General features: G+C 62.8%; 85 protein-coding genes, 1 pseudogene and 1 riboswitch (1 of these 87 running past the window's edge). Of the genes and pseudogenes, 28 read left to right on the top strand and 58 right to left on the bottom strand.

Annotation, left to right across the window (positions count from 1 at the left end; genetic code table 11):
- From J7I86_RS16570 to J7I86_RS16520, 11 genes and pseudogenes are all read right to left on the bottom strand, one after another.
- Nucleotides 1-676 carry the 5' portion of a deoxyguanosinetriphosphate triphosphohydrolase gene (locus J7I86_RS16570; RefSeq protein WP_214821549.1) on the bottom strand. Its footprint begins 641 nt before the window's first position, so 676 of the gene's 1,317 nt are visible here — the first part of the coding sequence; the start codon lies at nt 674-676; its stop codon lies off the left edge, out of view.
- A gap of 64 nt (nt 677-740) precedes the next feature.
- On the bottom strand, nt 741-1,922 hold the full coding sequence (dusB, locus tag J7I86_RS16565; RefSeq protein WP_026541475.1) for a tRNA dihydrouridine synthase DusB: 1,182 nt from the start codon (nt 1,920-1,922) through the stop codon (nt 741-743).
- Between the two features lie 40 nt (nt 1,923-1,962).
- Nucleotides 1,963-2,574, bottom strand: coding sequence for a response regulator (locus J7I86_RS16560; RefSeq protein ID WP_214821547.1), 612 nt, complete (start codon nt 2,572-2,574; stop codon nt 1,963-1,965).
- Nucleotides 2,571-3,653, bottom strand: a complete 1,083-nt coding sequence (locus tag J7I86_RS23155) for a histidine kinase (protein ID WP_214821545.1) — start codon at nt 3,651-3,653, stop codon at nt 2,571-2,573. The genes J7I86_RS16560 and J7I86_RS23155 overlap by 4 nt, the downstream gene beginning before the upstream one ends.
- 61 nt (nt 3,654-3,714) lie before the next feature.
- On the bottom strand, nt 3,715-4,491 hold the full coding sequence (locus tag J7I86_RS16550) for an ABC transporter permease (protein ID WP_286179915.1): 777 nt from the start codon (nt 4,489-4,491) through the stop codon (nt 3,715-3,717).
- A pseudogene (locus tag J7I86_RS16545) lies at nt 4,488-5,424 on the bottom strand (ABC transporter ATP-binding protein). The gene J7I86_RS16550 and the pseudogene J7I86_RS16545 overlap by 4 nt, the downstream one beginning before the upstream one ends.
- 102 nt (nt 5,425-5,526) lie before the next feature.
- Entirely contained in the window at nt 5,527-6,984 is a 1,458-nt protein-coding gene (locus J7I86_RS16540) for a YibE/F family protein (protein ID WP_214821543.1), read from the bottom strand.
- Between the two features lie 27 nt (nt 6,985-7,011).
- Nucleotides 7,012-8,412 carry an FAD-binding oxidoreductase gene (locus J7I86_RS16535; protein WP_214821541.1) on the bottom strand — a complete coding sequence of 467 codons (1,401 nt, stop codon included), beginning with the start codon at nt 8,410-8,412 and terminating at the stop codon, nt 7,012-7,014.
- Between the two features lie 218 nt (nt 8,413-8,630).
- Complete coding sequence (locus J7I86_RS16530; protein ID WP_214821538.1) at nt 8,631-9,593, bottom strand: GNAT family N-acetyltransferase; 963 nt, start codon at nt 9,591-9,593, stop codon at nt 8,631-8,633.
- A 2-nt stretch (nt 9,594-9,595) separates the two neighbouring features.
- Complete coding sequence (locus tag J7I86_RS16525; protein WP_214821536.1) at nt 9,596-10,981, bottom strand: glycine--tRNA ligase; 1,386 nt, start codon at nt 10,979-10,981, stop codon at nt 9,596-9,598.
- Between the two features lie 157 nt (nt 10,982-11,138).
- Nucleotides 11,139-12,143 carry a DMT family transporter gene (locus tag J7I86_RS16520; RefSeq protein WP_214821535.1) on the bottom strand — a complete coding sequence of 335 codons (1,005 nt, stop codon included), beginning with the start codon at nt 12,141-12,143 and terminating at the stop codon, nt 11,139-11,141.
- Between the two features lie 23 nt (nt 12,144-12,166).
- On the opposite strand from J7I86_RS16520, the gene J7I86_RS16515 reads away from it, so the two are divergent.
- On the top strand, nt 12,167-12,394 hold the full coding sequence (locus tag J7I86_RS16515) for an RNA-binding S4 domain-containing protein (protein WP_214821533.1): 228 nt from the start codon (nt 12,167-12,169) through the stop codon (nt 12,392-12,394).
- Between the two features lie 12 nt (nt 12,395-12,406).
- Here the strand turns inward: J7I86_RS16515 and J7I86_RS16510 are convergent, their stop codons facing one another.
- The gene (locus J7I86_RS16510; protein ID WP_214821531.1) at nt 12,407-13,057 is read right to left on the bottom strand and encodes an alpha/beta hydrolase; all 651 of its coding nucleotides are present in this window, start codon (nt 13,055-13,057) and stop codon (nt 12,407-12,409) included.
- 70 nt (nt 13,058-13,127) lie between these two features.
- Here J7I86_RS16510 and J7I86_RS16505 point away from each other — a divergent pair, with 70 nt between their 5' ends.
- The 3 genes from J7I86_RS16505 (at nt 13,128) to J7I86_RS16495 (ending at nt 15,830) form a co-directional block, all read left to right on the top strand.
- Nucleotides 13,128-13,970, top strand: coding sequence for an SGNH/GDSL hydrolase family protein (locus J7I86_RS16505; protein WP_214821529.1), 843 nt, complete (start codon nt 13,128-13,130; stop codon nt 13,968-13,970).
- A gap of 119 nt (nt 13,971-14,089) precedes the next feature.
- Nucleotides 14,090-15,265: a winged helix DNA-binding domain-containing protein gene (locus tag J7I86_RS16500; protein WP_214821612.1), complete on the top strand. Its 1,176-nt coding sequence runs from the start codon at nt 14,090-14,092 to the stop codon at nt 15,263-15,265.
- Between the two features lie 85 nt (nt 15,266-15,350).
- Nucleotides 15,351-15,830, top strand: coding sequence for a hypothetical protein (locus J7I86_RS16495; protein ID WP_214821527.1), 480 nt, complete (start codon nt 15,351-15,353; stop codon nt 15,828-15,830).
- 22 nt (nt 15,831-15,852) lie between these two features.
- Here J7I86_RS16495 and J7I86_RS16490 read toward each other — a convergent pair whose 3' ends face one another.
- Nucleotides 15,853-16,974, bottom strand: coding sequence for a homoserine O-acetyltransferase (locus J7I86_RS16490; protein WP_214821525.1), 1,122 nt, complete (start codon nt 16,972-16,974; stop codon nt 15,853-15,855).
- Between the two features lie 15 nt (nt 16,975-16,989).
- Nucleotides 16,990-17,106: riboswitch (SAM riboswitch) on the bottom strand.
- 163 nt (nt 17,107-17,269) lie between these two features.
- Nucleotides 17,270-18,610 (bottom strand): bifunctional o-acetylhomoserine/o-acetylserine sulfhydrylase, encoded by a 1,341-nt coding sequence (locus J7I86_RS16485; protein WP_286179914.1) that lies wholly within the window; start codon nt 18,608-18,610, stop codon nt 17,270-17,272.
- A gap of 201 nt (nt 18,611-18,811) precedes the next feature.
- Between J7I86_RS16485 and J7I86_RS16480 the strand changes: the two genes are divergently transcribed.
- Complete coding sequence (locus J7I86_RS16480; protein ID WP_214821521.1) at nt 18,812-19,450, top strand: VOC family protein; 639 nt, start codon at nt 18,812-18,814, stop codon at nt 19,448-19,450.
- A gap of 84 nt (nt 19,451-19,534) precedes the next feature.
- On the opposite strand, the gene J7I86_RS16475 is transcribed toward J7I86_RS16480, so the two are convergent.
- Nucleotides 19,535-20,308 (bottom strand): CPBP family intramembrane glutamic endopeptidase, encoded by a 774-nt coding sequence (locus tag J7I86_RS16475; protein ID WP_214821520.1) that lies wholly within the window; start codon nt 20,306-20,308, stop codon nt 19,535-19,537.
- A gap of 89 nt (nt 20,309-20,397) precedes the next feature.
- On the opposite strand from J7I86_RS16475, the gene J7I86_RS16470 reads away from it, so the two are divergent.
- Nucleotides 20,398-21,078: a histidine phosphatase family protein gene (locus J7I86_RS16470; protein WP_286179913.1), complete on the top strand. Its 681-nt coding sequence runs from the start codon at nt 20,398-20,400 to the stop codon at nt 21,076-21,078.
- 21 nt (nt 21,079-21,099) lie between these two features.
- On the opposite strand, the gene J7I86_RS16465 is transcribed toward J7I86_RS16470, so the two are convergent.
- From J7I86_RS16465 to J7I86_RS16445, 5 genes are read right to left on the bottom strand one after another with little or no spacing between them, the layout of a single operon-like run.
- Complete coding sequence (locus tag J7I86_RS16465) at nt 21,100-21,891, bottom strand: DeoR/GlpR family DNA-binding transcription regulator (protein ID WP_214821519.1); 792 nt, start codon at nt 21,889-21,891, stop codon at nt 21,100-21,102.
- Between the two features lie 24 nt (nt 21,892-21,915).
- On the bottom strand, nt 21,916-22,770 hold the full coding sequence (locus J7I86_RS16460; RefSeq protein WP_214821518.1) for a class II fructose-bisphosphate aldolase: 855 nt from the start codon (nt 22,768-22,770) through the stop codon (nt 21,916-21,918).
- Nucleotides 22,752-23,720, bottom strand: coding sequence for a 1-phosphofructokinase family hexose kinase (locus J7I86_RS16455; RefSeq protein ID WP_214821517.1), 969 nt, complete (start codon nt 23,718-23,720; stop codon nt 22,752-22,754). Before J7I86_RS16455 ends, J7I86_RS16460 begins: the two co-directional genes overlap by 19 nt.
- Nucleotides 23,717-24,682, bottom strand: a complete 966-nt coding sequence (locus J7I86_RS16450) for an ROK family protein (protein ID WP_214821516.1) — start codon at nt 24,680-24,682, stop codon at nt 23,717-23,719. The genes J7I86_RS16455 and J7I86_RS16450 overlap by 4 nt, the downstream gene beginning before the upstream one ends.
- A gap of 10 nt (nt 24,683-24,692) precedes the next feature.
- Entirely contained in the window at nt 24,693-25,610 is a 918-nt protein-coding gene (locus tag J7I86_RS16445) for an SIS domain-containing protein (RefSeq protein ID WP_214821515.1), read from the bottom strand.
- Between the two features lie 274 nt (nt 25,611-25,884).
- On the opposite strand from J7I86_RS16445, the gene J7I86_RS16440 reads away from it, so the two are divergent.
- On the top strand, nt 25,885-30,273 hold the full coding sequence (locus tag J7I86_RS16440) for an endo-alpha-N-acetylgalactosaminidase family protein (protein ID WP_214821513.1): 4,389 nt from the start codon (nt 25,885-25,887) through the stop codon (nt 30,271-30,273).
- A 77-nt stretch (nt 30,274-30,350) separates the two neighbouring features.
- Here the strand turns inward: J7I86_RS16440 and hutI are convergent, their stop codons facing one another.
- A complete protein-coding gene (gene hutI / locus J7I86_RS16435; RefSeq protein ID WP_286179912.1) occupies nt 30,351-31,589 on the bottom strand; it encodes an imidazolonepropionase in 1,239 nt (412 codons plus the stop codon).
- Nucleotides 31,590-31,600: 11 nt separating this feature from the next.
- Nucleotides 31,601-32,698, bottom strand: coding sequence for an FAD-binding oxidoreductase (locus J7I86_RS16430; protein ID WP_214821511.1), 1,098 nt, complete (start codon nt 32,696-32,698; stop codon nt 31,601-31,603).
- 133 nt (nt 32,699-32,831) lie between these two features.
- Here J7I86_RS16430 and J7I86_RS16425 point away from each other — a divergent pair, with 133 nt between their 5' ends.
- Entirely contained in the window at nt 32,832-33,548 is a 717-nt protein-coding gene (locus J7I86_RS16425; RefSeq protein WP_214821509.1) for an AAA family ATPase, read from the top strand.
- Between the two features lie 137 nt (nt 33,549-33,685).
- Here the strand turns inward: J7I86_RS16425 and J7I86_RS16420 are convergent, their stop codons facing one another.
- Together J7I86_RS16420 and tdh are read right to left on the bottom strand one after the other, a co-directional pair.
- Complete coding sequence (locus J7I86_RS16420; RefSeq protein WP_214821507.1) at nt 33,686-34,879, bottom strand: glycine C-acetyltransferase; 1,194 nt, start codon at nt 34,877-34,879, stop codon at nt 33,686-33,688.
- A gap of 44 nt (nt 34,880-34,923) precedes the next feature.
- Nucleotides 34,924-35,970: an L-threonine 3-dehydrogenase gene (gene tdh, locus J7I86_RS16415; RefSeq protein ID WP_214821505.1), complete on the bottom strand. Its 1,047-nt coding sequence runs from the start codon at nt 35,968-35,970 to the stop codon at nt 34,924-34,926.
- Nucleotides 35,971-36,077: 107 nt separating this feature from the next.
- Between tdh and J7I86_RS16410 the strand changes: the two genes are divergently transcribed.
- Nucleotides 36,078-37,016: a LysR family transcriptional regulator gene (locus J7I86_RS16410; RefSeq protein WP_214821503.1), complete on the top strand. Its 939-nt coding sequence runs from the start codon at nt 36,078-36,080 to the stop codon at nt 37,014-37,016.
- A gap of 10 nt (nt 37,017-37,026) precedes the next feature.
- Here J7I86_RS16410 and J7I86_RS16405 read toward each other — a convergent pair whose 3' ends face one another.
- The 5 genes from J7I86_RS16405 to J7I86_RS16385 all read right to left on the bottom strand — a co-directional run bounded on the left by J7I86_RS16405 (nt 37,027) and on the right by J7I86_RS16385 (nt 43,108).
- Nucleotides 37,027-38,220 carry a Gfo/Idh/MocA family protein gene (locus J7I86_RS16405; protein ID WP_214821501.1) on the bottom strand — a complete coding sequence of 398 codons (1,194 nt, stop codon included), beginning with the start codon at nt 38,218-38,220 and terminating at the stop codon, nt 37,027-37,029.
- A 16-nt stretch (nt 38,221-38,236) separates the two neighbouring features.
- On the bottom strand, nt 38,237-39,307 hold the full coding sequence (locus J7I86_RS16400) for a LacI family DNA-binding transcriptional regulator (protein WP_214821499.1): 1,071 nt from the start codon (nt 39,305-39,307) through the stop codon (nt 38,237-38,239).
- A gap of 53 nt (nt 39,308-39,360) precedes the next feature.
- A complete protein-coding gene (locus J7I86_RS16395; protein WP_214821497.1) occupies nt 39,361-41,019 on the bottom strand; it encodes a sugar ABC transporter substrate-binding protein in 1,659 nt (552 codons plus the stop codon).
- Nucleotides 41,020-41,108: 89 nt separating this feature from the next.
- Nucleotides 41,109-42,032 (bottom strand): carbohydrate ABC transporter permease, encoded by a 924-nt coding sequence (locus tag J7I86_RS16390; RefSeq protein WP_214821495.1) that lies wholly within the window; start codon nt 42,030-42,032, stop codon nt 41,109-41,111.
- 41 nt (nt 42,033-42,073) lie between these two features.
- Nucleotides 42,074-43,108, bottom strand: a complete 1,035-nt coding sequence (locus tag J7I86_RS16385) for a sugar ABC transporter permease (protein ID WP_214821493.1) — start codon at nt 43,106-43,108, stop codon at nt 42,074-42,076.
- A gap of 414 nt (nt 43,109-43,522) precedes the next feature.
- Between J7I86_RS16385 and J7I86_RS16380 the strand changes: the two genes are divergently transcribed.
- Nucleotides 43,523-44,536, top strand: a complete 1,014-nt coding sequence (locus J7I86_RS16380; RefSeq protein WP_214821606.1) for a formylglycine-generating enzyme family protein — start codon at nt 43,523-43,525, stop codon at nt 44,534-44,536.
- Nucleotides 44,537-44,551: 15 nt separating this feature from the next.
- On the opposite strand, the gene J7I86_RS16375 is transcribed toward J7I86_RS16380, so the two are convergent.
- The 4 genes from J7I86_RS16375 to gatC form a co-directional block, all read right to left on the bottom strand.
- A complete protein-coding gene (locus tag J7I86_RS16375; RefSeq protein WP_214821491.1) occupies nt 44,552-45,109 on the bottom strand; it encodes a hypothetical protein in 558 nt (185 codons plus the stop codon).
- A gap of 89 nt (nt 45,110-45,198) precedes the next feature.
- Complete coding sequence (gene gatB / locus J7I86_RS16370) at nt 45,199-46,707, bottom strand: Asp-tRNA(Asn)/Glu-tRNA(Gln) amidotransferase subunit GatB (RefSeq protein WP_214821489.1); 1,509 nt, start codon at nt 46,705-46,707, stop codon at nt 45,199-45,201.
- Nucleotides 46,707-48,260 carry an Asp-tRNA(Asn)/Glu-tRNA(Gln) amidotransferase subunit GatA gene (gatA, locus tag J7I86_RS16365; RefSeq protein ID WP_214821487.1) on the bottom strand — a complete coding sequence of 518 codons (1,554 nt, stop codon included), beginning with the start codon at nt 48,258-48,260 and terminating at the stop codon, nt 46,707-46,709. The genes gatB and gatA overlap by 1 nt, the downstream gene beginning before the upstream one ends.
- Nucleotides 48,261-48,265: 5 nt before the next feature.
- On the bottom strand, nt 48,266-48,562 hold the full coding sequence (gatC, locus tag J7I86_RS16360; protein ID WP_062067300.1) for an Asp-tRNA(Asn)/Glu-tRNA(Gln) amidotransferase subunit GatC: 297 nt from the start codon (nt 48,560-48,562) through the stop codon (nt 48,266-48,268).
- A gap of 350 nt (nt 48,563-48,912) precedes the next feature.
- Here gatC and J7I86_RS16355 point away from each other — a divergent pair, with 350 nt between their 5' ends.
- The 3 genes from J7I86_RS16355 (at nt 48,913) to J7I86_RS16350 (ending at nt 51,684) form a co-directional block, all read left to right on the top strand.
- On the top strand, nt 48,913-49,641 hold the full coding sequence (locus J7I86_RS16355; RefSeq protein WP_214821485.1) for a site-specific integrase: 729 nt from the start codon (nt 48,913-48,915) through the stop codon (nt 49,639-49,641).
- 98 nt (nt 49,642-49,739) lie between these two features.
- Nucleotides 49,740-50,924, top strand: coding sequence for a hypothetical protein (locus J7I86_RS23335; RefSeq protein WP_396019896.1), 1,185 nt, complete (start codon nt 49,740-49,742; stop codon nt 50,922-50,924).
- Complete coding sequence (locus tag J7I86_RS16350) at nt 50,818-51,684, top strand: tyrosine-type recombinase/integrase (RefSeq protein ID WP_396019899.1); 867 nt, start codon at nt 50,818-50,820, stop codon at nt 51,682-51,684. The genes J7I86_RS23335 and J7I86_RS16350 overlap by 107 nt, the downstream gene beginning before the upstream one ends.
- A gap of 133 nt (nt 51,685-51,817) precedes the next feature.
- Here J7I86_RS16350 and J7I86_RS16345 read toward each other — a convergent pair whose 3' ends face one another.
- Both J7I86_RS16345 and J7I86_RS16340 read right to left on the bottom strand, forming a co-directional pair.
- On the bottom strand, nt 51,818-52,306 hold the full coding sequence (locus J7I86_RS16345; RefSeq protein WP_214821481.1) for a GNAT family N-acetyltransferase: 489 nt from the start codon (nt 52,304-52,306) through the stop codon (nt 51,818-51,820).
- Nucleotides 52,307-52,329: 23 nt separating this feature from the next.
- Nucleotides 52,330-52,680, bottom strand: coding sequence for a helix-turn-helix transcriptional regulator (locus tag J7I86_RS16340; protein ID WP_214821479.1), 351 nt, complete (start codon nt 52,678-52,680; stop codon nt 52,330-52,332).
- 99 nt (nt 52,681-52,779) lie between these two features.
- Here J7I86_RS16340 and arsB point away from each other — a divergent pair, with 99 nt between their 5' ends.
- The 3 genes from arsB to J7I86_RS16325 all read left to right on the top strand — a co-directional run bounded on the left by arsB (nt 52,780) and on the right by J7I86_RS16325 (nt 55,893).
- Nucleotides 52,780-53,877: an ACR3 family arsenite efflux transporter gene (gene arsB, locus J7I86_RS16335; RefSeq protein ID WP_214821477.1), complete on the top strand. Its 1,098-nt coding sequence runs from the start codon at nt 52,780-52,782 to the stop codon at nt 53,875-53,877.
- Nucleotides 53,878-53,904: 27 nt separating this feature from the next.
- On the top strand, nt 53,905-54,327 hold the full coding sequence (locus tag J7I86_RS16330) for an arsenate reductase ArsC (protein WP_214821475.1): 423 nt from the start codon (nt 53,905-53,907) through the stop codon (nt 54,325-54,327).
- A 183-nt stretch (nt 54,328-54,510) separates the two neighbouring features.
- A complete protein-coding gene (locus J7I86_RS16325) occupies nt 54,511-55,893 on the top strand; it encodes an FAD-dependent oxidoreductase (protein ID WP_214821473.1) in 1,383 nt (460 codons plus the stop codon).
- 103 nt (nt 55,894-55,996) lie between these two features.
- Here the strand turns inward: J7I86_RS16325 and J7I86_RS16320 are convergent, their stop codons facing one another.
- Nucleotides 55,997-57,028 carry an ATP-dependent DNA ligase gene (locus J7I86_RS16320; RefSeq protein WP_214821471.1) on the bottom strand — a complete coding sequence of 344 codons (1,032 nt, stop codon included), beginning with the start codon at nt 57,026-57,028 and terminating at the stop codon, nt 55,997-55,999.
- A gap of 360 nt (nt 57,029-57,388) precedes the next feature.
- On the bottom strand, nt 57,389-58,921 hold the full coding sequence (locus tag J7I86_RS16315; RefSeq protein ID WP_214821469.1) for a CitMHS family transporter: 1,533 nt from the start codon (nt 58,919-58,921) through the stop codon (nt 57,389-57,391).
- 198 nt (nt 58,922-59,119) lie between these two features.
- Here J7I86_RS16315 and J7I86_RS16310 point away from each other — a divergent pair, with 198 nt between their 5' ends.
- The gene (locus tag J7I86_RS16310) at nt 59,120-60,820 is read left to right on the top strand and encodes an ATP-binding protein (RefSeq protein ID WP_214821604.1); all 1,701 of its coding nucleotides are present in this window, start codon (nt 59,120-59,122) and stop codon (nt 60,818-60,820) included.
- Nucleotides 60,813-61,472 (top strand): response regulator, encoded by a 660-nt coding sequence (locus J7I86_RS16305; protein ID WP_214821467.1) that lies wholly within the window; start codon nt 60,813-60,815, stop codon nt 61,470-61,472. Before J7I86_RS16310 ends, J7I86_RS16305 begins: the two co-directional genes overlap by 8 nt.
- Nucleotides 61,473-61,499: 27 nt before the next feature.
- On the opposite strand, the gene J7I86_RS16300 is transcribed toward J7I86_RS16305, so the two are convergent.
- Both J7I86_RS16300 and J7I86_RS16295 read right to left on the bottom strand, forming a co-directional pair.
- Entirely contained in the window at nt 61,500-61,880 is a 381-nt protein-coding gene (locus J7I86_RS16300) for a RidA family protein (RefSeq protein WP_214821465.1), read from the bottom strand.
- Nucleotides 61,881-61,937: 57 nt separating this feature from the next.
- Nucleotides 61,938-62,450 carry a GNAT family N-acetyltransferase gene (locus tag J7I86_RS16295; protein ID WP_214821464.1) on the bottom strand — a complete coding sequence of 171 codons (513 nt, stop codon included), beginning with the start codon at nt 62,448-62,450 and terminating at the stop codon, nt 61,938-61,940.
- A gap of 298 nt (nt 62,451-62,748) precedes the next feature.
- Here J7I86_RS16295 and J7I86_RS16290 point away from each other — a divergent pair, with 298 nt between their 5' ends.
- Nucleotides 62,749-64,116, top strand: a complete 1,368-nt coding sequence (locus tag J7I86_RS16290; RefSeq protein ID WP_214821462.1) for an LLM class flavin-dependent oxidoreductase — start codon at nt 62,749-62,751, stop codon at nt 64,114-64,116.
- A 33-nt stretch (nt 64,117-64,149) separates the two neighbouring features.
- Here J7I86_RS16290 and J7I86_RS16285 read toward each other — a convergent pair whose 3' ends face one another.
- The 18 genes from J7I86_RS16285 to J7I86_RS16200 all read right to left on the bottom strand — a co-directional run bounded on the left by J7I86_RS16285 (nt 64,150) and on the right by J7I86_RS16200 (nt 101,793).
- On the bottom strand, nt 64,150-65,358 hold the full coding sequence (locus tag J7I86_RS16285; protein WP_214821461.1) for an AAA family ATPase: 1,209 nt from the start codon (nt 65,356-65,358) through the stop codon (nt 64,150-64,152).
- Nucleotides 65,359-65,424: 66 nt separating this feature from the next.
- Nucleotides 65,425-66,249 carry an inositol monophosphatase family protein gene (locus J7I86_RS16280; protein ID WP_214821460.1) on the bottom strand — a complete coding sequence of 275 codons (825 nt, stop codon included), beginning with the start codon at nt 66,247-66,249 and terminating at the stop codon, nt 65,425-65,427.
- Nucleotides 66,246-68,582 (bottom strand): NAD-dependent DNA ligase LigA, encoded by a 2,337-nt coding sequence (gene ligA / locus J7I86_RS16275; protein WP_214821459.1) that lies wholly within the window; start codon nt 68,580-68,582, stop codon nt 66,246-66,248. Before ligA ends, J7I86_RS16280 begins: the two co-directional genes overlap by 4 nt.
- Nucleotides 68,583-68,650: 68 nt before the next feature.
- Nucleotides 68,651-73,105 (bottom strand): FtsK/SpoIIIE domain-containing protein, encoded by a 4,455-nt coding sequence (locus J7I86_RS16270; protein ID WP_214821458.1) that lies wholly within the window; start codon nt 73,103-73,105, stop codon nt 68,651-68,653.
- Nucleotides 73,102-73,806: a hypothetical protein gene (locus J7I86_RS16265; RefSeq protein ID WP_166843034.1), complete on the bottom strand. Its 705-nt coding sequence runs from the start codon at nt 73,804-73,806 to the stop codon at nt 73,102-73,104. Before J7I86_RS16265 ends, J7I86_RS16270 begins: the two co-directional genes overlap by 4 nt.
- 44 nt (nt 73,807-73,850) lie before the next feature.
- Nucleotides 73,851-75,656, bottom strand: coding sequence for a serine/threonine-protein kinase (locus tag J7I86_RS16260; RefSeq protein WP_214821457.1), 1,806 nt, complete (start codon nt 75,654-75,656; stop codon nt 73,851-73,853).
- Entirely contained in the window at nt 75,653-77,806 is a 2,154-nt protein-coding gene (locus tag J7I86_RS16255; protein ID WP_214821455.1) for a hypothetical protein, read from the bottom strand. The genes J7I86_RS16260 and J7I86_RS16255 overlap by 4 nt, the downstream gene beginning before the upstream one ends.
- Nucleotides 77,793-78,719 carry a PP2C family serine/threonine-protein phosphatase gene (locus tag J7I86_RS16250; protein WP_214821454.1) on the bottom strand — a complete coding sequence of 309 codons (927 nt, stop codon included), beginning with the start codon at nt 78,717-78,719 and terminating at the stop codon, nt 77,793-77,795. Before J7I86_RS16250 ends, J7I86_RS16255 begins: the two co-directional genes overlap by 14 nt.
- Nucleotides 78,716-80,383: an RDD family protein gene (locus J7I86_RS16245; RefSeq protein ID WP_214821452.1), complete on the bottom strand. Its 1,668-nt coding sequence runs from the start codon at nt 80,381-80,383 to the stop codon at nt 78,716-78,718. Before J7I86_RS16245 ends, J7I86_RS16250 begins: the two co-directional genes overlap by 4 nt.
- Nucleotides 80,373-82,886: a transglutaminase domain-containing protein gene (locus J7I86_RS16240; RefSeq protein WP_214821449.1), complete on the bottom strand. Its 2,514-nt coding sequence runs from the start codon at nt 82,884-82,886 to the stop codon at nt 80,373-80,375. Before J7I86_RS16240 ends, J7I86_RS16245 begins: the two co-directional genes overlap by 11 nt.
- A complete protein-coding gene (locus J7I86_RS16235) occupies nt 82,883-84,304 on the bottom strand; it encodes a DUF58 domain-containing protein (RefSeq protein ID WP_214821447.1) in 1,422 nt (473 codons plus the stop codon). Before J7I86_RS16235 ends, J7I86_RS16240 begins: the two co-directional genes overlap by 4 nt.
- 70 nt (nt 84,305-84,374) lie before the next feature.
- Nucleotides 84,375-85,346: a MoxR family ATPase gene (locus tag J7I86_RS16230; protein WP_214821445.1), complete on the bottom strand. Its 972-nt coding sequence runs from the start codon at nt 85,344-85,346 to the stop codon at nt 84,375-84,377.
- Nucleotides 85,347-85,413: 67 nt separating this feature from the next.
- Nucleotides 85,414-91,500: an Ig-like domain-containing protein gene (locus J7I86_RS16225; protein ID WP_214821443.1), complete on the bottom strand. Its 6,087-nt coding sequence runs from the start codon at nt 91,498-91,500 to the stop codon at nt 85,414-85,416.
- A 250-nt stretch (nt 91,501-91,750) separates the two neighbouring features.
- The gene (locus J7I86_RS16220; RefSeq protein ID WP_214821441.1) at nt 91,751-97,885 is read right to left on the bottom strand and encodes an Ig-like domain-containing protein; all 6,135 of its coding nucleotides are present in this window, start codon (nt 97,883-97,885) and stop codon (nt 91,751-91,753) included.
- Between the two features lie 275 nt (nt 97,886-98,160).
- Nucleotides 98,161-99,339: an adenylate/guanylate cyclase domain-containing protein gene (locus tag J7I86_RS16215; RefSeq protein WP_214821439.1), complete on the bottom strand. Its 1,179-nt coding sequence runs from the start codon at nt 99,337-99,339 to the stop codon at nt 98,161-98,163.
- Complete coding sequence (locus tag J7I86_RS16210; protein WP_214821437.1) at nt 99,329-99,922, bottom strand: PH domain-containing protein; 594 nt, start codon at nt 99,920-99,922, stop codon at nt 99,329-99,331. The genes J7I86_RS16215 and J7I86_RS16210 overlap by 11 nt, the downstream gene beginning before the upstream one ends.
- Complete coding sequence (locus tag J7I86_RS16205; protein ID WP_214821436.1) at nt 99,915-100,835, bottom strand: biotin--[acetyl-CoA-carboxylase] ligase; 921 nt, start codon at nt 100,833-100,835, stop codon at nt 99,915-99,917. Before J7I86_RS16205 ends, J7I86_RS16210 begins: the two co-directional genes overlap by 8 nt.
- A 67-nt stretch (nt 100,836-100,902) precedes the next feature.
- Nucleotides 100,903-101,793: an NAD(P)-dependent oxidoreductase gene (locus J7I86_RS16200; protein ID WP_214821434.1), complete on the bottom strand. Its 891-nt coding sequence runs from the start codon at nt 101,791-101,793 to the stop codon at nt 100,903-100,905.
- A 217-nt stretch (nt 101,794-102,010) separates the two neighbouring features.
- Between J7I86_RS16200 and J7I86_RS16195 the strand changes: the two genes are divergently transcribed.
- From J7I86_RS16195 to J7I86_RS16155, 9 genes are all read left to right on the top strand, one after another.
- A complete protein-coding gene (locus J7I86_RS16195; RefSeq protein ID WP_214821432.1) occupies nt 102,011-103,594 on the top strand; it encodes an acyl-CoA carboxylase subunit beta in 1,584 nt (527 codons plus the stop codon).
- A complete protein-coding gene (locus J7I86_RS16190) occupies nt 103,591-103,836 on the top strand; it encodes an acyl-CoA carboxylase epsilon subunit (RefSeq protein WP_214821431.1) in 246 nt (81 codons plus the stop codon). Before J7I86_RS16195 ends, J7I86_RS16190 begins: the two co-directional genes overlap by 4 nt.
- A gap of 67 nt (nt 103,837-103,903) precedes the next feature.
- Nucleotides 103,904-105,586, top strand: coding sequence for a DUF885 domain-containing protein (locus J7I86_RS16185; RefSeq protein WP_214821430.1), 1,683 nt, complete (start codon nt 103,904-103,906; stop codon nt 105,584-105,586).
- 665 nt (nt 105,587-106,251) lie between these two features.
- Nucleotides 106,252-107,685: a dicarboxylate/amino acid:cation symporter gene (locus tag J7I86_RS16180; RefSeq protein WP_214821429.1), complete on the top strand. Its 1,434-nt coding sequence runs from the start codon at nt 106,252-106,254 to the stop codon at nt 107,683-107,685.
- 92 nt (nt 107,686-107,777) lie between these two features.
- Entirely contained in the window at nt 107,778-108,263 is a 486-nt protein-coding gene (locus J7I86_RS16175; RefSeq protein ID WP_286179904.1) for a YbjQ family protein, read from the top strand.
- A gap of 143 nt (nt 108,264-108,406) precedes the next feature.
- Nucleotides 108,407-109,126, top strand: a complete 720-nt coding sequence (locus tag J7I86_RS16170) for a TetR family transcriptional regulator (protein WP_214821428.1) — start codon at nt 108,407-108,409, stop codon at nt 109,124-109,126.
- A gap of 1 nt (nt 109,127) precedes the next feature.
- Entirely contained in the window at nt 109,128-111,653 is a 2,526-nt protein-coding gene (locus J7I86_RS16165; protein ID WP_214821427.1) for an MMPL family transporter, read from the top strand.
- A gap of 119 nt (nt 111,654-111,772) precedes the next feature.
- Nucleotides 111,773-112,462, top strand: coding sequence for a nucleoside triphosphate pyrophosphatase (locus J7I86_RS16160; RefSeq protein ID WP_214821425.1), 690 nt, complete (start codon nt 111,773-111,775; stop codon nt 112,460-112,462).
- 60 nt (nt 112,463-112,522) lie between these two features.
- Nucleotides 112,523-114,394 (top strand): biotin carboxylase N-terminal domain-containing protein, encoded by a 1,872-nt coding sequence (locus J7I86_RS16155; RefSeq protein ID WP_286179916.1) that lies wholly within the window; start codon nt 112,523-112,525, stop codon nt 114,392-114,394.
- 73 nt (nt 114,395-114,467) lie between these two features.
- Here J7I86_RS16155 and J7I86_RS16150 read toward each other — a convergent pair.
- Nucleotides 114,468-115,343: IS30 family transposase (locus J7I86_RS16150; protein WP_214821423.1), on the bottom strand; the 876-nt coding region annotated here is incomplete at its 5' end.

Genomic DNA, 115,343 nt, shown 5'->3' with positions numbered 1-115,343 from the left:
CGGCAAGGTCCATCACCTGCGCCTCGATGCACGAACGGTTGCCCGGAGCGCCTTCGCGGAGCCATTCGAACACCGGAAGATCGTCTTCGTAGGCGCCGAACTTGCTGGTGCGGTGGCCGTGGATGACGGGGGCATCGACGGCGGACCACGGGTATTTGGACGCAGCATCCAGGCTGGCGCGGGTCAGGTTGAGCCCTGCCGGCCTGCCGTCCTCGGCGAGCACTTTGGGTTCGAGCCTGGTCAGCAACCGCAGGGTCTGGGCGTTGCCTTCAAAGCCGCCAATGGTGTGTGCTACTTCGTTCAGCGCGGACTCACCGTTGTGGCCGAAGGGCGGATGACCGAGATCGTGGCTCAGGCATGCAGTGTCCACCACGTCAGGATCACAGCCGAGCGAGCGGCCAAGTTCACGACCTACCTGTGCCACTTCCAGGCTGTGGGTCAGCCTGGTCCGGACAAAGTCATCCGTGTCCGGGGCAACCACCTGCGTTTTTGCACCGAGCCTGCGCAGTGCCGAAGAGTGCAGGACCCTGGCGCGGTCCCGTTCAAAATCGGAGCGATAGTTGCTCTTGCGCGGCTCTTCAACCCACCGCGCGGAATCTGCCTCGGCATAACCGGGGATGGCCAGCACAAAATCGTGGGCCGTCCCGTCGTGGCCAAGTATCGCTTCGGTTCCCATGGGTATCTGCCTCCTTCAAGCGCCGGGGTGTGGAGCTTCTTGAGTCAGTCTTACACGAGTGAGGCTAGCCGCCCGAAACGTCCAGCTCCGCGGCCGAGATATCCGCGCTCTGTTCAGCGTTCAGCTGACGGCTCACCAACCAGTCCTTGGGCAAGGCCGGCTTCTTGGGAGAGCCCGCTCGGCCACGGGGGCCCTCGGAATCGACTCCCGGGTAGGGCGAGTCCATGTCCAGTTCATCAAGGTATTCGCGCAGCACCTCGAGGGTGGGCACGGTGGCAAGCTTGGCCCGGAGTTCACCGCCCACAACGTAGCCCTTGAAATACCAGGCCATATGCTTGCGGATCTCGCGGAGAGCCTTGTATTCGTCGTTGCCAAAGGTCTCCACCATCAGCTCGGCGTGACGGTACACGCCCTCAGCAACTTCCCGGAGCCCGGGGCGGTGCCGCTGATCGCTGCCCTCGAAAGCTGCCTGGAGGTCTCCGAACAGCCAGGGGCGGCCCTGGCAACCACGGCCCACCACAACGCCGTCCACACCGGTTTCCCGGACCATGCGGACTGCGTCCTCGGCCGACCAAATGTCGCCGTTGCCCAGCACCGGGATATCCGGCAGAGCTTCACGGAGGCGGGCGATCGCGGACCAGTCGGCCTGGCCGGAATAGAACTGCGCGGCAGTCCGGCCGTGAAGGGCGACGGCGGCCACTCCCGCGTCGCGGGCGATCCTTCCGGCGTCGAGGTACGTCAGGTGGTCCTCATCGATGCCTTTACGCATCTTGATGGTGAGCGGGATGCCGCCCTTGGAGGCTTCCTTGACCGCTGTATTAACGATTGACGTGAAGAGGTCAATCTTCCAGGGCAGGGCTGAACCGCCGCCGCGCCGGGTGACCTTGGGCACGGGGCAGCCGAAGTTGAGATCGATGTGATCGGCTCTATCCTCCTCCACGAGCATGCGCACCGCGGCACCCACGGTCACAGGATCCACGCCGTAGAGCTGCACGGAACGGACTTTCTCGTCCTCATCGTGCGAGATGATGCGCAACGATTCCGGGGTCCGCTCCACCAAGGCACGGGAAGTGACCATCTCGGCCACGTACATGCCACCGCCGTATTCACGGCAGAGCCTGCGGAAGGCCGAGTTGGTGATGCCGGCCATGGGGGCAAGGATCACGGGGGTGTCCACGGTGATCCCGCCGAGCTTCAATGGCGGGAGCTCAAGCTTCGGTGCGGGGGGCGTTGCTACAACAGTCACCTATCCATTGTTGCAAATCCGGGCAAATCGGTGGGTCGCCCTAAAGAAGCCAGCCGTTATCCTCGGCCAACCGGAAAGCTTCAGCCCTGGTCCTTCCGCCCGTCTTGGCCATCGCCGCGGAAAGGTAGTTCCGCACTGTGCCCTCGGAGAGCATCGCAGCCTTGGCAATATCTGCCACGGTGCCGCCGCCGGACGCTGCCCGAAGCACCTCCGCCTCACGATCGGTCAGCGGGCTGTCACCGGAGGTCAACGATTCGGCTGCAAGCGTAGGATCCACCACGCGCAAACCGCGGTGCACTCGCCGAACAGCCTCCGCGAGCTGCCGGGCAGGCGTGTCCTTGACCACGAAGCCGGAGGCACCTGCCTGCATGGCCCGTTTGAGGTAGCCGGGACGGCCAAAAGTGGTGACCATGAGGACCCGGCACGAAGGCGCCGCCTTGCGGACAGCAGCTGCGGCACTGATGCCATCCAGCCCGGGCATCTCGACATCGAGCATCGCTACATCCGCTGAAAATTCCACGACGGCGTCCGCCACCTCGGTGCCGTCACCCAGCTCAGCAACTACCTCGATGTCCGGTTCAAGCCCCAGCAAAGCGACCAAAGCACCGCGGACCAATGCTTGGTCGTCGGCAATCACCAAACGGATAGTCATACCTCAATTGCCAATCTGAACCCTCCCAGGTCACTCGAGCCCACATGAACGCTGCCACCGGCAGCCACTGTTCTTTCCCGGATTCCGGCCAGGTCGTTACCGAAGGATTCCGAGGCACCCGGTCCCACGCCGTCGTCCTCCACCAAGAGCGTGGACGCAGTCAACAGCACGCGGCAGCGCCTGGCGCCTGAGTGCCGCACCACATTGGTGATGCCTTCCCGGAGAACCCAGCCGAACAGCTCCCGGTGCCTGGCCGGGACTTGTTCCACAGTCCCAGGCAATTCAGCAGCTATCCCGGCCGACTCCAGCGCCGTCCGGGCCGTTGCGAGCTCGGCAAGGACGTTGACTCCCCGATACCCCGCGACAGTCGCGCGGACATCTGCGAGCGCGCCACGGGCGAGGTCCTGCACATCGTTGATCTCCGCGGCGGCCCTGTCCGTGGCCGGCCCCGGGGGCGATCCTTCCATCAACCGTCCTGCCAGTTCGGCCTTGATGGCGATCACGGTCAAGGAATGGCCCAGGATGTCATGCATGTCCCGCGCCACCCTGCTCCGTTCGGCAGCCACTGCGGCGTCGGACAGTTCGCTTTGGGCCGCACGCAGCTGGATAGTCTGCCGGATTAGTCGTGCAAAGGAGGACATCATCAAGCCGAGTGACAAGATCAGGGCCGGCTGGAAAAACGCCTGCTCCGGATTTCCCGTCAGCAGTCCCGTTGCCAAGGACACAGCCGCCATAGCCATGATGAGGACAAAGTCCACGCGGGGCGGCAGCACGGTCATGGCGATGGCACACGCGAGGAACGGCCACGTCCATAGCGCCTCCTTGCCGATCATGAGAATCACCAGGCCGTTCAATGCCATCAGGATTCCTGTGCAGGCAAGTCCTGTCCGGGGGCCGCGGCTTCGGCTGAACATCGGCAGGACGGCGTAGGCAGCAAAGAAGGCCACCAGCGCTGCGGAGGCTGCCACCTTCCAGAGCGCTGGTTCATCGACGGACCACACGAGGTTCCAGGTGGGCCAGGCCCAGAGGATGATGGAGAATGCGGCACTGACGAACCATTTGCCGGGTTCCGGCCCCACGGAAGGTGTCCCCAAGGCTCGGGTTGCTCATGGATCCCACCTTAGTCACCGCAGGACGGGTTCAGACACGCTTGGTGTCACGGCGGAAGGCCATGGCTGCCCCGCCAACAAAGATGGCCAGCCACACCAGGACATTGACGATCCATATGGCGTCGAACTCGCCGGTGATAGGGCCGCGTGCCAGCTGTCCGATCCCGTAGGCGGGCGTGAACCGGGCGATCTCGCCAAAGGTATCTCCCATGATCTCAATCGGCATGAACAGCCCTCCCAACATGGCCAGGATGGCCAGGGCCGGGCCAAGGATCTGCATGACGTTCTGGCTTGGCATGAGATAGCCGACGAACAAGCCAAGAGCCGCGAAAACGAGGGAACCCAACCAGGCGACCAAACCCGCGGTGAGCCAGATCTGCGGTTCCATGGTCACCCCGGCCAAGGCACCAATGATGAATTGGGCGACGACCGCAACCAGGGACAAGGTCAGCGCAGCCGCTGCTTTGACCGCGATGTAGGCGCCGGGCAGGAGCGGGGTGAGCCGCAGTTGCCTGCTCCAGCCCTGCGCCCGTTCAACAGCCACTTGGCTGCCCGCGCCCGTGGCTGCCGTCATGGCGGCGTAGACGGTGAGACTAATCAGGATGTACTGACCGTAGCTATGGCCGTTGGGAAGCAGTTGGTCCTTGTTGGACAGCCCAAAGATGAAGAAGAAGATCGCAGGCATCAGGACCGTAAAAATGATGGTCCTGCGGTTGCGGAGCATCCGCTTGATTTCGATCCGCAGGAAGGTGCTGTTGATGCCTCCGGCGGAAGGTTTCCGGTCCTGGATGGCCGCTGTGTTGGTCATGACCGGTCTCCTTCAAAAGCGTGCCGGGCCTCCGTGCCGGGTTCGTCCGCGGTAAGTGCCACGAACGCCTCCTCCACGTTGTTGGCGACCACTTCGAGGTCATGGGCGCCCGTGTTGTTAAGCAGGTAACGGACTACGGAGTCCGAGTCAGCGGTACGAACGGTGACCCGGCCGGCGTCGTACTCCACCTTGGCGGCAGGAGGCAGTCCGTCCAACCGGTCCCGGTCCCCCCGGCGGCAATGTTGCACGCACGGTCCTCCCGGAAGCAAGATTCTTGACCTGCGCGGCCGTGCCATCGGCAACAATGGCTCCTTGGCGTACCAGCACAATCCGGTCAGCGTAAGCGTCCGCTTCCTCAAGGTAGTGGGTGGCGAAGATGACAGTGCGTCCACGAGACGCATCGGCCCGGATGGCGGACCAAAAGTCACGCCGGCCAGCCACATCCATGCCGGTGGTCGGCTCATCGAGGATGAGCAGTCCGGGGTCCGAAACCAAGGCCATGGCGAAGCGGAGGCGCTGTTGCTGGCCGCCCGAACACTTCTCCACTTTCCGGTCAGCAATGTCCAGGATGCCTGCGCGCGTCAGGACTTCGTCAACAGGGCGGGAGGAATCGAACATCGCCGCGGTCAGCAGCACGGTCTCACGAACGCTGATATCCCGCAGCAGGCCACCCGTTTGCATCACCGCGGCCACCTGCCCCCGGGCAATCGCTGCCCGCGGTGTGCGTCCGAAGACGGAGACGCTGCCCTTGTCCGGAGTGCTGAGGCCCAGGATCATGTCAATGGCGGTGGTCTTACCGGCGCCATTGGGTCCCAGGAAGGCCACAACCTCCCCCTGCTGCACCGTCAGGTCCAGACCGCGGACCGCGTGCACCTTACCGAAGCTCTTGTGAAGTCCGGCAGCCTGGACCGCCGGCACATCTGTCATTGTCATGGCTCTCCCTGGAATTGGCGTGGTCTACCAATTCAAGCCGGGATGAACCACATGCACCCGTAGCGGGTGTCATGCATCCAGGATGACAAATGTCATGGGCGCTTATTCGGTGCTGCGCCGCTCCGCTTCCCGCTGGGCTCGTCGGCTGCCCGGCCGCGCAGGCTTGCCGGGAGCGTCAAGGCGGGTACCGGCGTCGCGCTCATCTTGCGCACCGGAACCCACGACGGCGGCGGCTGCCGCCAGCGAACCGGTGTCGTTAAGCTCATCAGCAGTTACGGTCGGCCCGCCGGCTGCGGCAAGGCGCTTCATGCCGGTGGCCTTGACCACCAGGACGGCGATCAGGGTGGTCACCGGAATCGCGAGCACCAGACCGATGGAACCCACCAAGGTCCGGATGACTTCCTCGGACAGCTCGGCACTGGTCAGCGCTTCGTCGAGAGGCCGGTCGTAAAGCATGACGATGATGAGGATGGGAAGTGCGGCACCGGCGTAGGCAAAAGCGATGGTGTAGACAGTGGAGGCGATGTGGTCCCGGCCGATCCGCATGGCCGAGGAGAACAGCTTGCGGGCACTGGTGTTGGGTGCGAGTTCGTAGAGTTCCCACACCGCCGAGGACTGCGTGATGGTGACGTCGTTGAGTACGCCAAGGCCGGAAATGATGAGGCCGCAGAGGATGATCCCGGAAATCGAGATCTGCGGTGACATGTTCACCAAGGTGGAGGCATCGTGGTTTCCCACGCCAGCCAAATTAGCTGCGTCCGTGGCCCACGCCGCCAACAGCGCGGTAATGCTCAGCCCAAAAATAGTGCCCAGCAAAGCCGTGGACGTCCGCGCCGAGAATCCGTGCGCGAAATACAGGACCCCGATCATGATCACCGTGGAGCCCACCAAAGCCAGCAGGAGCGGCGGCTTGCCTTCCACCAAACCCGGCAGAATGAAGCTGACCAGGACGAAGTAAGCACCAACCAGGCCAAGAAGCGCCCGGAAGCCACGCCAACGTGCTACCGCGATGACCACCGCTGCGTACAGCACGGCCAGGAGGGCTATGGGAATGCTGCGGACAAAGTCCACAAATACATAGGCCGGGGCGCCGGTTCCCGCATTTGCACCTTGGACGGCGGACAGGTTGAGATACCGAATGGAATCTCCCACATCCACGCCGTGGGACATGGCGACGTCAGGGTTAATGACCACCTTGACCACCTCCCCGCCCTTATCCGGCTCCGTAAAAGCGAACGTGCACTGCGATCCGGCGGACTGGTTGCTTTGGTTGGGATCCGTTTGGCCTGTGTTGCTTTGGCCCGTCTGCGTGCAGCTTTCCACCACCACACTCTGGATCCTGCCGGTGTCGAAGGTGACCCCTGGGGCAGCCTGGTAGGGGCTCGAGAACGTGATTCCCTCCCGGCTGCCGGAGGGCCACATCACCATCATGGCCACGAGTGTCAGGACGCCCAGCGGAACAAGGATGGCCGCCAGAATCCAGTTGGCCCTCTTCCGCGAGGCGAGGGCCTGCGGGGTTGGCTCGGAACTTTCAGAATCGTGGGAGTGACCGTGGCCCATCAGCAGCAAAACCTCATGCCCTCAACCCTACGCGGGAAGGCTGACTTCCTCCGATCCGGCAGGCGCGATGTTCTGGTTCACGCGGAAGAGGTTCATCGGATCGTACTTTCCCTTAATGGCTACAAGCCTCTCCCAGTTGGGTCCATAGTTGTCCGCTACCCGGTTCTGATCTTCCGAATCCATGAAGTTGATGTATCCCCCGGATTCGGAATGGGGGGCCAGTGCCGCAGCGTATTCCCGCGCCCAGGCGATATTGGCCTCGTTGTCCGCAGGGTCAGCCCACTGCGTGGCGATGACCGGGGCGAACTTCATGTCCCGGTGCGAGAAGGCAGTATCTGTGACTCCCACCCGGGATACGGCTCCGTCGATGGGATAGATGTGTACGGCAGTGTTGACGCTGGTGACCGTTGCACCAAAACGAGCATGCGCCGCGATGGCTCCGTCATTGAGTTCCCGCAGGAAATTGGCTTTCCAATAGCCCTGCATGCCCTTTTGGTTGAGCCCGTCAAAGGCGACGTTCAGCGCCGGGTACGGCATGGGGCCGATCATGGACCCGGCAACGGGAGCTACGTCCAGGAACGGTTGCCATCTGGACGCCCCCTCCGCCGGATCTCCGGTCCACATTCCCACCACCACGCATACGGGATTGCCGTGCCATTCACCAGGGAGGAAAGGCACCGGTGGCCCCTGGTGGAAGCCAAGGAACGCGCCGAAGTCCTCGGGGGCGGAGGCGATGTAGTCCCGATAGAACCTGGCCACGGTGTCCGTGTTCTCTGCGCCGTAGATAATGATCCCTGCGTGAATCATGTCTACGGGATGCAGCCGGAACTCGAAGGACGTGACCACTCCAAAATTTCCTCCGCCACCGCGAATGGCCCAGAACAGGTCCTCGTTGCTGTCCTCGCTTGCCACCAGGAAGTTGCCGTCCGCCGTCACCACATCGGCAGAGATCAGGTTGTCACAGGTCAATCCGTGTTTCCGCGCCAAGTACCCGATTCCGCCACCCAGAGTCAGCCCTGACACACCCGTGGATCCCACAATCCCGCCGGTGGTGGCGAGTCCGAAAGCATGCGTTGCGTGATTAAAATCAGCCCAGGTAGCGCCCGCCTCGGCTCGCGCTGTTTGCTTTTCGGGATCTACTCGAACCCCGGTTCGGTTGACGAAGTCCAACACGAGGGACTCATCCCAGGTCCCAAAGCCGGGTGCACTGTGGCCGCCGCCTCTGATGGCCAGCGGCATGGAGTTTTCCCGTGCGAAGTTCACACCGGTTATGACGTCGGAGATTTGCGCCACGCGAACCACGCCTGCCGGGCGTTTGTCCACCATCGCGTTGAAGACGGCGCGGGCCGCGTCATAGTCAGGGTCTTCGGGTGTAACGAGTTGCCCGCGCAACTGTTCCCGGAGCCCATCGAGGGTTATTTCATTCATTGCCTATTTACCACCCATGCAGACGTGAGACCGACCTGTTCCGCTCACGCCTCTCCCCTGCAGTTGTTATGGCGTGGGGGCTTACTTCGTAAGACCTACTCCTGCCGGTGGGCCACGTCAAGGTTGTTCTGCGAGGGCTGGAAACTCCCTGGAACGCAGAATCCCGCCCCGCCCGCGGGAACGGGCAAGGCGGGATCCTGAGAACTGCCAAGGAGGCGTCAGTCGCTGACGATCAGGGTGTCTGCACCACGCACATGGGCTTTTCCGGATTCCAACAACGGATCAAGAACCGTGCGCAGCGCCGTCATGGACTCGTCAACTTCCAGCAAGACCGGGTGCTGGTAGGCAATGAGTGCCAACAGGTCCCGGACCGCGCCCGCTGCTTCCTCGGCGGGCAGCATGGGGTCGTGTCCAAGGAAGACATCCGAAGGCTCATCGGAGTCACCTTTGGCGTAGCTGATGGCGAAGGCCTGGATCTTGCCTTTGCGGGTGGCAGGAACGCCTTGGCCGAAAGCACTCGCTTTGGGTGCGCGCAGGACGATTGCCCCATGGGCGCCAGTGAGGTCATGCAGGAACAGGCGCTGCACGGTGGCAATGCTCAGTTCTCCGGGGCTATCCCAGTGGTGGACGTGCGAGTAGTACTTGCCCACCACGTCGCTCAGCTCCACCGAACCGGTAGCCAGATCCTCCACGCGCTCAGAAGCGGCTTCCTCGGAACCGTCGCCGAAGCGCGGCAATGACAAAGGTTCCGGCTTCACCACCACCAGCTGCGAACGCTGGATGGGAGCAAGTCCCGCAGCCGCAGCAAATGCGGCACCGGCAGTGTCCGGCTCCACCTTGCTGCGCAGCTTGGAAACGCCCGACGGCGAGTTCCCGGCTTCCCGGCGCAGCATGGTCAGGAGGGTGGCACCTACACCCTCACGGCGGTGGTCCTTGGCAACCTCGACGTACGCCCAGAGTCGTTCCGGGTGCAGCGAAGCCTCGTGGACAACGCCGGCAGCGACCGGAATCTCTATGCCGTCCACTACGTCAACAGCGACGATGCAGCGGCGCCACGGCTGGTTGCTCGAAGGCGCCAGCGCTGCACGGAACTGCTCCGCGGGAAGAGTTTCCGGGCCACCCCAGATTTCCAGGAGGGCGAGGTCGTCGCCCTCCTTCCATTCGCGGTAATCCAAAGCCACGGCTACGCGCCAATCAGGCGTGCTGCCAAGTAGCCCTCAACCTTGTCCAGGGACACGCGTTCCTGGCTCATGGTGTCGCGCTCACGGATGGTGACGGCCTGGTCGTCCAGGGTGTCGAAGTCCACGGTGATACAGAACGGGGTACCGATTTCGTCCTGGCGCCGGTAGCGACGGCCGATTGCGCCGGCGTCGTCGAAGTCGATGTTCCAATTCTTTCGCAACTGGGCGCCCAGCGCCTTTGCCTTCGGGGACAGGTCCTCGTTGCGGCTCAGCGGGAGGACTGCGGCCTTAACCGGAGCCAGGCGCGGATCCAGCTTCAGGACAGTGCGGACATCGACGCCGCCCTTGGCGTTGGGTGCCTCGTCCTCGGTGTACGCGTCGATCAGGAAAGCCATGAAGGAGCGTGTCAGGCCGGCGGCGGGCTCGATCACAAACGGGGTGTAGCGCTCGTTGGTGGCCTGGTTGAAGTAGCTCAGATCCGTGCCGGAGGCCTTGGCATGCGTTGAGAGGTCAAAGTCCGTGCGGTTGGCGATACCCTCAAGCTCGCCCCACTCGGAGCCTTGGAAACCAAAGCGGTATTCGATGTCCGTGGTGCCCTTGGAGTAGTGACTCAGCTTCTCCAGCGGGTGCTCGAAGAACCGGAGGTTGTCTTCACGGATACCCAGGTCCGTGTACCAGGACATGCGCTCCTTCATCCAGTACTGGTGCCAGTCTTCATCCGTACCAGGCTCAACGAAGAATTCCATTTCCATTTGCTCGAATTCCCGGGTACGGAAAATGAAGTTGCCCGGCGTTATTTCGTTACGGAAAGACTTACCGATCTGGCCGATACCGAACGGCGGCTTCTTCCGGGAAGTGGTGAGGACATTGTTGAAGTTCACAAAGATGCCCTGAGCGGTTTCCGGACGCAGGTAGTGCATGCCTTCCTCGCTGGCCACCGGGCCGAGAAAAGTCTTGAGCAGGCCGGAGAATTCCTGAGGCTCGGTCCACTGACCGCGGGTGCCGCAGTTTGCGCAGACAATGTCCGCCAGGCCGTTTTCTGCCGGGCGGCCCTTCTTTTCCTCGTACTCTTCTTCGAGGTGGTCGGCGCGGTAGCGCTTGTGGCAGGAAAGGCACTCCACCAGGGGATCGGAGAAGACCTCCACGTGGCCGGACGCCTCCCATACCTGGCGGGGAAGGATGACGGAGGAATCCAGGCCTACAACGTCCTCGCGGCCGCGGACCATGCTCTGCCACCACTGGCGTTTGATGTTTTCCTTCAGTTCAGCACCGAGGGGACCGTAATCCCACGCCGAACGGGAGCCACCATAGATTTCACCGGCCTGGAAGACAAAGCCCCTCCGCTTGGAGAGGGATATGACCTGGTCAAGGACGGATTTTGCTGCCATGGGTAACTCCATTTGATCTACAGGGCCGCTGGGTGCGGTCCGCGGTGGTTTGCCCCGGAATCCGGACGAGGTTGTCCGGCGGGGTGCTGGGGAAAGTTGCTGTTACTACTGCGTTCTACTGCGGGAAAGTACACGGAGACACTGTCCGATACTTACCCTACCGGCCTTTGGCCGTTGATCTTCGTGCGAAAGCTCCCTTAGGCCAGGGCAACGTGGCCACGATGATCGCGGCGAGCGTAAGGACCGTACCCAGCACCGTGGGCAAGGCGACCACCGCGCCGGGACTGGGGATCACGACGTCGAGCACCAACGATCCCACCAACTGCCCGGCGATCATGCCCAAACCCGTGATCAGGACACCAAGACTGCGGACCAGCAGCGCCGCCAGTCCAATGAAGAGGCAGCCCATGGGGCCGCCGAGGTAGTACCACCACTCACCGGGCAGCGGATTTCCCGGCCCGGCCACGGCGAGCTTAATGATCCACGCGATCCACAAAATGGCTGACCCGGCAATGAAGTTCACCAGCGTGGCTGCGATGGGCGTCCCGTAATGAACTGTTGCGGTCCCGTTCATGGCCTGTTGGAAGCTCATGAAGAAACCGGCAGCCAACGGCAGGATAACGGGTAGCACTAGCGAGGCGACATCGGCGTCGCCTCCGAATCGCGGTGATACAGCCCAGGCGACGGCGGCAACGGTCAGGACACTGCCCAGGACCCGGACTCCTGTGATGGCGCGTTTACCTCCCGGGCCAATTCCCATGCGGTCTACGAGCAAACCGCTCAACGTCTGGCCGGTGACGGCCGCGACTGTGAACAACGCAACACCCAGAAGGGCGACCGTGAATGATTGGGCAAAGACGAACAATGCGCCGATGGCACCGGCCATGACATAGAAGCGCGGAAAACTGCGGTTCCGGACAGCAGGAATGATGCGCTGCAGGCCGGCCCTGCCCTTGGGTGTGGCAAGCGAGATGGCACTGATGAGCAGGAGCCCTGTGGTGAAGCTCACCACAGATGCGGCGATGCCGTCGTCCAGTTTTGCGCCCAGAGCCCCGTTGATCCTCGCTTGAAGCGGGATGACCAGGCCAGTCGCTACGGCAATAGGGAGGCCAATGACCAGCGGAAGGGTAGGGCGGAGAGAAGGCTGCGGCACCGTCACCACACTACTTCAGGCATCATTGCTGTATGAGCAACCCCGAAATTGAAGAGATCCCCATCCGCGACGACATGATCCGCCTGGGCCAGCTGTTGAAGCTCGCCAACTTGGTGGAGGACGGCGTAGAAGCCACGGAGCTCATCAAGAACGGCTTGGTTAAAGTCAACAACGAGATTGATGACCGCCGCGGACGCCAACTCCACGTCGGCGACACCGTCACCGTCAACGGCCAAACTGTCCGGATCATCACCGCCTGACCAACGGAGAACTCAGTCAGTGAGGACCTTGTGGGTAAGAAATTCGCCCACGTGTCCGATCTCCTGCTGGTTGATGCCGTGCCACATGCCCGTGTAGAGCACCTTGGTGAGGTCAACATGCTTGCGCACCCAACCCATGGTGTATTCGATCTTGTCCTGGGTGATGACGGGATCCTGCTGGTCACGGCCCCAGAACATGGGCAACGATCCGTCAAGTTCGTCGTCCCGGAAGGCGGCATCAGCGCCGGCGTCGATCACAAAACCTGAAAGCCCGACGACGGCGGCGAAGTACGCGGGACGGTAGCGGAGCATGGTGGTGGCCATGGCCATCCCCATGGAGAAACCCAGCAACGTCACCGACGAGTGGTTTGCCCTGACCGTGTCCAGCCATTCAAGGGCGTACTCGGCTGCGTGCTTCACAGCTTCCAGCGAGTACTCGATGGACGCAGTCAGGGGGAACCACGTGAAGCCCGGCCCCATGGGCATTGGCGCGCGCAGGGCAGCCACAACAAAGTCGTTGGGAAGCAGCCCTGCCAGGCTGAAGAGGTCGTCCTCGTTTGAGCCGTAGCCATGCAGCAGAACCAGGAGCGGCTTGCCTGCGCGCTCGGCTTCGTCGTGGGACCAGAGGACAACGGGGGCTGGAAATGTGGGTGCTTCAGTCATGGCTCCATTCTTACAGTTACCCACAAGTAACAACCTACGGTGGCGTAGGGTCGACGTCACGGTGCAGGATATGAACGTGAGTGCGAACAATCCTTTACTGAAGCCGGGCGAGTCCATCCACAAGCACCCGTGGACCCGTTATGTGGCGCTGGGCGACTCCTTCACTGAGGGCATCGGCGACCCCGAGCCCCGCAACCCCGGCGGTAACCGTGGTTGGGCGGATCGTGTTGCGGAGGAGCTGGGCCGCAGCCAGGAAGACTTCGCCTACGCCAACCTTGCCATTCGCGGCAGGCTGCTGCAGCAGATCCTCGATGAACAAGTGGCCCCCTGCTTGGAACTGCAGCCGGACCTCGTGTCCATTTCAGCCGGCGGCAATGACCTCATCCGCCCGGGCGGCGATCCCGACCTGCTGGCCGAAAAGCTTGACGCCGCAGTTGCGGAGTTGAGCTCCGGCGGCGCTACCGTGGTGCTTTTCAACGGTCCGGACACGGCTTCATCAGTTCTGGGGCGCATCCGCGGCAAGGTGGCCATTTACAACGAGAACCTCCGGACAGTGGCCGCACGCCACGACGCCATCATCGCGGACATGTGGTCATTGCGGCAGTTGGCAGACCCCCAGATGTGGGATGCGGACCGCCTGCATTTCTCGCCACTAGGCCACCACACCATCGCCATGATGGTGCTGGAAGCACTGAACGTCCACCACACGCTTGAGCCCCTGATGCCCAAGTCCCTGCCGCCGCGCACTTGGCGCGAGGCCCGGTCATCCGACCTCGTATGGGCCCGCGAGTACTTTGTCCCCTGGGTCATCAGGCGGCTTCGGCACCAATCCTCGGGCGATGGCATCACGCCAAAACGCCCGACGCCGGGACCCGTCTTCGGCTCTACCGGCACCCTGCTGCCGCGCCGCTGACGTGGCGACCACCCCTGTAATGTACCTACCCCGTGAGTTCCGGCGTAGTGAGTTCCGGCGTGGCGAGTTCCGGCGTGGCGAGTTCCGGCGTGGTGAGGTCCGGCGTGGTGAGGTCCGGCGTGGTGGATGACAGCTCGTTGTCTCCGGAGGACATTCGGCAGATGCGGCTCCGGCGGCAACAATTGCGGGCTCCGTACGCCGGAGGTCCCGGGGACGTAGTCCGCAACCTTCTGGCTGTCCAGTCACAGGAGTTCCCCTATGCGCGGTGGACGCTTGCGCAGAGAAGCTCCGCCAACGCTGCATCCATGGTCACCGCCTCAGACGTTGAGCAGGCCGTAGCTGATGGAACTATTCTCCGGACACATATCCTGAGGCCCACGTGGCACTTTGTGCACCGGGACGATCTTGGCTGGTTGATGGGATTGTCCGCGGATCGCCTCCACCAGGGCAACAAAGGCATGTACCGCCAAACAGGTATCGATGAGGACGCTGCTGCCTGGAGTGGCCGAATCCTGGCCGCGGCCGTGGCGGACGGGGACCACAAGACGCGCGAGGAACTGGCCGAAGTCCTGGGTCGGGCCGGTTTCCCCAGCAAGGGCCTCGGCTTCATCTACCACCTCATGCATGCCGAAATCAGCCGCGTCCTGGTCAGCGGCTCCCCCATCCGGTCCGCAGGCGGTGCCCTGAAACAGACGTACGCCCTGTTCGAGGAACGTGTTCCAGGCACGGCTCTTACGCCGCAAACCTCCGAAGGCCGCGAACAATCTCTTGGATGGTTGGCTCTCCGATACTTCCGCAGCCGTGGCCCCGCAACGATCAAGGACGGTGCCGCGTGGTCCGGGCTGACCATGAAAGACGTGAAGCGTGGAATCCAGGTAGCCCACCACATCTCTCCCGGCAGCTTGGACACCATTGAGATCAGTGGGCTTGACTATTACCTGGCTGCGGAGGAAGCGGAGAATTTGGCCGGCGGGGGCCACCCTTCTGCGGCTGAGGACCGCACGCTCCCCCGCGTTGACCTCATCCAGTGCTACGACGAATACGTGATGGGCTACTCACAATCCCGGCACTTCCTGGGTGGAACGGCACCGTACCTCCCCGAGGACAACGGACCCATGCACGTGGTCCTGCTGGACGGCCGTTTGGCCGGATGGTGGCGCCACGGATTCTTCGGCGGAGCCTGCCAACTGGATGTCAGAATGAACCGGCCGGCAACTGCGGATGAGCAGGACGCCTTGGAAACCGAGGTGGAGCGTTACGGCCGGTTCCTGGGCATGGAGATCACGCTCGCGTGAAGTGACAGGACCGGACCGGACCGCGGTCACACGCTGCTCCCGGATGGCAGGACTAAGCTGGGGTGAGACCTAGGAGGCCTGCACTGTGAACAATCTGATCTTCTGGATCATCGTCTGCTCGTGGCTCATTCCACTCGGAATCCGCATGTACAACCGCTCCCGGGCGCGTCGGATCCAGAACGAGAACTTCCGCGGCCCGGGATATCCGCAACAGAATCTGCCCGGCCCAGGCTATCCGCCGCAGCAGTATCCCCCACAGAACTATCCTCAGCAGCAGAACCCGGGGCAGGGCTTCCCCGGACAGGGTTACCCCGGGCAGAGCTACCCTTCGCAGGGCTACCCGGGCTATCCGTCCGAGCCCACCGTCATCCGCCCGGCGGACGATGCACCGCAGTCCGGGGCGCCGTCGAGCCCGTCATCCCCTGCCCCCTTCCCCTCAGCGGGCGGTTCGGAGCCTCAGGGGTACCGGGCGCGCAAGCTGGCAGAGCTGGACGCGAAGTTCAGCAACGGCGAGATTGCCATGGAGGACTACATGAGGCAACGCGGCGAGATCATGAACGGCTAACGCCGTTGAATGAGCGTGGCGCTTAGGCGAAAAACGCTTCGCGGAGCTGTGCCGAGAGCTGTCCGATTTCGGTGAGGAAGCCATCATGGCCGATCGGCGCCTCAATGACATGAACTGGCACGTCGCCCGGGAGCGCCGCGGCAAGTTCCTGTGACTGCGCCGGGAAGTAGAGCCTGTCGCTATCCACTGCCGCCACAAAAAACTCCGCCGTGGCGCCCGAAAGCGCCGTGTTCAAGGAGCCGCGCCCCCTGGTGACGTCGTGGGACATCAGTGCCTCGGTGATGGCGATGTAGCTGTTGGCATCAAAACGGCGGACCAGTTTGGTTCCTTGATGGTCCAAGTAGCTTTCCACCTGGTAGCGGCCGCGCTCCCCCAATACTGCGGCGGCGAGGGGAGTTTCCTGGTGCTGGGCTTGCCGGCCAAAGCGGAAGTCCAGCTCCAACGCCGAGCGGTACGTGATGTGCGCGATGCGCCGGGCCAACGCCAAACCGTGCTCGGGCGCGGTACCGCCGTAGTAGTCGCCGTTGTTGAAGTTCGGGTCCTGCCTGATCGCCAGGGTTTGAGCTTGGGCAAAAGCGATCTGCTCGGCCGTGCTGTAGGCACCTACCGAAATGACGGCGCAGCGTTTGACCCTGTTGGGGTATGTCACAGCCCACTCGAGTGCGCGTGCGCCACCCATGGATCCACCCAACACTGCGTGCCAGGAATCGATTCCGAGGGAATCGGCGAGGCGCGACTCGGCTTCCGTACTGTCGCGCAGGGTGACCAACGGGAAACGTGAGCCCCAAGGACGGCCGTCCGGCGCTTCCGATGATGGACCGGTGCTGCCATAACAGCCGCCCACGATGTTGATGGAAATGACGAAGAACTTGTTGGTGTCGATCGTGGCACCGGGCCCTACGAGCTGCTCCCACCAGCCTTCTTCGTCTGTGGCTCCGCGGGCTACGTGCGTACTGCCAGTGAGTGCGTGCTGGATAAGCACCGCATTGGAGGCATCGGCGTTCAGCCGCCCCCAGGTCTCATAGGCAAGGACGACGTCGGGAAGAAATCCACCGGCTTCAAGTTCCAAGGGCCCGATGCCGGCGTACTTGACGGTTCCGTCTTCTTCTCCGGATTTTGGAAGGGCTGTAGCAGTAATGGTCATTCCTTTGACACCTTAACCTCGCGCTTGCCCGTCGCCTTGCGTGCGAACAGGCCAGGTCTTCACCCGGGGCACCCCACCGCGGAGGAGGGTTGCCGGCCAGCAAGCCGGGGCTGTGTGCTGGCACTCATGACCTAATACGAAGAGTCTAGGAAACACAGGGCGGTTATGGCGAAGAATGTGACAACAGTATGACGGTTTTGGGCCCGGCAGTTCACGAACGAGCACCCCGAACTGCCGCCCGGCGAATAATCGTCGGCGCGGACGGCGGCCGGGTTACTGTGTTGAGCGCTAGGCGTCAGGCGCCTTTGGCGGCCCGGAATCCGGCTTCGAGATCCGCGATGATGTCATCCACGTGCTCAATGCCAACGGACAATCGAACCAAGCCGGGGTTGACGCCTGCAGCCAGCTGCTGTTCTACGGTCAATTGACTGTGCGTGGTCGACGCCGGGTGGATGACCAGCGAGCGGACGTCACCGATGTTGGCAACATGTGAGTGCAGCTCCAGTCCGTCCACGAACCGCTTGCCCGCGTCCACGCCACCCTTGATGTTGAAAGCGACGATTGCACCCGTGCCCTTGGGGCCGTACTTCCGGCCGCGATCGTACCAGGGGCTTGAGGGCAGCCCCGCGTAGGCGACCGATTCGACGTCGTCATGGCCTTCAAGCCATTCGGCCACCTTGGTGGCGTTGGCAACGTGACGTTCCACGCGCAGGCTCAGGGTCTCCAAACCCTGGGCAATGAGGAAGGCGTTGAACGGCGACACAGCTGAGCCGAGATCGCGAAGCAGCTGGACGCGCGCCTTGAGGATGTAGGAGAGGTTGGCACCCAGGGCACCGTCCTTGCCCAGGTCCCGGGCGTAAACCAATCCGTTGTAGCTGGGGTCCGGGGTGTTGAATCCGGGGAAGCGCTCCGGGTCCTTGCCGAAGTCAAAGTTGCCGGAGTCCACAATCACCCCTGCGATTGCGGAACCGTGGCCGCCCAGATATTTGGTTGCAGAGTGGACCACAATGTCCGCACCCCACTCAATGGGACGGATGAGGTATGGCGTTGAGAGGGTGTTGTCCACGATCAGGGGCACGCCTGCCTCGTGAGCCGTGCGTGCGATGCCCTCAATGTCCAGCACGTCCTGGCGGGGGTTGGAAACGACCTCGCCGAAGAACAGCTTGGTGTTCGGCTGGACGGCATCACGCCACTGCTCCAGGTTGTCCGGGTCCTCGACGAATGTGACGGAGATGCCGAACTTCTTCAGGGTGTGTGCCAGCAGGTTGTAGGTTCCGCCGTAGAGGCTGGGGCTGGCCACGATGTGATCGCCGGCTTCGGCGATGTTCAGGATGGCGAACGTTTCAGCTGCCTGTCCGGAACTGAGCAGCAGAGCACCCAGACCGCCTTCAAGGCTGGCGACCCGCTGCTCCACGGCGTCCTGGGTGGGGTTGCCAATCCGGGTGTAGATGGGGGCGAGCTCGGCCAGGGCGAAACGGTTGGCAGCGCTCTCGGCGCTGGGGAACACGAAGGACGTGGTCTGGTAGATCGGAAGCGAGCGTGCTCCGGTGGCGGAGTCGGGCTCTTGGCCTGCGTGGATCTGGCGGGTTTCGAAAGACCATCCTTGGGACATGGAGTTCTCCTGTTCGTGGCGCATGGGATTGGAAGACAGTGTTGTGCAGCTGAGCTGGGGCCAGTCTAGGAACTGTCCGGAAGCTAAGACAGCTTTATGACGCCGGTGGAATCTTTCGGACTCTCCGCGTCCCTCCATGACGCCCGTAGCGAAAGTCCTACACATCCCATGTTGGTTAGGCTTGACTTAGCTGAGACCCCGATCACAAAGTGCCAAGATGAAGCCATGCGCATGGATCACGTCTCTTACGCCTGTGAACGAGATGGCCTTTTGGCCACTACCGAACGAATTTCCGCGGCATTGGGAGTGGACGCTGTCCGGGGCGGAGTGCACCCGCGCTTCGGCACCCGGAACATGATCATTCCCCTTGCGGATAACAAGTACCTGGAAGTGGTGGAGGTCTTGGACCACCCCGCTTCCGACAAAGCACCTTTTGGCCAGGCTGTCCGTGCACGCTCTGCTGCCGGTGGCGGCTGGATGGGCTGGTGCGTCGCCGTTGACGACCTCGCCCCCTTTGAAGACCGCCTGGGCCGCTCCGCTGTTCCGGGCAACCGCAAGTTTCCTGACGGCCGCGAACTGGTGTGGCAGCAGATTGGCATCCTCGGCTTGATCGCCGATCCCCAGGTGCCATACCTTCTCAGGTGGGAGGGCGACCCCTCGCTGCACCCGTCCAGGATCTACGAGAGCGACGTCAAGATGTCCAGCCTCACCATTGCGGGCTCGGCTGAGCGCGTTACCGAGTGGTTGGGTGAGCCGGTGGAAAAGCCACTGGAAGACGTAGCTGTCCAATGGATGGCCCCGCACGGCACTCCGGGCATTATGGCAGTAACCTTCGAAACCGCCTCCGGAGCCGTCACCATCTAAGTAGTTCCTTCCAAGCTTCGGCCGCCATCAGCGGGTGCCAATGACGTCACCCACCGATGGCGGCCGAATACCTTTAACGCGCCGCTAACCGAGGCCTATTGCCTTGCCGAACAGGCTGAATCCTACGAACGCCACGATGTCCAACACTGCATGGGCAATGACCAGTGGCATCACCCGTTTGGTCTTGGTGTAGATCCACGCGAACACCAGGCCCATGACCACGTTCCCTATGAACGGGCCGAAGCCTTGGTACAAGTGGTAGCTTCCCCTCAGAAGGGCACTAGCCACAATCGCTAGCGGCATGCTCCACCCGAACTTGCCGAAGCGATCCATGAGGTAGCCCACCACGATCACTTCTTCCACGATCGCGTGACGCATGGCCGAGAGGATCAGCACCGGCACGGTCCACCAGTAAGCGTCCAACCCGCTGGGCACAATTGCCGTGGTGATTCCCAAAGCCCTGCCTGCGGCGTACAGGCCCAGCGACGGGATGCCGATCGCAGCGGCCAGGCCAAGTCCTTGCAGAAGGTCCTTGCCGGGCCGGGCTAAGTTGAATCCCAGCCGGGCGAACGCTGAGCCACCGCCGCCCTCCTTGACGCCGGGCACATGCGTGGACAGGAAGTAGAACACCAAAGCCACGGGCACCAGCGCGAACACGATGTCCAGGAGTTGATAGGTGAGGTCAAAGTACTCGCGCGTGCTTTGGGACCTGTTCAGCGTTGACGTGGCATCAGCCAACGGTGCCTGCGACATCTTGTCCAACAGCTGCACCACGGAATAGACGGCCGACTGGCCCAGGGACAAGCCCAACACAATAAGTACTTCGGCTCGCAGGTGCCGGCGGGAGGCAAGGAACATGTACCTATCTTGCCCTTACTACCTGCCACTTTGCCGGGAACCGTGCACCCAGTCGGACCACGCGTGGCAGCCGCCCTATGCTTGGTGGGATGGGCGCTCCTGAGAGAATTTTCATGATCCGGCATGGACAGTCTGCTGCGAATGCCGACACCACCATTTACAACCGTGTGCCGGACTACCGGATCCCTCTGACGGGCCGCGGTGTGGAGCAGGCGAGGATTGCCGGCGAGAAGCTACGGCGGAAGCTTGATGGAGAGCAGGTCTGCGTTTATGTCTCCCCCTACCTGCGCGCCTACCAGACCCTCGAAGCCATGAACCTGGGCTCCCTTGTGGAGAGGGTGATCGAGGAGCCCAGGCTTCGCGAACAGGACTGGGCCAACTTTCAGATCGCCGGGGAGATCGAGGACCAGAAAGAACTTCGCAACCTCTACGGCCACTTTTTCTATCGGTTCCGCGAAGGCGAGTCCGGCTCGGACGTGTATGACCGGGTGTCATCTTTCATGGAGACGCTTTACCGGCATTGGCAGAAGCCCAGCTATGCTCCGAACACGCTCCTGGTGACACACGGCCTGACAATGCGCCTGTTCTGCATGCGCTGGTTCCATTGGACAGTTGAGTACTTCGAGTCACTCAACAACCCTGACAACGCCGAGTTGCGCACACTGATTAAGAACGACGACGACCAGTACAGCCTGGATATTCCATTCAGCCAGTGGGTGCCCAGGGAAGTGGACGACTCGGTGCTGCATGCCCCAAGGATGCGTTTCTAGGCTCTCCCTGGCCGGCAATTCTCAGCCGGCTGGAGCGACGATGACTTCAGTTCCCTTGGCTTCAAACGCAGCGATGTGTTCGGAGCTGATGCCGGAGTCGGTGATGAGGTGCCTGAAATCGTAGCCTGACATAGCGGCGAAGGAGCGGCGGCCCACTTTTGAAGAGTCGGCCACAACATAGGATTCCGTGGCGCGACGTGCCATTACGGTGTTGACCATAGCTTCGCCTTCATCGGTGATGGTGGGTCCAAGATCGGGATCCACCCCGTTGACGCCGATGAAAGCGATGTCCAAGGCAACTTTCTGCATGATGACGTCCGTGTAGGGACCCACCAGCTCATACGAGCGCGGGTTGAGGATCCCGCCGGTGACCATGATCTTGATGTTCGGGCGAACTGCCAACTGCGAGGCGATGTTGATGGCGTTGGTGACCACAGTAAGCGTGGGCGTGTGGGATGGAGCATTGAGGTCCTCGCGGGTGGACAGCAACTGAGCCAATGCGGTGTTGGTTGTCCCGCCGCTGAGGCCAATAACTGCCCCGGGTCGGATCAACGCCGATGCTGCCGAGGCAATTTCCTGCTTGGCCTCGGCGTGATCGTCACGGTTGTACCGGCCTGGGAGGTCATAGGCTACGGACCCTGTGGTGGCACCGCCGCGGGTACGGCTCAGCAACCGCTGCTTGGCCAGGCTGTCAAGATCCCTGCGCGCCGTGGCAGGTGAGACGCCCAAGCGTGTCACGATGTCCTCGACTTCCACATGGCCGGACTCGGCCAGGAGGTCGAGTATGGCGGTCAGCCGATCGGTGCGGGTCATGACGAGCCTTTCGCGGGTTCAGCGCTAGTTCGCTTTGGCGAACAGCGTCAGCATACGTGCGGACTCCAGCACAAGGGCATCCCGGCCGGCCTTGATGTATTTCCGGGAATCCACCACTGCAGGGTTGGCATCGAGGTACTCACGGACGGCGCGGGTAAAGAACCCGTTCAAATGTGTGGATACGTTGATCTTAGTCATACCCGCGCGGATAGCGGCTATGAGCATGTCATCTGTCACACCGGAGGAGCCGTGGAGGACCAGTGGTTTTCCTACGGCGGTCTTCAGACTGGTAATGAGGCGCAGATCCAGGGCGGCATTGCGTTCGGTCATGGCATGGGATGAGCCAACGGCTACGGCCAGCGCGTCCACGCCTGTTGCCTCGACGAATGCGTGGGCTTCGGTGGGCTCTGTTCTGACTCCGGGGGCGTGGGCTCCGTCCTTGCCACCCACTTTTCCGAGCTCGGCCTCCACGTAAACACTGCGCTCGTGGGCGTATTTGGCAACCCGTTGAGTGGCTTCCACGTTCAACTCGTACGGCAGATGTGCGCCGTCGTACATGACCGAACCGAATCCGAGGTCCACGGCTGCCAGTGCAAGGTCTTCGGATTCTGCGTGGTCCAAGTGGAGGGCAACCGGAACAGCGGCTGAGCGGGCGATCGCCAGGGCTGCCGACCCGATGGGCTCGAGTCCACCGTGGTACTTGGCACAGTTCTCGGAAATCTGCAGGATTAACGGGACTCCGGCTGCTTCCGCACCAGCAACCAGCCCTTCAGCCGTTTCGATGTGGATGATATTGAACGCACCTTGGCCAGTGCCGGCGGCCGCGGCCCTGTCCATGAGTTCGCGTGTGTTGACCAGGGTCACCGGGTCTCCTTCCATTTAAGGATCAATTGGTCCTGAAGTTCTTGGTACCGCGGCGAGATTTCACCTGCGGCGGGCATAAGCACTGCTGCGGCGGACCATGCGGTGGCCCGGCGAAGAATCTCGCGAGGCTCGGTGATGCCTTCGGCGAGTGCGACGGCGGCAGCTGCCACACCGGCGTCGCCCGCCCCTGTGGGGTTGCCGCTGAGAGCTTCGGGCAGGCGTGCGCTCCAGTAGCCGCCCGGGGCGGCGTGGTCGAAGGCGAGCATTCCATCCGCGCCGGCGCTGACGAGGACGGTGCGGGCACCCATGTCGATCAGCGCGAGCGCCGCCGCTTCAAGGCTGGACTCCCCCGTCGCCTCGGCGAGCTCGTGATGGTTCGGCTTGAGGATGTCGGCCCCGGCTTTGGCCGCGGCGATGATCCCGGGACCGGAGGTGTCGATGATAGCCGGGATGCCGGCGTCGTGGGCCAGACGTACCAGTTCCGGGTAGAAGTCCGCGGGCGCGCCCGGCGGGAGGCTTCCCGAACCGACCAGGACGGAGGCCTGCAGGTTTCGGTTTCCGCTCACGGCCTCAACCACGGCGATCCTGAGTGAGCGCCAGTCATCCGGCAGGAGTGCCTGGCCCTCCTCATTGAAGATGGACGTTTCCCCGGCGACAGTGTCCACCAGGGCGATGCTGCGGCGGGTCTCGGCCGCGACTCCCACCAGCGTGTGCGGCACTCCGCTGGTCCACAGTTCGGCTGCCAGAGTCTGGCCTGCCGCACCGCCGGTGGGGGCAATGGCGAGCACGGGGTAACCGAGTTGGTGGGTGACCCGGGCTACGTTGATGCCCTTGCCGCCGGCACGGCTCAAGGGCGTGGGCACGCGGTGGCTTGAACCCTCGGTGATGCCGTGGACGGTGTAGGTCATGTCAATCGCCGGATTGGCAGTGACGGTGATGATGCGGTTCACGTCGGCTCGCTTCATGGTGTGCCTTCCAAGCGTGCGGTTTCCAGTCGGGGGCCTACCAGGAGTGCCCGGGCGTTGAGGGCCGCGCCGAGCAAACCGGCGTCCTGTCCCAGCTGGGCACGGATGAGTTGGGGTCTGCGCTGGAAGTCCAGAATTCCGTCAACCCGTTTACGCAGGGGCTCGAGCAGTTCGTCGCCGGCCTCAGCGAGGCCTCCCCCGATCACCACGGCTTCTGTTCCTATGATGTTCACGCATTGGCAGATGGTGAATGCCAATGCATCCATGGCGTCGGCCCACACCCGGGCAGCGATGGAATCCCCGGCGCTTGCCCGCAGGAGTACGCCGCGTGCACCGCTTACCCTGTTTCCCGAAGCCCGGTGATATCGCTTGGCAATGGCACCGGCTGAGCCCACCGCTTCCAAAATGGTGGAACCGGTGGCACCGTGGCCGGCGTCGGGGTCCGGAACCTGGGCGTGGCCCAGTTCACCGGCGAAACCGCCGGCGGTGACAGCCTTGCCGCCGGAGAACACAGCTGCGGCAATCCCGGTACCCACCACCATCACTACAACATCGCTGAACTCTTTGGACCCGCCGAAACTGTGTTCTACAGCGGCAGCGGAACGGACATCGTGATCGAAGGCGACGGGGATGCCCAACCGCTTCTCAGCTTCGGCAGTAAACGGGAAGTTACGCCACCCAAGGTTGGCGGAGTAGACGCCCACTCCAGCCGCTGAGTCCACGATCCCGGGCACTATGATGCCCGCTGCTTTGGCGGGGGCCTCGGGAAACTCCGAGGCCAACTCGAGTTTCAGCTCAGCTAGCCGGTCCAGGACCGCTTCTCCGGGGCGGGCCGGGTCCAACGGCGTGGGGACACGGCGCATTCCCAGGACGGTTCCGCGGGCATCCACCAAACCAGCCTTGATGTCTGTCCCGCCAACGTCGAAGGAAAGGACCGCTGATTCCGCGACTCCGAGAACCATGATCGGATGCCTAGGCGGTGGCGTCGAGAATAACGGAGCGCGTCAGGTTGCGGGGCAGGTCGGGATTCAGTCCACGAACGCGTGCGCGCTCCAGCGTGACTTTGTGAACACGCGCCAACTCAGCCAAGGGGTGCTTTTCCGTGTGGATGTAAAGGGCGCCAGTAATTGCCATGTCCTTGTCCAGGCCTTCAGGCTGGTCCCCGAACAGCCACGTGACGCGGCCGGGGGCGGCGATGGAGATGGGGCCATGCCGGTATTCCTTGGCAGGGTAGGACTCGGTCCAACCCTGCACAGCTTCCCGCATCTTCAAGCCGGCTTCGTGGGCCAGCCCAACGGTCCAGCCAGTGCCAAGGAAGGTGAACTGCTCGGCATCCAGGAGTTCCGGGGAAACGGGCGCACTGACCGCACCCCGGGCATCGTCGATAGCTTGCTGCACATCGATGCCAAGGCTGGTCAGCATGTATACCAGCGCTGTGGTGGCGAAACGGGTCTGCACCACGGAACGTTCATCAGCGTACGGCAGGCCCACCGCGACGTCTGCCAGGTCGGTGATCGGTGAGGAAGTGTCGCCGATAATCGCAATGGTGGGGACGATCCCCTTCAACTCAGCCAAAACTTCAAGCACCTCAGTGGTGGTACCTGACCGGGTAATGGCCACAACGGCGTCGTACTGGCGATCGGCGCTGTTGCTGTTCAGGAAAGCCTCGGACGCGGCGAACGCATCAGTGACCCCCTTGCCCGCGGATTCGCGGGCAGCAGCGTAACTCTGAGCCATGAACCAGGACGTGCCGCAGCCAATGACGGCAATGCGCGTTCCGTCAGCGGGAAGCAACTGTTCCGCACGGGCCTGCTCCACGGCGCGCTGCCAAGCCTCGGGTTGGGAAACAAGCTCTTCTTCCATGAAGGCGCCCAGGGTATTCTCGCTCATCGTGTGTTCCGCTCCCGCTCAGCTTAATGACGTTTTCTGATCTATAGAAACACTAAACGATCATTTTCGATCTCACAAGGATCATCCATTCGGATGACCGAGCATTAACTGCATACCTTGTGATTGAACCTCCAATCGGGGAAAACGTGTGCCGGGATGTGCATTTAAGTTAACTGCCTGTTAACTCTTGTCAACTTCTGTCCAATGCACCAGTCTTAGACAAGTCCGCAAGAACATGACTGTTACTCGCTCGGAAAAATCAAGAAGGAGCATAATGCCCGGCTTGTCATCCCCCAGACGCTTCGCCTCATTGAGTTTGGCCTGCGTCGTCGCCTCATCCTCCTTGGGACTGCTGGCACTACCGCCCGCCGCCGCAGCCCCGTCTACCCGCCCCACAGAATTCGTCAGCACCGCCGACACCACTGCCATCACCTCCGGCCAGCTCACGGTGGACCTCTCCACCACCTTCCCGCAGGTCCTCGGCTACACCCTTACCGCTTCCAAGGCCCGCCTGGATGGCACTGTGACCCGGCTCAGCACCGTCACCATCAACGGTATGGAATACACGGTCACAGGGACATCCGCCGCCTCGGGAAAGGACGCAAGGGACTACGTCCTGAGCATCCCCGAATTCGGCAACACTGTGATCAAGGCCCGCCTGTCCGTGAAGAAGAACGTGGTGTCCTTCAACGTCACGGAGATCAAGGATTCCGCCGACCACCAGGTAAGAACGCTGCAACTCCCCCGGCTGAACCTGGTGACCGTAGGCTCCACGCAGCCGGGCGCCCAGGTGTCCACCGCCAACCTTTCCGTGGACCGGAGCGTGACGGGCGACGAGTTCACGCCGATCACACCTTCGACTCCCTTGGATGCGTCCGCCAAGAGCTCCGCCTACGCGCTGGCAAATACCGCCGCCTTGGGTGCTGCCTTCGAATCCAACGCCCTCTACGACACGTCCTCCGGGCCTGGCTCGAAGGACCGCGGCCGCTTTTGGCGCCAAGCCCTCAGCGACGGGGCAGGCGGAGTGTCCATGGGCGTGGCCAGCGGCCAGTGGCTCTACCGTGCGGAGGGTTCGGCCACTACCGAGGAACTCCCGTGGACACGGGTGGTCATCACCTCCGATGCAAATGCCGACGGCGGTGTGGACTGGCAGGACGCGGCAATCGCCATGAGGTCCATCCAGGTCAGCCCCAACAAGGGTGAGCAGACCCCGGATAACGTGATCACGCACATCCCGTTCAACTTCGCCTCGCAGGCAACCCACCCGTTCCTCCGTACCTTGGATGACGTCAAACGCATCTCCCTGGCAACGGACGGGCTGGGCCAGGTTGCCATGCTTAAGGGCTACACCAGCGAGGGCCACGACTCCGCCAACACGGACTACGGCAACAACTTCAATAGGCGGGCAGGTGGCTTGGAAGACCTCAACAAGCTGGTCAAGGAAGGCAAAGACTGGAACGCCAGCTTCGGTGTCCACATCAACGCCACGGAGATCTATCCTGAAGCCAAGTCCTTCAGCGAAGACCTGTTGCGTGCTGACAAGGGCCTGGGCTGGAACTGGTTGGACCAGTCCTACTACATGAACCAGCGCGAGGATATCAATTCCGGCAAGCTCGCCCAGCGCATCAAGGAACTACGCGAAGCCACGGACAAGAACCTGGACTTCGTCTATGTGGACGTCTACTACGAATTCGGCTGGCTGGCCGAACGCCTGCAGCAGGAACTCGTCAAGAACGGCTTCCGGGTGGGCTCCGAATGGGCAGACCACCTCTCCCGGAACAACACCTGGTCCCATTGGGCCAACGATGAAAAATACGGTGGATCCACCAACAAGGGCGTCAATTCCCAGATCCTGCGCTTCATCAACAACACCCAGTCGGACGTCTGGAACCCCGATCCCAAGCTCGGCGTGAGCCACATCGTGGAATTCGAGGGCTGGACCGGACAGAACGACTTCAATGCCTTCAGTGAGAACGTGTGGACGGCCAACGTGCCTGCCAAATTCCTGCAGCACCACCAGATCACCAAGTGGACGGCTGACCGGATCGACCTGGCTGACGGCGTGGCTGCCACAGGCAACACGGCCGAGGAACGCAACATCACCGTCGGCGGAACATCCGTGTTGCAGGGCGGAACGTACCTTCTGCCGTGGTCCTCCAAGGAGAACGGCAAAGCCGACAAGCTCTACCACTACAACCCTGCCGGCGGCGCCAGCACGTGGACGCTCACCAAAGAGTTCGCCAAGTCCACTTCGCTTGAACTCTTCAAGCTGACGGACAACGGTCGCGTGAAGGTCGCCGAGGTGCCCGTTGTCAACGGACAAGTCACCGTCACGGCCGACGCCAAACAGCCCTACGTCCTTGCTCCCAAGAACAACAAAGCTGAGCTGCCCAAGAAGGCCGACTTCGGCGAAGGAACGCCCTTCAACGATCCCGGCTTCAACGGAGCAGACCTCTCACCGTGGACCCCCACGGGCGCCGTCACCCAGGTCCGCGACGACAAAGGCCGCCGCTACGCCGAAATGGGGGCAACGCCGTCGTCGATCAGCCAGGAAGTGAAGCTGGACGCCGGAACCCAATCCGTCAGCGCATGGGTGGAGATCCAGCCCGGAAAAACCCGGCCCACCACGCTCTCCGTAGACATCAACGGCAAGTCCGAAAGCGTCACCATCGATTCGTCCAACGCCGAAAACTTCGTAGCTGGCGACGAGAAGCACGGCACAGCCTTCCAGCGCATCCGCGTCCTGATGGACGTGCCGCGAAACAACACCAAGGCGACAGTTTCCGTGAAAGCGGCCGACGGCGATGCCACCGTACGCGTGGATGACTTCCGGGCGGTGAAGACCGCCCGGGTCGCCACCGCTGGTGTGCTCAGCGAGGACTTCGAAAACGTGGACCAAGGCTGGGGACCGTTCGTGAAGGGCGACGCCGGTGGCTCCACGGATCCGCGCACCCACATCACCGAACGCCACGAACCCTTCACACAAAAGGGCTGGGACACGAACGTGATCGACGAAGTGCTGGATGGCACATGGTCGCTGATCGCCCACGACGAAAACCTTGCCCCAAATGGTGGACCCGGCATGGTGTACCGCACCACCGAGGCAACCGTGCCGTTCCAAGCAGGCCACAAGTACAAGGTGTCCTTCGACTACCAGAACTCCAAAGCCGGGCAGTACTCCTGGGTGTCCGGTTATGACTCGCAGGCAGGTCCCGCTGTGACGGCCAACCAGCCCATCGACGCCAAGACGTCCACCACCCGGTTTGAGCAGATCCTCGATACCGGCTTCTGCGGGGACTACTTCGTGGGATTGCAGCGCACGGGGAGCTCGAACGGTTCGGACTTCACCTTGGACAACTTCATGGTGGAAGATCTTGGCGCCTCCGAAGCGGTCCCGGCCTGCGCGCAACTCTCGGCTGCACTCCAGGGCGATGTGGTCCAGCAGGGCAAAGCGCAGGACTTCGTCACCACGTTTGTATCCGACGAACCGGCAGCCATCAGCGGTCTGTCCCTCTCACTGGGGCTGCCCGATGGCTGGACGGCAACTCCTTCCACACCTGCAACGGCTGCAACCCTGCCCGCCGGCGGAACCCTCACCACCACGTGGAAGATCACCGCTCCGGCTTCGGCTGACGGCGACTACACTGTCACCGCCAACGCCAGCTACACCACCAGCACAGAGCCGGCGGGCAGCCGCACCATCAGCACCACCGCCACCGTCCGGACACTGCCCAAGCCGCCGCAGGCCACAGTGTTTGCCAGCGACCACCCGTGGGTGAGCGCCACCAACGGCTGGGGCCCTGTGGAAAAGGACCAGTCCAACGGCGGAACGGGGGCCGGCGACGGCACACCGCTCACTCTGAACGGCACGGTCCACGCCAAAGGCCTGGGAGCCCACGCCAACGGCATTGTCCGCTACTACCTCGGCGGCTACTGCACTGCCTTCACCGCAACAGTAGGCATCGATGACGCCCAGCCAACGCGGGGAAGCGTGAAATTCTCCGTGGTGGCAGACGGCACCACCAAGGTCACCACCCCGGTCTTGGGTGCCACCAGCGCTCCCCTGCCGCTGACCGTGGACGTCACCGGAGCCCAGTACGTGGAGCTGGTAGCCAACGACGCCGGCGACTCCAACGGCAACGACCATGCGGACTGGGCCGACGCCAAGTTCACTTGTTCCTCGACGTCCCAGGAACCGCCGGCCCCCGTGCTGACAGGCACAGTGTTCGCCTCCGACCTCCCATGGATCGGCAGCACCAATGGCTGGGGACCGGCGGAACGGGACCGGGCCAACGGTGAGCAGAACGCCGGTGACGGACCCGCATTACAGCTCGACGGCGTCGTCTATCCGAAGGGGATCGGCGTCCACGCCGACTCAAAGATCAGCATCGCCACCGAGGCCAAATGCAACGCCTTCACCGCCTCGGTGGGAGTGGACGACGCCAAGCTGAACAAGGGCCTGCACGGATCGGTGGTGTTCATCGTCAAGGGCGATGGCCGTGAGCTCTTCCGCACGCCCGTCCTCAGCGCCGACTCGGCAGCACTACCCCTCAACGTGGACATTGTAGGTGTCCAGAACGTCGAGCTGATCGCCGACAAGAACGGTGACGACGCCGGAGACGACTGGGGTGATTGGGCGGACGCGAAGTTCAGCTGCGCTTAGTCACAACGCGGGGTCAGTTATGGCCCTTCCGGAGTCTCGGAAGGGGCCATGAGTGACCCCGCGTTGCTTTCTTAACCTCAGACAGCGCGCACGCCCGCCCGCCACACCGAATGCGTCAGCGGGATCCCGGGACGGTAGGCAAGGTGCGTAGCCGATGGCGCCTTCAACATATGCAGGTCCGCGCGATGCCCGACGGCGAGCGAACCCACCGCCCGTTCGCCATCGACGTCGTGCCCTGACTCCCTGCCCAACGCCAAGGCGCCGCCGTACGTCGCCGCGCGGACGGCCTCATGGACGCTCAAGTGCATTTGGAGGACAGCCGTGGTGACGCAGAACGCCATGGAGCTGGTGTATGAAGTACCGGGATTGCAGTTGGCGGCGAGCGCGATCTGCACGCCGGCGTCGATCAATTCACGGCCAGGCGCCAAAGGCTGGCGGGTGGACAGGTCGCAGGCCGGAAGGCAGGTTGCCACAGTGCCTTTTGTGCCGGCCCCCGTTGCAGGGTCCCAACCGGCCCACGTGTCCGCGAGCGCTGTGACGTCCTTGCCCGAAAGGTAGTTGACGTGGTCCACGCTGGCCGCACCGAACTCCACGGCCAATGCCACACCCGGCCCCTCACCGAGCTGGTTGCCGTGCACCCTCAAACCAAGTCCGGCGTCGCGGGCAGCCGTGAGTACACGCCGCGACTGGTCTTCCGTGAACGCGCCGCGCTCGCAGAACACATCTGCCCAGCGGACATGCGGCAGGACTGCGTCGAGCATAGGGCCGCACACCAGGTCCGTGTATTCCTCGGGATCAGAGCCTTTCGGGACCAAGTGCGCGCCAAGGTACGTTACCTCGTCCACTTCCGCCGCGGCGATGCGGGCGCTGCGCGCCTCATTCTCCACGTCGAGGCCGTAGCCGGTCTTGCTCTCCAGGTACGTGGTCCCCTGCGAGACTGCCTCGGCCACGCGATCCCGGACGAGGCGGGTGAGTTCATCGTCGCTGACGCTGCGCGTGGCACTGGTGGTCACGGCGATACCACCGGCGCTGTAGCTCTCACCGGACATACGGGCCTCAAACTCAGCCGTGCGGTCACCTGCGAAGACAAGGTGCGAGTGCGAATCCACCCAGCCGGGCAGGACGGCCTTGCCTACGGCGTCGATCATTTTGTCAGCTGCCGGGGCATCCTTGCTTGGCCCCAACCAGGCGATGCGCTCGCCTTCGATCACCACGGCGGCGTCCTTCAAAACCCGATGCTCCAGATCCTGGGTCATCAGCTCGCCGATGTTGGTGATGACCGTGCTGCTTTGGTTCCCGCTGGTGATTCCGCTCATGAACCCATTGTTCAGCGCCGAATGGACCAGCGGACGGCCGCAAGCTGTTCAGCTGTCCGGGATTCCGGACTGTCGTCCCTTACCTCGCCGAGAATCAGGGCTGCCGCCAGTTCGGCTATCGCGGACGACGTTTGGAAACCGTAGCCCCCTTGGCCGGCCAGCCAGAAGAATCCGGGCGCTTCGGCGTCGAAACCCACCACGGGGATGCCGTCCGCGGCTTCGGTCCGGAGCCCGGTCCACGCGCGGTCCACGGAACGGATGCCCAAGGATGTTACGGCGTTGAGTTTGTTGATCAATGCCTCCACGTCCCCCGGGTAGGGCTTGGCATCCTCCGCGCCGCTCGGCACGGTTTCCGACGGCGAGATCAGGACCTGATTGCCCTCGGCACGGAAGTAGAACGAGTCATCGGCGGCGCAGACCATGGGCGTTCCCGGCGCTAGCGGGTTCTCGACGTTCACAATCGCGGCGGTCCGCCGGTACGGCTGAAGTCCTAGTTTCTCCACGCCGCTGATGACGGCCAGCTCATCAGCCCACGCACCAGCTGCGTTAACCACGACGCCGGATTGGAAACCTTCGGTGCCTGCCCCCAGCTGCCACCCGCTCCCCAGCCGTTGGGCGGAGTGCACTTTGGCTCCGGTGATGATGTCCACGCCTGCGGCTTCTGCAGTCCGCCGGTGTTCCTCCAGCAGCAGGGGCGCATTGCAGCCGAAGGAGCCGTTATCCAGTCCCGCTGCTGAGAATGATTCGGGACTCAGGGCCGGGCAGAGACGCATCGCTTCGTCGTGGGTGATGGCGTGCATATTGCCGCTGGCTTCGGCGCGCACGGTCTCCTGGTCACCCACCAGCATGAAACCCCGTGGTGTGAGGATGGGTTCGGCGGCCTGCGCATCCCGTTCCCCCAGCATCTCCAGCGTCCGAACGGTCAGGTCCTGAACCACCGCCGGACCATAGCTGGGGATCAGTTGCCGGGCAGAACGTGAGGAAGTGTGGAAGGCCAGGGACTGCTCAGCCTCGACGAGTGCAACAGTGCACTTGCCCGCCAGAGCCGCCGCCAAGGACAGTCCGCCGATACCGCCGCCAACGATTACCACGTCATAATTCGAAGCCATGGCTCCATCCTGTCAGACCGGATCCTCTCTCACATGCCAAGCCCTTCAACCGAACGGTCTCTCACATGCCACTATCGCGATGCGCGCCGGTCCCGGCGGCTTCAACGTCGGCCGTAGCTGCAACAATGACGGCATGCACCTCAATCAGCCCATCCGCCGAGTGGCAGAGGACCCCGCCAATGCACTGGACCGCGGAAAGTGGCCTGCCAGCCTGCCTCCAGTTGCGCAGCTTCTGAAACAAGGCCTTGATCTGACTCCTGCAACCATCCTCGTGGGCGAAAACGGTTCGGGTAAGTCCACAGTGGTGGAGGCCATCGCCCTGGCCTACGGGTTGTCTCCTGAGGGAGGCTCAACGGGGGCCCGGCACACCACAAGGTCCACGGAATCCGAATTGGGCAACCACCTCCAGCTCATCCGTAACGCTGGAAGCAGTCGGCGCGGCTACTTCCTCCGGGCTGAAACCATGCATGGTTTTTTCACCTACTTGGAGAAGAACCCCAGCATGTCCGGCGATCTGCCCTTCCACGACATGTCCCATGGCGAGTCGTTCCTTGAGCTCGCTCTCGATCGTTTCCGCGGGCCGGGACTCTGGGTATTGGATGAGCCGGAATCAGCGTTGTCCTTCAACGGCTGTCTCAGCTTGCTGTCGGTCCTTAAAGAGTTGCTGGCTGGAGGCAAGTCCCAAGTCATCATGTCGACGCACTCGCCTCTGCTGGCTGCACTTCCAGGCGCCCAAATACTCGAAGTTGGGCAGTGGGGCTTACGACCCAGACAATGGGCCGATTTGGATCTGATTTCCAACTGGCGCTCATTCATGGACGCTCCGGAACGATACCTTCGGCACCTTTAGGCCCAGCGCTCTGTCTTTCGTCGGGAAAATGAGAGAGCGCTGAGCCCAAGCCCAAGGGATGTGAGAGACGGCCGGCCCCAAACCCGAGGGATGTGAGAGACGGTCGGCCCCAAACCCGAGGGATGTGAGAGAGCGTCTCAGGCGACCGCGGCGCGACTCTTGACGAACGCCTGAACGCACGCTTCGACGTCGTCCGTGCTGTGCGCAGCGGAGAGCTGAACCCGGATCCGGGCTGCGTCCCTGGGCACCACGGGGAAGCTGAAGGCCGTGACGAAGACGCCGTTGTTGAGCATTTCATCAGCCACCTTGGCAGCCATTACGGCATCACCGAACATGACGGGAATGATCGCGTGCTCGCCGTCGAGGAGCTCGAAGCCTTCCTCGCTCATGCGGCGACGGAACAGGGCAGCGTTCTCAAACAGACGGGTCCGGAGTTCACCGGATTCCTGCACGAGCTCGATCGCCTTGATGGTGGCGGCGACGATTGCCGGAGCGAGCGAGTTGGAGAAGAGGTACGGGCGGGCCTTCTGCCGGAGCATCGCCACGATCTCGCTGCGGCCGGAAACGTAACCGCCCGAGGCGCCGCCAAGGGCCTTGCCGAACGTGCCGGTGTAAATGTCCACACGCTCGGAAACACCAGCGTGCTCAGGGGTGCCGGCACCGGTGGGGCCCATAAAGCCGACGGCGTGTGAGTCGTCCACCATGACCAGGGCGTCGTGCTTCTCCGCGAGGTCGCAGATCGCTTCAAGGGGCGCAAGGTACCCGTCCATGGAGAACACACCGTCCGTGACGATGATCTTCCGGCGGGACCCCTCGGCCTCAACCAGCTTGGCTTCGAGATCGGCCATGTCCTGGTTGGCGTAGCGGAAGCGCTTGGCCTTGCTCAGGCGGATGCCGTCAATGATGGACGCGTGGTTCAGGGAGTCCGAGATAATTGCGTCCTCGGGGCCGAACAGGGACTCGAAGACGCCGCCGTTGGCGTCGAAGCAGCTGGAGAAGAGGATGGTGTCCTCGGTCCCCAGGAACGTGGAGACGCGCGTCTCGAGTTCAAGGTGAAGGTCCTGGGTTCCGCAAATGAAACGCACGGACGCCATACCGAAGCCGCGCTCGTCCATGGCGGACTTAGCGGCGGCAATGATATCCGGGTGGTCTGCCAGGCCCAGGTAGTTGTTGGCGCAGAAGTTCAGGACCTTGTTGGCCGGCTGGCCGAGCTGGCCTGCTGCGATGTGGCTGGCCTGCGGGGAATCGATGTGGCGTTCGGTCTTGAAGAGTCCGGCGCTGCGGATCTCGTCAAGTTCGCCCTGCAGCTGATCTTTGATGGCTGAATACATGGGTGCTCCTAAAGTTTTCGGGTGTCCGGTTGCCGTGGGTCGCGTTACAGTTCGGTCCAGTCAAGGACCACTTTGCCGCCGGTGCCGTTGCGGGCGATCTCGAAGCCCTTTTCCCAGTCCTTTGCTGACAGCTTGTCCGTGACCACCGCGGAAATGCTGCGGTGCAGCACGGGGTTGGACGACAGCATGGCGCTCATGGCGTACCAGGTCTCGAACATTTCGCGGCCGTAGATGCCCTTGAGGGTGAGCATGTGGGTGACTACCTTGCCCCAGTCGATGTCAATTGACTGGCTGGGAAGGCCGAGCATGGCGATGCGTCCGCCGTGGTTCATGTTGTCGATCATCTCAGGCAGGGCGGTGGGGTGTCCCGACATTTCCAACCCGACGTCGAAGCCTTCACGCATGCCCAGTTCCTGCTGTGCTTCGCGGACGCGCATCTTGGAGACGTCCACGGCGAGGTCCACGCCCATCTGCCGGGCCAGTTCCAGGCGCGGGGCTGAGACGTCAGTGATGGCGATCTTGCGGGCACCAGCGTGGCGGGCGACAGCGATGGCCATCAGGCCGATGGGTCCGGCACCGGTGATCAGGACGTCCTCGCCGACCAGCGGGAAGCTCAGTGCGGTGTGTACAGCATTCCCGAAGGGGTCGAAGATGGCGCCGAGTTCAGGGGTAACGGACTCATCCTGGTGGACCCAGACGTTGGTTTCCGGGATCACGACGTACTCGGCGAATGCGCCATCGCGCTGCACTCCCACGGAGACGGTGTGGATGCACATCTGGCGGCGTCCGGCACGGCAGTTGCGGCAGATGCCGCAGACCACGTGGCCTTCGCCGGAGACCCTGTCCCCTACCTTGACATCCCGGACATCCTCGCCGATTTCCACTACTTCGCCATAGAACTCGTGGCCGGCGATGAGCGGCGTTTCGATGATGCCCTGCGCCCAGGCGTCCCAGCTTTGAATGTGGAGGTCGGTGCCGCAGATACCGGTGGTCATCACACGGATCTTGACGTCGCTGGGGCCTGCGTCGGGCTCGGGACGTTCGACGAGTTCGAACCCTGCGTGGGGTCCGGATTTGTAGAGAGCCTTCATGGGATTCCTCACTGCCAGGGCTGCTTCGCTGCTGCTGAGTCAATTAGAGCGCCGCTGACGATTTAGCACAACTAGATTCTTCTCAATCAACGATTTAGAATTTGCTAATGGAAATTCACCAGTTGCAGATGCTTCGCGAGCTTGGAGACCTGGGCAGCGTCAAGGCTGTCGCTGAGACCTTGATGGTGACCCCCTCCGCAGTTTCGCAACAGCTCGCACTGCTCCAGAAGTCGGTGGACGTGCCGTTGACGCGCAAAGAAGGCAGGGCGTTGGTGCTCACCGATGCAGGCCGTGTTCTCGCTGAGGCGGGTGCCGCAGTCGTCAACGCCATGGCAGATGCGCGTGCAGCGATCGGCGCGTATCACGACGCTCCCGACGCGCCGGTGAGTGTGAGCGCTTTTCACAGTGCGGGTCAGGCGCTGTTTGCGCCGTTGGCGGCGCATTTGGCGTCCGGGACAGCGTCCGACGGCGGGAAGTCGCCACGCCTGCGACTCTCCGATGAGGATGTGGCTCAGGAGGATTTTCCGGGGTTGGCCGCGCGATACGACCTGGTTTTAGCGCACAGGATGGACAACAGCCCGGCCTGGCCCGAGGACAAAGTGGCGGTGATTCCGCTCGCCGACGAGCCATTGGACATCGCACTCCCGGCGAATCACCCGCTGGCGGCCCGGCGCGAACTGGAGCCGTCCGACGTCGTGGATGAACCTTGGGTGACCAGCCGCGACGGGTACTCGCCCGCTGACGTGTTGGCCGCCGTCGTAGCCGTGAGCGGCAGGCCGGCCGAGGTGCTGCACCGCATCAACGACTATTCCACCGTGGCGGCACTGGTGTCCGCCGGTGGCGCGATCGGGCTGCTGCCTCGCTTCACCGCGCGCCGGGTGTTGGATGCCGGCGTGGTGCTGCGTCCGCTGTCCGGGGTGAACTCCGTCCGCAAGATCGACATCCTTGCCCGCCCCGAGACGCTCAAACGGAAGTCGGTCATGACGGTCTGCGAGTCACTTCAAACCGTCATGACCGAGCTTGTGGAGCTATCCAGCCCCGGTTAGTCCCAGGAGGTCAGTCGCGGACCAGGGCGGGCTGACCGGCGTCGAAGTACGCCACCAGTTCGGCAGGGAGATCCGGTACCTCGCGGGCAGAACCGTCACCGCGCAACGATTCCGCCGCCAGGATGCCGGCGACCACTGCCTGCCGCGCAGCAATCGGGCTGGTACGGGTTTGGCCACCCTCCGACGCGAAATGCAGGAACTCCTCGATCAGGCGTGGATCCGCGCCGCCGTGGCCACCTTCACCATCCTTGATGGTGATGACCTCATCCGGCGCGGAATAGCCGGACGTCCGGCTGGTCCACACGTTGATGGTCTCTCCCGGTCCGTCGCCGAAGTTCTCGATCCGGCCCTTGGTGCCAATGACGGTGTAGTTGCGCCAGTAGTCCGGCGTGAAATGGCACTGCTGGTAAGAGGCAAGCACGCCGTTATCCAGCACCATGTTCATCATGGAAATGTCCTCCACATCGATCACCTCCGCCAGGTCCTTCTGCTCCGTGGGCGGCCAGTTGTCCATGGAGAACCAGTCCCCCATGCGCTTTCCGGCGTTATTGCTCCGGTTGGCGACGTCGCCGTAGACCGCGAGATCGCCGACGGCGGCAACCCGCTTGGTGTAGCCACCGGCAAGCCAGTGGATCACATCGATGTCGTGGGCACCTTTTTGGAGCAGGAGCGAGGTGACGTTGGCTCGCTGAGCGTGCCAGTCCTTGAAATAATAGTCACCACCGTGACCAACGAAGTGCCTGCACCAGACCGCCTTGACCTCGCCGATCCTGCCGTCTTCGATCAGTTCGCGCATCTGTACTACAACCGGCATGTGGCGCATGTTGTGGCCCACATACAGGCGCGTTCCCGTTTCGTAGGCGGTGGCCAGGATCCGGTCCGCGGCCTCAACGGTGATGTCCAAGGGCTTCTCGCAGAAGGTGGGGATGCCGGCCTTGAGCGTGCGAACTGCGACGGCGGCGTGCTGGTTATCGGGGGTCAGGACCAGGACGGCGTCGATCCCGCTGCTCAGAAGCTCCTCAAGGTCCCCTGTGACGTGTGCCGACGGAATGCGTTCAGCGGCGTCAGCCCGGCCACGCTCACTGAGGTCACAGACGACGGTCACCTCCGAGCCTTGGCCCGGCTTATGGGCGTGCTTCCACAGCCCCGACCGCAGGCCAAAACCTACGATGCCAACCTTCAAATCCTTTTCCATGGTGTGCAATATCCTTCTGCTCTTCTTAGTAAAGTCTGGTTGCGGCGCTGCGGTGCGGCGCCGATTCACGCACGAACAAGTGCCAAGGGAAGTCCAGGACGCCAGGGTCCTCAGCTGTGGTGGGAGCAGCCTGGCGGGTTGAGTCAGCCGGGCCGGTTGCCCGCCGCAGCAGCAGCCGGGCGAGTTTGTCGAAGAAGTCAACGGGACCCACGGTGCTCAACGAAGGCGACATCCGTTCGCCCTCCACGGTGTTGCCCACGCCGATGATGTCCACGTCAGTACCTACCGCGAGGCCCAGGCGCTGGGCCGCATTGATGGCGCTGACTGCTGCGTAATCCGTGGTGGCGTAGATGGCGGTGGGACGGTCCGGCATGCTGAGCAGCCGGGTTGCCGCGGCGTACGCTCCCGCGCTGGTGCCATCGAACAAGCCCACATAGTCCTCGCGTTCCTGGATGCCCGCATGCTCCAACGCCTCGGCATACGCCCGGTACCTTGTGCCGCCGGACGTGCCGGCCGCCGTCGCCGGAGTCAAGCAAGCAATCCTGCGATGGCCGTGGAGCAAGTGCTCCACAGCCATCCGGCAGCCAGGTCCGGCAATGGAACGGATAACGTCAAAGCCGTCCGCCTGCACTTCTTCATCAAAAACCACCAGCGTGGTTCCGTGCTCGGCGAGCTTGCGCAGGGCATCTCTCTGGTCAGGACGGACGGCGTCCACGAACACAGCATCGGCATTGTGCGTGCCGAGGACTTTGACCCAATCGGCGTCCCCCAGGATCATCGGCGTGATACCCAGCGGAACCGCGGCCTTCTGCACCGCCTCGATAACGGACAAGGACCACGGATCGGACAGCATGGTCAACGACAGGATCACAGTGTTGGTCCGGCCGGTCCGGATAGCCCGGGCCGCCTGGTTGGGGCGGTAGCCGAGCCGCTCCGCAGCCGCCTTGACCTTCTCCGCCGTCGGATCCGACACCCCGGGCCCGCCATCACCCCGGCGCCCTGACAAGACATAGGAAACCGTGGCCGTGGAGACGCCGGCCACTTCGGCCACCATACGGATGGTTGGTCTGACTCCGGTGCTGCTCGCTTTTGCCATGGTTCCCCCTGCTGTGTTCTTCGGATTCGCGGTGGTTCGTTATTGATTTGAGGCTAGCTCCTGAATACCGGCGCGTCAGGGTCCAACGCGGCCTCGTACTCGTCGCGCATCTTGTCCCCGCCTTCGCTCTTCCAGCGCTTCACCGCGTCCTTGAGTTCGTCGATCTTGGCGCGGCCGGTGATGATGTCCACCACCTTGTCGCGCAGTTGCTTGGTGATCTTGGCACCCACCTTGGCGTTGGTGTCCGAGTAGGAACCGTTGGTGGGGTTGCGCCACGCAAATTCGAGCAGCTTTTCTTCCTGCTGGCTGACGTACCGTGTGTCGTCGTCGAAGCCCGGATTGAAGATCACGTTTTCGGGGCTGGACATGATGTTCAACGCCGAGACCAGGCCGGGCGCATTGGTTGTCCCCGTCTCTGTGCGCGCCGGATTGCCGGAGCCGTCAATGGTGTAGTCCTCGCCGAGTTCACCAAAGTTCTTCTGCATGTACTCCACCGTGCCGAACGGGGCAGACAGGTAGTTGATGAGCGAGAGCAGCTCGCGGATCTTGCCCTCTTCCGCCTTCTTGAAGGGCGTGAAACCCACGGTTCCGTAGCCCATGTCGTAGACGGGCTTGACCTTGCCGTCGGCGCTGAACGGGATGAGAATGTCGAACTGAGCGTCCTGGTTCAGAGCACGGTAGCTGCGGATATCGTGCGGACCCACCACAACCTGGGCTGCGACGCTGCCGTTGGCTACCCGCGAACGAATGTCAGCTGCTTTGGAATCCGGGTAGAAGACGCCCGCTGCGAACATCTTGGCGGTGAACTCCACGCCAGCCAGGTACTCATCGGTTTCGTAGAGGTGGGTGAGGGTGCGGTCCTTGTTGACGGCCCAGCTATTCGGGGCACCAAACCATTCGGTGACCATGTGCAGCGCGTTGATGTACGCCGGTTCCAGCGCGTACTGCTGGTCACCGGGTCGGGTCAGTTCCTTGGCCTTCTCCAGGAACTCGTCGGCGCTGGCTGCTTCGAAGCCACCCACCTTGGCCCACATATCGTGGTTGCCAAGGTACACCTGGCCGAACGGGGTACTCGGGATGGGTGCGCCCCAGATCTTGCCGTTCACGACGGCGGTCTTCCAGGAATCGGGTTTAAGCGCGGCCAGGTTGGGGTACTCAAGGACGGCGTCACCTGAGAGGTACGGCGTCAGGTCCTGGAATTTGGCTTCGAGCATCGGGCCAACATTGGGGATGCCCTGGTTGGGCGGAACCCACATCATGTCCGGAAGATCATTGCTGGCCAGGACGGTGGCGAACTTCGCCGGGTAACCGTCACCGATATCTTCAGCGATCTGGAGTTCCAGATCACCACCGAGCTTGGCGTTGAGGCGCTGCCAGAACGGGTTGTCCTTCAGGCCCGGGCTCATGGTGTCGAAGGTTTCGGTCAGGCCGGTCACCTTGCCCGTGAGCGGCGGCGTCTTCACGGACTGCACAGCGGTGGGCAACTTGAAGAACCCGGCTTGGAGGCCCTTGGCGTTACCCGCGATGTCCGGGGTCACTCCGGTGAACTCTTTATAGGTGGGCAACTTGACCGAAGCGGAGGCAGCGGCGCCTCCGTTATTCGCGGCCCCGCCGCCACCGCAGGCGGACAGACCCGCAGCGGTCACGGCCAGGCCTGCGAGGCCAAGGAAACCGCGGCGGCTGAACCCAGCCTGAGAGGTAGTGCTCGTCATGGCATAACCCTTTCTGGTTATTTGCGTTTCTTTGTGGCTTGAGTGCTGTAGGGGTTGGGTGCTGTAGCTTTCGGCGCTCTTTGGATGGTCTAGCCCTTCACGGCGCCGGTGATGACGCCCTTGGAAAAGTGCTTTTGGAGGAACGGGTAGACCATCAGGATCGGGACGAGCGCTACCACCACTACGGCCATCTGAATGGACTGCGGCGGCGGTGTGGTGGTGATTCCCAATTGGTCCGCTGCGCCACTGCCTTGGACTACGAAGTTGCGGAGGAGCAACTGGATGGGCCACTTGCTGTGATCGTTGATGTAGAGCAGGGCGTTGAAGAACGAGTTCCAGAAGCCCACCGCGTAGAACAGCCCGACGACGGCGATTACGGCTTTGGACAACGGCATCACGATCCGCCACAGGATCTGCCAGTCGTTGGCGCCGTCGATTCTGGCGCTTTCGATCAGTTCGCCTGAGATATTCATAAAGAACGACCGCATGACCACAAAGTTGAAGGCCCCGAAGATGCCCGGGAGGATCAGCGACCACAAAGAGTCCAGCAGACCAAGTTGGCGGATCATCAGGAAGGACGGGATGAGTCCCGGCGCAAACAGGAGCGTGAACAGGACTGCGAGGACTACCGGCCTGCCAAAAAGTACGGTGCGGCTGGTGGCGTAGGCCATGGTGATGGTGACGAACAGCGCCAGGATGGTGCCCACTGCGGTGACCAGCATGCTGACCCCGAGTGATTGCAGCACCATGGGACCTTTGAAGATGGTGGCGTAGGCCTCGAGAGTTGGACGTTCAGGCCAGAGCACGAATCCGCCGGCTTTCACGAGTTGTTCCGTGTCAGCAAGGGATGTGGAGACTACCAGCAGGATAGGCGTGAGGATTGACACGCTGAATACGATCAGAACCACTACCTTGACCGTTTGATACAGCGCGGAAGGCTTTTCCTTCCACACCGGGCGCTTGGGGTTGTAGCTAAGCTCCCGAGGTTTTCTGGTGAAAAATGTTGTTGCCATGGGTTCTCCTTGTGCGGCAGGCGCACGGGTCAGCGGGGCTTTCAGCGCACTTGTTTTGCGAAGATTCCGTCTTCGCCGAAGCGGTGGGCAAGTTTGTTGGCGCCGTAAATGAGCAAGGCGCTGACCAAGCCCTTGGCAAGTCCTGCTGCCGCGCCTGAACTCCAGCCGCCTCCCACTACGCCGGTGTAGTAGGTGAAAGTGTCCAGCACTTCCGCAGCGCCAGCTCCCACTGCATCCCGTTGAAGGATGAACTGCTCAAAGCCCACCGAGAGGATGTCGCCGATGCGCAGGATCAGGAGGAGGACAATGACGGGCCTGAGCCCGGGAAGCGTGATGTGCCACATCCGGCGCCAGCGTCCAGCACCGTCCGCCGCTGCAGCTTCGTAGAGCGAATTGTCGATGCTGGCAAGGGCTGCCAGAAAGATGATCATGGCCCAGCCGGCATCCTTCCAGATCATCTGGACCACCACCATGACCGGGAATGTTTCCGGGTTGGTCATGAAGGGAATAGGGTCCATTCCCCAGTCCCGGAGGAGGTTGTTGACGAAGCCCGCGCCGCCCAGCATCTGCTGGAAGAACGCGATCACCAGCACCCAGGACAGGAAGTGCGGGAGGTAGGCGATGCTCTGGAAGATCCGCCGGACGCGGGTGCTGATCAGTGAATCTACGATCAGGGCCAACACCAGCGGCACCGGGAAGAGGAAGACCAGCTGCCAGGCCGCCAAGTAGAGCGTGTTCCAGAAAGCGTGAACAAAGTCCGGATTGCCGAACAGGTCCACGAAGTTCTGCCAGCCCACCCAGAGGCTGTCACCGATGCCCAGATACGGCTGGTAATCCTGGAAGGCGATGACGTTGCCGAGGATGGGGATGTAGAAGAAGAGAAGCAAGAAGGCCACACCGGGCAGCATCATGAGCAGCATCTGCTTGTCTCGTCTCAGACGGGACCGGAAACTCTGCTGCGGGACCCTGATTCTCTTCCGTTTCCTGGGACCGGATCCGGAGGCGTTTCCACCTGCCGGGCCCGCGACTCGGCGGGCTACGGGCAATGCCGGAGCCTGTTCCGTCGTCGAGTTCATGCTGTCTCCTCTAGTACCGAGCCGGAACCATCAATGTGATTCAAGCCACGCTCGTTAACCGTTTAACAAACAATAAGTGATGGGCATCTCTTTATGCAAGAACATGATCGAAACTGATCCTGGAAATCACTTTTCGTCATTCTTGGGAGGTCTGCTGCATCCGCAGAACGGGGAGCGTTGTGTCCAGGTAGTTCAGGGAAGACTCTTCCGCACCCACAGCCGCCATCCGCACCCGTAACGACGGGCGCATTTAGCGGAAAGTGGTGCGCCGCCGGGGCACAAGAGGCGCACGCGGCGGAAAGTGGTGCGCCGCCGGGGAACGAGTGGTGCGCCGTCCAGGGTAGAAATGTGCCTTGGGCAGGCAACGGTCCCCCGCTAAAGTACTAGCAGGTGGAAGTCGGACAGAAGGTTGAGATGGCAGACTGCTGTAACCCAGGCGCTGACGCCCGGGCGCATTCCGAGCCGGGGCGGCCCCTCCCCCTGCGCGCGGTGGACGGACACCGGGACGTACGCACCGCCGTCGAGCCTTCCGCAAGCAGCACCGCAGCGTCCAAGGGAACACTCGACGTCGATATCCCCGCCGGAACGTTCTCCATGGGCGATCCGTTCAACGAGGGCTACAAGGACGATGGCGAGTCACCTGTGCACGAAGTGTTCGTCTCACCCTTCCGCATCAGTGCCACCACGGTGACCAATGAAGAGTTCGCTGAGTTCATCGATGCCACCGGGCACCGTACCGAGTCGGAAATCTTCGGTACATCAGCGGTGTTCCATCTGGCCGTGAAAGCCGACAAGCATGACATCCTCAACCGGGTCAACAACGTCCCTTGGTGGCTGAACGTCCGTGGGGCGGACTGGGCGCACCCGACCGGGCCTCTCTCTAGTTGGTCAGAGGCCCCCGACCACCCTGTCACCCACGTGTCCCACAACGACGCTTTGGCGTATTGCGAATGGGCCGGGCGTCGGCTGCCCACGGAAGCGGAGTGGGAGTACGCGGCCCGCGGCGGGCTGTCCGGGCAGCGCTATCCCTGGGGCAATGCTCTGCACAACGTTGCCCCAGGCGCCGCCGCTCACAACTGCAATATTTGGCAAGGCGATTTCCCTTCCCGCAACACAGTGGACGACGGCTACCTCACGACCGCACCTGCCAAGTCCTTCAGCCCAAACGGCTATGGGCTCTACCAAACCAGTGGGAACGTCTGGGAGTGGTGCAGCGACTGGTTCCTGCCCAAGTACTACAAAACGTGCCTCGCCCAAGGAGTGGTGGAGAATCCGAGGGGCCCCTCCATCGGCCGCGGCAGGGTGATGCGGGGTGGCTCGTACCTCTGCCACGACTCCTACTGCAACCGTTACCGCCTCGCAGCGCGGAGCTCAAACACGCCGGACTCCGCCAGCGGAAACCTTGGCTTCAGGACAGTAGCGCTCTAGGTATTGGAACCCCGGTTACTTGGGGCCATGCCCGCGCTGATGCCCGGGGCCCTTGACACCGGCAGGCAGTTCACCGGACACAACTCTCGTAGCCGTCACGGTTTCGCCATCCTTGGTGCCACTGACGCGCACTGTGTCACCGACCTTGAGATCAGCAACCGTGGCCGATGGCAGCGACGGTTTGCCCTTGCCGTTCCGGAGCTCTGAGACGTCGGCGGGGACTTTGATGATCCGCGTATCCGCGTTGATTACATAGCGTTGCGTGAAGCCGTCTTCGCTCTTCACCGTCATCCCGGTTTCACTAACGGATTCGGGAGTTCCGGCCTGAGTGAGAACAGTACGGTAGCTCCCGTCCTGCTGCTTCACAACGTGTTCGCCATGGATAGGCTGCCCGCGACCTTCCATGGATTTGGCTTTCGCGGACGAAGACGGAGTGGGTGAAGCGGAAGGGCCCGACGGTGATGGGCCGGGTTGGGTGCCCGCCCACACAGCGGCGGCACCGCCGCCGGTCAACGCGACGGCGATCGCCCCGGCAAGGAGGCCCTGACGAAGGCTTGGTTTGAGTATGGCCATGAACCCATTGTGCGCCCAAACCATGCAAGCCCAAAGCAAAGTAGGCCGCAGTAACAACTGCGGCCTACTTTGATGGAAAGTGCGGGTACTTAGCCCTGGACGCCGAGCTTCTCCAGGATGAGTTCGCGGACGCGCCCAGCGTCTGCCTGGCCACGCGTGGCCTTCATGACACCGCCAACAATCGCGCCAATAGCCTGGACCTTGCCCCCACGGATCTTCTCCGCGACGTCCGGCTGTGCTGCCAGGGCGGCGTCGATGGCTTCGAGGAGCGGACCGTCGTCGGACACCACCGCAAGGCCACGCTTCTCAACGATTTCCGCCGGAGTACCTTCGCCGGCGAGCACGCCATCCAAGACCTGGGTTGCCATCTTGTTGTTGATCTTGCCGCCTTCAACAAGCTTGTTCAGCTCGACGATGACCTGCGGCGTGACACCAAGCTCGGAAGGATCGACGTCAGCAACCTTGGCGCGGCCAACGATCTCGCCCATCCACCACTTTCGGGCAACATCTGCGGACGCACCGGCAGCGATGGTTTCCTCGATGGAGTCCATGACACCGGCGTTCACCACATCGCGGAATTCCAGATCGGAGTAGCCCCAAGCTTCCTTGAGGCGTTTGCGGCGCTCGGCCGGCGGCTCAGGGAGGGTGGCGCGGAGTTCTTCCACCCACTCACGGGAGGCGACGACGGGAACCAGATCCGGCTCCGGAAAGTAGCGGTAATCGTCGGCGTCGGACTTGGGCCGGCCCGACGTCGTCGAACGCGTGTCCTCGTGCCAGTGGCGCGTCTCCTGGATGACCGGCTCGCCGGAATCAAGGACGGCAGCGTGGCGCTGGATCTCGTAACGGACGGCGTGCTCGACGGCGCGCAGCGAGTTCACGTTCTTGGTCTCCGAACGGATACCGAACCTTTCCCGGCCGTGCGGGCGCAAGGAAACGTTGGCGTCGCAACGGACGTTGCCGCGCTCCATCTTGGCATCCGAAACACCAAGGTTCTTCACGATCTCGCGGACTGCCGCGACGTAGGCCTTGGCCAGCTCGGGCGCACGGCTGCCGGCGCCCTCGATGGGTTTGGTGACAATTTCAACCAGCGGCACACCGGAACGGTTGTAGTCCACCAGCGAGTAGTCGGCACCCTGGATACGGCCCGCAGCGCCACCCATGTGAGTCAACTTGCCGGCGTCTTCTTCCATGTGGGCGCGCTCGATCTCCACGCGGAAGACCGTGCCGTCCTCAAGCTCAATGTCGAGGTAACCGTCATAGGCGATCGGTTCGTCGTACTGCGAGGTCTGGAAGTTCTTGGGGGTGTCCGGGTAGAAGTAGTTCTTCCGGGCGAAGCGGCAGGACTCGGCGATCTTGCAGTTCAGGGCAAGGCCGATCTTGATGGAGGACTCCACGGCCGTTTTGTTCACCACCGGCAGCACGCCGGGCATGCCCAGATCGACCTCGTTGACGTTGGTGTTCGGCTCATCACCGAAAACGTTCGGCGCGGAGGAGAACATCTTGGTCTTGGTGTTGAGTTCCACGTGGACCTCAAACCCCAGGACGGGATCGTACTTCTCCATGGCCTCTTCGAAGCTCAGGGTTGCGTCGACGGACATTAGTTGGAACCTCCGGCGGTGGTTGAAGCTGAACCGAGGAGAGGCGCCTGTGCAAGCATCGGGCCGCCCCACTTCTCTTCAAGGATGGATTCGAGGACCGCACCCACGCGGTACAGGCGGGCATCTTGCCGGGCAGGAGCCAGCAGCTGGATGCCAACGGGCAGGCCGTCTTCGTCAGCCAAGCCACCCGGCAGGGACAGGCCCGGGATACCGGCGAGGTTCGCGGGGATCGTTGCGACGTCGTTCAAGTACATCGCCAGAGGATCGTCCAGCTTCTCCCCCAGCCTGAACGCCGTGGTGGGCGCGGTCGGGGAAATCAGGACATCAGCCTTCGCGAATGCGGCGTCGAAGTCACGCTGGATCAGCGTACGGACCTTCTGTGCCGAGCCGTAGTAGGCGTCATAGTAGCCGGCGCTCAACGCGTAGGTACCGAGGATGATGCGTCGCTTCACTTCGTCGCCGAAGCCGGCGGCACGGGTAGCACCCATGACGCGCTCGATGGTCATGGGACCGTCCTTGGGCAGGACACGCATGCCGAAGCGGACGCCGTCGAACTTGGCCAGGTTACTGGACACCTCGGACGGCATGATCAGGTAGTAAGCACCAAGGGCGTACTTCAAGTTGGGGCAGGAAACCTCAACGATTTCAGCGCCGGCATCCCTGAGCAGCTGCAGGGACTCGTTGAAACGGTTCTCGACACCGGCCTGGTAGCCCTCGCCGTGAAGTTCCTTCACAATGCCGATCTTCATTCCGGCAACATTGCCCACACGGGCAGCAGCAACAAGATCGTTGAAAGGATCCGTCAGCGACGTGGAGTCGAAGGGGTCGTGGCCGCCGATGACTTCCTGCAGCAGCGCCGAGTCCAACACCGTACGGGAAACCGGGCCGATCTGGTCCAGCGACGACGCCATGGCTATGGCACCGTAACGGGAAACAGCACCGTACGTCGGCTTCACGCCAACGGTTCCGGTGACAGCACCGGGCTGGCGGATGGAGCCACCCGTGTCAGTGCCGAGGGCCAGCGGCGCTTCGAAAGCGGCGACGGCGGCAGCGGAGCCACCGCCCGAACCGCCAGGAATACGGTCCAGGTCCCACGGGTTGCGGGTGGGTCCGTAGGCCGAGTGCTCAGTGGAGGAACCCATGGCGAATTCGTCCAGGTTGGTCTTACCCAGGATGGGCATCTTGGCCGCGCGCAGCTTCTTCACCACGGTGGCGTCATACGGGCTGTGCCAGCCCTCAAGGATCTTTGAACCAGCCGTCGTGGGCTGGCCAATGGTCACGATGAGGTCCTTCACGGCGATCGGCACACCAGCGAGGGCATGCAGCTCCTGCGCGGCGGAACCTCCGGCAGCGCGGGCAGCATCAACCTCGGCCGCAACAGCCAAAGCCTCTTCGCTGTTAACGTGCAGGAACGCATTAACCTGACCGTCGACGTCGGCAATGCGGTCAAGATGCGCCTGCGTTACCTCGACGGCGGTAACCTCGCGGGAAGCCAGCTTCGCAGCGAGATCGGCAGCGGAGTGACGGATGAGTTCGTTCTTCAGCTCAGTCATAGTGATTAGTCCTCATCCAGGATTGCCGGGACCTTGAAACGGTTCTCGAAAGCATCCGGAGCGCCGGACAACGCCTGCTCAGCGGTGAACGTGTGGCCCACAACGTCCTCACGGAACACGTTGGTCAACGGAATTGGGTGCGACGTCGCCGGGACGTCCTCTCCCGCAGCTTCGCTCACGCTCTTTACCGAATCCACGATGACAGCAAGCTCAACAGCCATCCTGTCCAGTTCTTCGGCACTCATTTCAATGTGAGCCAGACGCGCAAGATGCGCGACGTCGTCACGGTTGATCGCAGCCATGGATCTCCCCTGCAAAGTTCGAATGGTTTTCCGGACCAGTCTACTTGGCTTGGGTGAGCCCACGGACGGCCGGGTGAGCTATGTGGAAAGTGCTCGCCTTCGGCGGCTTGCCGCGGACGATCCCTCGGCTGCTCGCTCGTGCCGCCCCACCGTCTCCCTAACCTCGCAAGCTCCGCCAGGGAACCCGGACGGCGTGGGCCCAGCTTAGACGCAGCCTACGCGATGTCCCCGACTACCGCCCGCTGCCCATCTCACCTAGCGGTCGGCATGTTAACTGCACCTTGTGTTGGGTCTTTTGGCAATCAACGGCAGGCAGGCTGGGATCTGTGACGAGGCAATTGGGCAGGGTCGTGAAATCGGATACCGGTCTGCCGTTCCGTTTACTCTTCCCCGACACGGAACATCAAGCCGTTTCGTCATTTCTGCGCGACCTGTCGGCGTCAGACTGTTCTCCGGCGACACTGCGCAGCTACGCCTATGACCTGCTTCGTTGGTTCCGGTTTCTCCACGGCAGGTTCGTGGCGTGGGAGCGTGCTGAACGGCTGGACGTCCGAGCGCTAGTGGAGCACATGAGGGCATCCCCGACAGCCAACGCACTTCGCAGAGGCCCCGAAAACGCAGCAGCGACCAACGCGGTAACCCGCAAGCCGGGAGCGGGGACCACCTTCTCGGCAAACTCGATCAACCACCAGCTGACGGTACTGTCGAGCTTCTACGACTTCGCCCTTGAGATGAACTTGGGGAGGACAAATCATCGAATACAGGCCCGTCAGGCCTTCGATGCAGGAACTCCTGGCCCCCAAAACCAGGAGTGGGAATTTCGGGCGTTGCAGCGACTCGGCTGGGACGAGGCGTTCGCTTGGGTCGAGAGCAACAACGGGCGCTACGGCAAGAGTAAGCAGTACCGGAAGGCATGCCAGCGGGCCACCCATGACATTCTGCATTGGCTTATGAACTTCCTGGCGATACGTGGGATGAACGGTGGTTTGCCTCCGGGCTGGATGAGGCACCAAAGACCGGTCTTGCCGAACTCAGCAGGCGTCTGGCCCTGCCCGCACAGCACATCAGCCTGGGGATGACGAGTCTCGTCCGGGCCCGGCTTGTCCGGCCATCCTCTGAGTGGATGTCCTCATCGAAGCAGTGGCAAAACAGTCGAGGGGCGGTCACGTTCCTTGATGTGGCAGAACCTGTAGAAACAGCCCGGATGCAGGAGCTTCCCCAGTACCGCGCCGCTCACGAACTGGTTCGTCGGAACGCCGAGAACGCCATTGCCCGGATCCTGGTAAGGACCGGGAAGCGGCTCGGCCAGCTCACCGGAGAAGACATCCTCGCTTATTCGCACCTAGCGAGAATGAATCAACGTCACGCCAAAGAACACTTGGCGTGGGAGCTTCTTGTGGCACTGGGTCCGTTGGCCGGGGAACCGCCCACCTTGCGGGCAGCATGGCATGCCAACGTCGCCAACCGCCGCCATACGGTTGAAACCCTTGTCGGTCGTTACGGCATCCCACAATCAGGTGTCCGAGACCTGCTGATCGACTATCTCGAAGAACTCAAACCCAACATGGACTACAGCTCATTGGAAGGCCTTGCCTACCGGCTCGTCCGGCTGTTCTGGGTAGAGGTCCTAGAGATCAATCCCGGTCAGGAGAACCTTCGCTTGGCACCGGACGTGGCCGCCAAGTGGCGTGAACGTGTCAAGGTCACGCTGGATGGGTTGCCGCGCCGTGAGACCGCCTCAACCTACTTTGCAGTCCGGGCTCTTTACCGCGATCTCGCCGAGTGGTCACACGAGCAACCGGAACGCTGGGCTGTCTGGGTCGCCCCGATCCCGCTTCCGCGGGCCGAGTCGAAAGCCGTGTCAAAGCAGCGCCGCCAAGTCCAGGCGCGTATGCAGCAACGCACCCGCTCCTTGACACCCTTGCTGCTGGCCTTCATGCGCTCCGCTGAAGACCTGCGCTCGAAGGGCGCCGTCCTGCTCGAACGCACCCTTTCGGCCGGCCACGGGGAAATCTTCACCATCGACGGAGTGACTTACCGACGCCATGACCCTCCGGTGCGGGGCAAGATTAATGCCAGAGTTCGGGTCTGGGCTGAGGTGTTGGCTGCCGATGACGAGGCCAGGCCGCCGGCACCGGTCGGAAAAACGGGCCGATATCACGGCGGTGGAAGCCGACGGATTCTGGGGTTGGGCAGTAGCGGCGACTTTCAAAGAGACCGGCGTGCGGATCGAAGAACTGCTGGAACTAACCCAGTTGTCCCTGCGCCACTACGTCGTCCCCACCACCAACACCATTGTGCCGCTCCTGCATATCGTTCCGTCCAAGAACGACCAGGAACGCCTCATCCCCATGTCCCCTGAGCTCGTGAAAATTCTGGTGGAGGTCCAGCGTCGCGCCAGGGGCACAAACCAGACCGTCCCCCTGTCCAGCCGGTACGACCCCAACGACAAGACATTCAGCGAAATGCTGCCACACCGCCAGACTCATTGGGCCACCCAGAACGTCTTGTCCTATAACCACGTACGGAAATTGCTCGTCCGCATTGCATCCCATGCCCGGCTGAGCGACGGCGGATCGCCTGTGACGTTCACACCCCACGATTTCCGGCGCCAGTTCGCCACCGAGCTCGTCGGCGCCGGGCTGCCCTTGCACATCGTCTCGACCCTGCTCGGCCACCTCAACCTGGAAACGACCCGTGGCTACACCGCCGTGTTCCCCGAACACGTCATCGATGCTCACCACGCCTTTATTGAACGGCGCAGACAGACCAGACCCGACCGCGAAAACCGGCCCGCGACCCCCAACGAGTGGGAAGAATTCGAGCAACACTTCCTCCTGCGACGGGTGGCTCTGGGTACCTGCCACCGCCCCTACGCAACCCCGTGCGTGCACGAACACGCTTGCATCAAGTGCCGCTTCCTGCAGGTGGACCCTGCACAGTCCGGTCGATTGGAGGACATGACGGTCAACGCAGAAGAACGCCTGGAAGAGGCCCGCAGCCATCAGTGGCTCGGCGAAGTCCGTGCCCTGGAACAAAGTCTCATCCATCTCCGCAAGCGCCGGGATGAGGCGGGGCAACCAGGGGTGACCGGCCCAAGGCAGCAAGCCCACTCGAAATAGCCAGCGCCTTGCCAGGGCACCGATGGGATCCCTCTGAGGCGCGGCTCTTATCAGGTACTACGTCTGTGGAGGCCAGCATTCCCACAGTTCAGACCATTGAGGAGGCGTCTCAAACGACCTTCGGAAGCCAGGATCAGACGTCTATCGGGGACCGACGTTCGAGCAGGATGGTGTCGCGCCACTGTCCGGCGGCGGGGCCGTAGGTCATGCGGGCGATGCGGCTTCTGAGGCCAATGACCCGGAACCCCGCACCTTCGTGGATCCGGAGACTGGAGTGGTTTTCCGGGAAGACGCTGGATTGAATGGTCCACACTCCACCGCGCTCGGTGGAGTCGATGAGCGCCTGTAGAAGTGCTTTACCGAGACCAAGCCCACGGGCTTCAGCGGCAACGTACACGGAGTGCTCGACTACACCCGCGTAGACCGGCCGGGACGATACGGCAGAAACGGCCGCCCAACCCACAACTCCATGCTCGGCAGTCTCCGCTACGAGCCGGTGCTCTTGCAGCCTGGACGAGTCAAAAGAATCCCAATCCGGGGCGTTCGATTCGAAGGTCGCGTGCCCCGTGTCGATGCCTTCCTGGAAAATCCGCTGCACAGCCGACCAGTCGGACTGTTTCATGGGCCGTATCTGCATATCAGGGCTCATAGGGCAGCCAGGATCCCCGCGACATCGTCCAAGGCCCCCGGGATCAGGGAGTAGTAGGCCCAAGTGCCGCGCTTTTCGCGGTGCAGCAAACCTGCCTCGACCAGGATCTTCAAGTGGTGGGAGACAGTCGGCTGGCCCAGGCCAAGAGGTTCGGTGAGGTCACACACGCATGACTCACCTGACTCCCCGGCTTTGACGATGGACAAGAGCCGCAGCCTGTTGGGGTCGGCCAGGGCCTTGAAGACGAGGGCTTTCTGCTGTGCTTCTTCAGCGCTCAGTGCCGGCTTCCCGGACGGGACGCAGCATGAGGCGTCAACCTCGGGCTCAAGAGTGTGCAGAGAGTTCATGTCTCCCATTATGCACGTAGATTGACATTCATCGATATAGCTGGGGATACTGCACATATCGATCTTCATCAATTTATCGCTTAGCTGCACAGGAGACCCGTGACCACCCGGACTGACACACCATCACTGCGCCAGGATGAGGCTGCCGTCGTTGGCAAACTCTCCACTCTCGATCGTTTCCTGCCGGTGTGGATCATTGCCGCTATGGCCCTTGGCTTGTTGCTGGGCAGCCTGATTCCGGGCCTGAACACAGCGCTGGAGGCCGTGAAGGTCTGCGAAGTGTCCCTGCCGATCGCCATCGGCCTGCTCGTGATGATGTACCCGGTCCTGGCCAAGGTCCGCTACGACCAAGCGCATCGCGTGCTGGCTGACCGGAAGCTGATGATCACCTCACTGGTCATCAACTGGATCCTGGCCCCGGCGTTCATGTTTGCCCTGGCCTGGATCTTCATCCCGGACCTGCCCGAATACCGCACGGGACTGATCATCGTCGGTCTGGCACGCTGCATCGCCATGGTCATGATCTGGAACGATCTGGCCTGCGGCGACCGCGAATCAGCGGCCGTGCTGGTATTCATCAACTCCGTCTTCCAAGTGATCGCATTCGGCGCCCTCGGCTGGTTCTACCTCCAGTGGCTGCCGTCCCTGTTGGGTCTGCCCACCACCAGCGCGGACTTTTCCTTCTGGGCCATCACCGCATCGGTGCTGATCTTCCTCGGCGTCCCGCTGCTCGCCGGCTTCCTGACCCGCACCATCGGCGAGAAGGCCAAAGGCCGGGACTGGTACGAGAACAAGCTCCTGCCCAAGCTCGGCCCCTGGGCGCTCTACGGCCTCTTCTTCACCATCACGCTCCTGTTCGCCCTACAGGGCGGAACCATCACCTCCCGACCACTGGACGTGGTCCGCATCGCGGTGCCGTTGCTGGTCTACTTCCTGGTCGTCTTCGGGATCGGCATGGTCCTTGGCCGGCTGCTCGACCTTGGTTACGCCAAGACCACGACCCTGGCCTTCACCGCAGCGGGCAACAACTTCGAACTCGCCATCGCCGTAGCGATCGGCACCTTCGGTGTCACCTCCGGCCAAGCCCTCGCCGGTGTGGTCGGGCCACTGATCGAAGTCCCGGTCCTCGTCGCACTCGTCTACGCCGCCCTGTGGGCCCGTAAACGCTTCTTCCCCGCCGAACCGGCTTCCCTCTAACCACCGATAGTCCCCTTGGAGAACATTATGAGCACCGAAACCACCAAGAAACCCTCCGTCCTGTTCGTCTGCGTCCACAACGCCGGGCGGTCCCAGATGGCCGCCGCGTTCCTGACCACCCTTGGCAAGGGTGAGATCGAGGTACGCTCCGCAGGTTCGCAGCCCGCTGACAAGGTCAACCCCGCCGCCGTTGAAGCCATGGCCGAGCTTGGCATCGACATGTCTGCAGAAATCCCCAAAATCCTCACCACCGAGGCCGTCAAGGAATCCGAAGTGGTCATCACCATGGGCTGCGGCGACGAATGCCCGTACTTCCCCGGCAAGCGCTACGAGGACTGGGTCCTTGAAGACCCGGCCGGGCAGGGTGTAGCCGCAGTCCGTCCCATCCGCGATGAGATCAAGACCCGCATCGAGGGCCTGATCGCCTCGCTGATCCCCGCCGCCAAGTAAAACCACCCCACTGGACGGGAGGGGGTGAGCTGGATGGACACCGAATGCTGCACCGACACGGGCTGCTGCGACGAAGACGATCTGGACTGCTGCTAAGCAGCACCGCCCAGGCCTGCCGGCCCCACAAGGACCGGCAGGCACCCCACCCAAACCGCCACCACATCGGAAAAGTAAGAGGACAGCATGGATTCAGTAAAGAACCTTCCTATTGCAGTGATCGGCGCAGGCCCGGTCGGACTCGCAACCGCAGCACACCTGCTCGAACGCGACCTGGAACCAGTCATCTTCGAAGCCGGACCCACCGCCGGCGCCGCCATTGAGCAGTGGCGCCACATCCGCCTGTTCTCCCCGTGGCGATTCAACCTCGACGACGCCGCCGTGCGCCTGCTCGAACCCACCGGATGGGAAACCCCCCGACTTACCGCACTGCCATACGGTGGCGAACTCATCGATGACTACCTCACCCCACTGGCTGCGACCGCACAGATCGCCTCCCGGCTCCAGACGGGGGCCCGCGTCATCGCCGTCACCCGACAGGGCATGGACAAAACCCATACCAGGGACCGCGACACCACCCCCTTCGTCGTCCGGGTCGAGCACGAAAACGTAGAAGTCCGCGACCACACCGTCGCCGCCGTCATCGACGCCTCCGGCACCTGGTCCACCCGAAACCCGCTCGGCACCTCCGGCCTGCCCGCCATCGGCGAGAACGCCGCAACAGATCGGATCTCCTCACCCCTGCCCGACGTCACTGGACGGGACCGTGCCGCCTTCGCCGGCCGCCGCGCCCTCGTCGTCGGGGCCGGTCACTCTGCAGCGAACACCTTGATCAACCTCGCCAACCTAGCCAAGGAAGAACCCGGCACCACCATTCTCTGGGCCGTCCGTGGCGCGTCCGCGGAGAAGGTCTATGGCGGCGGTGACGCCGACGGGCTGCCAGCACGCGGCCAGCTCGGATCCCAGCTACGCCGCTTGGTGGATTCAGGAGCCATCGAGCTGCACACCGGTTTGGGAATTGCCGCCCTAAAATCGCTGGACTCCGGCGTGAGCGTCGAATCCGTGGATGGTCGCACCGTGGAGGCCGACGTCGTCGTGCCCTGCACAGGTTTCCGGCCCGACCTGGATGTTCTTCGCGAACTACGCCTCAACCTTGATCCGGCCGTGGAAGCGCCCACCGAGCTGGGCCCGCTGATCGATCCCGAGTTCCACTCCTGCGGCACCGTCCCGCCGCACGGCGCGAAACTGCTCGCCCACCCAGACAAAGACTTCTACATCGTCGGCATGAAGTCCTACGGACGGGCCCCGACCTTCCTGCTGGCCACTGGCTACGAACAAGTCCGCTCTGTTGCCGCAGCCCTCGCCGGCGACCAGCAGGCTGCTGACACCATCCACCTTGACCTGCCCGAAACCGGTGTCCGCTCCACCGATGCAGGCACCAGCTGCGATGTCCCCGCAGCAGCCGCCACAGCGCAGGAACCCGAGTCACAGGGCGGTTGCTGCGCTGCACCGGAACCAGCATTCATCGGGTACCCGACCGGGCTGGCCCACCGCCGCTCCGGCGAATAGTAGCCCGCCAACGCGACAGAGAGCATCGCCCCGGACCACCTAAAGGGAGTACTGCCATAGCTTCGAGTACCGAAAAGTTTGTTTTAGGGAAGCGCCGATAGTTTTACTTGGCGGCGTCTTTTAGTCGTGCCGGGAGTCTGACAGCGGAAGGGGCTAGTTCGGGCCTGGCCCTGCGATAACGCAGGGCATGCCGAAACGAGCGGCCTGACCACGCGGCATCCGCTGCCACCTCCACCACAATCGGTTTAACGAGCGTCAGATCAACAGGCGACGCGTCGCGGTTGAACCGGTCAAGCGTTGTCCCTTTGACTGTCGACGGCCACGGATGCGGCCCCGTTGGGGGACGTAGCCATCGGGCAAGGGAACGGCTGTCTGCCGGATTCAGCGGTGAAGTGCGGCCAACAATCCGCAGCTCACCATCAATGGGCAGTCCTGCCACGACTTCTGTCGGTCGCTGCACGGAGCCGATGACTGCCCCACACACGACATCCAGCTCCGAGATGTGCTTCGATTTCAGCCAGATCCTTTTCCCGCCCAGATATGGCTGGGTACTGCTCTTTGCCACCAGACCTTCGAATCCGGCTCCTCCCAGATCCTCAAACCACTCCCGCGCGAGATCTCGATCCGTTGTCTGGGGGGACAACGAAAGCGGGGGAGACCAGACCGTGGCCAGCTCGGCCAACAGCGCTCTACGGTCCGCCAAGGGCAAATTTCGGGCATCAAGTCCTGCTACGCCAAGGACGTCGAAGCCGATGAAACTTGCCGGCAGATCCTGGACCATTGAGAGCAGACTTACCCGGCCAGCCGACAGCCGTCGCTGGAGAGCCTCAAAGTCCATCCTCCCCTCGGACCACACGACCGCTTCGCCATCGACCACGCAACCGGCAGGAATCATCTCTGCGGCAGCGGTCTCCAGCTCCGGGAAGTATCGAGTCAGGTCCTTGCCCTGCCGGGACCACAGGCTCACACGGACCTCTTCACGGAAAATAACGACGCGGTAGCCGTCGAGTTTGGGTTCAAAGACCATCAGCCCCGGTAACGCGGAATCCGGCGGAATGCCCTTGACGGCCTTTGCCAGCGCAACTTCCAGCGGCGGGTGAAGCTCCCACGGAACTGCTTCACCAGAATGCGGCATGCCCCAAGGATAGGCCTGTCCGAAACGTCATGGGCAGGAAAGTCTTGACGGAGTCCAGTGAAAGCGCCCACCCCACTTCGGCTCGCAACAACAAACGAGACAGCAAAGCGGACCATTCGCACTTTGCTGTCTCGTTGGGTTGGGGCCGTGGGCAGAGTGGCCCTTAACGCAAAACCGGGCCACGCATCCGGTTGGCCCCCAAAGCGAAACGAACCAGGCATCCGGAAGCTTGCGTCTAAGCGAGGTACGAGCGAGCAAGCGGAGGATGTCTGGTTCGTTTCGCGCCGCGGCGCGGAGGATGTCTGGTTCGATTTGCGCCCACGGGCACGCGGAGGCGGCCGCTATGGACCGTCCCGCGGGTTAGCCGATGCCGATGGCTCCGGTCAGGACACCTACGGCCAGCATCACAATCGAGATCACTGCCGTGCGCCAGAGGACCTTCTTGTGGTGGTCGCCCAGGTCTACCTTGGCGAGGGAGACCAGCAGCAAGATGGCCGGGACCAGGGGGCTCTGCAGGTGGAACGGCTGCCCGGTGATGGAGGCGCGGGCCATATCCACTGCATCCACGCCGTAGTGCGCGGCGGTTTCGGAGAGGACGGGCAGGACCCCGAAGTAGAAGGCGTCGTTGCTCATGAAGAACGTCATGGGGATGCTCAGCAGGCCGGTGATGACTGCCATGAACGGACCCATTTCGGCGGGAATGATCTGGACGAGCCACTCGGACATTGCCTTGACCATGCCGGTGCCGTTGAGGACACCGGTGAGAACTGCGGCGGCCATGACCATGCTGACGACCGCGACGATGGACGGTGCGTGGGCAATAAGCTGTGCGCCCTGGTCCTTGACCTTGGGGAAGTTGACCAGCAAGGCAATAGCGGAGCCCACCATGAACACGAACGGCAGCGGAACGATGTTGGCCACCAGGACCACCATGACGGCGACGGTCAGGCCGAGGTTGAACCAGAACAGCTTAGGACGCAGAGTTGAGCGGTTGGGGTCCAGCGCGGTGTCCGCCATGGCGGTGTCGTGATCGTCAGCAAGCGTGGCGGGGTCTTCGAGAACCGCGACGCCGGAACCTCCGCCGGTGCCCGGCTTGCCTGCAGTGGCGCCTGGCTTGCCTGAAGTTGAGGTTGAGCCGTTGCGGCCAAAGAAGCGACCGGCACCGAAGCCTGAACCCGAATCCCTACCAGAGCCGGCGGCAACCGAACCGCCGCGGCCCGTGCCGCCGTCGAACGCTTCGGAAGGATCGGCGACGTCGCCCCAGATCTCGGGAGCAGAAGTGCGGAGGCGGTTGCGTTCCTGCAGGCCGAGCAACCAGGCGAAGACCAGAACCACGATCAGGCCAACGATGAGTGAGGGGACCATGGGCACAAAGACGTCGTTGACGTCGAGGTGAAGCGCGGTGGCTGCGCGGGCAGTGGGGCCACCCCACGGCAGGATGTTCATGGTGCCGTTGGCGAGGCCCGCGACGCAGGTGAGGACCACTGGGCTCATCTTGAGCCGCAGGTATACCGGGAGCATGGCGGCCGTGGTGAGGATGAAGGTGGTGGAGCCGTCGCCGTCCAAGGAGACTGCGGCTGCCAGGATGGCGGTGCCGAGCACAACCTTGGCGGGGTCGTTGCCCAGCTTGCGCAGGATGAACTTGACCAGGGGGTCGAAGAGTCCGACGTCGATCATCAGTCCGAAGTAGATGATGGCGAACATGAGGAGCGCGGCCGTGGAGGTCATGGACTTCATTGAGTCCATCACCATGTCGCCGATGCCGAGGCCCGCACCGGCGAAAAGGCCGAAGACGGTGGGGACGATGATCAGCGCCAGGACTGGCGTCAATTTTTTGGTCATGATCAGGACCATGAATACCGCAATCATTGCGAATCCAAGCAAAGCCAGCACGGCCGGCTCCTTACTACTGTGAATGGCGCCACGTCGGTGTGATGCGCACTACAGACGATATGGTGGCGCCGGTCACCGGCAGGGGTTTCGGGGAATTGTTGGGAATACTGCTCGTTGCGAACGTTTTGCGCATTGTGCTCAGTGATTCAATGGATGAGGAGGAAAGGAGCGAAGGTGCCGCGCAACAACCCTGTCAGCATGCGTTTCTCCACCCAAACGCTCCTCCTCCAGCTCGGGGTGGTTCTGCTGGTGGTCCTGCTCAGCGGTACAGTCCATGCCTGGCTGGTGTACGAACGGATTGGTACCGAAGCCGAAAACCAAGCCCTCACGCTCGCCCGGACTGTGGCCGCTGATCCCGATATCAGGTCCGGCGTCGAGGCCATCAGCAAAGAAGAAGGAACGCCACCTCCGGAGGTCCTCGCCGCCGGCAGCCTTCAAGCTGCGGCAGAAGCCGTCAGGGTCCGGACCGGCGCCTTGTTCGTGGTCATCACGGATGAAACCGGGCTGAGGCTGGCCCATCCGGAGATTGCGCGGCTGGGTGAACGTGTCAGCACGGATCCTTCAGTTGCGCTGGGCGGGCAGGAAATCACCACCCGCAACACTGGGACGCTGGGGCCCTCGGCCGGGGCGAAAGTGCCGGTGTATTCGCCGGAGAGCTCAGGGACAATTGTGGGCGAAGTCAGTGTGGGCTATTCCGTTGAGTCGCTCAGCAATAGCCTTGCCCGCGACATTGTGCCCATCGCGCTCACCGCTGGTGGCGCCTTGCTTGCCGGCGTCCTGGCCTCCTTCCTGCTCCGGCGCAGGCTGCAACGGCTCACCCTCGGCCTGGAACCGGAAGAAATCAGCACCTTGGTCCACGATCAAGTGGCGGTGCTCCAAGGCGTGGACGATGGCGTGATCGGCATCGCCGCGGACGGACGCATCTCAGTGTTCAACGCCGCCGCCGCACGACTCCTGGACATGCCCGACGCCACTGGTCGGGACTGGGCATCTGCGAAGGTTCCCCAACAGCTCAAGCAGCTCACCCAACCGGCAGCCCGTGATGCCGAGGCCGTTGAAATAGTGGCCGGCGGACGCGTTTTGGTGGCCAGCGCGCGCAAAGCATGGCACCGGCAAGAGGACCTCGGCTGGGTGGTCATGCTGAGGGACCGTACTGAATTGCAGCAACTCACCCGCCAGCTCGATGCCGTGGGGACCATGTCCACTGCCCTCCGCGCCCAACGCCACGAGTTCGCCAACCAACTCCACACCATTGCCGGGTTCATGAGCATCGGCCAGCACGACGCCGCCAAAGAGTATCTGGCCCGGATCTCAGCCACCGGGCCCCTGAAGTTCCCGGTGGAGCAGGCAGAGCTGCTTCAGGACACCTACCTCCAGGCGTTCGTCGGCGCGAAAGGCGTGGAGGCATCGGAGCGCGGAGTGGCCCTCCGCATCGGACCCGAAACACTGGTCCGTGGTCACGTGGCCGATCCACAGGACGTCACCACAGTGCTCGGCAACCTGATCGACAACGCCGTGAGCGCCGCCGTCGCCGGCTCTTCAGCGGAACGTTGGGTGGAGGTTGAACTGCTGGACGACGCCACCACAACCAGCGGGACCTTGCACATTCTGGTGGGCGATTCAGGAGACGGTCTGGGGAGCCTGGAACCGGAAGAGGTTTTCGCGGAAGGATTTACGACGTCGGAACAACCGGTACGCTCGGGGGCTGGACAAGGTTTGGGGTTGGCGCTGGTGCGGCAGCTTGCGCGTCGGCGTGGTGGCGATGTCCGTGTCTTGGAGCCCGGGACCAAGGGTGGTCCGGGCGCCGTGTTCATGGCCGCTGTCCCTGGCGTCATGGATTCCGTGGAACCCACCGGCTTGAAGACCGACTCACCGTTGAGGGAGGACAGCAATGGCTGAGGATTTGCGGGTGTTGATTGTGGACGACGACTTCCACGTGGCAAGACTCCACGCAGCCTATGTTGATTCCGTGGCCGGTTTCATGGCCTTGGCGCCGGCCGGATCCGTTTCCCAAGCCCTGCAGGCCATCCATAGCCTGCGTCCCGATCTGGTGCTCTTGGACGTGTACTTGCCGGACGGCTCCGGCTTGGACCTGTTGGGACAGTTGGATGTGGATGCAGTGATGCTGACGGCTGCCTCGGATGCCCAATCCATCAAAGTTGCCCTGCGGCGCGGTGCTTTGGGCTATATGTTGAAGCCCTTCACCGCCGAATCCCTATCCCAACAGCTGAGATCCTACGCACGGTACCGGCGCATCCTCGGTCAGCAAACAGCCGTTGACCAAGTCACCATTGAACGCGCCAAACGGTCCCTGATCCCGGGCGATGTCACACCATCAGCCAAGCCCCGGTCTGCCACGGAAGCAGCGGTCCTGGAATCGTTGCTTCCCGGGGAGCAGTATTCAGCTGCCGAGGTTGCTGAAAGGGTGGGCGTATCCCGGGCCACGGCGCAAAGGTACCTGTCCTCGCTCGCGGACGATGGCGCCGTCGAAATCCAACTGCGTTACGGAACCACGGGCCGCCCTGAACACCGCTATGGCGTCCCGGGCTGACCCGAAGAGGTTACAGCTGTTGGGTGACTACGCGGATTTTTGCGCCACGAGTTCGATCTCCACCAGCATGTCCGGGTCAAGGAACGGCAGGACGTGCACCAAGGCCAGCGTGGGTCGGATTTCACCGAAGACTTCTCCGTGCGCTCGGCCGGCATCTTCCCACTTGCTGATGTCCGTCAGGTACAGCTTGGACTGCACAACGTCCTCGTAGGAGAATCCGGCGTCTTCCAGAACGGTGCCGAGCTTCTCGAGGATGTACTTGGTTTGGGAGTAGAAGTCGTCTCCAACTATGCCCTCTGGCCCGGATGCGGCCGTAGCCGAAATGAAGAGTGTGTTGTCCACCTGGACTGCGCGGGAATATCCAAGGGTCTGTTCCCAAACCGAGCCCGTGCCGAATGTCTTGCGCATGCCGCGCCTTTCCTGTCGCTTCGCACGGTCCGGTGACCGGCGTTTACGAAGGAAACTTTATGACTGCGAGAGGTCCAGCCGGTAAACGAACAGCTTTATGTCGGTCCCGGGAACGAACCAGTCGCGGTGCGGGGCCCTGTGGAAGCCAGTGCGGGCGTACAGGGCGTTGGCGCTTTCCCACGTGGCGCCCGTGGTCAGGGATACAGCGTTGATTCCGTCCATGGACCTGGCTTGCTCGACGACGGCCTGCACCAAGGCGCGGCCCGCACCGGAGCGCTGGACTGCCGGATCCACCACGAGGGTGCGCAGTTCCAGTTCGTCCTCAAGGCCGATGTCGGAAAAGCCGCCACCTGCCGGTGCCGCGGTGACCGAGCCGACGACCTCGCCGTTGCGCTCCGCCACCAGGATCTCTGCGTGCTCCGCGCGTCCGGCCACATCCTGAAGCTTCTGCAGGTACGGGTGATCGGCGTCGCCGTAGTACCCCGCCGTGACGTAGGACTCCTGCGTAATGCGGGCAACGGCGTCGTAGTCTTCGGGCAGGGCGGGACGGACGGTAATCGGCGAAAGCACCTACCAATGGTAGTCGGGCATCCGGTGGCCACTACGCCAAATGCCCCTTTCCGTGATGGAACTATCAGTCACGTTGGGAACGCACGACGCCGGCATGGTTTCCATGCGGTGATCCGTCCAAGCCTCCGTGGGCTGCTTTTTTGTTGCCTCCCATGGCGTCGAATTGAGTTGCGTTGCGCGCGGTGAACCCCGGTTTCGTGCTGTTGCGCAGACATGTCGGGCCGCTGGCGGAGGTCTTTGGGCACGTGCTTGAGTTGCCACACACCAGCCGCCAAACGTCCCGATCCGAGGAGCACCCATGACCCCGCCAGACCGCCAACTACACTTGAACGCATTCCTGATGAGTACCGGACACCACGAAGCATCATGGCGTCTACCTGAGAGCGACCCCCTGGCCTCTACCAAGGTGGAGCACTACCAGCACCTCGCCCGCACAGCCGAGCGAGGAAAGCTGGACTCCATCTTCTTCGCCGACTCCCCCGTCCTGTTCGGTGAAGTGGGTCGGCGCCCGGCCGGGAAGTTGGAGCCCACCGTGCTGCTGACGGCCCTCGCCGCAGCGACCCAAAAGATTGGCCTGATCGCCACCGCATCCACCACCTACAACGATCCTTTCAATCTTGCCCGCCGCTTCGCATCCGTTGACTGGGTCAGCGGAGGCCGCGCAGGCTGGAACGTTGTGACCACCGCCGGTCCCGATGCCGCGCGGAACTTCGGCGTAGACGACCAGCCGGCGCACGCAGTCCGGTATGAACGGGCCGCCGAGTTCATTGACGTTGCGCAAAAGCTCTGGGACAGCTGGGAAGACGACGCCATCCTGGCTGATAAAGCCAATGGGGTCTGGGGTGACGATACAAAGATCCGCACCGTGGACCATGAGGGAAAGCACTTCCGTGTCCGTGGCCCACTAAACGTTCCCCGGTCCCCGCAAGGCCATCCGCTGATCGTGCAGGCCGGATCCTCGGAAAACGGCAAGAACCTGGCAGCGCAGTACGCAGAAGCCGTGTTCACAGCGCACCAGACCCTCACCGACGCACAGGCTTTTTATTCAGATCTGAAGGCACGCACCGCAGCCGTGGGCCGTGACCCGGAAGGCATCAAGATCCTCCCCGGAATCGTCCCGGTGATCGGCTCCACCGAAGCTGAAGCCCTCAAGCTCGAGCACGAACTGGACCAACTCATCAAGCCCGAGTACGCCCGTGAACAACTCGCAAAGACTCTCCGTTTGTCCCCTGAAGACCTTCCCTTGGACCGCCAACTGCCTGCCGACCTGCCCTCAGAGGACGAGATTGAAGGAGCCAAGAGCCGCTACACGCTCATTGTGGAGCTGGCCAGGCGTGAACAGCTCACCGTCCGCCAGCTGATTGGACGCTTGGGTGGCGGACGCGGCCACCGAACCTTCTCCGGTACACCGGAACAGGTGGCCGACGCCATTCAGGACTGGTTCTACGCAGGAGCAGCCGACGGCTTCAACATCATGCCGCCGGTGCTTCCTTCCGGTTTGGAGATTTTCGTGGACCAGGTGGTGCCGATCCTTCAGCAGCGCGGCCTGTTCCGCACCGAATACACCGCGTCCACCCTTCGCGGGCACTACGGGCTGACACGACCGGAGAACCGTTACGCCGGGAACGCCCCGCAGGAGCTCACGTCCATCGGTTCTGCGTTCTGAGCTGCGCCAAAGGTTCGCATCTGTCAGCCCTGCTTATCGCTTAGGCCAGCTCCACAAAGGACCTTCCAGCGGCCCCAGGCCCTTGATCCTGGTCTCACCGAGGTCCTTGTAGAGTTCATGCTCATGGGCGGCCCCACTCTCGCGGAGCGCTTTGAGCAGGGCCCCGGAGTGGGTTACCACGATCATTTGGCTGTTGGCACTGGCCTGGACAATCAGTCCGGCCAGTGCCGGCATCAGGTCAACGTGGAGGCTGGTCTCGGGTTCGTTCAGCACCATGAGCTCCGGGGGCCGTGGCGTCAGTAATGCTGCTGTGAGCAGGAGAAAGCGAAGGGTCCCGTCGGAAAGTTCGGCAGCTTTCATCGGTCGCAGCATGCCGGGCTGACGGAGCTCCACGCTGAACCGTCCATCGTTGGTTGCGATTTCCAATCGGCTTCCAGGAAAGGCGTGATCGACGGCGGCATCCAACTGCCGCTCGAAGCCCACCTCGCGGAGCGTTTGCAGAGCTGCGGCGAGGTCCTTGCCGCTGTGGTGCAGCACAGGTGTGCGGGTGCCGAGCTGCGCCTGACGCGCTGGAGCCTCGGCGTCTGTACGGAAATGGTCGTAGAACCGCCAGGAACGGACAGAGTCACGAACCCGCAGGACTTCCGGTGCCCTGTCCTGGTCCGAGACCTCCGTCAGCATGCTCTGGAACGTGTCCAACCTCCGCGACAACTCACTCCACTCGCCGTCCGGTCCTCGCAGCTTGGCCAGGCTCCCCTTCCGGTCCACCAAGAGAGATCCCGGCCGCGCAACGGGGCCGGAGAAAATCTGTTCCCGCTTGATCTCAGGATCCAGGCTGAACGCCGAGGGGCGGGAACGGCCGGTTTCCTGGTCAAAACCGGCACCACTGGACACCGGCATCCCAAGGTCCACCAAATATCCGAAGTCGTCGCCGGAATAACCCAGTTTCAGGTTCACCGATTCCCGACGGACTGTCCCTTGGACGGGAACTTCGCCACGGCGCATGGCTTCGCTGATGGACTCAGGGCCGGCCCACAGTGTGGAGGCCAACCCGCCATCCCGGGCCAAGGATCCCACTACGTTTCCGGAATCTCCCCCGGCGCACTCGGCCAACAACCTCAGCGCCCGGTAAAGGGAGGACTTCCCGCTGCCGTTGGCCCCGGTCACGATGTCCAAGCCGTGGAGTTCCATGGCAAGGTCCCGAATGGAACGATAGTTGGCGATGGCGAGTGCTTTGATCATTGGTTGAGGGTCACTGATTGAGGGTCACTGATTGAGGGTCACTGATTGAGGGTCACTGGCTGATGGTCACAGCGGGAATTTGCCTGACAGTTCGAAGGCTCCTGCGCACATCCACGACGCCAACCGGTCCTCCGTGCTTGGACCACCATCAAGTGGGCTTTCCAAGCGCGGACGGCGAACCCAGCACCCTGCTTCTTCCGCGATCAGGGCCCCTGCAGCGAAGTCGTGCTCGTTGAGGCCACGTTCTCCGTAGGCGTCAAAGGTGCCGTCTGCCACGAGGCAGAGGTCCAGGGCGGCAGACCCGAGCCGCCGGACATCGGCAAAACCCTCCATGAGCCCGGCGAGCCCTTCTGACTGGCTGGCCCGTGTAGCGGGGTCGTAACTGAAACCCGTGGCCAAGATGAGTCCTGTGCGCCCGGGGACCGGACCGGCCAGAGGCGTGGTCTCTCCCCCGGCTTCCATCCATGCACCGAGCCCACGGGCTGCGAAGTAGATGCGGCCCAACGCCGGTGCGTGAACAACGCCGGCCTGCCAAACCCCGTCGGAATCCGCTACCGCAACAGAAGTGGCGTAGTAGACGATGTTGCGGATGAAGTTGGTGGTCCCGTCCAGGGGATCAATGGACCAGCGATACCCCGAGGGCTGCTCGGGCCGCGTGGTTCCATGTTCCTCCCCTGTGATGGTGTCGTGAGGCCGCTCGGCAATAATCGCTTCGCGGACCGCATTCTCTGCCGCGACGTCGAAAGCCGTGACCCAGTCCCCGGCCTCACCCTTGTTGGTGGTTTCCAGACCGTCTCCGCCCGTGCCGGTGGCAGAGCGCTGCGCGAGTACGGCAGCGCCCGCAGCCGCGGCACGTTTGGCTATCTCAAGCAGCCCTTTTGCGTCCGTCATTCCGCGGCTGCTTCCACTGAGGCTTCATCCACCACGGTTGCTTCCTCGGTGGCGCTTTCATCCGACGGCGATTCAGTCGACGCCGTTTCGGGTCCATTTCCCGCCTGTGCCGGTCCGTTGGCCAGGAGCTCGCGGAAGCCGTCCTCGTCCAGCACCGGGACGCCGAGTTGTTCGGCCTTGTCCAGCTTGGTGCCGGCGCTTTCACCGGCTACCAAATAGCTGGTGTTCTTGGAGACAGATCCGGAGGCCTTGCCGCCACGGATGATGATGGCTTCCTTGGCTTCGTCGCGGCTGAAGTTGGGCAGCGTGCCGGTGACTACCACTGTGAGCCCTTCAAGGGTCCGCGGCATTGACGTGTCCCGTTCGTCCTCCATGCGCACCCCGGCAGCGGCCCAGCTGTCCACAATCTCGTTGTGCCAGTCCACGGCGAACCATTCCTTAAGCGCCACTGCAATGGTGGGGCCCACGCCATCAACGTGAGCCATTTGCTCTTCCGTGGCGTTGCGGATGGCGTCCATGCTTCCGAACGCGGTGGCCAGGGCGCGTGAGGCCGTGGGCCCCACGTGCCGGATGGAGAGCGCCACCAGGACGCGCCACAGTGGCTGCTTCTTCGCTTTCTCCAGTTCCACGAAGAGTTTTTCGGTGGTTGCCGTGGGCTTGGACGGTGACTTGGCCGTTCCCTTGGTGTAGAAGTACGGGACGAGCTCGTAATCGCCCGTTCCCACGCCTTTGGACCGCTTTTCCCTGCGGATTTTGACCTCAGCCAGGTCCTCGCGCGTCAGGCTGAAAAGACCGGCCTCACTGGTGAGGGGCGGTGTCTCCGGCTCTGCCGGCTGCGTGAGAGCGATGGCTGCCTCCCATCCGAGCGCCTCAATATCGAACGCACCGCGGCCCGCGAGGTGGAACACCCGCTCCCGCAGCTGCGAGGGGCAGGATTTGGCGTTGGGGCACCGAATGTCCACATCGCCTTCCTTTGACGGCGCCAGCGGCGTGCCACATGACGGGCACTCGGTAGGCATCACGAATTCCCGGACCGGCGGATCCTGCTTGTCGCGCAGCGCCAATACGGGTCCCACGATCTCGGGAATGACGTCGCCGGCCTTGCGGAGAATCACGATGTCGCCGATCATGACGCCTTTGGCCTTGACCACGTCCTGATTGTGCAGGGTGGCCATTCCAACGGTGGATCCGGCAACCTTCACTGGCTCCATCAGGCCGAAGGGAGTTACACGCCCTGTGCGGCCCACGTTGACTGCGATGTCCAGGAGCTTGGTGTGGACTTCCTCGGGCGGGTACTTGTAGGCAGCAGCCCATCTGGGGACCCTGGACGTGTAACCGAGCGCCCGTTGGGTGGCGAAGTCGTCAATCTTGACCACAATGCCATCGATCTCATGCAGGAGCTTGTGCCGGCGCTCACCGTAATCGGCAATGTACTTCAGGACGTCATCGAACGTATCCAGCACTTGGAGGTAGGGGCTGACTGGCAGCCCCCACTCTTCGAGGAGCTTGTATGTTCCGGATTGGCTCTTTGCCTCCAGCCCTTCACGGGCGCCGATACCGTGGACGAACATGCTGAGGGGGCGCTTGGCAGTCTCCGCGGGGTCCTTTTGGCGGAGTGAACCAGCGGCAGCGTTGCGGGGGTTTGCGAGCGGCGCCTTACCGGCAGCCACCAGCGTTTCGTTGAACGCCACAAAGGCCTTGGAAGGAATAAACACCTCGCCACGGATTTCCACTTCGGAGGGGTATCCGGACCCACTGAGCTGCCGTGGGATCTCCTTGATGGTGAGGACGTTGTGCGTGATGTCTTCGCCCGTGGTGCCGTCGCCGCGTGTTGCGGCGCGGACCAGTTTTCCGTCCCGGTACAGCAGATTGACGGCAAGACCATCGATCTTCAGTTCAGTCAGCCAGGCGATGGGCGGGACGGAATCGCCGAGCTTCGCCACTGATGCTTCGGCCTTGCGGACCCAGGCTTCGAGCTCGTCCAAGGAGAAGACGTCGTCAAGGCTGTACATCCGCTGCAGGTGCTCCACCGCCGCGAAAGCGGACGAAACCTCGCCGCCAACCTCCTGGGTGGGCGAGTCATTGGAGACAAGCTCCGGATGAAGCGCTTCCAGTTCCTCCAATCGGCGATAGAGCTCATCAAACTCGGCATCGGAAACCGTTGGCGCGTCTTCCTGGTAGTAGGCGTAACGGTACTTACGGACGAGGTCCGCCAATTCCTCGTACTCATCCCGCAGGGTCTCCGACGGCGGAGTCCCCTCCTCTGCGACGATGGCCGCGGCGGCCTCCTGGCTTGTGGTCTCTACCGGATCCGGATTCTCTGGTGTGCTCACAGGACTATCTTGCCGTAACCCGCAGACATTAAAGAGTTGCCAACGTTTCCTTGACGCAGGGTAGCCTCCTAGCTACGGTTTTCAGGCGGCATGGCGATTTGGAGCTTGCGTACCTTTCCACGACCCACGATGTACCCGCGACCGGGGATGAAGTCCTTGCTGATCCGGCCCAGGGAAGTGTTGAGGAGGGTGTCGCCTTCCACATCCCCGGGGTTGAGCAAGAGCCCGCGGCGTCCGGATTTGAACGGCTGGGCAAGGGACCATGCCTGAGACCAGGTGGAGGTTTCGGACTCGCCAACCACCCACTGGTCAGCCTTGATGGCCGCCGTCACCAAACGTCCCACACCGGACTCCGCCAACGTGTCAGTGAACTCCGTAAGGCCCTCGATGAAGATGGCCATGGTCCCGGGGTTATCCGAGGCTTTATCGATCAGGTCATCCACGACGTCCGAGACCTCATCCGGCCCCACCAGTGACCTGCTCCAGATGTTAAGAGATGCCACGGCGGAGCGCCGGGAACCAATGTAGATCAGGTCAGTTCCCGGGTTCGAACGCCGCAAGGCGTAGGCCAAGGTAACCAGTGCCACGGTGCGTCCGGCACCCGGAGGGCCAGCCAGCAGGAGGGATCCCTTGGCGGCGATGGCCGCCGAACCCAGCGTCTCGTCGTCGACACCAATGACGGGGTTGTCCGGGGCGCCGGTGGGCAGGATGTCCAGGTCCACCAGCTCCGGGAGCCGCTGGATCTGAGGCGCCTGCTCGAGGCCCTGGCGCAGCATCGCCTGGCTCAGCTTTGCCACTTCACGGGCTTGGAGGGCGAGGTTCGAGTTGCCTCCCAGCACGGCAAGTTGAACTTCGAGCCCGTCCAACAAGCCGCGTCCGGGAGGCGAGGCTGCGTTGAGGACATCCTTGGGGACGTCGAGGGTCATGTAGTCGTCTTCGGAACTCAGACGCAGGACCAGCCGCTTCTGAATGGAAGCAAGGAGCGACGCCGGAACGGAGTTGGTGCGGTCACCGCTGACTACCAAGTGGATGCCCAAGGGACGTCCGTCAGTGGCCAGAGTCAGGAAGATGTCCCACAGCGCGGACAAGTTGCTGTACTCGTAGGATTCACGGAAGGAAGACATGCCGTCCACCAGGATGAAGATGCGCTTCTCTTCGGGCCGGTTGGCCAGTTGCCGGTATTCGACGATGGTGGAGGCCCGGACCTCGGCGAACCGTGCAGCGCGGTCGTCGGCCACTTCCTTGAGCCAGCGCAGCAATCGACCAACGCGCTCTACGTCGTCACCGTTGATGATCTCACCAACATGGGGAAGGCCATCAAGCATCTTGAGCCCCGACGAACCACAGTCAACGCCATAGACGTGCACTGGCCCGCCACGTGGTGTGACAGCCGCTGCGATGGCAATCCCGCGCAGCGCCGCCGACTTACCTGATCCGCCCGTGCCATAGACGGCCATGTTGCCGTCCTTATCCGGCTCGTAGAACACGGTGGGTTGGTCCTGATGTGCGGGGTCATCTGCCACTCCCAGCAGGAGGCGCTCATCGGTCCGCGGGTTGGGAAGCTTGGAGAAATCGTAGGTAGTGGCGAGCTCGTTGAGCCAAGGCTTCCGGGGAGGTTCGATGGACAGGACGTCAGCTGCCCGGATGATGTTTCCGGTCATCCTGGCAATGTCATTGGGCCCGGCCGGTTCCTCTTCAACCTGTGAAACCAGGGGCGGTTCCCAGGTGGGGCCTGATCCGAACGCCATCTCCACGATGTCGATCCTGGGACGCTGCGGCTTCTCCGTGGTCCAGCCGCCGGCATACCCGGTTTGGAAGCCCTGGATTCGGCCCGGACCGGTCTTGGCGGCACCACGGCCCGGAATGGACGGGTCAAAGTAGGCCGCGGTGGGAACGCCCAGGATGTCCGTTGCGTCTACTTCGTCGGCCATGCGCAAAGCGACGCGAAGGTTGGTGTTGGCTCGAAGGTTGTCCTTGATGACGCCGGCCGGACGTTGCGTGGCCAGGATCAGGTGCAGGCCCAGGGAGCGGCCACGGGCGGCGACGTCCACCACGCCATCAACGAACTCGGGAACTTCGGTTGCCAGAGCGGCGAATTCGTCCACGATGATGATGAGGTACGGGGGCGCCTCAGGATCGGCTTCGCGCTGCAGCGCCAGAAGATCCTTGGCTTTCTTACGGTTCAGGAGTCGCTCACGGTAGTGAAGCTCAGCGCGGAGCGAGGTCAGCGCGCGGCGCACCAGGTGCGGGGAAAGGTCCGTCACCAGGCCAACGGTGTGCGGCAGATGCAGGCAGTCGGCGAATGCAGCGCCGCCCTTGTAGTCCACGAACAGGAAGCTGACGCGGTCCGGGCTGTACGCGGCGGCCATGCCCATCACCCAGGACTGCAGGAACTCGGACTTGCCGGCACCCGTTGTTCCACCCACCAGAGCGTGCGGACCTTCATTCTTGAGGTCCAGGTAGAACGGCTCCACACCTTTGGAACCAACCAGCGCGCGGAGGCTGCCGTTGTCCTTCCGGTTGGGCACGGCCGTGGCGTGGACGGAGTTGTTCTCCTGCCAGCGCTCGGCCACTGCCTGCGGGTTATCCATCAGTTCCTTGCCGATCAACGTGGCGTAGGAGACGGCACGCGGGAGGTCGGAGTCGTCGTCGAGCGGGTTTCCAACATCCACCAGCGGCGCCATCATGCGCGCCAACTGGGTGGCGAGGTCCGCATCGAGGCTTTCGCAGCTCACCGGGTACGTGTGGCGGCCCAATCGGACCTGGCCCGTGGTGGTGCCGTGGTCGCCGTCAACGGAAAGGAAGTCACGGCACGCGGCCGGTAGGGACTGCACATTGGCGGCCACCCACATGATGTGCACACCGTAGTCGGGTCCACGTTCCACCAAGCGCGTGAGCCGTCCCCGGTCCACCGGGGCGTCGTCCTCAACGATCAGCAGGACGGCCGGAACCACCGGACCCGGAATTTCTTCGTGCTCATTCTTGAGCCCGGGACGCGGGTGCGGTCCCGGCTCCTTGGCCAGGGATTCGCGTTCTTCCACGAGGCTTTCGAGCCGGGACAACAAGGCAGCACCGGCACCGGGGCCGGCAGCCAGGTGATCGCCGGAAATGGGGCTGTGGCCTGAACCGACGTGCGGGAGCCACTGCAGCCAGTCCCAGCGCTTACGGGAACGTGCCGAGGTCAGTGCCGTGAGGACAACTTCGGCCGGCGAATGGAGCCCCACCAGCTGGAGCACCATGCCGCGGGCTACGTCATCCACCACGCTGCGGTCACCGGCCACGCCAAAGGAGCCCGAGGTGCGCAGCTGCGAGACGATCGGGACGCCTTCAATGACGCGGACCTGCGTCAGGCACTCCTGGATTTCGCGCATGTACTGCGGTTCGGTTTCGTTGGCACTGGGTTCCTCGAACTGGATGCGCGAGGGTGCCGAACCCATCCCGAAGCGAACACCCAGGAAGTGCTGGTGCTCGGGCCGGTGGGTCCAGAGCAAGGGACCGAGCTTGTAAATGGCGTCAACCGTATCGCTCACGGACGGGGCTTCCTGAAGCCTGACAGCGCGCTCAATGTTCTGCTGCTTGTCAATGTCCTCGCGGAAGGCCAGCATGGCGGCTTTGAACTGTTTGTGGCCTTCCTTGGCCTGGCGCTTGCTCTGCATCTTGTGGTCCACATAGTGCCCCACAATGAACAGCGGCATCATGGCCATGAAAATCACGGACAGCAGGTTCTGCGTCAACGCGAAGAGCACACCGCCCATCAGGAGCGGCGCAACCAGCATGATGTACGGGAAGGGCTGGTGTTCCGGGCGCTTGGGACCGGCCGGCGGTACGCGCTTGGGCGACTCGAACCTGGGCAGAACACGCGGCGACCGGTTGAAATCCACCAGCGGTGACGACGGACCGCCGCCGTGGTTTCGGGACAACGCAACCACGCCTACGGAAGTATCGCCCAAGGTCACCGTGTCAGAGGACTCGAGTGTTGCCCGCGTTACCGGCAATCCGTCCATGAGGAGGCCGTTGGCGGAGTTCGTATCCACGATTTCCACGGTTTCGCCCACCGTGATGCGGGCATGGCGCTTGGAGGTCAGCGGGTCCGACAACCGGATGTCGGCGTCCCGGTCCCGGCCGATGTAGCTGGTGCCGAACGGCAGCGAAAATTCGCGTCCGACGTCGGGCCCTGACATCACGCGCAACGTCGCCGCTGCCGGTCCCCGGCTATTGCCGTTGGCGTGGCCGTTGGATGCGAACTGCTCGCTGACCTGGGCGAGGGAGACCTTGGACCCGGGCCGCAGCCCGGACTCCAGCAGGTTGTCGGTAGGCCGCAGGACGTGCCCTGAGAGCCCGCCGCCAACGAAGGCCTCGTCCACGCTGATGGACAGGTTCGACGGCGGTTCGGTCCCCTTTCGTGCGGGGTCGGCCGCCCACAGTTCGGTGGCAATATCAGCCACGGTGGCACGACCATCCACCGTTACGGCGAGGTCCTTTGCTTCCGCAGGGTCACGCCGCAAGGTCAGGCGGAACTTCATCCTTCGTCGACTCCACTCATTTTTTCAAGAAGATGCAGGTCAGCCGGTGTCACCAGGTGCGAGGTTACGGCGTGTTCCACCAAGCGCGCCCGGCGGTTGGTGGCAAGTTTTCCGACCCCGCCGCGCAGCCCCACTACGCCTACCCGGTCCAGTTTGTCGCAAACGTTGTCCAGTTTGCGGTTGAACCGGGTCAGTGCCCAGCCCAAACGCTTCGCAGCCTCGGCAGAGGAGGGAATGGCGCTGAAACCGGTGCCGTCACGCCGCAACATGGGCTCGGCCAAGGCAACAATGAGCGCCTTTTGCGAATCAGTGAAGACCACTGGACCAATGGTGGTGTCCCCCGCCTGGTCATCGTCGCGGGCTTCATGCCGGAAAGACGGCGTCTTCAAGTGAACTGCGAATTCGTAGGTAGTGGGTCCGGCAGTGAAAATCACATTGGTGTGGCTGAACACCAGCGGGATCCGGGCGCCGGGCGCCAGCCAGGCCTGCATGCCGCCGGAACCGTCAGCCACAGTGGCGGACAACATGCTGCCCACGTTGCTGAGCCACCACATGCCGTCGTAACGGGCTATCTGCAGGAAGCGTCGGTGCAGGTACGGGTTGTCATCAACTTCCAAGTCACCTTCGCGTCCAATGTCGAAGATGTCCTCGTCGGATGGTTCGTACCATTCACCACAGAAATCTATTGCTAGATCCCCCATGATCTGTGCCTCCTTGGTCGGCGGTAAGTAATTCGCATGTGCCGCTACTCGTCCAGGCAGGCGATGGAATCCGGCCCGCCGGGTGACGCGGAACCGTCGGCGCGCACAATGATGGCCTGCACGCAGATGGGTGGTTCATCGAACCCGGAGAGGAACGCTTTCCCGGTGGCGCTGTTCTCGTAGACGCCTTCAGATTTGGCCGATTTGACGCGCCATTTGAACGTATCCCCGGCCATCGGCTGAGGGTTGGTCCAGGAAAAGACGATGATATTCCGGTCCTTGGTATCGCGCGCTGCAGCCAGTCCCGCAACCTCCGGAACGCTGCCGTCGCTCAAAGCGTCGGCCGGCGGCTTACTGGACGATTCCGTCGGCGCCACCTTGGGCTGAGCTTGAGCGCCAAGAACCACGCCAACCACAATGGCCACTACCAGCACCGCCGCACCCGATGCCGCAAGCCAGAGGTTCCGCTTGCTGTGGTCCGCAGGCGGAGCCTCCTCTTGGGCCACCGGTGAGGCACCGGCGCTCGATCGGCTGACTGTTGCCCCAAGATCGTCCTGCGGTTGCGAAGGCTGCCAGCCGCGCAAAACCGTTGACTCAGCCGTGTCAGACTCGGCAGGACCGTACTGAGTACCACTGGCAGTGTCGGTTCGCGGCGCGGTGTAGGATCCCGGCGCCGTGTAGCCGGGTGCCGCCGGGGCATGGAACTGGGGCGGTGCCGTGGGACCGGGCTGGGACTGGACAGCTTGCGAAGGGTTGGCTGGCTGCGGATCTCCGGAGGGCCGGGCAAAGGGGGGTGCAGGTCGTTGGGTCGGCTGCTGCGTACCGCCTGGAACCGTAGACGGAAAGGTTCGTGCCGGGAACGTGGGTGCAGACCCCGTGGTGGCTGTTCCAGAAGCGTCGGGATCGATCGAGGCGATGCTCCTGACCCGGGTTTCCTCGAAGTTGTCATCCGGATGCTGGTCGTCGCCATGCCCGGGTTCTTCCAAGACCTCAAATGGCGTAACGGAGAGGTTCAGTTCAGCTTGGATCCGCTGAAGTGCCAGTGCGAAAGCGTGCGCCGACGAATAGCGGGATTCCGGGGACTTGGCCATGGACGTGGCCAGAACGAGTTCCAAGGACTCCGGAACATCGGCACGGCCAAGCCTGGGCAGGGGTGAGTTGGTGATGCGGGAGATCAATTCCCGCTGCGAGTTGTCCTGTCCGGGAAGGACAAACGGGGAACGACCGGCCAAGAGCGTGTACAGCGTGGCGCCCAAAGCCCAGATGTCCACAGGAACACCATCCACGGCGCCCCCGCGGAACTGCTCAGGCGGAGACCACGGGATGGACATGCCGGCGTCGTCCTCGGTGTCGGCGCCGATGGTGCCGGAGATGCCAAAGTCCGTCAGGGCAGGCCTGTTGTAATCGGTGACAAGGATGTTGGCGGGCTTGATGTCGCGGTGCACAATGCCGGCCCGGTGGGCGGTTTCGACGGCGGAAGCCACTTGGATGCCGACGGCCAGGACCTCGTCCACGCTGAATCGCTGGCGACGATAGCGGACGTCGAGGCTCGGCCTGGAGCAGTACTCCATGGCAAGGTACGAGTGTCCGTTTTCGGTGATCTCGGCTTCGAAGATCGTCACGATGTAAGGGTGCGACGACAACTGCGCCATGAGGTTCGCTTCGGACTCGAAACGGCGGCGTGCCCCTTCGGTCTTCAGATCGGACAGCAGCACCTTGACCGCTACTTTTCGGCGCGGGCGGTCCTGCTCATAAAGGTAGACATCCGAGAAGCCACCAGAGCCGAGCAGGCTGATGTACTTAAAACCCGGAATGGGCGGAGGCGGCGCAGGGGGCCTCTTGGAACTCAAAGAATCTCCTCGAAACGCAATGAAATGTTGTCACCCAGCTCGGCGATATCGCCGTCCAGCAGGATAGCCATTTCGTTTTGGGCAAGCCGGCGTGGTGCCTGGCCTTCCCGGATGAGCACGGTTCCGTTGGTCGCCTTCAGGTCGCACAGCATGACGTGCCAACCCTCCAGCCGGACTTCCACGTGGGAACGGGAAATGTCTCCTCCGGGACTGTCCACTTGGACCAGACGCGGCATGGTGCCGCCTTGAACACGGGAAACGGACGGCTGCCGGCCAATGATGAGCGACTGGTCCAGATCAATCAGCTCACCTGTGGAAAGCCGCATCCTGCCCAGACGTGGACGCGGTACGTGGACGGCGTCTCCAGTTACAGGTACCCCGCATACCGAGCATTGCGGATACGTGGGCGGGTTGGCGTGCCCTTGGGAGCACATGCGTGCCAAAACGCTTGGCCCCACCACGGCGGGCGTTTCAGCATCGCCCGAAGCACCCTTGGAGTCCCCGTCGTTTGCCGTGGGAAGACTGCTCTTCATGATGGTCTGGCCGTCATGATCCGAGTCCTCGTCTACGGGCGTGTCCTGGTCTACGGGCGTGTTCTGGTCTCCTGGCGCGTCCTGGGGAGCCGTCTTCCAAGCTGCAGGTACCTGGGGCGCGGCAGCCGGAATTGCTTGGGCAGCCTGCTGGTCACCGCCGGATCCAGGGGTGGAGGAACTGCTGCGCAGCCACGGAACCGAGTCAATCAGTCCAGTGGACGGCGCTGCCGCGGACACATTTTCCTCCTGAGCCCTTGGTGCAGAAGCCGGTGCGACAGGAACACGTCCGACGGCGAACCCTCCTTGCGAAGAATCGTTGCCTGTCGCTTCGGCTGACGGGTTCAGTGCCGGTGGCGCCGGAGGTGTAGGGGCTTCCTGTGCCGTCGAAGCAGGCGAGTCGTGGTCCCCAGACCCGTCATCCGTACGGACAGCGGCATCCTCAATGTTTCTCATCACCGTCTTGTCCCACAAATGGTCGTAGTTCGTGGTGTTTTCCAGCGAGGGAAGTATGGGATCGGTAGTGCTCGTATGGACCGGGACGCCGGGTGCATCTGCACCGATCCCGGAGGCTGATTCCTGCTCCACAGCCTGGCCTTCAGGAACTGTCGGTTCTACGAGTGCTGTGGGTTCTGCGGAGGGCTTGGCTTCTTTGTGTGCCGCGGGTTCCTCAGGCCTCGTGGGTTCCACCGAGGGTCCTGCAGTCGGCGAAGTGTCCTTTCCAGCCGCGGCTTTCTCTCCGGATGCCGGTTCCTCTTGGGCAGCTTCCCTGGCGCGGGCCGAGGCGTCGTCGGTCATCGGATCAGCCGGTACCGCCGCTTCTGCGGCTACCTCCGCTCCCCCGGGAGCCGGTAGGTGTGCCACACCCTTTCCCTCGGCGGCCAGGGGTCGCTCAGCAGCATCTTCCTCAGTGGCAGAGGAAGCGGTGGCAGAGGAAGCGGTGGAGCGGATCATGTGGGCGGGCGCGATCGTCAGGCCGAGGTCCGCCTCCGTGTAACCGATCATGGTCTCGTCGGATACGGTGGCGGGCGGGACTTCGGGCTCGTTTTCAGTGCGGGCGGATGTTCCAGCCGAGGCGTCGAGCGATGCAAGGAGGACCACACCTTCTCCCAAGGGGAGACTGTTCAAGGGCGAGGCGTTCAGTGGCGAGTCGTTCAGTGGTGAGTCGTTCACCGGAAGGCTTCCACCCGCCGTCGGAATTCTTGCGGACAGGGCAGTGCTGTTCCCTATCCGAACGCTGTAGGCCGTGGCATCCGCGAGCCGGCGTTCGGTCCACGTGGTGACGTCACGGCCCGTAAGGCGTTCCTCGCCACCGCCCAGTTGTACGCCTCCGCCCAACTGCACCACCAGTTCGAGGTCTCCCCGGAGGAATACACGGAGAGCGTCTTTGGAGTCAATGATCCCGAACGGCGGAATTCGGCTGAGGGAAACACCAAAGGCCTCCGTCACCTCATGGAGGACTTCGTGGGCCTCCGGCGCGGAAGCCAGCAACTCCCAGACGGTGTCGATCAATGCGTGCGGTGTATCGGGGCCAAGAAGCACCACGGTTCCGTTCCGCACAACACCGAACCACTCACCCTGCTGGTAGCGGGTCAGCAAAAGGTGGTTACTGCTTGCCATCGACGCCTTCCTCCTGGTCAGCCCCGGCGGCCTCGTCCGTGCCATTCACCCAAGCCCGTGGAAGGGTGTCTTCTTCAACCTCGGACGGTACCTCAGGGCGGGGCGCAGTGATGGCAATGCCGGCATCGTTCAAAACGTTCTTGGCGTCCACCACAATGACGGTGACGTTGTCCCTGCCACCGCTCCTCAAAGCGGCCTGAATCAGCGCATCCACGGCATCCTGCGGATGGGCTACGGTGCTGAGGATCCGGAACATGTGGTCGTCGCCCAGTTCACCGTTGAGACCGTCCGAGCAGATCATGATCCGGTCGCCTTCCTGAATGGGAAGCAGCCAGAAATCGGCCTCAGTCTCATCTCCGGTACCCAGGGCACGGGTCACCACATGGCGGCGGGGGTGGACTGTTGCCTGCTCGGCAGTGATATCCCCCGAATCCACCAACTCCTGAACCTCAGAATGGTCAACGCTGACCTGTGCGAACTCCCCCTGGCTGAGGCGGTACGTCCTGGAATCGCCGATATTCATCACCAGCCAGTAAGGCAAGCCCATCTGTTCCACCACCACCACTCCCGACAGTGTCGTCCCTGCGCGGGCACCTGTCGCATCGCGGATCGCGGCATCGGCCTTCAACAGGCAGGACTGGAGATCAGCTGCTGTTGCAGTGCGCACGCCGGTAGACAACTCAGGGGCACTGCCCAAGGCCCGCACGCACATGCCGCTGGCGATTTCCCCTGCTTCGTGCCCGCCCATTCCGTCGGCAACGGCGAAGACCGGGTCCGAGGCGATGAACGAGTCTTCGTTCAGTTCACGCCGCAGCCCGCGGTCCGTTCCGTACCCGTAGCTGAGGCGAAAAGCCGATCCGCCTGCATCGGGACCCGCTTCGGCGTTGGCGGGGGTGGCCGGCTGTGAGTTCATGCTTGTCCTAGGTGGAAGGAACGGTCCCCAAAGTGAACGGTGGAACCGGGACGGACAAAGCTTGCTTCGCCTGGGTTAAGCCTGGTCTGCAAACCGTCCGGCGTAGTGACGGCGCTGCCGTTGGTGGAATTACGGTCTGTGACCCAGACACCGTCGCCATCGACGCGCAGATGCAGGTGTGTTTTGGATATCGACCGGCCGGGATCTGTTACGGGCAGCAGTTGCTCCACGGATTCCCCAGGCTGCGGCGCCGGGTTACGGCCGAGGAGTACTGACCCGCCCAACTGAATGTCCTGACCGTCGTCAACCCGGATCCGCAGGACGGCCTGGGCACGGGCGGCGCCGGGGCGCATCTGGGTGCGCTCTACGTCGTCGTCCGGGTGGGCGGTGGCCGCAAGTGTGTCCTGGGGTGTGATCGTTACTGACTGCGGTGCCGCAGGGGCCTGCGTGGCCGGAACGTGTGCCACCGGGGCCTGAGGCTGTGCAGAGGTACGCGGTGCCGGCGCGAAAGGCGCCGATGGCGGACGCCATTGGTTCGGATCATGCGAAGGCTGACCGGCAGGCGTCGCAGGACTCGTCTGTGCGGCTGAGGTCTGGGCGGGCAAGGTCTGGGCGTGCGACGCCTGGGTGGGCGTTGCCTGCGCGGGCGAGGATTGCGTCGGAGAGATCCTGGCCGGAGCAGCCTGCCCGGGAGCTGCCTGTACGTTCGGGTTGTTACGGGCACCCGACGCAGCACCCGAAGGTACCGGGGAAGCCACGGGTTGAACCGGCGGGAGATCCATCGGGGCGAAGCTGTAAGGGCCTTGAATGCCGCCCGTGGTCACCGGGTTGCGCCCCGCGTTGACGTCGAACACCAACGACTTTGCCGCTTTGTCCTGCCAGCCGCGCAATTTGCCGTTCTTGTCCCAGGCGTTGGAGACGACCACAAGGACAGCCCAAACAACACCAAGGAACATCAGCGGCAAGGCTATCCAGAGGACCAGCCCAATCAATCCGAGTGCCGACAAGATGACCCCAACGATGGACCCCAGCAACAAGAGGCCGCCCGTGAGGATTCCACGAACAAATACAACGCCGGCACCCGGCGCATAGCCATCAGAATCGGCACTGCGGATGCCCATGAGCTGGTTGCCGACGGTGTTTCCCGACTTCGCCTCAAGACCAAGAATGACAAAGGTGTACACCACGGTCACGCCCAGGCCGATGCTCCCCAGGAGAACCAAAAGGCCGGTGTCGTAGACGATGAAGCCGTTCCTGCGGGTCTGCGTGATGCCGGCAATACCTATGGCGAATGTGGTTGCGAGCACGGCAAAAGGTCCCAGCCAGTCCAACACAGCTGCGCCCAGGCGTTTCCCGGCAGAGGCGGGCGCCAATTCGAGCTTGGTGGTCATAGTGGTCCCTCCCCCTGGCCCCGGCATACGATCCGGCATGGTTTTTGTTCCGTGCTGCATCGGCGACGCCGGCGCCGACACTACCGAGATACTACCGGGATCGGAGAAGCCGTGCCGGTTGGCGAACTCCAACGCCGCCTTCTGGGCATGGTTGATGTTGCCTTCCTTGCGGGCACCCCGGTTATTCAGGGGTGAACCGCATTGCGTGCAGAACGTCGCGCCCGGGCGAACCCCGTGCCGGCAAGCCGGGCAAAGTTCTGTCTCATTGCTCATCAGTGGTGTCCTTCTTGAACGGCAAAGTGAAACGGCGCTTCGCAGGCTCGGTGGCGCCCTGTTGACGGCGACGAAGGGCCGCGCGGCCATCGGACAGCAACGAGCGCGGCGAGAACCGTGCCTGCTGCCGTTTCCAAAAACCGACGCTTCCCGTGATGTCGGTCAACGACGTATCAACGATCTCCCAGTACTCCTTGACCTCGTCCTCACTGGGTTGACCCGCACCGAACACAGCGGCGTCGGCTCGGTGGGCAAGGAGGGTGGTGGTAGTTCCGGTGGTGGGGAACGCGTCAGCAATGACCGTGGCCGATTCGCGCCGGGTGGACTTGGTGTCGATCGAAGCACCCATATCGGTGACCAGGCTCAGCACTTCGTTCCAGCCGGCGCCAACCCGCTGCGCGGGGTGGCCATCACGGAAACGCGCCGTCCGGCGTCGTGATTTCAGCAGGAGAATCAGCAGCAGCGGCAAGGCGAGGATCCCCAGCGGAATCAGTGCCATGCCAATGGCCGCGAGCAGCGGACCCCAGAAAAGCCAAGGGTTATTCTTCTTCTCGTCAGCATCCAAGGCGTCCGGGGTGGAATCCGGCGGCAGGTCCGCGGGCTCCTGCGGCGGGGGCGGCGGCTGCAGCACCTGTGGCTTGGGCTTGGACTTGTTCTCGGGGTCCGGCGGGATGGGCACATTGTCCTTGGGCGGGGTGGGATCGAAGGAAACCCATCCCACGCGGTCGAACGCCACTTCAACCCAGGCGTGGACGTCCTTACCCGTGATCTTGATGTCGCCCGCGCCGTTCTCGGGACTCTTGGGGTCCGGGTAGAACCCCATCACCACACGGGACGGGATGCCAAGGTGGCGGAGCATGAGGGACATGGATACGGCGTATTGTTCGTCATCGCCCAGCATTTGCTTGGCGGAAAGCATGTTGCGGACGCGTGCCGCGCTGTGGCCGGGGAGGCTGGGGAGCTGCCCCTCGGCTACCAGTCCGTTGCTGAAAGCGCCGCTTTTCTGGAAGTGCGCCTCGATCTGCCGGACGCGGTCAATGGCCGTCGGCGCATCCTCCGAAAGTTGATTCGCCTGCGACGCCACAATCGGCGGCACTTCCTCTGCCTCGGGCAGCGTCAGCTTCGCGAAGTCGTACTGCGTAAGCTGTCCGTGCTCCAGGGTCCCCGGGTCCGAGACTTGCACGGTGTAGTTTTCGCCCCTGGCCAAGCCCTTGGTGGTCACTGCGGTGTCCGTGCCGGCGTTGAAGTACAGCCCTGAAGCTGCACCTGACGTGTCTGCGAAACTCATCCCCGTGGTGTGGCGGCCACCGGGCACAAAGTAGCCCTGATAGTCCTCCACGGTGATGTCCAGTGTGTAGTTGGTGCCCTGCACCGGGCTCCCGGAGTCCGCCAACGTGTTCAGCGAACGGGCGTCGCCCACCTTGCTGAAGTTGCCGGAACTGTTGGGATCCATGGTGTAGTTCAGGCCGTTGAAGGCATCCAGTGCCGCCAGCCGGACGCGGGCGTCCTTGGGCAGCCCCTTGACCGTGAACAGCGTCTTGTCCTTCTCATCCTTGACGAAGCTGCGGAAGCTCGCCAGCGGGGTGATGTAATCCCGGGGATCGAAAGGCGGGACGATCGTGTTGCGGAGAACCTTGCGGTCATCGCTGGCGGTGACCAACGGCGAGGCGATTGCGGTGACGCCCACCGCCACAGCTATCACGGCTGCAGCAGTTCCCAGCCGGCGGAGCTGCCCGCGGCGGGCCGTGGCGACGTCGGAATCCGGCCTGTTGGCCGAAACGGCTTTGGTGCTGTTCCGGCGCAGTACGTCGCGGCGGAACGTCGCCCACACAACGGACACGATGGTCAGGGAAACACCGCGCTCCACGTTGAGGAAGCCCGCGCTGGTACTGAAGGCAATGCCCGTGACGAAGAGAATCAGCACGGGAAGCAACGGCCAGTAGGGGCTCTTCAGACGCCACGTGAGCAGACCGGCGGCCAGCGCCGTCACCAACGAACTCAGGAACGGCACAATGAGCATGCCGTTCGCGGTCCCCACAGGCACGCCAACAGTGAGCATGTCTTTCCAGGCAAAGACGATGCCCAGCAGGAGCGTGCGCAACGAGTCCAAACTGGGCAGGAAACCGAAAACTGCAGAGTCCGGCACTGCCAGGGCCGATCCGAAGACCATGTAGGCACCGAAGGCCAACGCAGCGGTGATCAGCAGCCCCAGCCGGAAGTGCGCGTTCAGGACGGCGATGCCCAACCCCAGCAGCACACCGCCCAAGCCTGCGATGAGGTAATGGGGGTCTCCCCCGAAGCTGAGGGTAAACCCGAGGACGCCAAGGAACAGCAGCACCAGCAGGGCACCGCAGTCAGCGGCAAAATGCCACAGTGGACGGCCGTCGCTGAAAATGGATCTGCCCGTGGCACGGGCCGCAGACCTGGACCCTTGGGCAGCGCGGGTGCCCTTGGCTGCCCGGGTTTCCTTTGCGCGGGGACGGAGACTGGGCGCGGTGCTCATGCTGCCGCCTTTCGAAGAACAATGGCCAGATCGTCCAGGTCGCCAACGGTCAGGACCGTGAGGTCCCCGATGTTGGCCCTCGACGGCGCCGCGCTGGGTTGGACACGAACCGCCAGGCTCCGCACGCCGGGAGGCACGGACGCGGAGGCCGTACGCAACTGCGTGGCGGTCACATGGCTGCCCACGACGAAGAACACCACGGAGGCGTTGGGGACGGTATCAGAAAGTGTCCGGGCGAGGTCGACGGCTGTCTTCCGCATGGGTGCCCCGACAATCCTGGTCATGTCGTCCAGCAGGTTCCGGCCCGTTTCACAGCGGAGCGGCCCCTTTTGGGTCAGGACATCCAAGTCGCGCTGTTCACGAATGGCCTGCCGGCCAATGGAAGCGGCCACTGAGATCGCCATCTCGAACTCCGCCTCGGAGTCGTACTCATCGGTGTTGATGGACAAAGAAATGGCAAGGTGCGCGCGACGGGTTTCCTCGAACTGGCGGACCATGAGCTTGTTGGTGCGTGCGGTGGTCTTCCAGTGGATGTGGCGCCGATCATCGCCCGGGACGTAGTCGCGCAAAGCATGGAAGGAGACATCCGCACTGGACAGCTCCGTAGTGGGCATGCCCTCAAGGTCACGGATGAAGCCTGCCGCCGAGCTGCCCAGGGAAACGGTGCGGGGGTGCACGAACAGGTCCACCGGATCAGTCCACATGACGCGACGCCGAAGTAGGTGGAGGGGGTCGGCGCGCACAGAGCGGACCGGACCCACCACAATCACCGCGCGCCGGGCCGTGGGAATGGTGAAGAGATCCTCATGAACCTGCGCAGGCTTCATACGGGGCAAATGGAACACGGCAGTATTGGAACCGACGGGGAGCTCCAAAGCCGCAGGCAGCAACGGCCTGGTGGAAACGTTGGACACGGCAATGCTGCCCACTGCGTCGTCCCCCACCGCCACCCGGGTGCGGGCAAGGTCCAAGACCACGCCATAGGCCGAACGACCCACAATGAAGCCGATGGCCAGGAGGAACAGCAGGAAAGCCACCATCGCGGCCGATTTGGCTTCCTGCCAGCCCCACGCCTGCCCCGCCCACCAGAGCCCGATTGAGGCAGCCAACACTACCCAGCCGAGCAGGCTTACCACCGCGAGGACGGGCCAGACGAACCTCAGCCACACAGCCCGGACCTTGTCCCACGCCGGCGAGAGGAAGTCGCCCGCGGTCCCGGCAGCTTCGGCCCATACAGCGGCAGGATGGAGCTTGCTGGACCGGCCGCGTTTGTTGGGCTGGCCGCGTTTGTTGGGCTGGCCGGGTCGCTTCCCCGGCTCGCTGCCAGGGCCGCGCAGGGAGCGCATCTTATCGCCAAGCGCAGACGCAGCGCGCTTGAACGAATCAGCAGCCCTGTTCAGGGGTGTGCTGGAGGACATGTGGGGGCCTTTGCTAGAGCTGGGTGCGATTGAGCAGGGGTGGAGGCGCTGCGCTAAGCGCCGCTGATGGCTACGCGCTGGCGCGTTGCTGCGGGGCGGCGACGTCGGCGAGCACGCGGTTGAGTACCACCTCGGGCGTTGCCCCTGAGAATTCGGCTTCCGGGTCCATCACCAAACGGTGCGTCCACACCACGGGAGCCAGTTCCTTGATGTCATCCGGCAGTACAAAGTTTCGGCCTTGGCTGGCCGCCCACACCTTCGCGGCGCGGACCATGGCCAGAGCACCACGGACGGAGACACCAAGCCGGGTTTCGCCGGCGTTGCGGGTCTCTTCGCAAAGGCGCGAAATGTACTCCAGCACCGCAGTGTCCACGTGGGTTGTAGCTGCCAGGTCCGCCATATCAGCCACAGCCTGGGTGGTGATCAACGGCGTGAGGTCCTTCGAGCGATCCTTCAAGTTGGCCCCGCCCAGCAGCCGAACGGTGGAGGCGTGGTCCGGGTAGCCGATGGAGGTCTTGATAAGGAAGCGATCAAGCTGGGCCTCGGGCAGACGGTAGGTGCCCGCCTGTTCAATGGGGTTCTGGGTAGCCAAAACCATGAACGGGCGGCCTGCCTCGTACGTGGTGCCGTCCACGGTCACGCGGGATTCCTCCATGACCTCCAGCAACGCGGACTGCGTCTTGGGGGAAGCACGGTTGATTTCGTCAGCCAGGACGATGTTGTTGAACACCGGACCCTTGTGGAACTCGAACTTCTGCGTCTTCTGATCGTAAATGGTCACACCTGTAACGTCAGAGGGCAGAAGGTCAGGCGTGAACTGAATACGGTTGTGCGAACCCTGGACCGTCGCGGCCAAGGCACGCGCCAGGGAGGTTTTACCCGTGCCCGGAGCGTCTTCAAACAGGACGTGGCCTTCTGCCATCATCGCCATGAACGTCAGCCGGATGACGTGTTCTTTGCCCAGCACGGCCTTACCCACGTTGGCAACGAGCTTCTCGAACGTCTCTGCAAACCAGGCGGCCTGCTCGTTTGTCATGGTCATCGGTAGATCCTGTTCCTGTGGTGTGGAGGTGTTGGGTTGTAGTTGTTGCTTGTAATCCGGCGACGTGTCAGCAAGTGGGTGGTACGCCATTGCGGACATCCACGGTAGTTGACTTCACGAACCAGCCGCTCTTCGGTGATCCGTTGAGCTTGTACCAGGGCGTCCCGTTGTTGTAGATATCCTGCCGGCAAGTGACATCAATCCAGCCCCAGGACCGTTCCACCCAGCCGACGCCACAGGTGGGGCCGCTCGGGTTGTACGAGTCCGGCCTTCCTGGTTGGCCGGGACACGTGCTGTTGTGCGCCTGGATCTGCGATGGCGCGGGTGGAGGTGGCGGAGTGGGGTCTACACCGCTGGTAGAAGCGACGTCACCGCTCGATGGGCCGGCCACAACTGTCACTGTCCGGACTTCAAGCCTACGAGTTTTTTCCCAGCCTCCGCCTGACGCGTCAAAGCTGGTTGCCTTGCCCACGCCCGTCCAGCCACCGCTGTCGAGCCTGACCTCGTAGTGGTCCAGCGGGCGTCCATTGGTATTCGGGTTATTCCACGTCCAGTGCACCTGGCCGTCGCCCTTGGCGGACTTTCCGCCCGAGACATTCGGCGCGTTCGGGGGAGCATACGGATTGCCCGTGCCGATCGCCTTCGCATCGCCCGCCACGCCGTTCTTCATCGAAGTGGCGATGATGTTAACTACCACGTCTGTTCCGTTTGGCTGCCCACCGATGGTTCCGCCCCCACGGCCAATCGGACCGGAGCCGTGGGCGGTCTGCCAGCGGTACGTGATTTCGTTGTCTTGTGAGCCGTTGCGTTCAGCTGCAGTAAGGGGCGTAAAGGCAATCTGGAGCTGCCCGCTCGCTCCCGTCGCCGTCACGGAACCGCTTCCCACCATCCCTGGCTTGCCGGCAGCCCGGATTGGGGCCGACTGTTGGCTGACACCGCTGACGCCGGCCTTGTTGGTAGCGGACACCGTGAAGGTGTAGTCCGCTTCGGAGTTGGCCACGGTGACATTCTGCGAGGTTGCTGCTACGGATTGGGTACCCACGACGGCGCCACCCATGTACGTGGTCAACGTGTATGCGGACACAGCGTCACCGTTGTTATTCGGCGCTGCCCAGCTGACCTGCAACTGGCTCTGGGTACCCACAGATCCGGCACCCGCGGCTGAGGGAGCCCCAGGAGTTGCCGGCACGCCAGCAGGAATCTCAGCAGCAGAGTACGCACTCCATTCCGAAGGTTCCTTGGCGTCATTCCGTGCCAGGACCCGCACCTTGTAAGCCACGCCGTTGGTCAGTCCGGTCCAAACATGGCTGTTACCCGTGAGGTTCTGGATCTGCGGGTTCTGGCCGGCAGGAGCAGGCGAGATCTCAAGATCGTAGGACTTGATGGGCGAGCCCTTGCTTGCGGGAGGAACCCACGCCACGGAGAGCTGCTTGTCGCCAAACTTCAGCGTCGGTGCCACCGGGGTGTCCGGCTTGACGTCCGGACGGACCTCGGCGGACACCGGAGAGCGCTCCGATTCATCAATCGCATTGGTTGCGGTGACGGCAAAGTGATACTTCACGTTGTTGGTCAGCCCGGTCAACGTACACGTATTCGCGGGGCAGTCCTGCGTGAAGCCGTTCTCCCCGTACACCGTGTACTTGGTGATGGGTGAACCACGATCAGGCGGCGCGTTCCACGTCAGCAGTGCTGTCTGGTCTCCCACGCTTTGAGCCAATGGCGTTGTGGGCGCGGCCGGCTTGTCCTTGACGGTCAAACGGATGCGGGCAGTGGCATACCGGGAAATCTCCCCGGTCTTGTCCTGCACCGTATAGGCAACCACCATGGTGCCGGTGAATCCGCCTGCAGGGGTGACGGTGACGCTGTCTCCCCCGGCTTCAGCCGTTCCCTGGCCCGTTTCGGTCACGGCCGAGACGATCTTCAGCGCGGTGTCCGGGAACGGATTGGAATCATTTGCCAACACGTTGACGGTCACTGGCTTCCCGGATTGGGCGTCCGGCTCAGCATCGTCGTTGGCCACGGGTTTGGGCCTGTTGGAGGCCGACAATGACAGCTTGTAGGTTGCCACGGCTTCCAGTCCGCGCCGATCCTTTGCTTTCACTTGAACGGTGCCCGCCTGCCCGATCTGCACGGAATCGTCCGCGGAGACCTTGAGCGTCTTGCCGTCCACATTAACCTTGAAGCCGCCCTGGGCATCGCCCACCAGCTCGTAGCTCATGTTCTGCACGTCATCCGAGTCGGGATCAGATGTCAGCTTCTCCAGATCCAGGCTCGCGGAGTCTCCCTTGGGAACTTCCACGTCACTGCCCAGGAGGACCGGTGGGTTGTTCTTGTTGGGGTCCGGCAGCACTTTGGTGCGGATGCTCAGCGTCGACTTCAGGCCATTGGGGTCATCCGGACCTGTTCCGTCCGTGACTTCGAAGCTGATGGAACCGGGGCCCACGTACTCCGCGCCCGCGGTGTACTTCAACGCAGTACCACCGTTGGCAATGGGATCGCTGCCGTCGGCACCGATGAGCTTGATGCGGTCAGTCTGAGTAAGGCGCGGTGAGCGTCCTTCACGGACTTTGACCCACTCCGAGAGGTTCACCGTGACGGACTGCCCTGAGACAAGTTCCACCACCTCGTCCTTGGCGAGCGTGGGGACCTGCTGGCCGATACCGGGAACCCAGATGATGGCCGTGGACTTCTGGCCATCCACGTCCTCCACGGTGTAGGGGACCAGCTGCGGCTGCTCGGTCAGGTCAACAATGACGTTGCCTTCGGGGCCGGGACGTGCGGTCTCCAAACCGGTAGCGACCTTGAGGTTCTCGCCCACGCCGTCCGGGTCCTCATCGTTCTTCAGGACGGGAACGTCCACTGCCGTCTTGCCGAGTGTTTGTGCCGATGTCACGCGGTCGTCACGGGCAATGGGTGCCTGCAACGGCAGGTCATTCTGGACCACCACGCGGATACTGGCCTGGCCCACCGCATCGCGGTCATCGGCCACGGAGTAACGGACATTGACGGTGCCCTCAGCGGCGGGAGCGGTCACCAGTATCCGCCCACTGGTCTGGCTGACCTTGGCGTCAAGTCCTGCATCGGCTTCAATGCTGTCCGTCAGGATACGGATGATGTCACCGTCGGGGTCCGTGTCGTTGGCGGTCGCGTCGATGGCAATCTGGCGGCCCGGACGAACCTTGACCTCGTCATCCACGGGAGCGGGTTTCTGGTTGTCCTCGCCACGAGGAGCAACGCCTACCGTCACGGTCCCCGTGTTGACCGCACCCTGGCGGTCTATCACCTTGTACCGGAACGTATCGGTCCCCGCGCCATCCCCGGCAGCGACGAAATCGATGAAGCTGCTGCCCGCCGTCGCAGTACCCATAGTGGGCGTGCTGTCGATACCGGTGAGCTGAACCGAGTCGCCGTCGGGGTCTATACCGTCCAACGGGACCGGAATGCGGACACTGCCGCCGGCCACCACGCGTGCGGTCAGGTTTTGCGGCTGCGGACGCGAATTCTGGGTGCCTTCCAGCGGAAGGATGTGGATGGTGACCGCTGCCGCGCTCTTCTGGCCCTGCGGATCGACCGCGTTGTAGATGGCGCGCACGGTTTTTGGCGTGGGGCCGGCGATGAAGCGAAGAGTCTTCTCGGAAATGAACGCTTTGCCGTCCTCTTCCGGGATGCTCTGCGCCAGAACCGGATCCACGGACAATTCCTCACCCTGCGGGTGGGTGTCGTTGTCCAGGACCGGGATGGTCACGACGTCGTTCACGCGAACGTTGACTTCGTCGGGTTTGGGCTGGGGAGCCTCGACGACGGCGGGAGCCGGCACCGGGACGACGCCCACTGTCCCGGTGGCCGAGGCGCGGCCGTTGGACATGGTGTAGCTGAAGACGAAAGGTTCCTTGGCGCCGAGGACGTCCGTGACGCGAAGGACGCTGTGGTCGATCACGCTTACCGAGGCGGACGAGCCATCGGGCACGGTGACGGACTGCAGGACCAGCACGCCACCGGAAGGATCGGAATCGTTGGCCAACGGATCAACCAAAACGCTGCCACCCACAGGGAGCAGGGCGACGTCATGGACGGCAACCGGGGCCCCTGGGTCCTTGCCGGATTCGACGTCCACGCGGATCAGCCCTTGGCTGCTCTGTGGCCCGTTGCTGGCAATGTATGTCAGGTAGATCGGGCCAGGTGTGGTGCTTCGGAAGGTGAACGTACCGCCGTCGGTGACCGGGCCCAGCTCAGCCGGGCCTGCGGCCTCAACGTGAGCCACACGAAGTGCCCCACCGTTGGGGTCCACATCGTTCTTCAAAGGCGCGATCACCAGGTCCTGGCCAACCACAGCAGTGACGTGGTCAGCGTTGACCACAGGCGCGAGAGCACCTGGTGGTTGCACGTTCACCACGATGCGGCCGGTGGTGGTGGCCCGGCCGTCCCACACGGTGATGGTGACGTTCTTCTTGCCCGGTGCTGCACCGGAATCCTGGTACGTGAGCAGGCCGTCGCGGCGAACCTTCACCTGGTCCTGGTCGTTGTCCGACTTCGCATCCAGCAGGACGAGGTCGTCCCCATCAGGATCCATCCAGTCGGTCAGAATGTTCTGGCTGACGGACTTGCCCTGTTCCACCAGCATGGTGGTGGGCTCGCCTCGCTTGAAGAGCGGCGGCTTGTTCTCTTCAGGAGCCACTACGCGCAAAGTGACCTTGCCGCCTGCGGACAAGTCACGGCCATCGGCTGCGTTGTAGTCGAAGACTTCCGTTCCCGGCTTGGCATCGGCCGGGACCTTGATCTGGAAGGCAGAGCCTCCGTAGATGTTTTCCAGCGCTCCCATCTTGGGTCCATTAGCGCCCACCGACGCGGTGAGGACATCGCCGTCGGGGTCTGAGTCGTTATCCAACACGCTCAAGATGGAGGTCCGGCCGGGCCGGACACCAAACTCATCCGGCTTGGTCTCAGGCGGACGGTTGGGCTTGGTGCGGTCCGGGAGGACGTTGATGGTGTTGTTGTCCGCGGACTCCTGGTCCTGGTCATCGGACTGGTTCTTGGGCGGGACAACATCGTCCCAGTTGTTCACCAGCTGCATGTTCTGGTTGACCAGCCACACACTCCCGGAGTTGACGTCATTGAGAACCACCAAGTCCCGGTTCACCCGGAAAACATAGCTGGGAGAGGCACTGGCTTTGGGGACGTCGTTCTTCTTGTCGTCGGCGTCATTGTCGCAGTCGCGGACATATTTGTTGGCACCGGACCAGGCCGAGTGAACACACTTGCCGACCTGAACGGGTGCCGCGGGGATGCCTTCACCGTCAGCGGTGACAGTTGCTGCCGTGGACCCGTCAAAGGGCTGTTTAAGCAGAGCCTTCTTGGTGGCAATGGCAACGTAGTTGCTGTCTTCGCTATTCTGCTGCAGCTTCGCTTCGCGGGCATCGGCCAGTTGGAGCTTCCGGCCTCCCGGGAGGAAGAGGTTTCCGGAAGCGGCGTCCAAGACCACCGGCTTATCGCCCACCACAGTCAGTTGAAGATCGCCAGCTCCCTTGAGCTCGTCCACTTTGGTGATCTGGGAATCGGTCCGTTCACCGTTAGCGTCCACAGTGGTGACAGTGATTTCGCCCTTGCCGGGGTCCGCTGTGTAGATCCGGTTGTCAGAACCGACTGCCGACACCATGCCCGGGGAGCCGGTGAGAACGGGCTCGGTTCCTTCTTCATCGAAGCCGTTTACGGTGGAGGGAGACAACGCCCAGACTTTGCCGCGGGCAGGATCGGTCACGGAGAGGACAGTGGATCCATAGCTGACTTGCGATGACGACGGCAGTTGCTTGTCTCCGCCCAGCTTCAGGTTCGCGGCGGATACCTGGTTGATGGTGGAGCCGGACTCATCGTCCACAAAGACGTTGCCGTCATGCTGCAGGACATCGAAGGTAGTGGTAGCAGGGGTCACGGCACCATCAAGGACGCGGGATGGGTAGTTCAACCGGCCCACGGCGTTCTTGGTTTTACTGACCACCCACACGCCGCCGTCGTTCAAGTCCACCTCGGTGGTCTTGAAACCCGGGTACAGGATGGCCCCGGTGATCAGCAAAGCGCCCGCTGCGGTGACAGCAGTTCCCGCTATTAGTTTCTTGTTTTGACGCCTTTTCAGCCCCAGCTTGCCGAAGAAATTTCTCACAGCCCCAAAATTCCCTTTGTGTCCAGCCGCTCCCCAGTGGCTTCCAGGCCAACCGGCAGACGCCGGCAGCCGTCCATTCCGCAGTTCCCCCGTACGGCGGCGGAATTTTCAGTCCCTAAGACTATCCCACGCGCCCTGCGGCCGACCAAGGAAACCCGAGATTGGGCTATCCATCGGCTTTGACAGCGTACTGTCTCCCTTGCCCGGTGCGCCATGGGGACAACTGCCCGGCGCCCCGGCGTCCATTCGCCTAGCATTGCGGAATCTGGTGCGGTCCGGGCTCGCCCAGCGACGTGTTGCCTCGCGCCACATAGCGGCCAGCGTTCGGACCGCTGGTCATGTGATACCAAGGTCCGAGGTTCTGGTACGGCGTACTTCGGTTGATGTAGCAGTTGACCGTAAAGACGCCGTCAGTCTCGTATAGCCATGGAACGCCTCGGATACGACCATCGCAGGTGTGCTCGGAAGGATTAGGGTTCCAGGATGTCTGCCCTGACGGTGCCGTGTCAGTGCAGGTTCGGTATCCGCCTGCCTGCACCGTCGCGTCCCACGAGGTCTTCTGCGGCCCGCTCTGGGCACTCGCTGAAGCAACGCCACCGCCTATGCCCACGGAGTTGAATGTCTGCACCTCAATGGTGCGCGTCTGGTTGTAGCCGCCGGTGTTGACCACACGACTGCCGGACGCGGATTCGTTGATCCACCCGGTATCCGTTCCGCCTCCGGTGATCCTGATCTTGGTAACTGCAACGTCATTGCTGCTGGTAGACGGCGAGGACCAATTCAGCGTCAACGTGGTCTGGTTTTGCCCTCCGTTGGCGCCCGAAGCGGATGGCGTTCCGGGGGAACCATACGGAGTGGTGGTTGCCGGCGCACTCGCATTGGAACTCGGCGCCACTGAGGACACTGCCGTCACCGTAATGGACGTAGCCTGCCCGTTGGTGAATCCACCCACGGTCTGCCCGGGTGTGATGGGGCCGGACTGGCCGGTACTGGCGATGTATCGGTAGCTGACCTCGCTCTCTGACGAGCCGTTGCGTTGGGTTTGGTCCAGGACAGCAAAATTAATGGTGACTGCCCGGCCGGCTCCCCCGGTGTTGGCAGGGGTGGCCGAAACGTTTTGAACCATCATCAGGGTTCCCGTAGCGCGTCGAGGTGCCGAAGGTGCACTGACGCCACCCTTACCGGCTTTGTTCTCCGCTTGAACCGTGAAGGTGTAGCCGGTTTCGTCGTTCTGGGCCGTGAAGACCGCAGAGCGGACATTCCCCGGGATGGTTTGCGTTTGGGGCACGCCGTTTCCACCACTCATGGTGACGTAGTACATCTTGATGGGGTCACCGTTGATATCCGGCTCGCTCCAGTCCGCACGGATTTGATTACTTTTTCCTACAGAATCCACCACAGCGGTAGTAGGTGCGGCCGGGGCTCCCGGAAAACCAGCAGGGTTGTCCTCCAGGGAGTACATGCCCCAGTCCGACGGGCCGAGCTCATTAACGGCTTGGGCGCGGACCTTGTACTTCACGCCATTTGTCAGTCCCGGCCAGGTGTAACTCAAACCGGTGACTTCGTTCTTGACGGCAATGCCGTTGGCTGGCGGCGGAGAAATCTCCAAGTTGTAGTGCTTTACCGGAGAGCCCTCGGTCTTTGCAGGAGTCCACGTGATGGCCATGTTCTTGTCCCCGGCCTTGACCGTGGGAGCATCCGGCGGCGAGGGCTTCTCATCCGGCCGGATCTCGTTGGAGGCGATCGACGCCGGCGAATCCCCCACCTCATTAGTGGCGAACACGGTGAAAACGTACTTCACATTGTTGGTCAGCCCTGACAACGTGCACGTGGTTGTGGGACACACCTGTTCAAAGCCGGCCGCCTTGACCGTGTACTTGGTGATGGCTGCGCCATTGTCCGAAGGCGGCGCCCACTTGAGAACAGCGGTGCGGCTCCGGACATCAGTAGCTACCGGTGCGGACGGAGCGTCAGGTTTGTCCCGGACCGTGATCCGGACGCGTCCCACTGCCTGCCGCGAGGGGTCCTTGGTCTTGTCCAACACCGTGTAGCGAACCACCATGACGCCCTTGAACCCGTCAGCAGGAGTGACCGTGATCGAGTCACCTGAGACAGCCGGCTGGCCAGCGGCGGAACCCGTTTCCACTGCGGCGCTTTCAATGGTCAGCGGCGAGTCATTGAACGGGTTGAAGTCGTTGGCCAGCACGTTGATGGTCTCGGAGCGTCCGGCGTTGGCCTTCTCAACAGCGTCGTCGTTGGCTACTGGCTTGGGCCTGTTGGACGAGACCACGGTAGCCGTTACCGTTGCCCGAACAGCGTCAGACCGGCCGTCTGTGACCTTCAACGGGAAGGTGCCCACAGCACCCGGAGTGACGGAGAGATCCGGTGTGACTTTGAGGACCGTTCCCTCCACCTTGGTTTGGAAACCCGCAGGCTGCTGTCCGTCCAGCTCGAACTTCAGGTTCCCCTGATCCCTTTCGTCAACGTCCTTGGCAAGGTTCGCCAATTCCAGCTCGGTGGTTTCACCCTTGGGCGCTTCGATGGAAGCGCCGCTGAAGGTAGGGATGTGGTTAGCGTTGGGGTCCGGGATCACTTTGGTGATGATGGTCAACGTGGACTTCAGGCCTTGTGAGTCGTCCGGACCGGATCCGTCAGTCACCTCGAAGGTGATGGATCCCGGACCAACATAGTCCGTCTGCGCTGCGTACCGCAGCGCATTCCCATCGCCGGCAATAACGTTGTTGGGATCGGCTCCCTGGACACGGATCTTGTCTGCCACTGTGAGCCGGGGTTGCCGGCCTTCCCGCACCCGGACATATTCCTGGAGCGAAACCGTCACTTCCTTGCCGGACATGACCTCAACGGGTTCGGTCTTGGCGAGGGTGGGATACTGCAGGCCTTGGCCGGGTATCCACATCACGGCAGTGGCCGACTGCCCGTCCATGTCCGTCACGGTGTACGGGATCAGCTGGTCCTGCGGAGTGAGAGTCACCACAACGTTCCCAGCGGTGCCCACGCGTGCGTTCGGATTCTCATCCGGCAGGGTGATGGTCAGATCTTCCGCTACTCCGTCGGGGTCGGAGTCGTTCTTCAGTACCGGGACGTCTACCGCCGTCTTGCCAAGCGTTTCAGCCAGTGTGATGCGGTCATCCACTGCAATGGGAACGTGGAGGGCCGCCGTCGGGCTCGTTTGAACCCTGACCACGGCGCTGGCCTCAGCTTTTTTGTCGTCTTGGATCCGGTAGCTGATGCTTTCGTTTCCGGTGACGCCCGGCGCGGTCAGGAGGACTTTGCCGGAGGCAACTTCCACCTGGAGTTCCGGGTTGGCTTCAAAGGAATTCACCAGGCCAATAGGGTCGCCGTCCGGGTCCGAGTCGTTCTTCAGGGCATCTACTGCAATCCGGCGCCCTGGACGGACCTCAATGGCATCGTCAACGGCTATCGGCTTTTGGTTGTTCGCTTCTGCCGGCGCAATACCCACAATCACGGTGCCGGTGTTCTCCGCTCCGATCCGGTCGCGCACGCGGTAGCTGAACGTGTCAGTACCTGCGGAAGTGGCGGCAGCGGTGAATTCCATGTAGCCGTCCCGCACCACGGCGGTACCGAGTGCAGGCGCTTTGTCTACGCCAATGAGTTGGACGGAGTCGCCGTCGGCGTCAATGCCGTCCAACGTCACGGGGATCTTGACGGTCATGCCGGCTACTACCCGCGCGGTCAGGTTTCGCGGCTCAGGGCGGGTGTTGGTGGCGTCATCGCGGGCACGGATGCGGATGGTGACTTGTTGGGAGTCGGTCTGTCCTGACGCATTGCTGACCTTGTAAATGGCGTAGACGGTCTTGGGGATCTCGCCTGCGATGAAGCGCAGGGTATTGCCCGCGATGAACATCCTGCCATCAGCGGCGTCGGGCTGTTGCGCCAGCTCGGGGTCGAGGGTCAGCTCGCCGCCGTTGGGGTCCGAATCGTTGTCCAGGACAGGAACGGTCACCACGTCTCCGACGCGTACCGACACTTCGTCCGGCTTGGCCTGCGGCGCCTGCAGCTTACTGGGCGCCGGTACTACCTGCACTGAGATGTCTCCCGTGGCCGACGCTTTGCCGTTGGAAATGGTGTATTTCAGGGACACTTGTCCGGTGGCGCGAATGTCCGTGACCTTGACCACCGAATGGTCCAGAACCGCTACCGTAACCGGCAAGCCATCCTCCGCAGTGACGGACTGGACCACCAGGACGCCTCCGGCCGGGTCCGAGTCGTTGCCGAGCACATCCACCACGGTGCTGCCGCCACTGGGCAGAAGCGCAATGTCCCGAACAGCAACAGGGGCGCCGTCGTTGTTACCGGACACTACGTCTACGCGCACCAACTGCTGCGCGCTCGCCGGGCCGTTGGTGACCATGTAAGTGACGTAATGGGGGCCGGTGGAGGTCGAGTTGAAAGTAAACGTTTGCTGGTCCGGACCCATCACGGCCGTGGACTGTTCATCCGGCTGTGCCTGTGCAAGCCGGAGCGTGCCGCCTTGCGGATCAGTATCGTTCTTGAGCGGGGCTATCACCGTGTCCTGGCCGGCCACGGCAACCACGTGATCGGCGTTCGCGATGGGCGGCAAGGCCCCGGGTGCGCGGACATCAACACTGATGCGCCCTTCGGTGCTCAAGGTGCCGTCGGAGACCGTTAGGGAAATGGTCTTCTTTCCAGGCCCGGCTCCGGAGTCCTGGAACGTCAGGAGCCCGTCCGGCCTGATGCGCACTTGGTCCGCGGGATCGCTGCTGCTCGCAGCGACAGCGAAGATGTCATCGCCGTCGGGATCAATCCAGTCATTGAGGATGTACTGGTTGGCGATCTTCCCCGTCTGCACCACCAAGGCATTGTTCCTGTTGGGCTTCTGCTGCGGAGCGTTGTTCTCACCCGGCGGGACAATCCGGAGGTCGACGTTCGCCGCCCCGGTTCCGCCACGGCCATCATCCACGGAGTACTTGAACGTCTCCGCCCCGGTTTGCTCCGCCGGCACGGAAATCTGGAAACCCGTCCCGCCGTAAACAGGAGCCAACGCGCCTGATCTCACCGTTTGGTCGGCGGCAACCGTCAGCACATCGCCGTCGGAATCGGCGTCATTGTCCAAGACAGGCAGGAGGGTGGTCTTGCCGGCGCGCACTCCAAAGGAGTCCGCCTTCGCCACCGGCGGCGTGTTTGGTTTGCTGCGATCCGGGAGGACCGTCTGCTGGACTTCGTCCGCAGAGTCTTTGTCGGCGTCGTCCGATGTTTGTTGGGGAGGAATGACGTCATCCCAGTTGTTCACCAATTGCATGTTCTGGTTGACCATCCAGACGTTGCCGGAATTGACGTCGTTCAGAACCACAAGATCGCGGTTGACCCGGAAAACGTACGACGGCGACGCACTCGCCTTGGGAACATCGGCGCGGCGGTTGTCAGCCTCGTTGCTGCACTCGCGGACGTACTTGTTGGCACCGGACCACGCAGCGTAGGTGCATGTTCCCAACTGCACGGGCACTGCGGGAATGCCTTCGCCATCGGCCCGGACAGTCTTTGCTGTTCCACCGTCCAAGGGCTGAAGGAGGAGTGCCTTGGTAGTGGCGATGGCCACGAAATCCGCAGCCGGTCCTGTTTGTTGAAGCTTGGCGTCGCGGGCGTCGTCCAAGTGGACGGTTGCGCCGCCCGGGAGAACGATGTTCCCCGAGGCTTCATTGAGGACCACTGCTTTGTCGCCCACGGCCGTCAGCTGAAGGTCCCCGGCTCCTTTCAGAGCATCGTCCGTGCGGACCTGCGAATCCACTGATTTGCCGTTGGCGTCCACCTTGGTGGCGGTGACGCTGCCGGACTCCGGATCCACGGTGTGGATGGTGTCGTCTACACCCACTACAGAAATAATTCCGGGCGATTGCTCGAACAGTGGTTCGGACTCATCGCTGAACCCACCCACGGATCCGGCGGACAGTGCCCAGACCTTGCCCTTGGAGGGGTCGGTGACTGCCAGCACTTTGTGGCCGAAACTCACATCCGCCGAACCAGGCAGCTTTTGGTCTCCACCCAGGCGCATGTTCGCAGCGCTTACGGGGTTGATGGTGGCGCCCTCGGGATCATCAATGAAGATGTCACCGGCCTGCTGGAGGACGTCGAAATCCTTGCTCGCAGGCGTCACCGCACCGTCCAAGGACTTGGAGGGGTAATTGAGCCGTCCGGCGGCATTCTTGGACTTGCTGACTACCCAGACGCCGCCATCATTGAGATCCACCTCGGTGGTCTTGAACCCCGGATAGAGGATGGCACCGGTGACCAAGACCGCGGCGGCAACGGAAAATGCGGTGGCCGACATGACCTTACGCTGGCGGTTTTTGGCACGGCGGTTTCCGGACCCGTCAGGCAGAGCCATCCACATTCCCCCACAATTTAGGCAGCACTAGGCAGCCGGCGCCGCACCCCACGGCCATTCACGACACAAACAACGCTAAGACTACCGGGTTAATCCAACGTTTTGCTAAGTCGTGACGGAGTTCTCAGGAACCGCAGATATCCCCAACCCTCTCTCAAGTAACAGCCCTTAACGCCGATCGCCCTCTCACTTTCATGAAGAAAGCGATAGAGCGATCGGCTGAAGTCCGAGGGACGTGAGAGAGCGTGCGGCCCAGACGGGCTGTCAGCAGGCGCCTAGTCCAGCACCAAACCCTTGCCCCGTCCGCGGGCGAGCATTACAGGATGGATCTCACCGAAGCCACGGACGTTCTCCGATTTCTGCGGAACCAGGACGAAACGGTCGTCCTGGCCGAGGGCAGCAGCGGTCATGGCATCCACGAGGACCGTCCCGGGCTGCGCCAGCGTGGTGAGCCGTGCAGCAAGGTTGACTGTAGGTCCGTAAATATCGCCAAGCCTGGACAGGATGCGGCCCCAGACCATGGAGACGCGGCACTGCGGGAGGATCTCGTCCTCAGTGAACGCTTGGGCCAGAGCCAGGGAAATTTCGGCTCCGGCTGCAGGGGTTTCGGCGATGTACAGGACTTCGTCGCCCACGGTTTTGACCAGTCGCCCGCCACCCACGGAAATGATTTCGGCGCACTTGTTTTCAAAACGCTGCACCAATTGGGCGAGCGTTTTCTCGTTCATACGCCGGGAAAGGCTGGTGTACGAGACAAGGTCAGCGAATCCCACCGCCCGGGCCAAAGGCAACGGCGAATCGTCTTCGTCGCCCTCGCGGCCTTCCTCGCTGGCTTGCAACCCGGCTTCCGCGCGAACGGCGAGGCGCTGGACGCCTGCATTGAGCTGACGGCGATAGGAGTACACCAGGATTTCTTCCAAGGACTCCACCAGCGCCGGCAGCTGTCCCACCAGTTGTTTACGCGCCACAGCATCAGGAATTCCTTGCTCAGAGACCATGTCTTCAACCAAGGCTTCGATCTGCCAGACCACCATGCGGTCAGTCATTTGCCCGATGGAACGGGTCACCGAGATCGCCGCTTCCTCAGTCAGAAGCCCGGCCCGGACCAGATCCAGGATGCTGGACAAAGCAGCTTGGTCACGTTCAGTGAACGCGACATCCTCGTCGCCAAAATTGGGGAATCCCAGCGCACGCCAAATTTTCCGTGCGGACAGGATGGACACGCCCGCGCCGGCGGCAACTTCACGACGCCGGAGCTTGCGTTCTCCGCCTAGGAGCTTCGCCTCGAGCGCCTTGATGGCCAGGCGCTCCGCGGACATCACACCAGTGGGCGGACCGGTTGGGACCGACGCCGGAGCAGGCCCGGCCTCAGTGTCTTCGTCCACGGAAGGCTCCGGTACGGCGTCGAACTCCTGGTCCAGCTCCTCGCCGGACTGCTGATCCTCAACGCTCATCTCTTCCACCTTCTCTCAACTCCCACGGCAATTCTTCAAAATCCCTCAGTACTTCACCCTCAAAAATCTCACCTTGCGGGAGTTCGTCCATCGCGTCAAGAATGAAACCCCTGAACTTTCCCACTTCAGGAACATCTGTCAGGACGGCTATTCCGGAGTGCCCGGTATCCAAGGATATATTCCCCGAGTGCAACGTCCGTTGAATCATGCTCTGCTGGACACCCACGTTTCGGATGGCCACCAGCGATACCTGCCAATCATTTCGCCGAAACATTCCATTCCGGGCAAATACGCGTCTGCTTGTCAGAATGTACTTAACCGAACGCCACCGCAACACACGCTTGAGGCTGTAGGCGGCAAGGAACCACCCGGCGAGGACAAGCACCGTACCCATGAGCCATGGCGTCCACTCCGCCGTGATGAACGGCGCAAGCCGCTGCGGGTTTTCCCTGACAATCCAAGCACAGGCAAAGCCTGTAGCAGCAGGAACCGCGATAAAGGCCAGCACCGGAAAGAACAGTGAGCGGGCCTGTTGGCGCGTGATCGTAATGACCTGCTCCCCCGGGAGTAACTCTTTACGCATAACCGCTTTCTGTGGCGCGCAAGTGCACCACATCACCGGCTGTCACAACATGTTCCCTGCCACCGTGGTCCACCACCAGCAACGAGCCGTGCTCGTCCAAGCGCGAGGCATGCCCCACGAGTTCGTGATCCCCGGGCAAGTGCGCGCGCACTTCGCGGCCCAACGTCACCATGGCAGATTCAACACGTTTGTGAAGGGATGGGCCACCCACCAGTCCGGCTGCAGGGTCCCCTTCGGAGTTGCAGAAGCTGCGGTAAAGCCGTGCGAAGCGTGACAGGTAGCTCTTCAGCAGCGCGGTGCGGTCCGTCGTCGCTGCACCTTCCAAAGCGAGCGAGGTTGCCGTGGGAACCGGAAGTTCGTCCTCGGCCAAGGACACGTTGAGTCCAACGCCCAGGATGACTGCCGGAACGGAGCCGTCACCGAGAGGAGTCATCTGCGCCAGGATGCCGGCCACCTTGCGCCCGTTGACCAGCACATCATTTGGCCACTTGATCTCAGCGGTGATGCCCGCCGTTTCCTGCAGGGCCTCCCGTAGCGCTACAGCGGCAAGCAGTGACAGCCAGGAATAGCTCTGCGTAGGAACCGGCATGCCCTCAGCCGTGACCGGACGCAGCACCATGGAGACGGATACCGCCGAGCGCTCGGGTGATTCCCAATGGCGGTCCAGCCGTCCACGCGCCGCCGTCTGGTGTTCGGCGGTCAACACGGAAAGGTCAGCCCACTTCTTGGGCTCCACTGTCACAGCCCGCACGAGGTCCTGGTTGGTGGAACCCGTGGATTGGACAATATCCAGATGCGAGATGCCGGTGGCCGACAAGAATTCCGGCTGAAGCAGTGCCTCACGGTCCAGAGCTTCACGGTTCAACGCGGAACGGGCCTGGGGTTCGCTGTTGTCTGGCTGTTCGGCATCCATAGCTGAATCCTATCCAGTCGCAGCGTCCCCGGATGATGGCTGCCCGGAAAAACGCCTGTGAATCCGCCTAGAGGAAAATGTCCGGCACCAAGCGGTCTTCGGGCGCGCCGAGGCTGTAGGGAGTGAAGTCCGCTACTCCGGCAGCCCGCAGCACCTCCTCGTCCGTGTAGAAGTTCCCGGTAGAGGCCGTACCAGTCAGCACGGCATGGGCGGCGTCAGCCATGATTTCCGGCCCTCGTGCCGCCTGCACGATCTGCTGCCCACCGGGCATGTTCCGGATCGCGGCGGTGTCGATCAAGGTGCACGGCCAGAGCGAGTTGACCGAGACGCCGTCGTTCTTCAGCTCTTCGGCCAGCCCCAGGGTGGTGAGGCTCATCCCGTACTTGGCCATGGTGTAGGCCAAATGCATCCCGGCCCATTTGGGGTCCAGGTTCAGGGGCGGAGACAGGGTGAGGATGTGGCCGTGGCCGGATTCCCGCAGGGCGGGCAGGGCCAGTTTGGAGAGCAGGAACGTGCCGCGGACGTTGATGTCCTGCATGAGGTCGAAGCGCTTCATGTCCACCGCGTCGGTGCGGGACAGGTCAATGGCTGAGGCGTTATTGACAACGACGTCAATTCCCCCGAAACGCTCGACGGCGGCGGCTACTGCTGCGGCGACGTCATCATCATCGCGGACGTCCCCGACGAGCGGCAGCGCCTGGCCACCTGCTTCCACCAGCTGTTCCGCGGCGGTAAAAACGGTGCCCTCGAGTTTGGGGTGGGGATCGCCCGTCTTGGCCATGATCACGATGTTGGCGCCATCGCGGGCCGCCCGGGTGGCGATGGCCAGGCCGATGCCACGGCTGCCGCCGGACATAAGGATGGTCTTGCCCTTGAGTGAAGCAGTGGTCACGTAGGGGCTGGTGCGTTGCGTTTGACCCTCTGTGGAGGCGGAGGAAGCGCCGTTGCTTGAAGTCATGCAGACACTCTAACCCAACTATGTTACTGGCGGGTAACATAGTGATGGCTTTGGCTTGGACGCTGAAAATTGTAGGGTTTCTACAGCGGTTCGCGGCAAAGGCGTCACTAGACTGGCCTGCGGGGCCTGTTCTTTGTACGGAAGCTACTTAAGTCAGCTTCTTGTCCGTACCCGGGATTGCGCCAGCGAAAATCAGCTACAGAGCCGGAGACATTTGATGAGCCACGATCTGACAACGACAGCGGGAAAGATTGCAGACTTCCGCGACCGCCAGGCCCGTGCAGAACAGCCTTCCGGCCCGGAAGCGATCGAAAAGCAGCACGCGCGTGGCAAGAACACTGCCCGCGAACGCATCGACCTTCTGGTCGATCCCGGATCGTTCGTCGAGTTCGACGCCCTCGCAGTGCACCGCTCCACTGCCTTCGGCATGGAAAAGAAGAAGCCGCTCGGTGACGGCGTCGTCTCCGGATACGGAACCGTGGACGGCCGCCTCATCGCCATCTACAGCCAGGACTTCAGCGTCTACGGCGGTTCGTTGAGCCAAGTGAACGGCGAAAAGATCGTCAAGGTCCAGGAATTCGCCCTCCGCAACGGTTGCCCGGTTGTAGGGATCAACGACGGCGGCGGCGCACGTATCCAGGAAGGCGTCGCCTCACTGGCCATGTTCGCGGACATCTTCCGCAACAACGTCCACGCTTCCGGCGTGGTCCCCCAGATCTCCCTCATCATGGGCCCGTGCGCCGGTGGCGCCGCCTACTCCCCCGCCCTGACCGATTACGTGGTCATGGTGGACAAGACTTCACACATGTTCATCACCGGCCCTGACGTCATCAAGACTGTCACCGGCGAGGACGTTGACATGGAAACTCTCGGTGGCGCACGGCAGCACAATGCCACCACCGGCACCTCCACCTATCTTGCTTCCGACGAAGCCGACGCGATCGAATTCGTCCGCGAACTCCTGGATTTCCTCCCTTCCAACAACCTGTCCGAAGCCCCCGTGGTGGAGCACGACCAGGAACTGGAACTCAATAATGACGACCATGCACTGGATTCGCTGATTCCCGATTCCGCCAACCAGCCTTACGACATGCGCAAGGTTATTGAGCAGATCGTGGACGACGCACACTTCCTCGAAATGCAGTCCTTGTACGCCCCCAACGTCATGATCGGCTACGGCCGCGTTGAGGGACACACCGTGGGTATCGTGGCCAACCAGCCCATGCAGTTCGCGGGAACGCTGGACATCTCGGCCTCCGAGAAAGCAGCCCGGTTCGTCCGCCATTGCGATGCTTTCAACGTGCCCATCATCACGCTGGTGGACGTCCCCGGCTTCCTGCCCGGCAAGGATCAGGAGTTCCAGGGCATCATCCGCCGCGGCGCCAAGCTCCTCTACGCCTACGCCGAAGCAACCGTTCCCAAGCTCACGGTCATCACCCGGAAGGCCTATGGTGGTGCGTACATCGTGATGGGCTCAAAGAAGCTGGGCGCGGATTTGAACCTCGCCTGGCCCACCGCCCAGATCGGCGTCATGGGCGCCCAGGGTGCAGTTAATATCCTTTACCGTCGCGATCTCGCTGCCGTGGCAGAAGCCGGCGGCGACGTAGAAGCCAAACGCGCCGAGATCATCCAAGGCTACGAGGAAGAACTCCTGAACCCGTACCAGGCGGCACAGCTGGGCTACGTTGACGCAGTCATTGCTCCTTCGGATACGCGCCTGCAGATCATCCGCGGGCTACGTGCCCTCCGCGACAAGCGTGCGAGCTTGCCCACCAAGAAGCACGGAAACATCCCGCTGTGAGCGCGGCAAAGCATCGCGCCGAGCCGGCGTCTGATCAGGAACCGGCCACTCCCCTGTTCTCGGTGGTCAAGGGCGAGCCCACGGCCGAAGAGCTCGCGGCGCTTGCCGCCGTCGTGGTTTCCCTCGGAGGCCAGCAGGAAGCGGTGCCGTCCAAGCCGAACGTCCGGCACTGGGTGCGTCGCCAGCAACTACGCTTGGACCCCACGCCGGGTCCTGGCGCTTGGAAGCGCAGCCGAGGTTAAATCCCCCGTTCGTTCAAAAAGTTCAACAACCCTTTCACGTAAGCGGCGTCGCGGCTAGGCTCTGTGGGTGACTACTGCAAACACCCCCGTACGCCCGAAGTCCGCTATCGATGCCGTCGCTGACGCGTACACAGAAAAGCTGATCGAACTCAATCCCAGTTTCGCCACCACGCTGGGCCTGCCGGGACACGAAACCGAATACCAGGACTACTCTCCGGCCGGCGCCGAAGCACAGGCGCTGGCCGCGCGGCAGGCGCTGGATGCTCTGGCAGGCCTTGAGCCGTCCGATGACGTGCATGCCGTTACCTTGGACGCCATGCGCGAGCGGCTCGGCCTGGAGCTGGAGATTCACGAGTCCGGCTGGGATGCGGCCGACCTCAACAACATCGCCTCCCCCTCGCAGGACATCCGCGCCATCTTCGACCTCATGCCCACGGACACGGTTGAACAGTGGGATCACATTGCAGGCCGCACTTCCAACGTTCCCGGCGCGATTGAGGGCTACATTGTGTCACTTCGCTCGGCTGCGGCCGCCGGAAAAGTAGCCGCCGCCCGCCAAGTGAGGATCGTCATTGAACAGACCGGCCGTTACGCCGCCGAGGACGGTTTCTTCGCCAGAATGGCAGCCACCGCTGCCCTTGGTGACGCGCCACTGCCCGCGGAGCTTCAATCAAAGCTCGACGCCGGGACTGCGGCCGCGCGTTCGGCGTACAGCGCCCTTGGTGACTTCCTTCGCGACGAACTCCTCCCCGTAGCCCCGGAAAAGGACGCCGTGGGCCGCGAACGTTATAGCTTGGCTTCCCGTTCGTTCATCGGTGCCGAAGTCGACCTGGAAGAAACGTATGCCTGGGGCGTACAGGAGCTTGAGCGACTCATCAGCGAGCAGGAGAAGGTTGCCGGCCAAATCAAGCCCGGAGCCTCGATCGAAGAAGCCAAGAGCATCCTCAATAACGATCCGGCGCGCCAGATCAACGGCACCAACGCCCTCAAGGCCTGGATGCAGGAACTCTCCGACCGGGCCGTATCCGAGCTGGCCGACGTCCACTTCGACATTCCGGATGTCATGAAGACCCTTGAGTGCATGATCGCCCCCACCGATGAAGGCGGCATCTACTACACCGGCCCGTCTGACGACTTCTCCCGCCCGGGCCGCATGTGGTGGTCCGTACCGGCAGGCGAAGACGCCTTCACCACCTGGTCCGAAACAACCACGGTGTTCCACGAAGGCGTCCCCGGCCACCACCTCCAAGTTGCCACGGCAACGTACCGGCGTGAACTGCTCAACAACTGGCGCCGGAACGTCTGCTGGGTATCCGGCCACGGCGAAGGCTGGGCCCTCTACGCTGAGCAACTCATGCTTGAACTGGGATACCTCAAAGATCCGGGCGACCACATGGGCATGCTGGACGGCCAGCGCATGCGTGCGGCCCGCGTGGTGTTCGACATCGGTGTGCACCTGGAACTGCCCGTCCCCGAGCGCTGGGGCACCGGGACCTGGACACCGGAGAAGGGCTTTGACTTCCTCAAGTCCAACCTTGACATCAGCGAGGGCCAACTCCAGTTCGAATTCACCCGCTACCTCGGCTGGCCCGGACAAGCGCCGTCCTACAAAGTGGGGCAGCGTTTGTGGGAGCAGATCCGGGCCGAGCTTGAATCGCGCGAAGGCTTCGACTTGAAGTCCTTCCACAGCAAGGCGTTGAACATCGGCTCCGTAGGTTTGGACGTTCTGCGCCGGGCGCTACTGGGCTGAGGCTCTGACGGCGTGCCCCCGGGCGCTCGGGGGACGCCTCGCACCCGTTCCCGCCGTGTGCACCCCTTCGGCACCAGTAGCGCACCCGTTCCCCCATTTCGCACCAGTGGTTACGGGTGCGATCGGCGGTAAATGGTGCGCAGCTATGACAGTGCTGGCTGAGACGTTGCTACCAGGGCGGAGCTGGGCGGCACCCCTGAGTCCCGCTCACGATGCCCGCTTCGCACCCGTTCCCGCCCCGCGCACCCCTTCGGCACCAGTAGCGCACCCGTTCCCCCATTTCGCACCAGTGGTCACGGGTGCGATCGGCGGTAAATGGTGCGCAGCTATGACAGTGCTGGCTGAGACGTTGCTACCAGGACGGAGCCGGGCGGCAGCCCTGAGTCCCACTCACGATGCCCGCCTCGCACCCGTTCCCGCCCCGCGCACCCCTTCGGCACAAGTAGCGCACCCGTTCCCGCCCCGTGCACCCCTTCGGCACCAGTAGCGCACCCGTTCCCGCTTTGCTCAGAGATCATCGCCACACCGCTTACGGGAATAACTTCACATAAACCCCGCTCAGGGCCGGAAAGCTGCGAGTCAACTGGCAGCGCGGCTGTCGAGGCCGCGTAACATTTCTCAACGTCCGTTCGCTATGTTATTTGCGGTGCACCTACGGTGTTCCGGTGAGCACCTCAACCAACACTTCCCCAGCAGCTGGCAAGACCGGCTTCCGGCTCCCCAAGTGGGCCGGCTCCTTCGGCGTCCAGATCATCGCGGCCCTTATCATCGGCCTCGTCCTCGGCCTCATCGCCAAGTACACGGGTAGCACCAAGACGGCCCCCAATGGGCTCGGCGCTACTCTCCAGACGATTGGTTCCAGCTACGTCTCATTGCTGCAGACCGCCGTCGTTCCTTTGATTTTCACCGCGGTGGTGAGCTCCATTGCCAACCTGCGCCAGGTGTCCAACGCCGCGCGCCTGGCGTGGAACACCCTGCTGTGGTTCGCCATCACGTCCCTGGTGTCGGTACTGATCGGCATTGGGCTGGGCGTGCTCCTGCAGCCCGGCGCCGCAACCGGCATCACCGAAGAAGCGAAGTACGCCGGTAAGACCGGCGACTGGTGGGCCTTCCTGATCGGCCTCTTCCCCAAGAACTTCCTGGGACTCGGCGCCAGCTCCACCGTCACCGAGAGCGCCAACGCTGCCACCACGGTCAGCACCGCCGTCAACTTCAACGTGCTCCAGATCCTGGTCATCGCGATCGCAATCGGCGTTGCTGCCCTCAAGGTGGGCAAGCAGGCCGAAGCCTTCCTGACGTTCAACGCTTCCGCACTGGCAGTCATCCAAAAGGTCCTGTGGTGGATCATCCGTATCGCCCCGCTGGGCACCATCGGCCTCATCGGTAACGCTGTTGCCATCTACGGCTGGGACACCATCGGCTCCCTAGGCAAGTTCACTGCCGCCATCTACATTGGCCTGGCCCTGGTGCTCTTCGTCCTCTACCCGATCCTGGTCCGCGTCCACGGCTTGTCCGTCAAGCAGTACTTCTCCGGTGTTTGGCCGGCTGTGCAGCTGGCGTTCGTTTCCCGTTCCTCGATCGGCACGCTGCCGCTCACGCAGCGCGTCACCGAACGGAACCTGGGCGTCCCTTCCGGCTACGCTTCCTTCGCCGTGCCGCTGGGTGCCACCACCAAAATGGACGGCTGCGCAGCAATCTACCCGGCCATCGCAGCGATCTTCGTGGCACAGTTCTTCGGCATCAACCTGGACTTCAGCCAGTACCTGCTGATCGTGCTGGTCTCCGTCCTCGGTTCCGCTGCGACGGCTGGTACCACCGGCGCTGTCGTCATGCTCACGCTGACCCTGTCCACGCTGGGACTGCCCCTTGCCGGCGTCGGCCTCCTGCTGGCGATCGACCCGATCCTGGATATGGGCCGCACGGCCGTCAACGTCGCGGGCCAAGCGCTGGTCCCGGCCATCGTGGCCAAGCGCCAGGGAATCCTGGATGAAGCGCTCTACAACGCACCGCGCAACGGTGCAGTGTTCGCGGATGAATTCGCCGCGGACAAAGCAGCAGCAGAAAGCAACGAGCGCGAACTGGCTGATACGAAGGCCTAGCAACCGCCTCTTTGCCACGGTGCAATCCCCCGGGGAGTTCTCCCCGTGGGGATTTCCCCGATTAAGGGGCCAAGTCTGGGTAGGCTCTGACCATGTTGATCGTCACCTCCAACGAAATCCCGGGCCACCGGATTGACGCCGTCTTCGGCGAAGTCATGGGCCTCACTGTCCGTTCACGCGATATCGGCTCCCAGATGCTTGCCGGCTTCCGCTCCCTTGGTGGCGGTGAGCTGCCCGAAATGACCAAGGCCCTTTACGAAAGCCGCCAGGAAGTCATGGCACGCATGGTCAATGAAGCGCAGCAGCGTGGCGCGAACGCCATCGTCGCCATGCGTTTCGACACCTCCGAAATGGGCACCAACTGGACTGAAGTTTGCGCCTACGGAACCGCCGTGTACGTCCTGCCCCTGGGCGAGGGCGAGCCCGGAGCTACTGGACAATCGATCTACCTGACCAAGTCGGCCGCACAGCAGCAGAGCCAGCCCCAGCAGCCGGCACAGCCCACTCAACCGCACCAGCCCGAGCAGACGCAGCAGTTCACCCCGCCCACTCCCCCGGGCCAGCCTCACCAGTTCTAGTCCGACGCCAGGTCCCGCCCTGGTTCGTCACACTCGCCGTTGAAAGGTGGTCGTGACGAACAAGGGCGGGACTTTTCGCATTCCTGGAACGCATTCCCGAGCTCAAATTGCGCAGAGTGCAAACTTGCACTTAGTGTAAGTATGTGACCGAAACCAGTAGCCAGGAAGCCACTGCGGAGTCGCCCCCTGAGCAGTCGACGCCCTCCCGGCGCGAGCTCAACAAGGCAGCCACCCGCAGTTCCATCGCCTCCGCAGCCCTGGACCTTTTGCGTAGCAACGGGTCCGGCAATTTCACCGTTGAGGACATTGCGGCCAGCGCGGGTGTCTCACGGCGAACTTTCTTCAATTACTTCCCCAGCCTCGAGGCCGCCTTGGCGTCCGTTGCCGACGGCTTCATGGACCACGCGTTGGAGCAGTTCCGGCTGCGGCCGGAAGAGGAGTCGATCCTCGAATCCGCCCAAGCTGCCCTCATGGCGCTGGCCGACCCCATGTCCGTGGCACCCATGGCCGAACTCTTCAGCCTGACCCAGGACAACCGGCAGCTTGCCCGCTCCGAGCTTGAAGCCTGGGAACACTGCACCGAGCAGATTATCGACGCCGCCCGCAGCAGGCTCGGCACCGGCATCAGTGAGCTCTACCTGCACGCCCTGGCAGGCTCAGTGATCTCGTGCGGCAAAGCAGCAATGACTGTCTGGTTCACCGAACATGGACCAGATCTTTCACCGAAATCACTTGCCGCGCTTCGCCAGCACCTCATCGATGCGATGGGCCTTCTCGGCGCCGGCTTCGCGCCGCCGTCGCACACGTCCTCACAAACCGCAGCAGCCTCACCTTCCGTTCCAACCACCAAAGATCGGTTCTGACATGGCCTCGTTCCTCTACCGTCTCGGCAAGTTTTCGTATCGCCGCCGCTGGCTCGTCGTCTCCATATGGCTGGCCGTCATGGTGGCAGTGGGCGGCTCGGCCGCAGCATTCCACGGCACCATGTCCAACAACTTCACCATCCCGGGCACCGAAACCCAGCAGATGGCGGATAAGCTCAAGGAAGCCCTTCCTGACTCATCAGGCGGTTCGGCCAGCGTGGTTTTCGACGCCGGGGATACTGGTTTCGATCAAGCCAAGAAGGACGCGGTTGCGGCTGCGCTCACCAAACTCGAAGCCATGCCGGACGTGCAGGGAACGGTCAACCCGTTCACCACGCAGGAGCAGTTGGACAAGTCCGCAGCGGATATTGCCGCCGGTGAAGCCAAGGCCGCCGAAGGCAAGGCTCAGCTGGACGCATCCCGCACGCAGCTGGAGGCGGGCGAGGCACAACTCGCCGGGGTGGAACAGCAGCTCGCTGCCTCAGGCCTTACGCCCGCTCAGATTCAGGCCCAGCTGGCTCCGCAGCGCGCAGAACTTGCCGCCGGCAAGGAAAAGCTCGACGCCGGGGCCAAGGAAGCTGCCGACGGCGCCGCCACGCTGGCTCTTGGCAAGCGACAGCTCGAAGCCTCTGAAGGTCTCCGTTTTGTTTCCAGTGACAACAAAGCCGCAGTAGCCCAGGTCCAGTTCAAGACCTCCATCAACGCCGTTGACCCTGCCGTCCGTGAGGAAGTCCAAGAGATCGTCCACGGAGTTTCCTCCGCCGGCGTCACTGCCTACGCCAGCAAGGAAATCACCGAGGACGTCTCGGAGATCTTCGGCATCGCTGAAATTGTGGGCGTCGCTGTTGCAGCCCTGGTCCTGATTTTGATGCTCGGAACTTTGATCGCTGCCGGCCTGCCGCTGGTGATGGCCCTCATTGGCGTCGCCGTAGGTGTGGGCGGAACGTTCGCGCTCACCAGCGTGATCGACATGAGTTCCATCTCCCCCATGCTTGCCCTGATGCTCGGCCTCGCGGTTGGCATTGACTACTCGCTGTTCATCGTCAACCGCCACCGGACACAGCTCCTGGCCGGTATGGACGCCGAGGAATCTGCAGCATTGGCCACCGGCACCTCCGGTAACGCCGTGCTTTTCGCCGGCCTGACGGTCATCATCGCCTTGGCCGCACTTGTGGTTCCGGGACTGCCCTTCCTCGCCGTGATGGGTGTTGCTGCCGCAGCGACAGTCGCCGTGGCCGTCGTCGTGGCCCTGACCCTGACGCCCGCCGTCCTGGCACTGATCGGCCGCCGACTCATCTCCAAGCGCGCTTGGGCCAAGGCCGCCAAGCACAACGCCGAGCCGGGCCACGAAGCTGCCGACCGTGAACTTGAGGAGAAGCGCAGCAGCAGTGGCTGGGGCGGCATGGTCACGCGTCACCCATGGGTTGCCTTGGTGGCCAGCGTGGTGCTGTTGGGGGCTTTGGCGCTGCCTGCTTCGCAGTTGCGGCTGGCTCTTCCCGACGGCGGCTCCGAGCCGGTGGACTCGCAAGCCTTCAAGGCCTACGACCTCACGCGCAGCAGCTTCGGCGAAGGCGTGACTGGACCGATCGTCGTCGTGGGCGAATTCCCCGAAGGCCTCAGCGAGAATGATGCCAAGAACAAGCAGTTCGACGTCGCGGACCAACTCCGCAGCGTTGAGAATGTCATCGCTGCCGTGCCGATAGCCCTGAGCGAAGACCGCCGCACCGCCGTCTTCCAGGTCCTTCCAAAGGAAGGCCCGGCCAGTGCGGGTACCGTCCAGGTGGTGTCCGACCTCCGCGCCAAGGGAACCGGGATCAGCGAGGACCTTGACGTGCAGATCGGCCTCACCGGACAAACCGCAGGCAACATTGACGTGTCCAACAAGCTCGGCGCCGCGTTGCCGCCGTACTTGGCGATCGTAGTGGGACTCTCCTTGCTGCTGTTGCTGCTGGTTTTCCGCTCCATTGTGGTTCCCCTGCTGGCCACCGGCGGTTTCCTGCTCTCGCTGGCCGCTGCTTTTGGTGCCGTGGTTGCCGTCTACCAGTGGGGCTGGCTGGGAGGCATTTTCGACGTCGCCAACCCGGGGGCTGTCCTGAGCTTCCTGCCTATCATCCTGATTGGCGTGCTGTTCGGACTCGCCATGGACTATCAGGTGTTCATCACCTCAGGTATGCGGGAATCGTTCATGCACGGCGAGTCTGCCAAGCACGCTGTCCGCTCAGGGTTCAGCCACGCCGCAGCCGTGGTCACCGCGGCCGCGATCATCATGGTGAGCGTGTTCTCCGGCTTCATCTTCAGCCACCTCACCATGGTCCGTCCGCTGGGCTTCGCCATGGCATTCGGTGTGCTGATTGACGCCTTCGTAGTGCGCATGACCATAGTTCCCGCCGTTATGTATCTCCTCGGCGAGAAGGCCTGGTGGCTGCCGAAGTGGCTGGAGCGAGTCCTTCCGGACGTGGATGTTGAAGGCGCCAAGCTGAACCGCACCGACCGCCGGAAGGCCGACGCCGAGGAACTGGTCCACTAGCGCTCTCTCACATAACAGCCGATTTTCACCAGCGCTCGCTCACTTGCTTGAGGCAAGTGAGCGAGCGTTCGGTTTAAGTACGCGGGATGTGAGAGATGGTTCGTATTAGGCTGGAGAGCGTGACCCGATTGATTCTTGCCTCCCAGTCCCCTGCCCGCACCAAGCTGCTTACCGAAGCCGGGATCGAGCATGACGTCCTGGTCTCGGACGTGGACGAGGACGCTGTTCAGGCCAAGTACGGTGTGACCGACGCCCACGACACCGCTCTCCTGCTGGCCCGCGCCAAGGCTGAGGCCGTGGCCGCACTCCCCAAAGCTGAAGGCGCATTGGTGATCGGCTGTGATTCGGTGTTCGAGTTCGACGGCGAGTCGCACGGCAAGCCCTACACCGCGGAGGTCGCCCGGGAACGGATGCTGCGAATGAGTGGCTCGCAGGGTGTGCTTCACACAGGCCACTGGTTGGTTGACTGCCGGGATACCGCCGCTGACGCGGACGAGTACGACGCGGACGACGACGATGCAGCCGGGAATGAGGCTCCCGAAGGCACGGGCGCCACCGTTGGAGCGGTATCGAGCGCCGAGGTTCACTTCGCTCAAATGAGCACCAGCGACATCGACGCCTACATCGCTACCGGAGAACCGCTCCACTGCGCCGGATCCTTCACCATCGACGGCTTGGGCGGGGCTTTCATTCGTAAAGTGGACGGCGACCCACACGCCGTCGTCGGGCTTTCCATCTCCACACTCCGGGACCTGCTGGTCCACGCGAACGTGGGCATCACGGAGCTGTGGGCCGCGAACAACCAGTAAAAGTGTTTTGTAGCAACCCTACAAAGGAACAGCGCCCCACACACGGAATCCCCCATGAATATGGGCGGAACCCTCACAATCGCGCTAGGCTCCTCAAGGACAGAAGGAGTCAACAACTTGTCAGCTAACCCGGCGCAGCCCATTTCCAGCCCTCTCACCAAGGTCTTGATTGCCAACCGCGGCGAAATCGCGGTCCGCATCATCCGAGCCGCCCGGGACGAAGGCATTGCCTCCGTAGCCGTTTACGCCGACCCTGACCGTGATGCCCTGCACGTTCGCCTTGCCGACGAAGCCTACGCGCTGGGCGGCACCACGGCTGCTGAGTCGTACTTGGTGATGGACAAGATCATCGACGTCGCCAAGCAGTCCGGCGCGGACGCCATCCACCCCGGTTACGGCTTCCTTGCAGAGAACGCCGAGTTCGCCGCCAAGGTCATCGACGCCGGCATCACGTGGATCGGGCCCTCCCCGGAAGCCATCTCCGCTCTGGGTGACAAGGTGCAGGCCCGCCACATCGCCGAAAAGGTAGGCGCTCCCCTGGTCCCCGGCACGGCTGACCCCGTGGAATCCGCGGACGAAATCATGAAGTTCGCCGAGGAATTCGGGCTTCCGGTTGCTATCAAGGCTGCCTTCGGCGGCGGTGGTCGCGGCATCAAGGTGGCCCGCACCATGGAGGAAATCCCCGAGCTGTACGAATCCGCAGTCCGCGAAGCCATTGCAGCTTTCGGCCGAGGCGAGTGCTTCATCGAGCGGTTCCTCGATGCCCCGCGCCACGTGGAAACACAGTGCTTGGCCGATGCTTTCGGCACCGTGGTAGTGGTCTCCACCCGCGACTGCTCGCTGCAGCGCCGCAACCAGAAACTTGTTGAGGAAGCACCCGCGCCGTACCTCAGCGAAGAGCAGAACAAGCGCCTCTACGAATCCTCCAAGGCCATCTTGAAGGAAGCAAACTACCTGGGTGCCGGCACCTGCGAGTTCCTGGTAGGCCAGGACGGCACCATTTCCTTCCTCGAGGTCAACACCCGCCTCCAAGTGGAGCACTGCGTGTCCGAGGAAGTCACGGGAATCGACCTGGTCCGCGAGCAGTTCCGCATTGCCCGCGGCGAAGCACTGGGCTATGACGATCCCGAGGTCCGCGGCCACTCCTTCGAGTTCCGCATCACGGGTGAGGACCCGGGCCGTAACTTCATGCCTGCCCCCGGCACCATCACTACGCTGAAAAACCCGACCGGACCCGGCGTTCGGGTGGATTCCGGCGTGGAGCAGGGCGACGTCATCAGCGGCAACTTCGACTCCATGCTCTCCAAGCTGATCATCACGGGAGCAACCCGCGAGCAGGCGCTCCAGCGTTCACGCCGGGCGTTGGAGGAGATGGTGGTTGAGGGCATTCCCACTGTCATCCCCTTCGACCTCGCAGTGGTCACCGATCCGGCATTCGCCCCGGCGGAGGGCCCGTTCAAGGTCCACACACGCTGGATCGAGACCGAGTTCGTCAACAGCATCCCGGCATGGTCGGCCAACGTAGCAGGCGCAGAGACGCCCGACGCCGGTGACCGCCAGCGCGTCGTCGTCGAGGTTGGTGGCAAGCGCCTTGAGGTAGTACTGCCGTCCGGGCTGGGTGGCGGTGTCGCAGCTGTTTCCAGCGGTTCAGGTACCAAGTCCGGCAAGTCCAAGAAGCGCTCCCGTTCGGCCGGTGCCACGGCTGCAGCTGCGGGCGGCGACGCACTTACTTCCCCCATGCAGGGCACCATCGTTAAGGTGGCAGCTTCTGAAGGCGACGTCGTGGCCGAGGGCGACCTGATCGTGGTCCTGGAAGCCATGAAAATGGAGCAGCCGTTGACTGCCCACAAGGCCGGTACCGTCCGCGGCCTCTCCGCCACCGCAGGTGAGACCGTTGCCGCCGGCGCGGTCATCGCCACCATCGAGGACTAAGGCGAAATACTCCGAACACGACGTCGGCCCCGCACCGTTGGCGGTTTCTAGGGGTCGTTGCAACGCCTGTTGGTTAGGTGGTTAGTAGTAAATCACGTAAACGCTCGGCTGGAGTTTTCCAGCCGAGCGTTTTGCGTGGACGGCCGTTGAGTTCCTGGGCGACGTGTTCGAGGTCTTCGGGGCCGAAGACGGACAGGTCGGTTCCTTTGGGGAAGTACTGGCGCAGCAGTCCGTTGGTGTTCTCGTTCGAGCCGCGCTGCCATGGGCTGGCGGGGTCGCAGAAATAGACCTGCATGTCGGTGGCGAGGGTGAAGGATTTGTGGCCAGCCATTTCCGCACCCTGGTCCCAGGTCAGGGATCCGCGCAGGTGCGCCGGCAGGGTGGCCATGGTTTTGATGAGGCCGTCCCGGACGGTTTCGGCGGGATGGTCGCCTGGGAGGTGGACGAGCATCACGTAGCGGGTGGTGCGTTCGACCAGGGTCGCGATCGCGGACTGGTTATTGGTTCCGGTGATGAGGTCGCCGTCCCAATGGCCCGGGACTGCGCGGTCTTCGATTTCGGGTGGACGCTCGGAAATCATGACCATCGGGTCCACGAACCGTGGCGTGCGTTGTTCGCCAGTCGTGTGTGGTTTGCGGCGTGTCCGTCCGCTGCGCAGCGCTGACTGCACTTCGCGTTTGAGTCCGCCTCTGGCCTGGAGGTAGAGGGCTTGATAGATCGTTTCTGGTCTCACACGCATCTCCGGGTTGTCTGGGAACTCTTCGATCAGCGTGTTGCTAATCTGTTCCGGAGACCAGCGTATGAGCAGCTTGTCCTTGACGTAGTCACGCAACTCCGACTCGCTCACGAGCTTGGCTGTCTTGGGACGTGCCCGCCGGAAAGCGGCTTGACGGTGTGCCCCATGTGGCAGGTAACCCAGCTTGCTGTCGGTATTGCGGGCCAGCTCGCG

Origin of the sequence: Arthrobacter sp. ISL-95, assembly GCF_018613695.1 — a bacterium.
Taxonomy (GTDB): Bacteria; Actinomycetota; Actinomycetes; order Actinomycetales; family Micrococcaceae; genus Arthrobacter.
This window is presented reverse-complemented; position numbering and strand designations above follow the sequence as displayed.

Bases quoted from the DNA above. Each gene is read 5' to 3' on its own strand.
- J7I86_RS16525 (WP_214821536.1), bottom strand. From the start codon at position 10,981: ATGGCAGCAAAATCCGTCCTTGACCAGGTCATATCCCTCTCCAAGCGG.
- J7I86_RS16395 (WP_214821497.1), bottom strand. From the start codon at position 41,019: ATGACGAGCACTACCTCTCAGGCTGGGTTCAGCCGCCGCGGTTTCCTT.
- J7I86_RS16200 (WP_214821434.1), bottom strand. From the start codon at position 101,793: ATGACTTCAAGCAACGGCGCTTCCTCCGCCTCCACAGAGGGTCAAACG.
- J7I86_RS16280 (WP_214821460.1), bottom strand. From the start codon at position 66,249: ATGACGGACGCAAAAGGGCTGCTTGAGATAGCCAAACGTGCCGCGGCT.
- J7I86_RS16400 (WP_214821499.1), bottom strand. From the start codon at position 39,307: ATGGCAAAAGCGAGCAGCACCGGAGTCAGACCAACCATCCGTATGGTG.
- J7I86_RS16310 (WP_214821604.1), top strand. From the start codon at position 59,120: ATGCGTTTCTCCACCCAAACGCTCCTCCTCCAGCTCGGGGTGGTTCTG.
- J7I86_RS16510 (WP_214821531.1), bottom strand. From the start codon at position 13,057: ATGACTGAAGCACCCACATTTCCAGCCCCCGTTGTCCTCTGGTCCCAC.
- J7I86_RS16465 (WP_214821519.1), bottom strand. From the start codon at position 21,891: ATGACCCGCACCGATCGGCTGACCGCCATACTCGACCTCCTGGCCGAG.
- J7I86_RS16325 (WP_214821473.1), top strand. From the start codon at position 54,511: ATGGATTCAGTAAAGAACCTTCCTATTGCAGTGATCGGCGCAGGCCCG.
- J7I86_RS16490 (WP_214821525.1), bottom strand. From the start codon at position 16,974: ATGACCATTACTGCTACAGCCCTTCCAAAATCCGGAGAAGAAGACGGA.
- J7I86_RS16165 (WP_214821427.1), top strand. From the start codon at position 109,128: ATGGCCTCGTTCCTCTACCGTCTCGGCAAGTTTTCGTATCGCCGCCGC.
- J7I86_RS16155 (WP_286179916.1), top strand. From the start codon at position 112,523: ATGGGCGGAACCCTCACAATCGCGCTAGGCTCCTCAAGGACAGAAGGA.
- J7I86_RS16215 (WP_214821439.1), bottom strand. From the start codon at position 99,339: ATGAGCGTTGAGGATCAGCAGTCCGGCGAGGAGCTGGACCAGGAGTTC.
- J7I86_RS16240 (WP_214821449.1), bottom strand. From the start codon at position 82,886: ATGAGCACCGCGCCCAGTCTCCGTCCCCGCGCAAAGGAAACCCGGGCA.
- gatA (WP_214821487.1), bottom strand. From the start codon at position 48,260: ATGACTGAGCTGAAGAACGAACTCATCCGTCACTCCGCTGCCGATCTC.
- J7I86_RS16440 (WP_214821513.1), top strand. From the start codon at position 25,885: ATGCCCGGCTTGTCATCCCCCAGACGCTTCGCCTCATTGAGTTTGGCC.
- J7I86_RS16330 (WP_214821475.1), top strand. From the start codon at position 53,905: ATGAGCACCGAAACCACCAAGAAACCCTCCGTCCTGTTCGTCTGCGTC.
- J7I86_RS16550 (WP_286179915.1), bottom strand. From the start codon at position 4,491: ATGACCAACACAGCGGCCATCCAGGACCGGAAACCTTCCGCCGGAGGC.
- J7I86_RS16195 (WP_214821432.1), top strand. From the start codon at position 102,011: ATGAGCCACGATCTGACAACGACAGCGGGAAAGATTGCAGACTTCCGC.
- J7I86_RS16250 (WP_214821454.1), bottom strand. From the start codon at position 78,719: ATGAACTCACAGCCGGCCACCCCCGCCAACGCCGAAGCGGGTCCCGAT.
- J7I86_RS16210 (WP_214821437.1), bottom strand. From the start codon at position 99,922: ATGCGTAAAGAGTTACTCCCGGGGGAGCAGGTCATTACGATCACGCGC.
- J7I86_RS16455 (WP_214821517.1), bottom strand. From the start codon at position 23,720: ATGAAGCGAGCCGACGTGAACCGCATCATCACCGTCACTGCCAATCCG.
- J7I86_RS16535 (WP_214821541.1), bottom strand. From the start codon at position 8,412: ATGAATGAAATAACCCTCGATGGGCTCCGGGAACAGTTGCGCGGGCAA.
- J7I86_RS16205 (WP_214821436.1), bottom strand. From the start codon at position 100,835: ATGGATGCCGAACAGCCAGACAACAGCGAACCCCAGGCCCGTTCCGCG.
- J7I86_RS16480 (WP_214821521.1), top strand. From the start codon at position 18,812: ATGCGCATGGATCACGTCTCTTACGCCTGTGAACGAGATGGCCTTTTG.
- J7I86_RS16420 (WP_214821507.1), bottom strand. From the start codon at position 34,879: ATGTATTCAGCCATCAAAGATCAGCTGCAGGGCGAACTTGACGAGATC.
- J7I86_RS16220 (WP_214821441.1), bottom strand. From the start codon at position 97,885: ATGGCTCTGCCTGACGGGTCCGGAAACCGCCGTGCCAAAAACCGCCAG.
- tdh (WP_214821505.1), bottom strand. From the start codon at position 35,970: ATGAAGGCTCTCTACAAATCCGGACCCCACGCAGGGTTCGAACTCGTC.
- J7I86_RS16470 (WP_286179913.1), top strand. From the start codon at position 20,398: ATGGGCGCTCCTGAGAGAATTTTCATGATCCGGCATGGACAGTCTGCT.
- J7I86_RS16450 (WP_214821516.1), bottom strand. From the start codon at position 24,682: ATGGTTCTCGGAGTCGCGGAATCAGCGGTCCTTTCCTTCGACGTTGGC.
- J7I86_RS16430 (WP_214821511.1), bottom strand. From the start codon at position 32,698: ATGGCTTCGAATTATGACGTGGTAATCGTTGGCGGCGGTATCGGCGGA.
- J7I86_RS16235 (WP_214821447.1), bottom strand. From the start codon at position 84,304: ATGTCCTCCAGCACACCCCTGAACAGGGCTGCTGATTCGTTCAAGCGC.
- J7I86_RS16245 (WP_214821452.1), bottom strand. From the start codon at position 80,383: ATGAGCAATGAGACAGAACTTTGCCCGGCTTGCCGGCACGGGGTTCGC.
- J7I86_RS16340 (WP_214821479.1), bottom strand. From the start codon at position 52,680: ATGAACTCTCTGCACACTCTTGAGCCCGAGGTTGACGCCTCATGCTGC.
- J7I86_RS16380 (WP_214821606.1), top strand. From the start codon at position 43,523: ATGGCAGACTGCTGTAACCCAGGCGCTGACGCCCGGGCGCATTCCGAG.
- J7I86_RS16410 (WP_214821503.1), top strand. From the start codon at position 36,078: ATGGAAATTCACCAGTTGCAGATGCTTCGCGAGCTTGGAGACCTGGGC.
- J7I86_RS16320 (WP_214821471.1), bottom strand. From the start codon at position 57,028: ATGCCGCATTCTGGTGAAGCAGTTCCGTGGGAGCTTCACCCGCCGCTG.
- gatC (WP_062067300.1), bottom strand. From the start codon at position 48,562: ATGGCTGCGATCAACCGTGACGACGTCGCGCATCTTGCGCGTCTGGCT.
- J7I86_RS16175 (WP_286179904.1), top strand. From the start codon at position 107,778: ATGTTGATCGTCACCTCCAACGAAATCCCGGGCCACCGGATTGACGCC.
- J7I86_RS16385 (WP_214821493.1), bottom strand. From the start codon at position 43,108: ATGAACTCGACGACGGAACAGGCTCCGGCATTGCCCGTAGCCCGCCGA.
- J7I86_RS16390 (WP_214821495.1), bottom strand. From the start codon at position 42,032: ATGGCAACAACATTTTTCACCAGAAAACCTCGGGAGCTTAGCTACAAC.
- J7I86_RS16345 (WP_214821481.1), bottom strand. From the start codon at position 52,306: ATGAAACAGTCCGACTGGTCGGCTGTGCAGCGGATTTTCCAGGAAGGC.
- hutI (WP_286179912.1), bottom strand. From the start codon at position 31,589: ATGAGCGGAATCACCAGCGGGAACCAAAGCAGCACGGTCATCACCAAC.
- J7I86_RS16485 (WP_286179914.1), bottom strand. From the start codon at position 18,610: ATGCGCCACGAACAGGAGAACTCCATGTCCCAAGGATGGTCTTTCGAA.
- gatB (WP_214821489.1), bottom strand. From the start codon at position 46,707: ATGTCCGTCGACGCAACCCTGAGCTTCGAAGAGGCCATGGAGAAGTAC.
- J7I86_RS16425 (WP_214821509.1), top strand. From the start codon at position 32,832: ATGCACCTCAATCAGCCCATCCGCCGAGTGGCAGAGGACCCCGCCAAT.
- J7I86_RS16305 (WP_214821467.1), top strand. From the start codon at position 60,813: ATGGCTGAGGATTTGCGGGTGTTGATTGTGGACGACGACTTCCACGTG.
- J7I86_RS16515 (WP_214821533.1), top strand. From the start codon at position 12,167: ATGAGCAACCCCGAAATTGAAGAGATCCCCATCCGCGACGACATGATC.
- J7I86_RS16460 (WP_214821518.1), bottom strand. From the start codon at position 22,770: ATGGAAGGAGACCCGGTGACCCTGGTCAACACACGCGAACTCATGGAC.
- J7I86_RS16300 (WP_214821465.1), bottom strand. From the start codon at position 61,880: ATGCGCAAGACATTCGGCACGGGCTCGGTTTGGGAACAGACCCTTGGA.
- J7I86_RS16285 (WP_214821461.1), bottom strand. From the start codon at position 65,358: ATGATCAAAGCACTCGCCATCGCCAACTATCGTTCCATTCGGGACCTT.
- J7I86_RS16290 (WP_214821462.1), top strand. From the start codon at position 62,749: ATGACCCCGCCAGACCGCCAACTACACTTGAACGCATTCCTGATGAGT.
- J7I86_RS16445 (WP_214821515.1), bottom strand. From the start codon at position 25,610: ATGAGCGAGAATACCCTGGGCGCCTTCATGGAAGAAGAGCTTGTTTCC.
- J7I86_RS16505 (WP_214821529.1), top strand. From the start codon at position 13,128: ATGAACGTGAGTGCGAACAATCCTTTACTGAAGCCGGGCGAGTCCATC.
- J7I86_RS16560 (WP_214821547.1), bottom strand. From the start codon at position 2,574: ATGACTATCCGTTTGGTGATTGCCGACGACCAAGCATTGGTCCGCGGT.
- J7I86_RS16540 (WP_214821543.1), bottom strand. From the start codon at position 6,984: ATGGGCCACGGTCACTCCCACGATTCTGAAAGTTCCGAGCCAACCCCG.
- J7I86_RS16270 (WP_214821458.1), bottom strand. From the start codon at position 73,105: ATGAAGTTCCGCCTGACCTTGCGGCGTGACCCTGCGGAAGCAAAGGAC.
- J7I86_RS16265 (WP_166843034.1), bottom strand. From the start codon at position 73,806: ATGGGGGATCTAGCAATAGATTTCTGTGGTGAATGGTACGAACCATCC.
- J7I86_RS16255 (WP_214821455.1), bottom strand. From the start codon at position 77,806: ATGGCAAGCAGTAACCACCTTTTGCTGACCCGCTACCAGCAGGGTGAG.
- J7I86_RS16375 (WP_214821491.1), bottom strand. From the start codon at position 45,109: ATGGCCATACTCAAACCAAGCCTTCGTCAGGGCCTCCTTGCCGGGGCG.
- J7I86_RS16230 (WP_214821445.1), bottom strand. From the start codon at position 85,346: ATGACCATGACAAACGAGCAGGCCGCCTGGTTTGCAGAGACGTTCGAG.
- J7I86_RS16475 (WP_214821520.1), bottom strand. From the start codon at position 20,308: ATGTTCCTTGCCTCCCGCCGGCACCTGCGAGCCGAAGTACTTATTGTG.